The sequence below is a fragment of the Citrobacter sp. Cs237 genome, from assembly GCF_030332325.1.
In the GTDB taxonomy this organism is placed as follows: Bacteria; Pseudomonadota; Gammaproteobacteria; order Enterobacterales; family Enterobacteriaceae; genus Citrobacter_A; species Citrobacter_A sedlakii.
Map to the genome: position 1 here is coordinate 1 of NZ_JAOWIB010000093.1, position 113,920 is coordinate 113,920.

A 113,920-nucleotide genomic window follows, 5' to 3' on the forward strand; every position below is an offset into this window, starting at 1 on the left:
ATGACAAAATTAACCTGTTTCAAAGCCTACGATATTCGCGGCAGACTGGGCGAAGAATTAAACGAAGATATTGCGTGGCGGATTGGCCGCGCCTACGGCGAATTTCTCAAACCGAAAACCATTGTACTCGGCGGCGACGTGCGTCTGACCAGTGAGGCGCTGAAGCTGGCGCTGGCGAAGGGGTTACAGGACGCGGGCGTCGATGTGCTGGATATTGGCCTTTCCGGCACCGAAGAGATCTATTTCGCCACCTTCCACCTCGGCGTTGACGGTGGCATTGAAGTCACCGCCAGCCATAACCCGATGGACTACAACGGCATGAAGCTGGTGCGTGAGGGCGCGCGCCCAATCAGCGGCGACACCGGCCTGCGCGACGTCCAGCGCCTGGCGGAAGCCAATGACTTTCCGCCGGTCAATATGGATAAGCGCGGCAGCTATAAACAGATCACCCTGCGCGACGCCTATATCGATCATCTGTTTGGCTACATCAACGTCAACAACCTCACCCCGCTGAAGCTGGTGATCAACTCGGGTAACGGCGCGGCGGGTCCGGTGGTGGACGCTATTGAAGCGCGCTTTAAGGCCCGGGGCGTACCGGTGGAGTTCATCAAGGTGCATAACACCCCGGACGGCAACTTCCCGAACGGTATTCCTAATCCGCTGCTGCCGGAATGTCGCGACGATACCCGCAATGCGGTGATTGAGCACGGCGCGGACATGGGGATTGCTTTTGACGGCGACTTTGATCGCTGCTTCCTGTTCGACGAAAAAGGGCAGTTTATTGAGGGCTACTACATCGTCGGCCTGCTGGCGGAAGCGTTCCTCGAAAAACACCCGGGCGCGAAGATCATCCACGACCCGCGCCTGTCCTGGAACACTGTCGACGTGGTGAAGGCCGCAGGCGGCACGCCGGTGATGTCGAAAACCGGTCATGCGTTCATCAAAGAGCGGATGCGTGCGGAAGATGCTATTTACGGCGGCGAAATGAGCGCCCACCACTACTTCCGTGATTTCGCCTACTGCGACAGCGGGATGATCCCGTGGCTGCTGGTGGCGGAGCTGGTATGCCTGAAAGGGCAGTCGCTGGGCGAGCTGGTCCGCGACCGGATGGCGGCGTTCCCGGCGAGCGGTGAAATTAATTGTAACGTAGAGAATCAAGAATATATAATACAAAAAGTTCTTAATGATTATATAGATTATGCCAAAGGTATCGATTATACGGATGGCATAAGTATTGAGTTTGAAGACTGGCGTTTTAATCTACGTAGTTCTAATACTGAACCAGTAATACGCTTAAATGTCGAAACGAATCAAAATATAGATTTGATGAAAGAAAAAACCTTTGAATTACTTGAAAAAATTAAAGGTTAAGGTTGGTTCAGTAAATGCCAAATATATTAATGTTTGGCATTTTTTTTCATGAAATATTTTTATCAGATATATGAGTAGATTGTATTCTTTCCTTAAACGTTTCCATGTATATATATTTCTCAGAAAATGATTACAACAACCGAACATCAAACTTCAATAAGAGGAATCGCAAAATATATTCCTTTGTATTTTTGCGTATTTTTATCTCTTGCATTATTATTATGTGAAAATATATTAGCTTATCAGGCATATGAGATCATTTTTGAAATAATGTCATCCTCATTGTCAGTTTTGTTAATTGTTATCATGGTGTATTTTTATTTTGCAAGAGCAAGGTTTTTGTCGCTACAGTTATTGTATGCGTATGCTTTCTCTCTAATAATTGGAATACCCGCAATTTATTTATTGATATTTAGAGAGCTAACTCATGGTTTTGAATTGGTTTGTTTATGGTGTATTCTGCTAAATGTAATATTATATTTTTCTTCCTTCTCCAGTAGGGTGGTCTCACAAGGAAAATCAGTTAATACACTCTTTACTTTTTTGTTTTATGTCGTTGGTTTTTGCCAATTATTTAAAACATTTCTTTACTTTAAATTTATTATCGGTTCTGGTTTAGGCCATTTGGCTATTTATACGGAAGGGGATGCCTTGATCGCACAAGTTCCATTCGTTATTCGGGCTATCAGTGGTTTTTCTTTAATTATGTCACTGGCAACATTTTATTTTAGGGCTCCGACTAGTTTGAGGTTGATAAGTTTTTTACTATTAGCTTCTGAGCTATTAATTGGTATAAGAAGTAAATTCTTTTTTTCTCTTATATGTATCATTGTGCTATCGTTATATTCTCTAAGGTATATTATAAAAAATAAATTTGTAAAAATATCCCGCATTCAAAATTTAGCTATCGGTTTTATACTATTTTCCTTAATTTCATATTTTAGAGAAGGCTATGAAATAAATTTCGTAAGTTATTTAATCATAGTTTTAGACTCTCTTTCGTCAACCTTGGCGGGTTTACAGGATGTATTTGTTTTGCCTGTGTCGCAAGGATGGGATAAGATAGACGCTAATATAATATTCACACAAATTTTCCCAATCAGTGGATTAGGCTTTATTAGTGACTCTCAAATATATAAGGAGTTTTCATTAATAGTACTCGGCGATATCTCCAGTGGTATAGCGCTCTCATCATCAGGAATATTAGAAGCTACTGTATTAAATATTAAATTTAGCTTTTTCATTTATCTCTGTTATCTACTATGTATGCTTGCATTTATCCAGAAGTGTTTAAATAGTTCACTGGTTATATTAAATTTTATTGCTATTGCAATGTTACCAGGGCTTTTTTATTCAATAAGAGGAGAACTGGTCTTACCGTTTGCTTATATAATTAAATCTTTTCCCATTATTCTGTTAGCTCCACTCCTAACTTCATGTAGTAATAAAGTAGGCAATAAGTAATGCTAAAAGAAATATTTAACGATGGCGTTTATGCTCTATTTAATAAAATCTGCTACTTTGGAGCAAAGACCCTTGCTATAATATTAATTACAGGTTCTCTTGGAACAGAAAAAGGGGGGCAATTCATATTTTTAATCGGCGTGGTCGAAATTTTAAGAGTAACATGTGACTTTGGAGTCGACATTTTCGTAATTAAAAAATATGGTGAGGTAACAAACAAGGAACAATTATTAATAACAGTTTTTTATCAAAAAATAGGGACAGGTCTTTTGTTTTCCTCATTGATGGCGGGATGTTGCTATGCAATGATGTACAATATAGAAATTTTTACCCCAATTTCAATGGCACTAATCTTTTCTTTATTATTTAACCTCTCGAATAGCTATTTCCAATCATTAAATGAAAATAAACAGTTAACACCATTTATTATTGTTGCATCTATAATAGTAATTTCGTTTTTTTGCATACTCTACTTAAATGGTGTTGAGTATAAACCTTATGGCTATTTGCTTGTAGAAAGCATGTTTTTTCTTTCAGTTTTTTTTGCACTATTTAGAAAAATAGGTTTTCATATTGCAAAAGGATTACGGGAATTTGAATTTAGGTCCGTAATAAAACTCTATAAAAATACTTACAGTATAGGTATTACTGCTTTTCTTGTAATAATTTATAGCAGATTGGATAATATCTACTTAAATATATATGACCCGCAAAACCTTGCTGTATATGGTCAGATGTTTCGGTTGGTCGATCCATTAGTTATGGTTTCTTCCGTGTTCTCAACTGTTGCATATGCAAAGTTTAGCAGATTTGATCTGAGGAAAAAAGAAGTTAACGTGAGACCATTTATAATAATGATGGCCGCTTATGTTGTAGTCAGTTCAATCGGCTATTATATCATGTTAAATACACTAGGGAAGATGTTTATATTGCCGACTGTATACTTTCAATATTTTGCATTGGGATTTTTATGTATAGCAGGTATAAAGTGCCTAAATGGTGCGTTAACTGCCTTATTGCAGTCGCAAGGTCTCTATAAAATAGGTATGTGTATATCATTGGTTTGCATTTGTTTAGCGATTCCCATAATGTATATTTTTATTAGATATCATCAAGCTCTGGGGGCTATATATTCAATTATTACCATTGAACTGGTAAGTTTTATATTGCTTAGCATAAGTGTATTTATGTTTTCAAATCGTATAATATTCAACAAGTAAAAAATATGAATAAAAGAAATGTTACAATTGATAACGCTCGGGGTATCAGCATACTTTCAATGGTAGGACTTCATAGTCATTTAAGCGATGGTTTTTATTACCCTTTAACACATGAGTTATTTGTAAGGTTTTTAATGCTTTTTTTAGTTCCATTTTTTTTCTTTATCTCAGGAACTTTTTATAATGAGAAAGAGCTTAAAGTTGTATTTAAAGATAAAATTTCTTCAATCATAAAACCTGTGTTTTTTACTGTATTACTGTATAATATGATATTTTGGGATGGTAAATGGTATAATCTTTATTCTGATGCCTATGGTATTTTCCAATTTCCACTTTATGCTCTTTGGTTCATGCCAACATTATTTGTTACAATTTTGTTAGGCTCGATTGTTGCTAAATCTGAGCAAAATAATTTCATATGGATGTCACTTTTATTGGTTCTGATAGCGTTGACATCATATAAGGATATTCTTCAAGTTTTATTTGATGACTCAAAATTTTTAATTAATTCCCGTTTACCCTTTACCGCTGAGTCTCTAATATTTACGATACCGCTATTTTTGCTTGGCTATTATCTAAAAGATTATGTGTTGAATTTTAAAATAAAAATAACATGCTTGCTCTTATATATTGTTGTGATCATTTTTTCTATATTTAAACTGAATGTAATAATAAATATAGGAATTTTTGTTTTTCATCCTTATATGATTTGTTTAATAACATCACTTTTTGCAATTTATATTTTATTATGTGTTTCGCAAATGTGCAAAAAATATCCACGCTTGTCATGGTTACTTGGTATATGTGGAAAAAATAGCCTCTATATAGCATTGTTTCATGGGCCACTTCTATTTCATATAGATAAAGCGTTGAACAAACTGGATATAAATCTAATGCCAATGTTCATCAAAGATTTAACGGTTTTTTCTCTTTCGGTATTTGTCTCATTGCTATTCAAAAGTCTGCTTGGGAAAAACACATTGACAAAATGGATGTTCGCAATAAGAGAAAAGTGATTTCGTAGCTAAAATTAATATTTGCATCACTGATGTATATGATATTATAAATATGATATCATATAAACCGCATAACTTGCGGTGACCACACCTGACAGGAGTATGTAATGTCCAAGCAACAGATCGGCGTCGTCGGTATGGCAGTGATGGGGCGCAACCTGGCGCTCAACATCGAGAGCCGTGGTTATACCGTCTCCGTTTTCAACCGCTCCCGTGAAAAGACCGAAGAAGTGATTGCCGAAAATCCTGGCAAAAAACTAGTGCCTTATTACACGGTGAAAGAGTTTGTTGAATCCCTTGATACGCCTCGTCGCATCCTGTTAATGGTGAAAGCTGGTGCGGGCACGGATGCAGCCATCGATTCGCTGAAACCTTATCTTGATAAGGGCGACATCATCATTGACGGCGGTAACACTTTCTTCCAGGATACCATTCGCCGTAACCGCGAACTGTCCGCAGAAGGGTTTAACTTTATCGGTACCGGTGTCTCCGGCGGTGAAGAGGGCGCGTTGAAAGGGCCATCTATCATGCCTGGCGGCCAGAAAGAAGCGTACGAACTGGTTGCCCCGATTCTGACGAAAATCGCTGCAGTAGCAGAAGATGGCGAACCTTGTGTGACCTATATCGGTGCTGACGGCGCAGGCCACTATGTGAAGATGGTCCATAACGGTATTGAATACGGCGATATGCAACTGATTGCTGAAGCCTACTCACTGCTGAAAGGTGGTCTGAATCTCAGCAATGAAGAGCTGGCCAGCACCTTTACGGAATGGAACAACGGCGAACTGAGCAGCTACCTGATCGACATCACCAAAGACATCTTCACCAAAAAAGATGAAGACGGTAAATACCTTGTTGATGTCATCCTGGATGAAGCGGCCAACAAAGGTACCGGTAAATGGACCAGCCAGAGCTCGCTGGATCTCGGCGAACCGCTGTCCTTGATCACCGAATCGGTCTTTGCGCGTTATATTTCTTCGCTAAAAGAGCAGCGCGTTGCTGCTTCAAAAGTATTAACGGGGCCGAAAGCGCAGCCGGCAGGGGATAAAGCGGAATTTATCGAGAAAGTGCGCCGCGCGCTGTACCTCGGTAAAATCGTTTCTTATGCTCAGGGCTTTTCACAACTGCGCGCTGCGTCTGATGAGTACAACTGGGATCTCAACTACGGTGAAATCGCGAAGATTTTCCGTGCGGGTTGCATCATTCGTGCGCAGTTCCTGCAGAAGATCACCGATGCCTACGCGCAAAATGCCGGTATCGCCAACCTGTTGCTGGATCCGTACTTTAAAAATATTGCGGATGAATACCAGCAGGCGCTGCGTGACGTCGTGGCTTACGCGGTGCAGAACGGTATTCCTGTACCTACGTTCTCTGCGGCAGTCGCCTACTATGACAGTTACCGTGCGGAAGTCCTGCCTGCTAACCTGATCCAGGCGCAGCGTGACTACTTTGGCGCACATACCTATAAGCGTACTGATAAAGAAGGCGTTTTCCACACCGAATGGTTGGATTAATTTCTTTTAGCTTACAAAGCCCGGTTTTTTTGCCGGGCTTTTTTTATCCGAATTCTTATTGCTTTATTTCTGTTGCTTCATATTAACTTAATAATATTGCTTTAGTCTGATAAAGAAAATCTTAATTGTGTCAGGCTTCGTTGACACTCTATTCGTTCGGACGCTAAAACAATAATAACGCGTCAGGACTTTAACAAGTCATGACATCATTATGAGTTAATTCTGAGAGCATGAAATGAAAATCACCATTTCCGGTACCGGGTATGTTGGCCTGTCTAACAGTCTGCTTATCGCACAGCATCATGATGTTATTGCGTTAGACATCGTCCCTTCCCGGGTAGAAATGTTAAATGATCGGATATCTCCGATTGTCGATAAAGAAATACAGCAATTTTTGCAGTCTGAAAAAATTAACTTCAAGGCGACATTAGATAAAAACGAAGCCTATAAAAACGCAGATTACGTTATCATCGCCACGCCGACAGATTACGATCCTAAAACGAACTACTTCAACACCACCAGCGTTGAATCTGTCATTCAGGATGTTCTTAAAATCAATCCCGATGCGGTAATGGTTATAAAATCTACCGTTCCGGTAGGCTTTACCGCCTCGATGAGCAATAAGTTCAACACCAAAAATATTATTTTCTCACCGGAATTCCTGCGAGAAGGGAAGGCGCTTTATGACAACCTGCATCCTTCCCGAATCGTTATCGGCGAGCGTTCCGAACGGGCCGAGCGCTTTGCAACGCTTCTTCAGGAAGGCGCCGTTAAGCAAGATATCCCGACCTTGTTCACCGACTCCACGGAAGCGGAAGCGATCAAGCTTTTTGCCAATACCTATCTGGCCATGCGGGTTGCGTATTTTAATGAACTGGATAGCTATGCCGAAAGTCTGGGACTGAACACGCGTCAGATCATCGAAGGCGTATGTCTGGATCCGCGAATTGGTAATCACTATAACAACCCGTCGTTTGGCTATGGTGGCTACTGTCTGCCAAAAGATACCAAGCAGCTCCTGGCGAACTACCAGTCCGTTCCCAACAATATCATCTCCGCGATTGTCGATGCTAACAGAACGAGAAAGGACTTTATCGCCGACGCTATTTTGGCCAGAAAGCCAAAAGTCGTGGGCATCTATCGCTTGATCATGAAAAGCGGGTCGGACAACTTCCGCGCCTCTTCCATCCAGGGGATCATGAAGCGCATTAAAGCGAAAGGGGTGGAAGTGGTCATTTATGAACCGGTGATGAAAGAGAACACCTTTTTTAATTCGCGCATTGAACGCGATTTAACCCGGTTTAAGCAGCAAACGGATGTCATTATCTCTAACCGTATGGCTGAAGAATTAAAGGATGTGGTAGAAAAAGTCTACACCCGCGATCTGTTTGGCAGTGATTAAATGATTTTTAAACAGGGAAAGGAATCCCTCATAAAGCCTCGTAAAATTACTTTTTTTATCAAATTTCTTATAGCATCCCGGCATTTTATCGTTACACTGTACCACCATAAGTCTTTTCCTATTCAGGGTATTGATATAAGTGGAAAATAACAACCTCACCGGTCGCAATAACGAACCGGAACAGATTGATTTAATTGATTTAGTTGTGCAGTTATGGCGCGGTAAGGTCACTATCTTTGCTTGTGTCATTATCGCCATCTTACTGGCTGTCGGTTATCTGGCCGTGGCGAAAGAGAAATGGACGTCGACTGCCATCATCACCCAACCTGATGCGGGCCAGTTAGCGACCTATTCCAATGCGATGAACGTGCTGTATGGCGGCAACGCCCCACAGATCAACGATCTGCAAGCCAATATGATTGGTCGTTTTAATTCGGCATTTTCTGCTTTATCTGAAACGCTCGACAATCAGGATGAACCCGAAAAGCTCACCATTGACGCCTCTGTGAAAGGTCAGCCGTTACCGCTGAAAGTGACGTATCAGGCGCCGACTGCGGAAGATGCGCAGAAAACGCTGGCGAAGTATATTCAGCAGGTGGATGAAACCATCTCCAAAGAAGTCAATGCGGACCTGGCGAAAAGCATCACTACCCGCACTTCAGACTTTGAACAATCGCTCGACGCGCAGGAAAAAGTCGCCCTGGAGCAAAAAGCGTTGCGTATCGCGCAGATAAGCCAGGCGCTGTCCGTCGCCAAAGAAGCGAACATCAAATTGCCGCAGGTTCAGCAGGCCGATCAGGTTTCGCAGGATACGATGTTTATGCTGGGCAGCGACGCGCTTTCCTCAATGGTGCAGAACGAAGCGACCCGACCGTTAGCCCTTTCGGATGGTTACTACCAGACGCGCCAGAATCTGCTGGCGGTGAAAGCGCTGAAAATCGAACCGGACAGTGTTCACGCCTATCGCTATGTGATGAAACCGACGCTGCCGATTCGCCGCGACAGCCCGAAAAAAGCCATCACCCTGGTGCTGGCGGTGCTGCTGGGCGGTATGATTGGCGCGGGTGTGGTGCTTGGACGGAACGCGCTGCGTAACTATAAGCCGAAAGCGCAGTAAACGTGATTTTGCCGGAGGGGGGCAACTTCTCAGGCCAGTAAATACAAAACCGGGCTTTGCGCCCGGTTTTTTTACATATTAAGATTACTGATGACGCTTACGCAGGTTTTCGATCACCGTCGTCAGGTCCAGTTCCTGATCCTGCAACAGCACCAGCAGGTGGTACATCAGATCAGAAGCCTCGTTGGTCAACTCATCGCGGTCATGCACCGTGGCGGCAAGCGCCGTTTCAACGCCTTCTTCGCCGACTTTCTGCGCAATACGCTTAGTGCCGCTGGCGTACAGTTTTGCCGTGTAGGAACTGGCCGGATCGGCAGTTTTACGCCCGGCTAACAGTTGTTCAAGTTGATACAGGAACAGCCACTGGTGGCTGGCTTCGCCAAAGCAACTGCTGGTGCCTTTATGGCAGGTTGGGCCAATCGGGTTAACCAGCGCCAACAGGGTATCGTTGTCGCAGTCAGGCGCGATGCTCACCACCTTCAGAAAGTGGCCGGAGGTTTCACCTTTGGTCCACAGCCGCTGTTTCGTACGTGAATAAAAGGTCACGTTGCCGGTCTCAAGGGTTTTATCCAGTGCTTGCGGGTTCATATAGCCCAGCATCAACACTTCGCCGGATACCGCGTGCTGTACGACCACCGGCATAAGTCCGTTGGTTTTTTCCCAGTCCAGCTTACGGCGCTGTTGCTCTGTTAACATATCCTGATCTCCACGCCCTGTGTTGCCAGGTACGTTTTTAACTCACCAATATTGATAATTTGTTTATGAAAGACCGAGGCGGCCAGCGCCCCGTCGACGTCCGCGTCACGGAAGGCCTCAAGGAAGTGCTCCATGGTGCCGGCGCCGCCGGAGGCAATCAGCGGGACATGACAGACGTCGCGCACTTTTTTCAGCTGCTCGAGGTCGTAGCCGTTACGTACACCGTCCTGGTTCATCATATTCAGGACGATTTCACCGGCGCCGCGTCTTTGCACCTCCCGCACCCAATCCAGCGTTTCCCACTGGGTAACGCGGGTACGGCTTTCATCGCCGGTATACTGATTCACGTGATATTTACCGGTTTCAGCGTCGTACCAGGTATCAATGCCGACCACGGTGCACTGTACGCCAAAACGATCCGCCAGGCGGGTAATCAGCGTCGGGTCCGCCAGCGCAGGGGAGTTGATGGATATTTTGTCTGCGCCAAAGGAGAGGATCTGCGCGGCGTCTTCCGCCGATTTAATTCCACCCGCCACGCAAAAAGGAATGTCGATCACTTCCGCGACGCGTGTCACCCAGCTCTTGTCGACAACGCGTCCGTCGCTGGAGGCTGTGATATCATAGAACACCAGTTCGTCGGCGCCTTCGTCCGCATAACGCTTCGCCAGCGGTACAATGTCGCCGATGATTTCATGGTTGCGGAACTGCACGCCTTTCACCACCTGGCCATCACGAACGTCGAGGCACGGGATTATGCGTTTTGCCAGCATTGGATAGCCTCCTTCACGGTAAATTTCCCTTCCAGCAGCGCGCGTCCAACAATCACGCCGCTGACACCGGTGCCGCGCAGGGCGGCCACGTCTTCAATGCCGCCAATTCCGCCAGAGGACTGAAACGCCACCTGCGGATATTTTGCGCACACTTCACGGTATAACGAGACGTTAGACCCTGCCAGCGTGCCGTCACGAGAAATATCGGTGCACAGCACGTGCTTCAGGCCGACGGGCAGATAAGTTTCAACCAGCTCTTCCAGCGAAACGCCGGAATCTTCCTGCCAGCCGCTGACCGCCACCTGCTTATTGCCTGCGCCATCAATACGCACGTCGAGCGCCAGCACCAGCGCGTCCGCGCCAAAGCGCTCAAACCAGCCTTTCACCACCTCCGGTGACTTCACTGCCGTTGAGCCGACCACTACGCGGGCAACCCCCGCCGCCAGCAGGGCGGCAACGTCTTCTTCGCTGCGCACGCCGCCGCCAACCTGGACGGGAACGTTAACGCCCGCCACCAGCGTTTTGATCAGCGGGATCTGGCGTTTTGCCGGATCTTTCGCCCCGGTTAAGTCAACCAGGTGAAGTACCTCCGCGCCCTGCGCCGCGTAATCCTGCAAACGTGGTAACGGATCGTTGCCATAGTCGCGCTGTTTTGCGTAGTCGCCCTGGTGGAGACGTACCACGGTGCCGCCGATTAAATCTAATGCCGGAATAATCATCACATCTCCAGGAAGTTTTTCAGTAACTGCGCGCCTGCGGCACCCGAACGCTCAGGGTGAAATTGTACGCCGTAGAAGTTGTCTTTTTGCACCGCGGCGGTAAACGGTTCGCCGTAATTGCACTGTGCGATAGTCCACGGGTTCACCGGCATGGCATAGCTGTGCACGAAGTAAAAGTACGCGCCGTCCTCAATCCCCTGGAACAGCCGGTTTCCGGCCTGCGGATAAACCCTATTCCAGCCCATATGCGGCAGCGGCAGTCCGAAATCGGTCATTTTCGGCACGTCCTGCTCAATAATTCCCAGCAGATCCACGCCCTGTGTCTCGTCGCTGCGACGTCCCAGAATTTGCATCCCCAGGCATATGCCCAGCACCGGTTGCGTACAGGCTTTGATCAGATCGATAAGTTCGCGCTCGCGCAGCTGGTCCATCGCCGCCTGCGCTGTGCCGACGCCGGGCAAAAACAGTTTGTCCGCCATCAGTACCACGTCCGGGTCGCGGCTGACCTGCGGGTTGTATCCATGCCGCGCCACGGCAGATTTCACCGAATGGAGGTTGGCGCAGCCGGTATCCAGAATCACTACGTTCATCACAACACTCCTTTGGAGGAGGGGAGCGTATCACCTTCCACGCGGATAGCCTGGCGCAGCGTGCGGCCAAAGGCTTTAAACAGGCTTTCCACACGATGATGGTCGTTTTTGCCCTTGGTTTTCAGGTGCAACGTCACGCCCATGGTGTAAGAGAGCGAGCGGAAGAAGTGTTCAATCATCTCGGTGCTCAGATCCCCCACGCGCTGATAAGCGAATTCAGCTTTATATTCCAGGTGCGGACGCCCGGAAATATCCAGCGCGCAGCGTGCCAGGCATTCATCCATCGGCAGGACAAAACCAAAACGGCAGATCCCGCGCTTGTCGCCGAGCGCCAGCTTTAATGCTTCGCCCAACGCCAGGCCGGTGTCTTCAACGGTGTGGTGATCGTCAATATAGAGATCGCCCTTGACCATTATCTCCATGCGAAAACCACCGTGGGTGGCGATCTGGTCCAGCATGTGGTCGAAAAAGCCGACGCCGGTGTTGATTTTGCTGTCGCCTTCACGATCCAGCCACACCTTCACATCAATCTGCGTTTCTTTGGTCTTACGTTCCACGTGGGCGTAACGGTCGCGTTTCGTCAACTGCTCACCGATCATGGCCCAGTTCAGGGTTTCCCGGTTGTAGCGTAAGCCGCGAATGCCCATGTTGTCGGCAAGCTGAAGATCGGTTTCCCGGTCGCCGATAACATAGCTGTTGGCGCTGTCCATTGCCTGACTGGCAAGATAACGCTCAACCAGCCGGGTTTTCGGCTTCCGGCAGTCGCACGCGTCGGCGGGCAGATGCGGACAAATCAGCACTTCGTCAAACTGCACGCCCTGCGAGGTGAAAATCTGCATCATCAGGTTATGTGGACCCTCGAAGTCGGCCTGAGGGAAACTCTGGGTTCCCAGACCGTCCTGGTTGGTGATCATCACCAGCGTATAGCCCGCTTTTTGCAGTTTCAGCAGGACCGGCACCACCTCTGGCTCAAAGGCCAGTTTGTCGAAGCGATCCACCTGAAAATCGCTGGGCGGTTCGGTGATCAGGGTTCCGTCACGATCGATAAAGAGATACTTCTGGCTCATACTTGCTCCGCACGTAAAGCGTCAATGACGCGCTGGCTTTCTTCCCGTGTTCCAACCGTAATGCGCAGACAGCCGCTTAATGAAGGTTGTTTGTTCTGGTCTCGTAAGATAATGCCCTGATCCCACAAAGATTTAAATACGCGGCTGGAGGCCGTAAAACGCGCGAGAATATAGTTGGTTTGCGAATCGAACACCTGCTCCACGCAGGCGATATCGCGCAGGGCATTAATCAGATACTGACGCTCCAGCAGAATCTGCGCCACGCGCTCGCGCATCGCGTTTATTCCCTGCGGACTAAGCGCCTGAGCGGCAATGTCGGCGACCGGCGTTGAAAGCGGGTACGGGGCGATCACTTTCAACAGCAGGTTGATGACCTCTTCATTGGCCAGCGTAAAGCCGCAGCGCAGCCCGGCCAGCGCGAACGCTTTCGACAGGGTGCGCAGAATGACAAGGTGAGGGTACTCAGACAGCCAGCCTGCCAGCGTCGCCTGCGGGCAAAACTCAATATAGGCTTCGTCGGCGACGACAATCGCTTTGCCACGCGTCAGTTCCAGCAGCGTGCGCAAGTCCTGCGGATGGATCAACTGGCCGGTCGGATTATTTGGGCTGCACACGTAAACCACTTTAACACCGTCGAGCTTGTCCGAAATGCCCTGCATATCCAGCTGCCAGTCGGCAAGCGATGGTACGGTACGGCATTCGACGCCGATTGTCTCCGCGCTGACGCTATACATGCCGTAGGTCGGCGGACAGTAGAGGATCGCGTCTTTACCCGGCTCGCAGAAGGCGCGGATTAACAGTTCAATGCCTTCGTCCGCCCCGCGGCTAACCAGCACCTGTTCTGGCTTAACGCCCGCGTACTGGGCGTAGTGTTCAATCACCGCTTTGGGCTGGCATTCCGGATAGCGGTTGAGCGTTTGCTGCGTCAGTTGAAACTCGACTGCCGTCGGGAATTCGTTGGCATTTAACCAGACATCACCGTTGCCACCCAGGCGACGGGCAGACTGATACGGCGTAAGATTGCGGACATTATCACGGGCTAACTCGCTGACGCTAAAAAGGTTTTCAGTGCTCATGCTTGCTCCTTAAGGGCGTTGACGCGCAGGTTGACGGCATTTTTATGAGCGGTCAGGCGTTCTGCCGCCGCCAGCGTTTCGATGGTGGACGCCAGAGCGGAAAAGCCCGCTTTCGACAGCTCCTGCACCGTCATACGCTTCTGAAAATCCGCCAGTCCAAGGCTGGAACAGGTCGCGGTATAACCGTAGGTTGGCAGCACGTGATTGGTGCCGGAAGCGTAATCCCCGGCTGACTCCGGCGACCAGTCGCCAAGGAAAACCGAACCGGCGCTGGTGATATCATCCACCAGATCGCGGGCGTTACGTGTCTGCACGATAAGGTGCTCCGGACCATACTGATTCGAAATCTCGACACACTGGGCCAGATCGCGGGTGACAATCAGGCGGCTGGCGCTGAGCGCCTGGCGTGCGGTTTCCGCGCGCGGCAGTTCCGCCAACTGGCGTTCTACCGCGTCGGCAACGCGTCTGGCGATGTCTGCGTCCGGGGTCAGTAAAATCACCTGTGAATCCGGGCCGTGTTCCGCCTGCGAAAGCAGGTCGGAGGCGACAAAATCCGGCGTTGCGCCGCTATCGGCAATCACCAGCACTTCAGACGGACCGGCAGGCATATCGATCGCCGCGCCGTCCAGACGCTGGCTGACCTGCCGCTTCGCTTCCGTGACAAACGCATTACCCGGACCGAAAATTTTATCCACCTTCGGCACCGACTCGCTGCCAAACGCCAGCGCGGCAATGGCCTGCGCGCCGCCGACGTTGAATATTTCCTGCACCCCACACAATTGCGCCGCATACAGAATTTCGTCGGCGATCGGCGGCGGCGAGCAGAGCACCACTTTTTTGCAGCCCGCAATGCGCGCCGGCGTTGCCAGCATCAGTACGGTTGAAAACAGCGGCGCGGACCCGCCCGGAATATATAAGCCGACTGAGGCGACCGGGCGCGTGACCTGCTGGCAACGTACGCCGGGTTGGGTTTCCACATCCACGGTCTGCAGTTGCTGCGCAGTGTGGAACGTCTCAATATTTTTCACCGCGACTGCCATCGCCTGTTTTAAATCGTCGCCCAGGCGGGCGCCAGCAGCGGCAATTTCATCAGCGGACACGTTCAGCGCGCCAACGTCGGTTTTATCAAATTTCGCGCTGTATTCACGCAGGGCAGCGTCGCCGCGCGCCTTTACGTTATCCAGGATCTCGCTCACGGTGCGGGTAATACTGTCCGACGCGGAGATCGCCGGGCGCATCAGTAAGTTGCGCTGTTCTTCAACGCTGCATGCGTTCCAGTCAATGATTGTGCTAAAGCTCATGGCCATCACTCCATCATCTTCTCAATCGGCAGCACCAGGATCGAACTGGCGCCAAGCGCTTTCAGTTTTTCCATGGTTTCCCAGAACAGCGTTTCGCTGCTGACCATGTGCATAGCCACGCGCTGCTGGTCGCCCGCCAGCGGCAGAATCGTTGGGCGCTCTGCGCCTGGCAGCAGGGCGATCACTTCTTCCAGGCGTTCGCTTGGCGCGTGCATCATGATGTATTTTGATTCGCGTGCCTGAATCACGCCCTGAATACGGGTGAGCAGCTTGTCGATTAGCTGCTGTTTGGCGTCGGCCATGTCGCCGTCGCGTTGGATCAGGCAGGCTTTTGAGCGGTAAATGACTTCCACTTCGCGCAGTCCGTTAGCTTCCAGCGTGGCGCCGGTAGAGACCAGGTCGCAAATGGCATCGGCGAGGCCCGCGCGCGGCGCGACTTCCACAGAACCGTTTAACAGACAGGATTTAAAGGAGACGCCTTTCTGGTCGAGATAACGCTTCAGCAGGTGCGGGTAAGAGGTGGCGATGCGTTTACCATCGAGAGCGGCCGGGCCGTCCCAGGCTTCGTCAACCGGGGTCGCCAGGGAAAGGCGGCAGCCGCCAAAGTCGAGGCGACGGAGGGTAAAGTAACGCGGATCCTCACCCTGAGCGCGGCGGTTGAGCAGTTCCTCTTCCAGCACGTTCTCGCCAATAATGCCAAGATCGACCACGCCATCCATCACCAGACCCGGGATATCGTCGTCACGCACGCGCAGAATATCGATCGGCATATTCTCGGCCATCGCAATCAGACGCTGGGTGTGTAAGTTAATTTTAATGCCGCAGCGTGCCAGCAGTTCGCGTGAATCATCACTCAAACGGCCTGATTTCTGAATAGCTATGCGTAAACGGGTGTTATCTAACATTCTTATTTCCTCTTTATCCTGTCTGAACCGGTCTGAAACGCGCGCCAAAAAAAAGCCCCCGGAAGATGATCTTCCGGGGGCTTTCTCATGCGTTCATGCACCACTGGAAGATCTGAATGTCTCCCAGCACACATCGCCTGAAAGACTAGTCAGGATGATGGTGATGATGGTGGTGTTTAAATTGAACGCGTGTCATAAAATTCTCGATGAATGCTTATTCATTTGATGTCTTTTAACCTAAACCACTTTGGCGTGATAAAGCAAGCGCTTTTTTACATTCCTATTTATAGTATGAATTGTCAGTCTGAATACGCAGGCGTAGCCTTATATAAATAGTGCCGGAGTCAGGAGAAAACGGATGAAAAAGGTCGCAATTGTCGGTTTAGGATGGTTGGGCATGCCGCTGGCAATGTCGCTGACGGCCAGAGGCTGGCAGGTGAAGGGGAGCAAAACCACCCTGGATGGGGTGGAAGCGGCCAGAATGAGCGGTATTGAAGGGTATCCACTGCGTCTGGAGCCCGAGCTGGTCTGCGAGGCGGACGATCTGGAGGCGTTGATGGACGTCGACGCGCTGGTGATCACGTTACCGGCTCGTCGTAGCGGTCCTGGAGAAGAATTCTATTTACAGGCAATGCAGGAACTGGTGGACAGCGCGCTGGCCTGGCGCATTCCGCGCATTATCTTTACCAGTTCGACCTCGGTGTATGGCGATACATCGGGCACGGTGAAAGAAAACACGCCGCGTCATCCGGTCACAGCCAGCGGGCGAGTATTGAAGGAGCTGGAGGACTGGCTGCATCATCTGCCGGGCACCTCAGTGGATATTCTGCGCCTGGCGGGGCTGGTCGGACCCGGGCGGCATCCGGGGCGTTTCTTCGCCGGAAAAACCGCGCCAAATGGCGAACACGGCGTCAATCTCGTCCATCTTGAAGATGTCATTGCCGCCATCACGCTTCTGCTTCAGGCGCCGAAAGGGGGGCACATCTATAATATCTGTGCCCCCGTCCACCCTGCGCGAAAAGTGTTTTATCCGCAAATGGCGCGACTGCTGGGCACCGAGCCGCCGCAATTCCTGGACTCGCCGGACAACGGTAAAGGCAAAATTATTGACGGTAGCCGGATCTGCAATGAGCTAGGATTTGAATATCAGTATCCCGACCCGCTGCTGATGCCGATGGAGTAATGCATATCGCCAGCGGTCTTTTGCCATCCATCGCAAGGGGGCGTGTATGAAACCACTGCTGGACGTGCTGATCATTCTTGATGCGCTGGAAAAAGAGGGCAGTTTTGCCGCAGCGTCGGCGCGGTTATATAAGACGCCGTCGGCGCTCAGCTATACTGTTCACCGCCTCGAAAGCGACCTGAATATTCAGATCCTCGATCGCAGCGGCCATCGCGCCCGCTTCACCCGCACCGGGCAGATGTTGCTGGAAAAAGGGCGTGAAGTGCTGCATACCGTGCGGGAGCTGGAAAAACAGGCGGTGAAACTGCACGAAGGCTGGGAAAATGAGCTGATCATTGGCGTTGACGACACTTTTCCGTTTTCCCTGCTCGCCCCGCTGATCGAGTTATTTTATCAACATCACAGCGTCACGCGGCTGAAATTTGTTAACGGGGTGCTGGGCGGCTCGTGGGATGCGCTGACCCAGGGACGGGCGGATATTATTGTCGGCGCCATGCATCAACCGCCGTCATCCAGCGAATTTGGCTATACGCGTCTTGGCGATCTGGAACACGTTTTCGCGGTTGCGCCTCATCATCCGCTTTCGGAAGAAAGCGAACCGTTGAGCCGCGGCACCATCAGACGCCACCGGGCGATTGTGGTCGGTGACGGCGCACACCCCGCCTGTTCAACGGCAACGCAGCTACTGGACGATCAGGACGCGATAACCGTCTTCGATTTTAAAACCAAACTGGAACTGCAAATCAGCGGACTGGGTTGCGGTTATCTGCCGCGCTATCTGGCCCAGCGATTCCTTGAAAGCGGCGCGCTCATCGAAAAGAAAGTGGACGCGCAGGTACTGTCTGAACCCGTGTGGGTTGGCTGGAATGTGCGCACCGCCGGGCTGGCCAGCGCCTGGTGGCGGGACGAGATTTTAGCAAATAGTGCTATCGCTGGTGTTTACACAAGCGGCGAGTCCAGCAAATCAAGCAGTTAAGAAAAAATTTTTTATGACAAGGCTCTCATTCTCTTGTCATTTCGCCTCAATTTAAGGCACAATGCGCCGCTTGCAAAAAATGACATTAACCGACGTTTTACTACGCGTCGGTTATTTTTTTGCATCAAACCAATCATTCATACCAAGAGGCCGGGCTTCGTACCGGATAGATATTTACTAAAAACCGACAGTTGTTGTCGCTGAGGAATCCAGAAAATGGGGCAATTTTTTGCTTACGCGACGGCATTCGCCGTAAAGGGGAATGACCATGTCGCATAACGTTACTCCAAACACCTCTCGCGTGGAATTACGTAAAACCCTTACGTTGATTCCGGTTGTAATGATGGGTCTTGCCTATATGCAGCCGATGACGCTGTTCGATACATTCGGTATCGTTTCGGGCCTCACTGACGGTCACGTGGCAACGGCGTATGCCTTTGCGCTGGTCGCGATTCTTTTTACAGCGTTGAGCTACGGTAAACTGGTTCGCCGTTTCCCGTCCGCTGGCTCGGCGTACACCTATGCCCAGAAATCCATTAGCCCGACCGTTGGCTTTATGGTGGGTTGGTCATCTCTGCTGGACTACCTGTTCATGCCGATGATCAACATCCTGTTGGCAAAAATCTATTTCGAAGCGCTGGTGCCGTCAGTACCGTCATGGATCTTTGTTGTCGCGCTGGTGGCCTTTATGACCATCTCTAACCTGCGCAGCATCAAAACGGTAGCGAACTTCAATACCCTGATCGTGATCCTGCAGATGGGCATCGTGGCGGTGATTGTCGGCCTGATTATCTACGGTGTTTCCCACGGTGAAGGCGCGGGTACGCTGGTAAGCTCACGTCCGTTCTGGTCTGAAGGCGCGCACGTGGTGCCGATGATCACTGGCGCGACCATCCTGTGCTTCTCGTTCCTCGGCTTTGACGGCATCTCTTCGCTGTCTGAAGAGACCAAAGACGCAGAGCGCGTGATCCCGAAGGCGATCTTCCTGACCGCGCTGATTGGCGGCCTGATCTTCATCGGCGCCTCTTACTTCCTGCAGCTGTACTTCCCGGATATCTCCCGCTTCAAGGATCCGGATGCGTCTCAGCCGGAAATCATGCTGTACGTGGCGGGTAAAACCTTCCAGTGGGGCGTGCTGATCTTCTCCAGCGTAACCGTACTGGCCTCCGGTATGGCGGCGCACGCGGGCGTGTCTCGTCTGATGTACGTCATGGGCCGTGACGGCGTGTTCCCGACGCGCTTCTTTGGCTACGTACACCCGAAATGGCGTACTCCGGCATGGAACGTGCTGCTGGTCGGCGCCATCGCGCTGCTGGCGATCAATTTTGACCTGGTGACGGCGACGGCGCTGATTAACTTCGGCGCGCTGGTGGCGTTTACCTTTGTGAACCTGTCTGTGATTTCACAGTTCTGGATCCGCGAAAAACGTAACAAGACGCTGAAAGACCACTTCAATTACCTGATTCTGCCGACCTGCGGCGCGCTGACCGTGGGCGCTCTGTGGATTAACCTGGAAGAAAGCTCAATGGTTCTGGGGCTGATCTGGGCCGGCATTGGTCTGGTGTATCTGGCTTGCGTGACCAAAAGCTTCCGCAATCCGGTTCCGCAGTACGAAGATATCGCTTAATCGCATAATCCAATCAAACCGGAGACCTGTTCTCCGGTTTTTTTATGCCTGCGTTTTATTCCCTGTCTGGCTTAATAACCTTTCGTTCTAATTTAGAGAATTTGGTTATTGGTTATGAACAACCGCGTCATGAATAATTTCCTGACAAATGTTCTTCAGGCTAATTAATTTATGCTTTCAATGATAATAAGCGGACTGTTCTGCGGTGCGCTGCTGGGTTTTGTCATGCAGCGCGGACGGTTCTGTCTGACCGGCGGATTCCGCGATATGTACATCGCAAAAAACAACCGTATGTTTTATGCCTTGTTGATTGCGATCTGCGTTCAGAGCGTGGGCGTGTTTACGCTGATCCAGACCGGGGTTGTCAGCTATGACGCGGGGACGTTTCCGTGGCTCGGCACCGTGGTGGGCGGCTACATTTTTGGCATTGGTATTGTCTATGCGGGCGGTTGCGCCACCGGTACATGGTATCGCGCGGGCGAGGGGTTGATCGGCAGCTGGATTGCGCTGTTTACCTATATGGTAATGAGTGCGGTAATGCGTTCACCGCACGCCAGCGGAATTAACCAGACGCTGAAAACCTACAGCACTGAACACAATTCGATTGCCGACACGCTCAACCTTTCCGTCTGGCCGCTGATTGCCTTATTGCTGGTGCTGACGCTGTGGGTGGTGGCGAAAGAGCTGAAAAAGCCGAAGCTGAAGGTAGCGACGCTACCGCCGCGCCGTCGCGGGTTGGCGCACATTCTGTTTGAAAAGCGTTGGCATCCGTTTGTCACCGCAGTCCTTATCGGCCTGATCGCGCTGCTGGCATGGCCGCTGAGCGAAGCGACCGGCAGGATGTTTGGCCTGGGCATTACCTCGCCGACCGCCAATATTTTGCAATTCCTGGTGGCAGGCGACAGCAAATTCCTTAACTGGGGCGTGTTCCTGGTGCTCGGTATCTTTTTTGGCTCGTTTATTGCCGCAAAAGCCAGCCGGGAATTTCGCGTACGCGCTGCCGATGCGCCAACCACGCTACGCAGCGGGTTTGGCGGGATCCTGATGGGCGTTGGCGCCAGCATCGCCGGAGGATGCTCGATCGGTAACGGCCTGGTGATGACGGCTATGATGACCTGGCAGGGCTGGATTGGTCTGGCCTTTATGATCCTTGGAGTGTGGACCGCATCCTGGATAGTGTATGTACGACCGCAGCGTAAAGCCCGACTGGCGACCGCTGAGGCGAATTAAACGTAAGGATAAATGATGGCGATTAAAAAACTGGACGTGGTAACGCAGGTTTGCCCGTTCCCCCTGATTGAAGCAAAAGCAGCGCTGGCGGAAATGGCGAGCGGCGACGAACTGGTAATCGAGTTTGACTGCACCCAGGCCACGGAAGCCATCCCGCAGTGGGCGGCGGAAGAGGGGCATACTATTACCGATTACCAACAGGTTGGCGATGCCGCCTGGAGCATCACCGTACAGAAAGCGTGACCCATGCTTCCCTCTGCGTTCGCGCAGAGGGAAACCTTCAGACGATCTCTTGCGCGTACTGCCACAACGACTTCAGTAACGCCTGCTTCTCACTGTCATTCGCATATTCCTGATACAGCATCTGTAACTCTTCGGCATAGCATTGCAAAAATTCCGGCGTAAAGACCTGGCGACGATGATCAAGCCAGCGTTGCTGCTCCGCTTCATCCAGCGTGCCGGGGAAATTGCGCGCGCGGTAATTAAACAGTAGCTTCTCAATACGCGGGTCGACAAAGGTGATGTCCAGCGCAGGTAAATTTTGTGGGTCCGTTTCCAGCACAATCTTCATGGCCGCGCGATCGGCATCGCTGAAGAAGCCATTGTACAACTGGGCGTCGACGTTATCGGAAACTGCGAACGGTTCCGCTTCGGCAAAAATAGCCACCACTTTGTCACGCACCTGCGGGTTGTCGCGCAGCACTTTCAGGTTATCGAGGCAGTGCTGACGATTAATCCCTAACCGGTCGGCATCTTCCGGACGCAGCGTATTCGCCTGCGCCAGCACCGGACATTTATTGATATGCACCAGTTTCACCGGCACGGCGGCGTTATCGCCGAGATCGGCTTTGGCGGTGTACAGCCGCTCACGAAGGGCGTCGCTGTCGAGTTCGAGGAGCGGTGAAATATCCCCCGCCAGATCCACCATAATCACCGCGTTGCGGTTCTCGGGATGCCATGCCAGCGGCGCGACCCAACTGGTGTTGCCGCGCCATGCGCCAAACATACCAGAGACATGCACCAGTGGTTTCATTTGCGGCACATCGATCAGCGCCGCCAGCTTGTGCTTGCTGCGGTGCGTGTAGAGGTAGTCAAACAATCGCGGCTGCCGCGCCTTCACTAACTGCGCCATCGCTATCGTCGCATACACGTCCGCCATGGCGTCGTGGGCGTTGCTGTGCTCAATCCCGTTCGCTTTTGTCAGGTGTTCCAGGCGAAAGCTGGGAAGCCCTTCCTCGTTTTCCGGCCAGACGATCCCTTCCGGGCGCAGGGCGTAACAGGCGCGCATCACGTCCAGCAAATCCCAGCGCGAATTATCATGCTGCCAGCTCCAGGCGTAGGGATCGTAGAAATTGCGGTACAGGACGTTACGCGTTACTTCGTCGTCGAAGCGCACGTTGTTATAGCCAATAATGCAAGTTTTTGGCACGGTGAACAGCGCGTGGATGCGGGCGGCAAACGCCGCCTCGTTTTCGCCTTTCTCCCGCGCTTCCTGTGGCGTAATACCCGTAACCATCACGGCCCCTGGCTGCGGCAGATAGTCGTCTGCAGGCTTGCAGTAAAACACCTCAGGTTCGCCGATAACGTTAAACTCGCTGTCTGTGCGAAGAGCGGCAAATTGCGCGGGTCTGTCGAGCGCCGGATGCGTGCCGAAGGTTTCGTAGTCGTGAAAGAGAAAGGTGGGTTGCTGCTGACCGTCATTCATAAAAAAGTGTATTCCGTGGCTGAAAGTTGCGCGCTGCCTGAACGCAACAGAGTAGCAAAATTCGGCGGGGCGATCAGCCAGAGCTGTTGTCAGGAGGCGAATAAAATGGCGTGAGGTAAAAATGCGGACCCCGCCTGAGTGGAAAAACGTGTCTTACGTCACATTTTCTTGCAATTAATCCCTGTTCGTTTATCAGATTTTCCGTAAAAAGGACGGCTCTTTTGTCACACCTGAGGATATGCTGTTGAAACGCCGTCTGTTTATTGCCGCTTCGTTACTCGCTACGCACCTTTCTACCGCGCTTGCGTCAAGCACTGTCGACTTCGCGCCGCAGCCACCTGCGGTAGAGGCCGCTTCATGGGTGCTGATGGACTACACCACCGGGCAAATCCTTACCGCCGGAAATGAACATCAGCAGCGCAACCCGGCGAGTCTGACCAAGCTGATGACCGGCTACGTGGTTGACCGGGCCATCGACAGCAAGCGCATTTCTCCTGACGACATGGTTACGGTTGGGCGCGACGCATGGGCCAAAGATAACCCGGTGTTTGTCGGCTCTTCGCTAATGTTTCTCAAACAAGGTGAACGCGTCTCGGTGCGCGATCTCAGCCGTGGTTTGATTGTTGATTCCGGTAATGACGCCTGCGTTGCGCTGGCGGACTATGTGGCCGGCGGGCAGCCGCAGTTCGTGGCGATGATGAACAGCTATGTCAGGAAGCTGCATTTGCAGGACACCCATTTCGAGACGGTTCACGGCCTGGATGCGCCGGGACAACACAGCTCCGCGTACGATCTGGCCGTGCTTTCACGGGCGATCATTCACGGCGAACCTGAGTTTTATCACATGTACAGCGAGAAAAGCCTGACCTGGAACGGCATCACCCAGTACAACCGCAACGGTCTGCTGTGGGATAAATCGCTGAACGTCGACGGCCTGAAAACCGGACATACTTCTGGCGCGGGCTTTAACCTGATTGCTTCCGCGGTGGATGGCAAGCGGCGTCTTATTGCGGTCATTATGGGGGCAGAAAGCCCGAAGGGCCGGGAGGAACAGGCGCGTAAACTGCTGCATTGGGGACAGCAGAATTTCGATACGGTGCAGATCCTGCGCAGCGGTAAGCAAGTAGGCGCTGAGCGGATCTGGTATGGCGATAAAGAGAAGATTGCGCTGGGCACCGAGCAGGATTTCTGGATGGCCTTACCAAAAGCGGAAATTCCGCACATCAAAGCGAAATATGTGTTGGATAAAGCAGAGCTTGAAGCGCCGCTCGCCGCCCATCAGCGGGTCGGGGAAATCGAGCTGTATGATCGCGACAAGCTGATTGCCCACTGGCCTTTGGTGACGCTGGAAGCGGTTGACAAGGGCGGCCTGTTCTCGCGACTGAGCGACTACTTCCACCATAAAGCCTGACAGGAGACTGGCAGGAGTTCGCCTCTGCTCACATAATAATCACAAATAACTTGTGGCTGTTATTTCGACTTCGTTACACTGTATATAAATACAGTGTAACAATGGAGGCAACATGAACTACGAGATCAGACAAGTCGATAAGCGAACCGTAGCGGGTTTCCACCTGGTGGGACCCTGGGAACAAACGGTGAAGCAGGGCTTTGAGCAACTGATGATGTGGGTGGACGGCAAACAGATCGTAACGGATGAATGGATCGCCGTGTATTTTGACAATCCGGACGACGTTCCCGCAGAGAAACTGCGCTGCAGTACGGTGGTGTCCGTCCCGACCGATTTCGTTATCCCGGAAAACAGCGAAGGCGTTACGCTGAGCGAAATCGAGGGCGGGCAGTACGCTACGGCGGTTGCCCGCGTAACGGACACGGATTTCGCCACGCCGTGGTATCAGTTCTTCAATAGTTTGTTGCAGGACAAAGCGTATGAGATGGCCTGCAAACCGTGCTTTGAAGTCTATCTTAACGATGGCTGCAAAGACGGCTACTGGGACATTGAGATGTATATCGCCGTACAACCTGTCGTCAAATAAGCGCGAAAACCTGGCGGACTGGCGCTAAGTGAGACTACGCTTAGCGAGATGTCCTGTCCGCTACGGTGAAATTTTCAGTGTAAAAGCAGGTACAATCCGTTTATTGTTTTTCTGACGGAGTGCATGAGTGCGTGCCGACAAGTCGCTGAGTCCCTTCGAAATCCGCCTGTATCGCCATTACCGTGTCGTGCATGGCATCCGTATTGCGCTGGCCTTTATCCTGACCTTTCTCCTCGTCCGGTTGTTTAACATTCCGGAAGGCACCTGGCCTTTGATCACGCTGGTGGTGATCATGGGGCCGATCTCCTTTTGGGGAAACGTGGTTCCCCGCGCCTTCGAGCGAATCGGCGGCACAATTCTTGGTTCGGTACTCGGGCTGGTGGCGCTGCGTCTTGAGCTGTTTTCCTTACCGCTGATGCTGTTATGGTGCGCAGCGGCGATGTTTCTCTGCGGCTGGCTGGCGCTGGGGAAAAAACCGTATCAGGCGCTGTTGATCGGCATTACGCTTGCCGTGGTGGTTGGCGCGCCAGCCGGGGATATGGAGACCGCGCTGTGGCGCGGCGGCGATGTCATTCTCGGCTCGCTTCTGGCGATGTTGTTTACCGGCATCTGGCCGCAGCGGGCCTTCATTCACTGGCGTATCCAGTTGGCGCATTGCGTGACAGCATACAACCGGGTTTATCAGGCGGCGCTGTCGCCCAATCTGCTGGAACGGCCGAGGCTGGAGAAGCACCTGCAACAGCTACTGAGCGATGTGGTGAAAATGCGCGGGCTTATCACGCCAGCCAGCAAAGAGACGCGTATTCAGAAATCGATTTTCGAAGCCATTCAGACCGTGAATCGCAATCTGGTCTGCATGCTGGAGCTGCAAATCAACGCCCTGTGGGCAACGCGCGCGAGCCACTTTGTGATGCTCAACGCCCACACGTTGCGGGAAACTCAGCAGATGACGCAGCAGGCGCTGCTGACCATCACCCACGCGCTGTTTGAAGGGAACCCGCAGCCGATCCTTACCAATACCGAAAAACTGAATGATACCGTTAATGAACTGCGGACGCTTATCCGCCAGCATGATGAGCGCAATGTAGCGGAAACGCCGATCCACGGTTATGTGTGGTTGAGTCTGGAAACCGCACGCCAGCTGGAGCTGCTTTCACATCTTATCTGCCGGGCGCTGCGCAAATAATCAGCAGATGAGGAGAATGAACCGGGTGCTGCTTCGATTCAGCAACGAATAAGGGTATGATGAAAACAAGGACGTCGCCATTGTCATTTATGGCTACGAAAAGTAATGTAAGCCCTATAGTTTAAACGAATCCGAATCTCACATTATCAGGGGTGTAAAAATGGAAACTACCAAGCCATCTTTCCAGGACGTGCTGGAATTTGTCCGTCTGTTCCGTCGCAAAAATAAACTGCAACGTGAAATCCAGGACGTTGAGAAAAAGATCCGTGACAACCAGAAACGCGTTCTGCTGTTGGACAACCTGAGCGACTACATCAAGCCAGGTATGAGCGTTGAAGCCATTCAGGGCATCATCGCCAGCATGAAAAGCGACTATGAAGATCGCGTTGATGACTACATCATCAAAAATGCTGAAATCTCTAAAGAGCGTCGCGATATTTCTAAAAAGCTGAAAGCGATGGGCGAACTCAAAAACGGCGAAGCGAAAGCAGAGTAACGTCTTGACGCAGTGAGGATCGTCTGGTCCTCACTGACATGTCACGCCACCGCGCACCATCCGTAGCAAATGCTGTTCCGGCCAGTGTTCAGCTAATCTCTTTTTCTTCAGCAGCCACGTCACGTATTCGACGTCATGTTTATGCCTGTCGAGCATCAACCCGACTACGCTGCCGCTGTGTGCGACGTTCACGCCATACAAATCACACTCTTCCATGAGCGACAATAGCGCGTCAAAGTCGGGCTTCGGCAGCAGCGCCTGGCTGGCGATGGCGCTCAACGTTGCCGCTTCGCCCATCCGGTACGGATTTTGCTCCGCGCAGGCTTGCTGAACCTTCTCCCAGGCTCTTTTCAACGCTGGCGCGCCAGCGTCCAGCCCCGCCTGACGTGGGATACGGTGATAATCCGCCGTGCGCAGCGTCTGCGGACTTTCCAGTACAAGGAGGTCCAGTTCCGGTTGGCATTCACAACCGATGCGCACTGACGCATCGTTATGATCAAACAGGGTTAACTGGTGAAAAACGGTACTGTCGGTGGGTTCCAGCGACACGCAAAGCTGCGCAAGGGTGGTCTCGTCCAGTGCGCGCCCCAGATAGCGCGCAGTCGCTACGGCAGTGGCGGCGATGTCTGCTGTACTGCTTGCCATCCCCTTGGCGATGGGGATCGTGGAATGAATATCAATGCGAATGTCCTGACTGAGTTCGTCCGGGTATTGCCAGTGCGCAAGCAGGGTATTCACCATGGCCCGTGACAGAGGGCGCTCATCCGCCAGCGGCGAACCGGCGCTGATTTCAACGGTGCTGTACCAGTCAACAGGGCAGGAGACCAGTTTCTCGCTGCCCATAATCCAGCCCTGAATGAGTTCTCCGCACGAAGCGGGGCATTGCGCAACAGCCACATTTTCACCTTTCTGCTCTGTCATCCCCGGCGCATAGTGTCATGGCGATTGCGCTATTACCATGATTTACCGCAATGTGCGCGGCGCGCCTCAGGCGGAAACCGCCAGCGTGGACGTTTCGGCGAGGGCAATCCGCATGACGTCCTGCGCTATCATCAACTCTTCGTTGGTATTGATGACCGCGACCTTTACCAGCGCATTTTCAGCCTGAATGAATGTGGCGTTGCGCTGGTTTTTCTCCTCATCAATATTCAGACCGAGGAAGTGAAGGTTGTGACAAATCGCCGCCCTGGCGCGCGCCGAGTTTTCGCCAATACCGCCGGTAAACACCAGCGCATCCAGACCGCCCATCTGCATAATATAGCTGCCGATGGTCGCACGAATACGTTCGGCGAATAACGTGAGCGCCAGTGCCGCCCGTTGATTTCCGCTGTCGGCGGCTTGCTCAACGTCGCGGTAATCGTGGGATACACCGGAAACGCCAAGCAGGCCGGATTCATTATTCAGCAACTGGTTAAGCTGCTGCGGCGTTTTGCCTTCCCGCTGGGCTATCCAGGGCAAAATGGACGGATCAATATCGCCGCTGCGGGTTCCCATCATCACACCGGACTGCGGGGTAAAGCCCATCGACGTATTGACCGACTTACCGCCTTTAATGGCGCAGAGGCTGCTGCCGTTGCCAAGATGACAACACACCACCCGCAGGGCGCTGAGCGGCACGCCGAGTTTCTCAGCCAGCGCGGCGCTGACATACTTGTGGCTGGTCCCGTGAAAGCCGTAGCGGCGGATACCAAACTCTTCATAGTAGCGCCACGGAAGCGGATAAATATAAGCGGATTCGTCCAGCGTTTGATGAAAGGCGGTATCAAAAACGGCTACCGCAGGTACGTTCGGTAGCAACTGGCGAAACACATTAATACCCAGCACATTGACCGGATTGTGCAGCGGCGCCAGTTCAGCCAGTCGTTCAATTTCCGCGATGGAATCATCCGTGATCCGCACGGCGTCTTTAAAGGCTTCACCGCCGTGCGCCACGCGATGGCCTACGCCATCGATATCCTCAATGCTGCGGATCACGGCGTGGCTGATTAACATTTCCAGTAACAGGGTCACCGCGTCGCGGTGGTCAGCCACCGGCGCGGTCTGCTGCCATTTTTGCTCATTCGCCTTCAGCGTGATCCGGGCATCAGGCATACCAATGCGTTCAATTAATCCCTGACACAACAGGTCGCCCTGCGGCATATCCAGCAACTGGAATTTGAGCGACGAACTTCCCGCGTTAATCGCCATTATTTTGTGAGACATGAAGGTTCCTTTTGATTCAGAAAGGCAAACAGTTCATCAAGTCCGCTGTTGTTTACGGCACTGGTGACAAATACCTCTTGCGCGCCCGCCAGCGTCAGCCACTGCGTGACGCGGGTGATGCGCTGCGGGTTAGCTAAATCGGCTTTAGTGAGAATGCCGATCACCGGGCGGTTCATCGGCCCGGTAAATCCGGGCGAGAAGGGTGACCATCCCGCATCGCTGTTCAGCACCAGGGCGATGACGTCAGCCTCGCAGGCGCTGGCCAGCAGTGCGCTGTACAGACAGCGGTTTTCCAGGTATTCCCCGGGCGTGTCGATGGTCTCTGCGGACCAGACAATAGCCTGGGTTTTCTGGTACTGAAGCGCTTCCCCTCGTAACGCCTGGGTGAGGGATGTTTTCCCGCACTGACTCGGGCCGATTAACATCATGCGTTTCATAACGTCAGGTCCGGGTGATCGGGCAGGCCGTGAAGCGCATCAGTTCGCCGAGGGTGCGCGTCACCTGTTTCAGCGCATATTCAACCGCTGAAACGTCGCCGGTTATCACGACTGCCCCGGTAAAGCGGTCAAGAAAACCAATCTCCACCGCCCCGGATTTGGTGGCGATATCGCAGGCGATAATGGATGCTTCGCTGGGTGTTATCGTGAGAATCCCGATGGCGGAAACGCCATCCTGCAATCCCAGCTTTTTAAACAGATCTTTGCCAGGGTTTGCAATCAAATGCGCCAGCGTGACCTGTTTACCCGGCACGTACTCCTGGATCATGCGTTCTGTGGTCGGCTGTCTTTCCATCATCCCTCCACCATCTGACGCCACATGGCTTCATGCGGCCGCGGGATAACCGAGCGGTAAACCAGCAGTCCTTTTTCCCCCGCGCTTTCGCTGGCTACCGTCACCGCGTTGTTCACATCAGAAACGTCGCCCGCCACCACCATGTAACATTTACCGCCGATGCCGAACGCCATATGGACGCGAACCAGCGTCACGTTTGAGGCTTTCACCGCGCGGTCGGCGGCGCTGATGCAGGCCGCGACGCTCCAGGTTTCGACAATGCCGACAGCCTGACGACGATCGACGCTGTTGAGGCCGCTAATGGCAGGCAGTACGCTGGCATGAATGTTTGGCAACACCAGGCTGTCTACCAGCATTTCGCCTGCGAGCGATGTCCCGGTTTCGATAGCCTGCTGTACCGCTCCAACATCGCCACCGAGCATCAGCAGAAATTTACCGGGACAAATCGTTTTGCTGACCAGCAGATCCACGCTGGCGCTTTTCAGCATTGCGTCGCCGGTTTCCATTCCTTTGGCAATGCTGGTGAGTTCTAAAATACCTATGGCCTGAGACATGGTTAACCTCTTACAACGATGATGGCCTGCTCTGTGATTTCAGAGACAATACCGTCCATACTGGCGTGAATGGGGGCGCCTGGCGCGCCTTGCGGAACATCGGCAACGCACTGGCCGCGCGTTACGCGTTCGCCTTTTTGCACGCAAGGCACCGCGCTGGCGCCAATATGCTGACGGAGCAAAAGCGTGGTTTTTTCTGTGACCGGTTCGTCTTCACGTAGCGGCGCTTCCCGATACCAGGGCGTCAGCCCGAGTTTGGCGATGAGGCGTTTCACCGGCACCAGGCGATACTTCGCCATTTCATCCGCCGGATTAAGCGGACCTTCATACCGCTGGTTTTGCGCGCGCAGTTCGCGCTTGAGCATCCGGTTAATGCGCATCGGTGAAATGCCAACCGGACAGGCCACGCTTTCGCAGACGTTACATTCCGAGCAGGTCAGGGCGCTGAGCAGTAACTGCGGCGTCGCCGCCTGGTGAAAATTCACGGCGCGCACCAGCAGATGTGGAGACAGTTCATGACCAATGAGGTGTCTCGGACAGAGATCGGTGCATAAGCGACACTGTTCGCACACGGTTCTCGCTACCGACAAGACGGTGCGCTCGTCCTGCATACGACGCTGAATCAGCGGATGGGTTTTCGGCAAAACCAGCAGGCCGCCAGTGGTTTTGGTTACCGGCGTGTCCAGCGAGGTCAGCAGGCCGCCCATCATCGGCCCGCCATTAATAAAACCCGGGTCGTCAATTGTGGCGCCGCCCGCCAGCGCCAGTACGTCGCGCAGCGACATGCCGATGGGGACGGTCAGCGTTTGCGGATGGGCCACTGCGCCGTTAACGGTGAGCGTGCGGCGCGTCACCGGGTACTGCTGTTCTACCGCACGGGCAATATTCAACACGGTCTGAACGTTATTAACCACCACCCCGACGCTGACGGGCAGCGCCGCCGGAGGCACGCGTCGACCCGTCGCCATCCAGATGGTCAGCACCTCATCCCCTGCCGGATAAACGTCCGGCAATATGTGTAAACGCATCGCCGGAGGTAAAAGCGGGCGTAGCGCCGCAATAGCAGGCTGGTACTTCTCTTTCAGGGCGATAATTCCTTCCCGCGCGCCCGTCGCTTTCATCGCGTACTGCACCCCGCGCACCAGACGAGCCGCCTGCTGCGCCATTAACTGCTGGTCAACTTTCAGCATCGGTTCGCATTCCGCGGCGTTCACCAGGAAAATTTCTACCTGCGCCTGAAGTTTAACGTGCGTTGGAAAGCCCGCGCCGCCTGCGCCAACGATTCCCGCTGCGCGCACGCGTTCGCGAACAGTATGCGCATCCACTTCATTCATGTCGGCCATCTGCGCGGTGTTCATAGCATCTCCTCAAGCAGTGCCTGAATGGCGCGGGCATCGGCTGCTTTCGGGTTTGTTTTCAGCGTGACGTCTGCCAGTGCGGCCTGCACCATTGCCGGGATCCGCCGGGCCCAGTTCTGTTTCTCTTCTTTCAGCGCATCGGCGAGAGAAGGGATCGCGCACGCTTTTTTTAACTGCTCAATGTGCTGCGCCAGCGCATTGATGCAGGCGGTGTCATTGGCGCTGTCCGGACAGAGATGGCAGGCTCTGGCAAAGCGCGCGTAGCGTTTCGCCGCCCGCGGATCGTGGGCGTTAAACCGGATGACCGCGGTAAGCAGGAGCGCATTCGCTAATCCATGCGGCAGGTGGAACTGCCCGCCCAACTGATGTGCGATGGCGTGGTTAAGGCCCAGTCCCGCCTGGCTAAAGGCCATGCCGGCAAGCGTTGAGGCGTTATGCATTTTGCCGCGCGTGGCAAGGCAGTCCCCTTTACGCACCGCGACCGGCAGATACTGGAAAACGCTCTGCGCCGCTTTTTCGGCCAGCGCATCGGTGAAGTCGCTGGCACGCGTTGAAACATAGGCTTCCAGCGCGTGGGTCAGGACATCCATGCCGGTATTGGCGGTAATTGCTGGCGGTACGCTGACCACCAGTACCGGGTCGAGGATCGCCATATCCGGATAGAGCGCATTGTCAAACAGCGGATACTTAATGCCCTTGTCCGGATCGCCGATCACGCAGGCGCTGGTCACTTCCGAACCGGTGCCGCTGGTGGTCGGGATCGCCACGCAGGTTTCTATTTCGATGTCGAACTGACGGCTGAACCAGACAATGGCCTTGGCAGCATCCAGCGCCGAGCCGCCGCCGAAACCAATCACAATGTCTGGACGCAACGACTGCATATGGGCGATGCCTTGCGCCACGGTGGCGATGGTGGGATCGGGAGTGATCTCACTGAACACGCTAATACGGTTGCTCGCCGGTATCGCGTCGCGCAGAGCTTCAATCAGCGGCGAACGCGCCAGAAAACCGTCACAGATAATCCAGATGTGCTTATGGGTAAATCGACCGAGCACCTTCAGGCTTCCCGGCCCGCTGTATAAACGCGTTTGCAGCGAAAAGGTTTTCATCACCACCTCATTAGCGGATTGAGAAGCCATTGGTGAGTACGCACCGACGAGAACGAGCGAAGGTGCGCGCCGAAGTCGTGCCTTCGCCGGTTGGCGTGGCAATCGTGAAGGTGGTGAACCCTTCGCCACCGACGCCAATCCCCGCGTAGGACGGGCCATTTTTCACGAAAATGGAGGTCTGCAGCGTCCGCGCGGCGAGATTCAACCGCGACACGTTTTGCGAGTGCATAATGGCGGTATGGTGCAGTCCTTCTTCCACTTTCAGAGCCAGCGATAATGCGGCGTCAAAATCCTTAACCTTTACGATCGGCAGCATCGGCATCAATTGTTCGCAGGTGACCCAACTGTCATCCGCGCTAACGACGCCTGTCAGCAGGCGCGGCGCTTTAGCCGGAACGGCGATACCGGCGGCTTCCAGCATCGCCGACGGGCTCTTGCCGACCAGTTTTTTATTGGCGACGCCTTCCGGCAGGCAGACCGCGCGCAGTTTTTCGATTTCTGACGGACTGAGCAGCAGCGCGCCAAAGCTCTGCATCTGCTGAATAAGCTGTTCAGCGACCGACTCAACCACGATCAGGCTTTTCTCGGCAATGCAGGGAAGGTTGTAGTCAAACGAGGCGCCGTTGATGATATCTTCCGCGGCTTTAACAATATCCGCGGTTTCATCCACGATGCACGGCGGGTTGCCCGCACCGGCGCCGATGACTTTTTTCCCGCTCTTCATGCCCATTGCCACAATGCCCGGACCGCCGGTGATCGCCAGGACGGCGATCTTAGGGTGCGCCATCATTTGCTGAGTGGCTTCAAAGGTCGGTTCGGCAACGGTAACCACCAGGTTGCGAATGCCGCAGCTGCGAAACACGATCTCTTCAATCATGGCGATCAGCTTCAACGATACGGTTTTTGCGCCGGGATGTGGGCTGAAGTAAACGCTGTTGCCCGCCGCCAGCATACTGATGCTGTTGTTGATAATGGTTTCGGTTGGATTCGTGCTTGGGGCGACGGAACCGATCACGCCAAATGGCGAGTATTCGAACAGCACCATGCCGCCGTCGCCAGTGAGCGCGGTGGTGGTGAGATCTTCGATCCCCGGCGTATTTTCCAGCGCCGCTTTGTTTTTAAGGAATTTATCTTCTTTATTACCCATCCCCGTCTCTGCGGCGCTTTCTGCCGCCAGGTCCGCAAGATGCGGCGTAAGCTCTTCCCGTATCGCGCTGATAATGGCGCTGCGCGTTTTCAGCGGAGACTGCTGATAACGTAAAAAAGCCTGGTGGGCGGCGTCGATGGCTTCACCCACGGACTGAAAAATACCGTTGCCCTTTATGTCGGTTTTCGCAGGCGTCAGTTGTTCAGTCAAAATGGTCCGGATGAGGGTTTCCAGTTCAGAAGTATTCATTGATGTGTTCTCACGTTAATTGCCGCAATTGCAGCCTGTGCAATGTCCATGTCCTGTTCAACGCTGCCACCGCTGATCCCAAGACCCCCAATAAGTTTTCCGTCACGCCATAGCGGAAAACCGCCGCCAAAGGTGACCACTTTTCCCTGCATATGCGTTTCCAGTCCGTAAAGCGGCGCGCCGGGCTGGACTGCGGCGGCAAGCGCGTGCGTTGCGCTTTTCATCGCGACCGCTGTCCAGGCCTTTTTCGGCGCCAGCTCACTGCTCACCAGCAATGCATCCGGCATCCGCCACGTCACGGTTTCGGTCCCGTTGGCATCGACTATGCTAATCACCACCGGGACGTTGATTTCTTCTGCCCGCGCCACGGCGGCGCGGGTTAACTGATGAAGATCGCCAAATGAAAGCGACATAACATGTTCCTTTTGGGCAGGCGGCTGAGCCGACGCCAGATAGCGCTTCGTCACCTCCTGGATAATTTTTGTCTGATGCGCGTCGTGATCTTCGGCGCGGGCCAGCGCGTATAAACAATCCGACAGGCGATTGATGTAGCGCATCAGCACGTGCCTGACGGTGAATGCTGCGGAAAGCTCAACCAGACGACGTTCCGCCCGGCGCGCCAGCGTGCGCGCGAAGTGAAGTCGGCTGGCGGCTTCGCAACGGCCGGGCAAAATAAAACTGCGCAGCGGCGCGACACGTCCCATCGCGGTGTCGATGGCGGCTTCCAGCGCGACGATTTCTTCCGTGCTGATGTAGCGCTGCTGCGCTGGCGGTTCATCACTTTCGCTCGCCAGCTCCGCGCTGAACCAGAATATTTGTTGCTGGATTGCCTCCAGCAGGGCGCGGTGCTGTACGCTCTGGCTGGCGCAAATGCACAGGCTGAGCGCGGCGTTAAGCTCGTCTAAGGTGCCGTATGCCTCCACGCGCGGGTGTGTTTTACTGACACGTTGCCCGGTAAACAGCGCGGTAGTGCCTGCGTCGCCAGTACGGGTATAAATCGCCATGCCGTCTCCTTAACGCGAAAGCGTGTCGACAATGCCGACGACGGCGAGGTCAATGGCCTCGTTCGGGCCGGAAAAAACATGTCTGGCGCTGGAACCGCTGCTCAGCAGCACCAGTTCGCCAACCCCTGCGCCAACGGAGTCAACGGCAACTTCATCTCCCGCCGTTGGATTCGCAGGCAGTTCGCCGTCGGCGCTTACCCGGCGCACCAGCAGAAGTTTTTTCCCGACCAGGGAAGGCGATTTTTGCGTGGATACCACCGCGCCTGTTACGCGTGCCAGATGCATGGTTCACTCCTGCTTAATGAATTGGATGTTGCGAGAGCTCGCGGCATCGCGAGCCAGCGCGGTGACAACACATTTTCGACACAGCACGAATACGCCACCGGAGAAGCGGACGACATCGGCATAGCTGACCAGCCGGGTCGGATGCAGCACGATGCGCACACCTTGCTCGTCACAGAACGTCAGCGGTAATCGGGCGAGTTTTTTCACCGGCAGGGCAGGCAATAGCGCCCGGCGTAGCGAGAGTCGCACCTGCAGACCAAACGCCAGCGCGTCGTGAAGGATGACGGCTGCGCTATCCGTTGCGTCGTTTTCGGCAATCTTCTCCAGCAGGGGCAGGTCGACCTGCAAAACGTGCAGAGAGGAATACCGGGAAAACAGCATTCGGGAAGGCGTTTCCCGCAGTTGCGCGACGCTCAACGTCAGCGTGCTTTCGGCACGACGCTGCAGGCGGGTGACCACCTCCTCGACGATTCGCTGCAACAGCTCGCCGTTCATCGCGGCGTAACCAGCGTGGCGAACGCGTTGGGGCTGTCGGCCCCGGCGGCGTTGGCTTCGTCGGTATCGATATGCATTTCCAGACGCATATCGGGCGACACGCGAATCGCGACGTTATCGAAAATGAGCCGACGCTCACTGCCTTCGATCGCCACGCAGACGTTGTCGCCATGCGCGACGCGCAGGATCAGCGCATCCAGCGGCGACATGTGAATATGACGCTGGGCGACAATAACGCCGGCAGCGAGCTCAATCTCGGCGAAGGGGCTCACAAGGCGGATACCCGGAGTGCCGTTGAGGTTTCCGGACATCCGCAGTGGTGCGGCGATCCCCAGCGTTCTTGCGTCTGTTCGCGATATTTCAACCTGACTGGTGCGGCGAAGTGGTCCCAGCAGACGCACATTCTTAATCTGACCTTTGGGACCCACCAGCGTGACGGTCTGTTCAGCGGCGTACTGCCCCGGTTGCAGCAGCGCTTTCTTCTCGCTTATCGGCTGTCCCGGAAAAAGACGGGCATAGTCTTCGGCGCTCAGATGAATATGACGATTAGACACACCCAACGGAATTGGGCGCTCCCGCATCTCATCCAGCACTTTGCTGACCGTCGTCTCCAGAAGGTGTTTATCCATTACGCTTAACCTCGTTTACCTGAATGCAGGCAGAGCGACCGGGGTTCGCCTTTCTGACGCGGACAGGCCGGGTCGAGGCACAAATTGCAACTGATGATTCCGTCGTCAGGTGCGGTTACCGGTGCAGACTCTTCTGCAACAACGTCAGTTTCGGGTTCCTCGATGATCGCTGGCGCGGGGGCAGGTGCGGCTACCGTCGCACGGGCAAGAATGCCCTCGCCAGGTCTGGCGATAACTTTGCGCGCCACCAGACCATCGCGCTGTTCGGCAAAGCTGGCACCGGTGATAATGGCGGACTGAACCGAGGCCACATCACCGGTGATTTTGATCACCGTCCAGCCTGAACCGTTGGTTTTCTCAAGGCCAACCAGCGTGATGGAAGCGGCTTTCGCCATGACATCCGCGCAACTGATGGCTAATGCCAGACCACTAACTTCAAGTAATCCCAGTGATTGCTTCACGCTGTGCTCCTTTTCGGCAGTGCTTAGGCAGACTTCGGTAAAATGGCCTCAACGTCGCTGTGCGGACGCGGGATAACGTGGCAGGATTTGACCTCGCCGACGGCGCTTGCTGCTGCGCTGCCTGCGTCAACCGCCGCTTTAACCGCGCCAACGTCGCCGCGCACCATGACAGTCACGAGGCCGGAGCCGATTTTCTCGTAGCCGACCAGTTGTACGTTGGCGGATTTCACCATCGCATCTGCGGCTTCAATGGCGCCGACCAACCCTTTTGTTTCAACCAGCCCTAATGCGTTATTCATACTGCGATTCTCCTGTGGATTAAGCATTGAGATCCCGGAAAGGGATCCCTTTGACTAACCTTGCCGCGTTGTTTCCAGTACTTCGCCGGTCAAGGCTGTTTTGGCGATACGTCAGCGTAAACAGCGGCGCTGAAGTGGGTAAATTCTTGTAATGCACCACCAGTTTTTCCCGGTCGCAGGCGATGCCGACGAGCAGTGGCGACAGGCGTGCCGCCTGCCAGGCGCTGTGGACGACGTCTCCGACACTCTGGGGCTGAATGACAAACGGAATGCCTTCTTCTTCAATACCGAGCAGCACCTCTTGCCAGACGGTAAGACAGTCGCCGATGGGGGCGATCACAATGGCTGGCGTGCTGATGTTACTGTCCACGGGGGAACTCCTTATGCCAGGAAAGGATCAGGCCCGTGGCGACGGCATTTCGCGGACCTTCAGTTCCGCGAATGTTGCCGCGCCCGGCGACTAACCGGTAATGCGCCAGCGCATCAGTTACCAGTTGCGGTACCTCGAAATCCAGAGACGATCCGCCCACCAGCACCACAAATGGAATATCGCGAATGTTGCCGGTAGGGCTGACCTGACGCAGCGCGCGAAGGGCATTGGTGACAAAAACACGCTCTTTAGCGCTGCGGCGAATCGCACGCACTTTTTCCAGGGCCAGTTCACCCGGCAGCGGCACCAGTTCGTCGGGTTTGACAACGCAAACGCGGGCAAACACGGCTGGAGGGAGCGGGGAAGGGAAGAACTGGACGCTGCCATCTTCGTGACGCAGATGGAACAGGCTTTCCACTTTCGCCAGCGGATATTTTTTGATCTCTTCCGCCAGGTAACGGTCTTCGAGTCCAAGCTCTCTGGCAATGATCATCGTCACCATATCGCCTGCGCCGGCGAGGTGGGTGGCGATAATTTCCCCTTTCGGATTAATGATCGAAGCGTCGGTAGATCCCGCGCCTAAATCGAGAATGGCCAGCGGACGAGTGGTGCCTGGCGTGGTTAACGCGCCAAGAATGGCGGCTTCGGCTTCTGCGCCGCCAACCTGCACGTCAACGTTCAGCTTTCCTTTGATCTCCCGGGCGATCATCGCCATTTGCAGACGGTCGGATTTCACCATAGAGGCAATGCCAACGGCCTGTTCCAGCGAAAACTCGCCGGCCAGTCCGCCCGTGACGCTAACCGGCACGGAGGTGTCGACGGCGAGCAAATCCTGAATGAAAATTTCGTTGCTGGGTTTGTTGGTCAGTTCCGCCATGGTCTGGCGAACGTGTTCAAGCATACCGCCAATATTGGTGCCAGCTTCACCGGTGACGTTATCCAGTTTCGGGCAGTCGCCAACCGCTTTCATAATGGCGTCAGCCCCTGCGGCGACGTCAACGCGCACTGTACGGCCTTGCGCATGCAGCTCAATATTCCCGGCGGGAATGGCGCGTGCCTTCACGTCTCCCGAGGGGGTTTTAACGACGACGGCGGAGCGGTTGCCAATCAGGGCGCGCGCCATCGGTACAATGTTTTTAGTTTCGTCCGCGTTCAGGTTGAAGACGGTGGCAATGCCGTACGGGTTAGACAGGGTTTCGATGACTTTGCCCGGTACGGCGACTTCGATAGCCGCCAGCATGCCGAGTGGAATTCGGTCGATGTACAGCACTTCGTCAACGATAGGCAGCGGTTTTTCCAGTCGGTTACTGACCAGTACGCCATCATCCTGCTGTAAAATGACGCCGGTTAACTGATAGCCCGCGCGAACAGCGGCGTTGATCATGGTGGCGACATCGGCGAAGTCGAATGCCGACGATACCACCAGAATGTAAGGTGCATCTGCCGCGCGTGTCAGAAGCTCTTCCGGCGTGATAGTCATACCCACCCCCAGACCAACGCCGCCTGGCGTCTTGGGGTTATGACCGATCATAGTGGACTCGGTGATGATGGTTTCCGTAATGGTTTCCATCGCCACATCGCCAATCACCGGCGTGGCTTCGTTTATGCGAATGAGCGAAATATCGCTGACAGTGATGCCGGCGTTTTTGGCCGCAAGCGTAAGCGCCTCCTGAATGCCAAACACATTACGTAATGTGCCTTTTATTCCGGTGGTTTCCGCCAGCGCGCTGCCGGTAATGGTCAGCGTGCCAGTATCATCGAGGGTCGCCAGAGCGACTTCTGTTGATGAGTTGCCGATATCAATGCCAGCTATATATCGCATCGCGTTTCCTTAACGTTAATCGTCGCCTTTCAGTTTTTTACGCTCGACGTAGAGCGTCGCGGCCTCGCGCACAAAGGCGGCGCAGATCTTCGCCTGATAGCGGTTTTCGAGATCGTCCGCGATGGCCATCAGCTCATCTTTCGTTGAGCGGTAAGGACGCAGTGCGTTGTAAATCTCAAGAATGCGATCGTCAGGTACGGCGGTCAGTTCAGCAGCGCGTTCAAAGTTCATCGCCAGGCGGTCGCGTCCGGCATCCCGGGCGATAGCGGCCTGAATACGCAGCGTTTCCGGTGTAATACGCATATCCTGGGCGGTGACTTTATTGCTGAGCACGTTTTCCAGGGTGAAATCATCCAGCGTTTTATTGGTGGCCGTTTTCACCCATTCCGGATGTTTGTTCGCCAGCGGGTAATCGGTCACTTTAACGGTCTGAGTTGAACGGCTTACCGCCGCAGCCGCCGGGGCAGGCGCGTCGCCCTGCAGGCTGTTCATGCGGCTCAACACGTCCCGAACCATCGATTCAATTGCATCGGTATTCATAAAGGGATCCTTATTAAAGCGCCACGCGCAGTTCCTGCGGGTTTTTGCCTGTTACGACGTACTTCGTCTCTTTAATATGCAGAATGGCCGACTTCGCCTGATACTTCGGACGCGCCATCTGGTCGTTCAGCGTCGGCACCGGTTGCGGCGATTCACGCTTGGCATAGCGCGCGGCGTTTTTACCGATCTGCCGGTAGGTCGCCAGCGTCAACAGCGGCGCCTGCGGGAACAGCTCCAGGTTAGAAAGCGGCGGCAACCCCTGCTGGTGGATCACGGTGGTGCCTTTCGACTGAATGCCGATAGAGATACCGGAGCCACTCAGTCGGTTGCCTTCGACCGCGACAAACGCCACGTCGGAGGATTTAAAGCAGCGAATCACGCGCGCTTTGATGCCTTCTTCTTCAATGCCGGCAATCACTTCGCGCAGGATGCTCTTATGCGGCAAGCCAACAATGTTGACTGTCTGAGAGAGACCGAACGCCGGACCGACCGCAATGACCACTTCGTCCTGTTGCGTGCCCTGTTTCGCCTCGCCGATTTCGGTCAGAAAGCTGTCTCCTGTTGGAGCGGCAGAAGCGGCAGCGCTACCCGGCGCGCGAAAGGAGACCGGCTTATCGCTGGTCTGCATTTCAGACAGCACGTCTTCGATAATCTGGCGCAGCAGTTTTTCATTGATTTCCATTGTTCACCCCTTAGCCAAGCTCGTTGGGATCAAGTGCGCCAGGGATGTTTTTAATCTCTTCCCAGCGTTCGCCCTGCAGGCGATAACCTGTTGCCGGACCGGCATAATCGTTGACGTCATTGACCGCAGAGAGCACTTGTCCGTCGCCGACGATGATGGCGGAGGTGTGCAGATAGTCCCCGGTTAACTTCGCTTTCTGGATGTTAAGCATGTCCTGCGCCACGTCGGTAAAGCCGCCCTGAGCCAGCGCTTTTACGACTTCCAGACCATTTCGGTTCTTATTGATGATCTCCTGAGCGAACTTAATGTCTTCAACGATGTTACGTTCCGGCATATCCTTCGAGCCGTGCGCGTAGGTGGCGGCTTCCACTTCTTCATCGGTGATCGGCGGCAGGCCCATCCCGGCGAATACTGCCTGCAGCGCGCGTGCCGCTTTGTTACGAATGGCGATAACGTCTTCTTCGCGGACCGGACGCAGACCGCCGTCGACCTTCAGGTCACGTTGAATAACGTTGTAGTCATCGAAGTCCTCTGCGTCTTCGTTGGAGCCGGCAAACATGTTGTCGTAGTTCGGCACCGCGGAATAACCGGACGAGATAAAGTCCGTTCCCGGCAGAAACTGCATCAGCAGGCGGGCGGTCCGGCGCATATCGGAGTGGGTAAAGGTCTGGTCATTACTGGAGGCGCATTCCAGATCCAGTGACGAACAGATCAGGTTTTCAGCCAGTACCGCACGGATCCCGGAAGGAACGGCGGAAGGAACGCCGATGCAGCTCACCGAACCGTTTTGCAGTCCCTGAACGCCAGCCGCTTTGGTGATGTAAATGCAGCGCGCTTCGAGATAAAGCATGGATTTCCCTTCCGCGTAGCCCATCTGCACTTCTGAGCCGGAACCGGAGGTGAAGCGCATTTTCAGTCCGCGAGAGGCATAAGAGGACGCGAGAAACCCTTTCGACCACGGCGTATCGTCACCGTCGGTAAATACCGGTTCGGTACCATAAACAGAGATGGTTTCGGCGTAGCAGGTGTGGCCCAGCATACCGAGCTTTAACTCTGTGGCTTCTTCCAGTGAACACTGGGTGAGAACCCCAGGACGCCCCACCTGCGAACCCACGAGCAGAGCGATAGCGTTGAACGGCGCATAGCGCGCGACGGCAACGGTGGTTTCCTGTTCGTCAAAACCGCGCCATGCCCCTTCGGCGGCGTCAGCGGCGATCTGTACCGGGTTATCTTTAACGTTGGTGACGTGGGCCTGCTGTGACGGCGTGCGACGGGCGCGCATTTTCTGCATTGCCATCATCATCTCAACCACGTTCATGTGGGAGACCACTTCGACAATTTTCGCCGGGGTCATTGCGGTGGTGAGCGGCACAATATCGCTGCGCTTCACGTTTGGATCGCACAGCATATTGGCGAGCTTGACGGAGTCCATCGCCATCACCTCTTCCGCGCGCGCCAGGTTAATGCCGTAGCGGGCAATGAAGTGGTCGATCAGGTCAAACTCGCTGACGGATTTGCCATCCAGTTCGGTTACCGCGCCGTTAACGATTTTAATCGAGGGTTTCGGATCGTTCGGGCTTTCCATCGCAATGAAGCCTTCTTCGATCCACTCCTTAACGAACCCGTCCTGGTTAACAGGGCGTTTCGCCAGTGCTTCAAATCTTTTCGATCTCATGAATGAGCCTCACGGATATCAGATATAGGACGGGCGATCGTTTTTCGGTTCGCTACCGAGTGTCGCCAGCACGGTTTTGCCGATTTCACGCGCGGAGATAACCGCCTGACGCACCGCGCCGGAGTCGCCGGAAATCACCAGAATCGCTTCGTTACTGAAGCTGGTGCCATGCGCTGGCGAGCTGTACGCGACAACGTCGACATTGGCGGATTTCAGGGCGGTATCCGCCATCAGCACGCCGACCGATGCCGGCGCGCCGACAATCACGCCGCAGGCGCGGCCAACAGGAGCGCCGAAGGCTTTTTCCAGCGCATAGCTGGCGCGGGCGGTATACTGAAGCTCGATGTGCCCGGCCTCGTTGCCATAGACATCGCCAAAAGTGCGGTCGAGTTCTTTTAATGCGACTTCGATCCCCCGCTTGACGTCAGAAACGTCATTCCCGCCCAAAATGATCAGCGAACCGTGACCGGCGCCGCCTTTGGTGTCGCGCGGCAGTTCAATGCTGACCACTTCGGTGTTGGTGGCTTTTACCGCTTCGTCTGCCGCCATAATGTGCGGACCCGCGCCGGTACGCGCCCCCAGAATGCCGATGGAGCGATAGCGCTTTTCAAGCTTCATTGCTTCAAGTAGAGCGCTGTCGACGTTAGCGATAACCAGACCGACGGTGTCGCCAATCGCGGTGCCTACAAATTCCGTTAAACTGCAGCTTTTCTCTGCCATAGCCGTCTCTCGTTTTGGATGGGGTGTATCAGGGGTACCCGTTTGCGCAGGCGTCGCCACACGGGCGATTACCTGTGCCATGATCTGTTCAACCAGTTCATTGCTGCTCATGGGTTAATTCCCTTCGGTAAGATTTTTTCAACATCGGTATGCGGGCGCGGAATCACGTGTACGGCTTTCACTTCTCCCACGTTGCCTGCCGCGGCAGCACCGGCATCGGTCGCCGCTTTTACGGCGCCGACGTCACCGCGAACGATGACGGTTACCAGGCCTGAGCCAATTTTTTCGTAGCCGACCAGCATGACATTGGCCGATTTCACCATGGCGTCTGCGGCCTCTATGGCGGCAGTCAAGCCTTTGGTTTCTACCATTCCTAATGCTTCTTGTTGCATAAAGACCTCGCGTGGGTTGTCCCGATATTCATGACTATAAAAAGAAGCGAGGAAAAAGAATGGCTGACTTGACAGTATGCGTGGAAAAATAGTTGGCGCTGAATGTGATTAATTTGGTGTGAATTGTTTTATGTGACTGTTTTTAAAGGGTGTTGATATTTTTATGAATAGTAAAAATTGGTTTTTGTGATTCCATTTTTACATTTTCAGGCGTGACATAAATAATTTATTTTGTTATGGGCGGGAAAGGGAAGTGTGACCTTTATAGAAAAAAGGAAACCTGCAAATAACGAATTTTTATTATCTTTAAGTTTGCGGTTTAAATGCCTGACTGCGTGGTTAATGCCTGTTTGTGAATAATGCAATGGCAAAAATTTGTTATCTCAACACGATTTTTCAGAGCCCCGGCAGGTTCAGTTTGCCAACAATTTTCAGCCAGCCGTTTTTATAGTAAGTGTCGTTGTACTCTACGGCCAGCAAGGGTCCGCTGGTCAGACACGAACGCTTCTAAGAAGGTGTCACAATGAATGATTCACTGAAAGCGCAATGTATTGCCGAGTTTTTGGGCACCGGGCTGTTTCTGTTTTTTGGCATCGGCTGTCTTAGCGCTCTGAAAGTCGCTGGCGCCAGCCTCGGTCTCTGGGAAATTTGCATCATTTGGGGTCTGGGTATTTCCCTGGCGGTGTACCTGACAGCGGGGATCTCCGGGGCGCATCTCAACCCGGCGATTACCGTCGCGCTCTGGCTTTTTGCCTGTTTTCCGGGGCGCAAAGTGTTGCCTTACACCGTTGCCCAGGTGGCAGGGGCGTTTGGCGGCGCAGTATTGGCCTATCTGCTGTATGGCAGTTTGTTCACCGAGTATGAAACCGCCCACAACATGGTGCGCGGTAGCGTCGACAGTCTGTACCTGGCCAGTATTTTCAGTACTTATCCGGCGGCTGCGCTGAACGTGTGGCAGGCGGCTGGCGTCGAAGTGGTTATCACCTCGATTCTGATGGGACTGATTATGGCGTTGACGGACGACGGCAACGGTGTGCCAAAAGGGCCGTTGGCGCCGCTGCTTATTGGGATCCTGGTTGCCGTTATCGGCGCGTCCACCGGGCCGCTGACTGGCTTTGCGATGAATCCAGCCCGTGATTTTGGCCCTAAGCTGTTCACCTGGATGGCTGGCTGGGGGGATATTGCGATGACCGGCGGGCGGGATATTCCTTACTTTATTGTGCCGATTATTGCACCGGTGATTGGCGCATGCGGCGGCGCAGCCATTTATCGCTTTTTCATTGGCAAAAATTTGCCCTGCAATGCCTGTAAAATTGAGGAAACGAACGCCTCTTCCTGAGCAACAAGGTTATTATCACGAAATCAATAACGATTTCGTGATCTGCTTTCCCGAACTGACTAAAAAGTCTCCCCAGCCCGGGAGACTTTTGTTATTGTCATTTGGCTTTCAGTCATTAACTAAGGACAGCCGATGACAAAAAGTAAATGTAAAAAATATGTTTTAATTATAACAATGGATTAACTGAGGGATTTTATCATGATTTCTGCGAGTACCCTGAACTCAGAACTCATTAATAAAATCGCACAGGATTTTGCGCAAGCCACAAGCCTGGCCGTTGTGGTTGTCAATATTCACGGTGATGAGATTTCTGAGCTATTTAATTTCACGCCTTTTTGTCAGCTGATGCGTCAACATCCTCAGCACAGCACCCGCTGCCGGATGAGCGATCGCTGCGGAGGGCTGGAAGCCTCGAAATCGGATCAGCCCTGTATCTACCGTTGCCATGCCGGGTTAACCGATTTTTCTATCCCCCTGGTTATCGCCGGGCATCTGGTTGGGTTCGTATTGTGTGGTCAGGTGCGTCTGCGTAACGATGAGGGGGTTGATTTGGTCGATATTCTCAACGTTGACGACCGCTGGCAGGCCGACCCGGAACTGCTCAATGAATTTCGCAACGTCCCGGAAATGGACTACTCGCGAGTGATGGCATCTGCGGATTTGTTGAAGCTAATTGTCGAAAACTGCCTGAAAAAACAGCTGAATTTTGTGGTAATCAAAGACAGCGAACAGAGCGCGGAACCGTCGCGTCCGGCGCGTGCGCCCAGTCCGCATGACAGCAAAATGAAAAAAGCGCTGCGCTATATTGATGCCCATTTGTCCGACGATTTACGCCTTGAAGACGTGGCATCACACGTCTACCTCAGCCCGTACTATTTCAGCAAGTTGTTCAAAAAATATCAGGGGATCGGCTTTAACGCATGGGTGAATCAACAGCGTATGGCCAGCGCGCGGGAACTGCTTTGCCACAGTGACTGGAGCATTGCCAGTATTGCCCGCAATTTAGGTTTTTCTCAAACCAGTTATTTCTGCAAAGTATTTCGTCAGACTTATCAGGTGACGCCGCAGGCATATCGGCAGCAGGCCGCAGAAAATCTACCGGTAGAATCGGCGTAAATAGCAATATTTTGCTATTGCCGATTTTTGATATTTCCCGTGAACGAGCCATTATTCGCGGTTTATTTTATTTGGCGCAGCAATAAATTGTCATAGCGCAATAAAATATCAAAATTTGCAGCGTAAACTTCGCCAGTTTTTATTTTTGTGATGAGATACAGTTTCATTGTGAAGGGTTTTCATTATTCTTCTGCGTGTCTTTTCAGAAAGAAGCGTGTTAATCCGGCATTGTTTTGCCGTTGAGGGTTGCAATACCCGCGCGAAAAAGAATGCGTTAAAAAAGAGTTTAGGATGATGAGCAGATGCCAGTCTGTTCATCATTGAAGCCGACAGGTTAGACATATTTGTGTCAGGGAAGGGGGTGAAAATCCCCCGCAGCCCCCGCTGCTGTGATGCTGACGACCCCGTAAAGACCACTGATCGCAAGATTGGGAAGGACGGGAGAGGATGACGCTAAGCCAGAAGACCTGCCTGTCGGATACATTCAACAACTTCGGTGGGAAGTGGGTTGCTTTAAAACAGACAGTCGAAAGACTGGATGTCAGTACATCCCTACCACCCTGAACAGGATCAGGGTCATGGCGGCACAGCAGTATGCGTTTGTTCTGGCAGGTACCGGGAGTGGCTGTGGAAAAACCACAGTTACGTTGGGTCTGCTTAGCGCGCTAAAACAACGAGGGCTTCGCGTCCAGCCCTGTAAAGTCGGCCCTGACTACCTGGATACCGCCTGGCATACGGCGGTCTGCGGTACACCTTCCCGTAATCTCGACAGCTTTATGCTTCCCGAACCCGTCCTCAATGCGCTGTTTTGCGAGCAGATGCAGGAGGCGGATATCGCCGTTATCGAAGGCGTGATGGGACTCTACGACGGATACGGCACCGATCCCGGCTATTGCAGTACCGCGGCGATGGCGAAACAACTTGGGTGTCCGGTGATCCTGCTGGTGGATGGCAAGGCCGTTTCGACCTCCATTGCCGCGACGGTAATGGGATTTCAGCAATTCGACCCGACGCTTAACCTCGCGGGCGTGATGGTGAATCGCGTCAACAGCGAAGCGCATTTTCACTTGCTTAAAACGGCGATTGAGCGCTATTGCGCAGTGCCCGTGCTGGGTTATGTGCCGCACGTTGAGGGCGTGACGCTGCCGGAGCGCCATCTTGGACTGGTGACTGCCCGCGAGTCGGTGGTGACACAGCAACCCTGGCTGGATTTTGCCGCTACGCTGGAGCAGACGCTCAATATCGACCACCTTTTAGCGATAAGCGAAATAGCAACCTTACCACAGGGCGCATGGCCGGAATTGCCCGCACAGGACGCCGGAAAGGGACTCACGCTGGCGATGGCCGACGACGAAGCGTTTAATTTTTACTATCCCGATAACGTGACGTTGCTGGAGCGTACCGGCGTGAAGATCGTCCGCTTCAGCCCGCTGCATGACCGGGTTTTACCCGACTGTCAGATGGTCTGGCTGGGTGGCGGTTATCCTGAACTGCATGCCAGCGCGCTGGCGGCTAACGGCACGATGCTGGCGAGTCTGCGCGATGCGCACCAGCGTGGCGTCGCCATTTATGCCGAGTGCGGCGGGTTAATGTACCTCGGTACGCAACTGGAGGACGCCGGTGGATTCGTGCATTACATGGCGGATATCCTTCCCGGTTACAGCAAAATGGGGGAACGGTTGACCCGCTTTGGCTACTGCGAAGCGCAGGCGCTGCAGCCAACCCTGCTGGCGGCGGAAGGCGAAATCCTGCGCGGCCATGAATTTCACTACTCCGATTTTTTCCCGCAAATTTCTGCCGTGATGGCCTGTCGCAAGGTGCGCGACGGTAAAACGCTGCAGCAGTGGTCCGGCGGCTGGCAGGCAGGTAATACTTTCGCCAGTTATCTGCATGTCCATTTTGCCCAACGTCCGCTCATGCTGACCCGCTGGCTGCAGGCGGCGAGGGAGGCGTTATGACACTGCTTGCGTGGTGTGTCGCCTGGCTCCTCGACGTTATGATTGGCGACCCGCAGCACTGGCCGCACCCGGTGCGCTGGATAGGCAACCTGATTACCGTCGTACAGCGGACGGTTCGTCGTCATTGCCACAGCGAGCGTGCGCTGCGCATCGGTGGCGGCGTGATGTGGCTGGTGGTGGTGGGGGTGACGTGGGCAGTGGCCTGGGGCGCGTTGACCGCCGCCCGGCTGATCCATCCGTGGCTGGGCGGGTTGGTGGAGGTGTGGATGATTTTCACCGTGCTGGCCGGTCGCTGTCTGGCCAATGCCGCCAGAGACGTGGAGCGCCCGCTGCGCGCGGGGGATCTCGCCGCCAGCCGGGAGAAATTGTCGTGGATTGTCGGTCGTGACACCTCGCAGCTGGCTCCACAACAAATAAACCGGGCGGTGGTGGAAACCGTCGCAGAAAATACCGTCGACGGCATTATTGCGCCGCTGTTCTTTCTTATGCTGGGCGGCGCGCCGCTGGCGATGGCCTATAAAGCGGTCAACACCCTGGACTCGATGGTGGGCTACAAGCACGAAAAGTACCGGGCGCTCGGCATGGTCAGCGCCCGTCTTGATGACCTCGCAAACTTTCTTCCCGCCCGGTTGAGCTGGCTGCTGCTGAGCGCCGCGGCATTTTTGTGCCGCAACGACGGCGCGCGCGCCCTGCGTATTGGCTGGCGCGATCGCTATAACCACAGCAGCCCCAACTGCGCATGGGCGGAAGCGCCCGTGGCCGGCGCGCTGGGTATTCGCCTCGGCGGTCCAAATGACTATTTTGGCGAGCGCGTTGAAAAGCCGTGGATTGGCGACGCGCAGCGCGAGATTACCGTAAATGACATTCCCCAAACGATTCGACTGATGTGGGTTGCGTCCACGCTGGCCCTGGCGCTGTTTATGTTGACGCGCTGGCTGGTGGTTGGCATGGCCTGAGGATTAAACAATGCATTACATCCAACAACCGATGGCGATAGAGGCCAAAAGCTTCGACATCATTGGCGAGATCATCCATGAAACGCGCCCGGAATACCGCTTCGCCAGCCCACTGCATGAGGCCATTATCAAGCGTGTCATCCACACCACCGCCGATTTTGACTGGCTCGATATTCTCTGGTTTTCCGATGATGCACTCTCCCGACTTTGTGCGGCGCTGCGTCGTCCGTCAGTGATCTACACCGATACCACGATGGCGCTGTCGGGGATCAACAAAACGCTACTGGCGAAATTCGGCGGTGAGTGCCGTTGCTACATCAGCGATCCGCGGGTGGTGGCGCAGGCGAAAGCACAGGGGATCACTCGCTCAATGGCGGCCGTGGATATTGCCGTGACGGAAGAGAGCGAGAAAGTGTTTGTTTTCGGCAATGCCCCCACCGCGTTATTTCGTCTGCTTGAACATGATGCGGCGGTGAATGGGGTGGTCGGCGTACCGGTCGGATTCGTCGGAGCGGCGGAATCAAAAGAGGCGCTGACGCGCAGCCCATTACCCGCTATTGCCGCCTTCGGACGTAAAGGCGGCAGCAACGTCGCAGCGGCAATTATCAACGCCATCCTTTATCACCTTGAGGGGGCGCGATGAGCGATCAGACGTTTGATGCTCCCGTCTGGCACAACGGTAAAGCGCTGCGAAAAGGCTATACCACCGGTTCGTGCGCCACGGCGGCGGCAAAAGTCGCGGCGCTGATGGTGCTACGCCAGCATTTGATCCATCAAATTTCCATCGTCACGCCGTCCGGCGTCACGCTGTGCCTTAATGTGGAATCACCGCACATTGAAGGCCAGCAGGCGATTGCCGCGATCCGCAAAGACGGCGGGGATGATGTCGACGCTACACACGGCATGTTGATTTTCGCCCGCGTGACGCTGAACGACAGCGGTGAAATAACGCTGCTGGGCGGGGAGGGGGTTGGCACCGTTACGCGTAAAGGTATTGGTCTGCCGATTGGCAGCGCCGCTATTAACCGCACGCCACGTCATACCATTGAATCGGCGGTGCGAGAGGCGATAGGCCCGGCGCGCGGCGCGGAAATTGAAATATTCGCGCCGGAAGGCGAAGCGCGGGCGCAAAAAACCTACAACTCGCGGTTGGGGATCGTTGGCGGCATTTCCATTATCGGCACCACCGGCATCGTGACGCCAATGTCGGAGGAAAGCTGGAAACGATCCCTGTCGCTGGAGCTGGAGATTAAGCGCGCCGAGGGGCTTGAACGGGTGGTGCTGGTGCCGGGCAATCATGGCGAGCGCTTCGTGCGCGAGCAAATGGGGATTGACAGCAAAGTGGTGGTCACCATGAGTAACTTCGTCGGTTACATGATTGAAGAAGCGGTGCGGCTCGGTTTCCGCCACATCGTTCTGGTCGGTCATCCGGGGAAACTAATCAAAATCGCCGCCGGGATCTTCCATACCCATAGCCATATTGCCGATGCGCGAATGGAAACGCTGGTGGCGCACCTGGCGCTGCTCGGCGCACCGCTGGCGCTGTTGAGAGAGGTCAGCGACTGCGACACTACCGAGGCGGCGATGGAACATATCGACGCGTATGGCTATCAGCGCATTTATGACCATCTTGCGGAACGCATCTGCCTGCGCGTGAAGCAGATGCTGCGCTTTACCAAAACCCCGCCGACCTGCGACGCCATTATGTTCTCGTTCGATAACCAGGTACTGGGAAGCAACCGTCCTCTCGGGGCGATAGCTCAGGAGTTGCAATGTTAACGGTGGCAGGAATGGGGCCTGCGGGCTTGCATCTGATGACGCCTGCCGCGCGGGACGCGGTGGCGAATGCCGACGTGCTGGTGGGAGGTAAACGTCACTTGCAGCAGTTTCCGGCGTTTCAGGGGGCAAGGTTTACGCTCGGCGCCAATATTCCGGCGCTGCTGGCATGGATTGAGACGCAGCAGGATAAAAATGTGGTGGTCCTCGCCTCTGGCGATCCGTTGTTTTATGGCATCGGTACGCGGCTGGTCGCGCACTTTGGCATTGAGCGGGTACGCATTATTCCCGGGATCAGCGCCGTGCAGTATCTCTGCGCCCGATCAGGTATCGACATGAACGACATGTGGTTAACCAGCAGCCACGGGCGCAGCGTCTGCTTCGATACGCTGGCGGCGCATCGCAAAGTGGCGATGGTCACCGACGCGCAGTGCGGGCCGCGGGATATCGCCGCGCAGCTGGTGGCGCGCGGCAAAGGCGATAGCTGGATGGTGATTGGCGAGAACCTGGCGATGGACAATGAACGGATCCACTGGCTGCGCGCCAGTGAGGTACAGGCCGACTACGAGATGAATGCGGTGGTGATCTTAGATGAAAGATGAGCTTTTTCTGCGCGGCGGAAACGTGCCGATGACCAAAGAGGCGGTACGGGCGATTGCGCTGGCAAAACTGGAGCTACACCGGGCCAGTCACCTGATTGATATTGGCGCGGGAACGGGCAGCGTCTCTATAGAGGCGGCGTTACGCTATCCCTCTTTGCACGTGACGGCCATCGAACGTAACCCGGCGGCGCTACGGCTGCTGGACGAGAATCGTCAACATTTTGCCTGTCCGAATATCGATATCCTGCCGGGGGAAGCCCCCATGATGTTGACCGAAAAAGCCGACGCGGTGTTTATGGGCGGCAGCGGCGGCCATTTGACCGGGCTTATCGACTGGTCGCTGCGCCAGTTGCACCCACGCGGACGTCTGGTAATGACCTTCATCTTGCAGGAAAACCTCAACGCCGCGCTGGCGCATTTGCAGCAGTTGGACATACACGACGTTGACTGCCTGCAACTGCAAGTGTCGTCCCTGACCGCGCTCGGCAGCGGCCATTTTTTCAAACCGAACAACCCTGTGTTTGTCATCGCCTGTCAGAAGGAAGAACGCTATGTCTGAGACATTTGATCCCCGCTGTGTGTGGTTCGTTGGTGCCGGTCCGGGCGACCGCGAGCTGATTACTCTCAAGGGCTACCGCTTACTGCAACAGGCGCAGGTGGTGATTTATGCCGGTTCGCTGATCAACACCGAACTGCTTGAGTATTGTCCTGAGGGAGCCGAGTGCCATGACAGCGCGGCGTTGCACCTTGAGCAGATCCTCGATCTCATGGAGGCGGGCGTGAAGGCCGGGAAAACGGTGGTACGTCTGCAAACCGGGGACGTTTCGTTATATGGCTCGGTGCGTGAGCAGGGTGAGGAACTGACCAAACGCGATATTCCCTGGCAAGTGGTGCCGGGCGTCAGCGCGTTTCTTGGCGCGGCGGCGGAACTGGGCGTTGAGTACACCGTGCCGGAGGTGTCCCAGAGTCTGATCATCACCCGGCTTGAAGGACGTACGCCAGTGCCGGAGCGGGAGCAGCTTGAGTCCTTCGCCAGCCACCGTACCTCAATGGCGATTTATCTTTCGGTACAGCGCATTCATCGGGTGGCGGAACGGCTAATTGACGGCGGCTACCCGGCGACCACCCCTGTGGCGGTGATCTACAAAGCCACCTGGCCGGAAAGTCAGACCGTGCGCGGCACTCTAGCGGACATCGCAGACCGCGTGCGTGACGCCGGGATCCGCAAAACGGCGCTGATTCTGGTCGGGGATTTCCTGGGTGAGGAGTACCACTACTCAAAACTGTATGCGGCGGACTTTAGCCATGAATACCGTAAAGCCTGAATCCATTGCCCTGTTTTGCCTGACGCCCGGCGGGGTGCAACTGGCGAAACGGCTGGCGGCGATGCTGCCGCTGACCTGTTTTACCAGCGAGAAGCTGCTTGAGGACGGTTTTTTGCCGTTTGACGGCGGTTTCGCCCAGGCGGCGCGTGACGCGTTTAGTCATTATTCAGCGCTGATTTTTATTGGCGCGACCGGCATTGCGGTCCGCGTACTGGCGCCGCTTGTGAACGACAAGTTCAGCGATCCGGCGGTGGTGGTTATTGACGAACGCGGCCAGCACGTTATCAGCCTTCTTTCCGGCCATGCGGGCGGAGCAAATGCGCTGACCCGCTATCTGGCGGGGATGCTGGGCGCGGATCCGGTGATTACCACGGCGACCGACGTTAATGACATGGCGGCGCTGGATACCCTCGCTTTTCAGCTTAACGCGCGCATGAATGATTTCCGCGCGGCGGTCAAAGTGGTCAACCAGATGCTGGTGAGCAATCAGCGGGTCGGTTTGTGGTGGGATACCGAACTGGACGAAGACGTGCGCCACTGCGACCGCCGCGGATTTATCACCGTGACCGATCTCAGGCAGTTACCCGAGCTGGATGCGCTGGTGTGTATCACCTTGCGTGACGAACTGCCTGATATTCCAGTGCGTCACTGGAAGCTGGTGCCGCAGCGTGTGGTGGCCGGAATCGGCTGTCGTCGGGATACGCCGTTTCCGCTGCTGGCGGCGCTGCTGGCGCGTCAGCTCGCCGCGCAGCGTTTTGACCCGCTCGCCCTGAAAGCCATTGGCAGCGTGTCGCTAAAAAAAGATGAAGAAGGGTTGATTCAGCTCGCGTCATGCTGGCGCGTGCCGTTTGAAACCTTTAGCGCTGACGTGTTGCGTGAACATGAGCACCGCTTTCCGGCATCGTCGTTTGTTCGCCAGACGGTCGGCGTCGGAAGTGTGTCGGGGCCGGCAGCCTGGCTGCTGAGTCATGGGCAGTTGTTAGGCGAAACCCTGCGGGAACAGGGCGTCACTATTACTTTAGGAGTTTCACACTGATGTTAAGCGTAATTGGAATCGGCCCTGGCTCAAAAGCCATGATGACCATGGAGGCGGTGGAGGCGTTGCAGGCGGCGGAGATCGTCGTGGGCTACAAAACCTACACCCATCTGGTGAAAGCTTTTACCGGCGACAAGCAGGTCATCAAAACCGGAATGTGCAAGGAGATTGAACGCTGCCAGGCGGCGATTGAGCTGGCGCAGGCCGGACATAATGTGGCGCTGATCAGTAGCGGCGACGCGGGCATTTATGGCATGGCGGGACTGGTGCTGGAACTGGTCAGCAAGCAGCAACTGGACGTAGAGGTGCGTCTGATCCCCGGGATGACCGCCAGCATTGCCGCTGCTTCACTGCTTGGCGCGCCGCTGATGCATGATTTCTGCCACATCAGCCTGAGCGATTTGCTTACGCCGTGGGAGGTGATTGAAAAGCGCATCGCCGCCGCCGGGGAAGCTGACTTTGTTATTTGCTTCTATAACCCACGCAGCCGGGGCCGTGAGGGGCATCTGGCGCGGGCGTTTGAACTGCTTTCCGCCAGCAAAAGCGCGCAAACGCCGGTCGGGGTCGTGAAGTCAGCGGGCCGCAAAAAACAGGAGAAATGGTTGACCACGCTCGGTGAAATGGATTTTACGCCGGTGGACATGACCAGCCTGGTGATTGTGGGCAACAAAGCCACCTATGTGCGGGAGGGGCTGATGATCACGCCAAGAGGCTACGCACTGTGAGTGGCGGCGAGGTGCTGGTGGTAGGGGGAACCAGTGACGCCCGGGCGATCTGCCAGCAACTGGATGCCGCCAACGTGGCGTACACCCTGTCTGTGGCGACACCGACCGGGAAACAGTTGGCGGGGGATATCAAAGGTCAGGTGCGCTGCGGACGGCTGGAGCAGGAACAGATGGTCAACTGGCTGAAGGAAAACGGCACGCGCTGGGTGATAGACGCTTCTCATCCGTATGCCGAAATAGTGAGCCGCAACATCATGCGCGCCTGCGAGCAGGCTGGCGTCTTGCTCAGTCGATATCAGCGTCCCGAACAGCTCCGTGACTTAACGCATCCGCTGTTTTACACCGTAAACAGTATCGCCGACGCCTGTGAAGTGGCAGGACGGCTGGGCGAGCGCGTTTTGCTGACGACCGGCAGTAAAGATTTGGCGAACTGGCGTGCGGGGTTACCGGAGAAAACCCTGCTTGCCCGGGTACTGCCGGTGCCTGAAGTGATAGCGCAATGCGCAGAACTTGGCTTTGGCGTCGGGGAAATATTCGCGCTTTGTGGTCCATTCAGCGCAGAGTTTAACGCCGCATTTTACCGCCAGTGTCAGGCTGACGTCGTGATAACCAAAGCCTCAGGCGCTGAGGGGGGGTATCAGGAAAAAGTTCAACCCTGTCTGGATGCAGGGATCCCTTGCATCGTCATTACCCGCCCGGCGCCGCTGGTGACGGGAGAAGAATTACTGGAAAGTCAGGCCGCATTTGCTCAGCGTCTGTCACGCTGGCTGGCCGCTGCTAAAGGAGTCATACAATGAAAAAAGCGCTTCTGGTGGTCAGCTTTGGCACCAGCTATCACGATACCTGCGAGAAAAACATTGTCTCCTGCGAACGCGATCTTGCCGCAAGTTGTCCCGATCGGGATCTGTTTCGCGCGTTTACCTCGGGAATGATTATTCGCAAATTGCGCCAGCGGGACGGTATCGACATCGACACGCCGTTGCAGGCGCTGCAAAAGCTTGCCGAACAGGGCTATCAGGACGTGGCGATTCAGTCTCTGCACATTATTAACGGCGACGAATACGAGAAAATTGTTCGCGAAGTGCAGACGATGCGGCCACTGTTTGCCCGTCTGACGCTGGGGGTGCCGCTGCTGAGCAGTCATGACGACTACACGCAGTTGATGTGCGCCTTGCAGCAGCAGATGCCCACGCTGGGCGAGGGTGAAAAGGTGGTATTTATGGGCCACGGCGCCAGTCATCATGCCTTTGCCGCCTATGCCTGCCTTGACCATATGATGACCGCGCAGGGCTTTCCGGCCCGCGTCGGCGCGGTAGAAAGCTATCCGGAAGTGGGGGTGCTGATCGACAGTCTGCGTAAAGAAGGCATCCGTGCCGTTCATCTCATGCCGCTGATGCTGGTGGCGGGGGACCATGCGATTAACGACATGGCTTCTGACGAAGAGGGTTCATGGAAAACCCTGTTCAATGCGGCCGGTATCCCGGCGACACCGTGGCTGAATGGACTTGGCGAAAATCCGGCGGTACGTGCGATGTTTGTCGCGCATCTGCAGCAGGCGCTGAACATGGCGATGGAGGCGGCGGCATGAGCGGAAAACTTTACGCGCTGAGCACCGGGCCGGGCGCCGCGGATCTGATTACCGTTCGCGCCGCCCGTATTCTGGGGTCGCTGGATATCCTCTATGCTCCGGCGGGGCGGAAGGGCGGTGACAGCCTGGCGCTTTCCATTGTTCGCGAATATGTCGGCGCGAAAACTGAAATCCGCTGTTGTCACTTTCCCATGAGCGCGGACAGCGCGGAAAAAGAGGCGGTCTGGGACGACGTCGCCGCTGAGCTGGTTCAGGCGGTGACCGCCGGAAAACAGGTGGGTTTCATTACCCTTGGCGACGCTATGCTGTTCAGCACCTGGGTCTTTTTGCTCCAGCGCATCGGCTGCCCGGACTGGCTCGACATTGTTCCCGGCGTCACGTCATTCGCCGCCATCGCCGCGCGGTCGAAAACCCCGCTGGCAATGGAGCAGCAGTCGCTGGCGGTAGTTTCGTGCACGGCGCCGGAAGCGGACATTCTCCGCGCCTTACATCAGCATGACAGCCTGGTACTGATGAAGGTATATGGTCGCTTCGCACGCATTAAGGCGCTACTGAAGCAGGCCGGGTTGCTGGAGTGCGCGCTGATGATGTCGGAAGCCACCCTGCCTGGCGAACAGTGTTGGCGACATCTCAATGAGGTTAGCGACGACCAGCCGTTGCCTTATTTCTCGACCATTCTGGTCAACAAACAGTGGGAGAATGCACAATGAAACGTGAACAGCAGCTGAAAAAGCTGTCATTCAGTGGTCTGGCTGCGGCGCTATTGCTGATGCTCGTACCCGAGCAGGCGTTCGCGATGCACATTATGGAAGGCTTTTTACCGCCGATGTGGGCGCTCGCCTGGTGGCTGCTGTTTTTACCGTGTCTGTGGTACGGGCTGGTGCGCCTGCGTCAGATTGTGATGGAAGACAGCCATCAGAAGGTTCTGTTGGCGCTGTGCGGCGCGTTTATATTTGTGCTGTCCGCACTGAAGATCCCCTCTGTGACGGGCAGTTGTTCTCATCCTACCGGCGTCGGGCTGGCGGTGATCCTCTTTGGTCCGGGGGTGGTAGCCGTGCTTGGCGCCATTGTGCTGCTGTTCCAGGCGCTGCTGCTGGCGCACGGCGGCCTGACGACGCTCGGCGCAAACGGCATGTCGATGGCGGTGATTGGCCCGGTTGTTGGCTATCTGGTGTGGAAAATGGCCTGTCGCGCCGGGCTGCGTCGTGATGTCTGCGTCTTTCTTTGCGCCATGCTGGCGGATCTGGTGACGTATTTTGTCACGTCGGTCCAGCTTGGCGTGGCTTTCCCGGATCCGCAGGCGGGGGCAACCGGATCGGTCATTAAATTCATGGGGATCTTCTGCCTGACGCAAATCCCGATTGCTATCGCTGAAGGGCTGTTGACCGTCATGATTTATGACCAGTTGACGAAACGGCAACTCATAACCGCACAAGGACATTAAGATGAAAAAGACGCTGATACTGCTGGTGATGGTCATTGCCCTCGTTATTCTGCCGTTTTTTATCAACCACGGCGGAGAATACGGCGGCTCGGATGGCGAAGCGGAAAGCCAGATTCAGGTCGTCGCGCCGCACTACGAGCCGTGGTTCCAGCCGCTGTACGAGCCGGCCAGCGGTGAAATTGAAAGCCTGCTATTTACGTTGCAGGGGTCACTTGGCGCGGCGGTGATTTTCTATATTCTTGGTTATACCAAAGGCAGACAACGCCGTGATGACCGGGCTTGACAGACTAAGCTACCAAAGCCGTTGGCTTCATATAGCACCGGAGCGTAAGTTTGTGTTCTGGTTGCTGATGATGGTGCTGGCCTTTACCCTGCCGCCCTGGGGGCAGGGTATTGAACTGGCGCTGATAGCCGGTTTAACCTGCTGGCTGCTGCGTATTTCGTTTGGCCGTTGGTGTCGCTGGATGGCGCTGCCGTTTGGTTTTTTAGCGGTGGGCGTGGTTACCATTCTCCTCAGCATTAGCCGCGATCCGCAGATGTTGCTGGCGGCGTTTCCGGTTGGCGACTTCTGGCTTGGGGTCAGCGCCCAGGGCTTACAGACGGCGAATGAGACGTTCTGGCGCAGCCTGACTGCGCTGGCCGCTACCTTCTGGCTGGTGCTGAATCTGCCGTTTCCCCAGTTGATCACGTTACTCAGGCGGGCGCATGTCCCCCGCCTGCTGACCGAGCAGATCCTGCTGACCTGGCGCTTCATTTTTATTCTGTTAGACGAAGCGCTGGCGATTCATCGCGCGCAAACGCTGCGTTTTGGTTATAAAAGTTTGCCAAATGGCTACCGTTCGCTGGCGATGCTGGTGGGTTTACTGTTTACCCGGGTGCTGATTCGTTATCAGCAAATGGCTGCGACGCTGGATATCAAACTGTATCAGGGTGATTTTCACCTGTAAGGAATCACATGCTTGCCACCGCCGATCTCTGGTTTCGCTATCAGGAAACGCAGGTACTTAAAGGACTGACGCTGGATTTTTCAGCACACGCTGTCACCGGGCTGGTGGGGGCGAACGGCTGCGGGAAATCGACGTTATTCATGAACCTGAGCGGCCTGCTGCGGCCGCAGCAGGGGGCGGTACTTTGGCAGGGGAAACCGCTGGACTACAGCAAACGCGGCCTGCTGGCGCTGCGTCAGCAGGTGGCGACAGTGTTTCAGGACCCCGATCAACAAATCTTTTATACCGATATCGACAGCGATATCGCCTTCAGCCTGCGTAATCTTGGCGTCGCGGAAGATGAGATCGCCCGCCGGGTTGATGATGCGCTGACGTTGGTGGATGCCCGGCATTTTCGCCAGCAGCCGATCCAGTGTTTAAGCCACGGGCAGAAGAAGCGCGTGGCAATCGCCGGAGCACTGGTGCTGCGCGCGAAATATCTGTTGCTGGATGAGCCGACGGCGGGGCTGGATCCCTCTGGTCGTCGCCAGATGATCGCCATCATTAAACGTATCGTGGCGCAGGGGAATCACGTGGTAATTTCCAGTCATGATATCGATCTCATTTATGAAGTTAGCGATGCCGTCTATGTGCTTAACCGTGGTGAAGTGCTGGCGTACGGTGCGCCGGGCGACGTTTTTGCCCAAAGCGCGTTAATTGAACTCGCCGGATTAACCCCGCCCTGGCTGGTCAAACTGCACGCGCAGTTGGGGCTGCCGCTGTGCAAAACCGAAGATGAATTTTTTAGCCGCATGCGGCAACACACTTTTCATTCGATCAAGGAGGCGTCATGACGCAGGCGATTATGTTGCAGGGGACGGCGTCTGACGTCGGTAAAAGCGTGCTGGTAGCGGGACTGTGCCGCATCTTTTATCAGGACGGTCTGCGCGCCGCGCCGTTTAAATCGCAGAATATGGCGCTTAATTCCGGCATCACGCCGGACGGTAAAGAGATGGGGCGCGCGCAAATTTTCCAGGCGGAAGCTGCTGGCATTTCCCCTGATGTACGGATGAACCCGGTGCTGTTAAAACCGACCAGCGATCGCAAGGCCCAGATAGTGTTGATGGGGCAGGTGGCGACTGACATGGATGCCGTAAGCTATCACGACTATAAACCGCGCCTGCGCGAGCAGATCCTCTCGGTGTATACCAGTCTGGCGCAGGAATTCGACGTCCTGGTGTTGGAAGGCGCGGGCAGTCCGGCGGAAATTAATCTCCGTGACCGGGATATCGTCAATATGGGCATGGCGGAGATGGCGAAGTGTCCGGTGATCCTTGTTGCGGATATCGACCGGGGCGGGGTTTTCGCCTCAATCTTTGGCACGCTGGCGCTGCTGCGCGAACATGAGCGCGCGCGGGTGAAAGGGGTGATCATTAATAAATTTCGCGGCGATGTGGCGCTACTTTATTCCGGCATTGAGCAGATCGAAAACCTGACCGGCGTCCCTGTGCTGGGCGTGATGCCATGGCTGGATGTCGATCTGGAAGATGAGGACGGTGTGGCGCTGCAAAAAGGAAAGTATCTGCGTACCGACAGACGCGACATCAACATTGTGGTGATTCAGGTACCGCACATCTCCAATTTTACCGATTTTAATGCGCTGGCGGCGCAGCCGGACGTCAGAGTGCGCTACGTTCGTCAGCCGGAGGAATTGGCTGATGCCGACTTGCTGATCCTGCCTGGCAGCAAAAACACGCTCGGCGATTTAGTGTGGTTACGGGAAAGCGGCATGGCGCACGCGGTGATGCAGGCGCACCGGAGAAATGTACCGGTCTTCGGGATCTGCGGCGGTTACCAGATGCTTGGGGAAAGCATTATTGACGAGGTGGAGTCGGGGCTGGGCACCCTTCCGGGGCTGGGACTGCTTGGCACTGTGACCCATTTTGCCTGGCATAAAACCACCACCCAGGTGGATGCGAAAATGTCGGCCTCGCTGCCCGGGTGGCTGTCAGCAGCAGCGGGGCTGCCGCTGCGCGGTTATGAAATTCATATGGGCGAAACGACGCTGACCGGAGACAGCCAGCCGGTGATGCAACTGCATAAGAACGGGGAGCACGTGGCGGATGGCGCAGTAACCGCTGACGGGCTGGCGTTTGGCACATACCTGCACGGCCTTTTTGACAGCGATGATTTTACCCGCGCGCTGATTAATGGGTTGCGTATGCGTAAAGGGCTGGAACCGCTGGATTCCACCTTTCAGTACGCGCAATATAAATCGCAGCAGTTTGATCTGCTGGCGGATGCGATGCGGCAACACATCGATATTGAGAAAATCTATACCATCATGCAAAACCATCAGGAGCCCGTATGATTCTCGTCACCGGCGGCGCGCGCAGCGGGAAAAGCCGTCATGCGGAAGCCTTGATCGCCGAATGCCCCCACGTATTGTACATCGCCACCTCGCAAATCGTTGACGAGGAGATGGCGACTCGCATTCAGCATCATCGCGACGGGCGTCCAGCGCACTGGCGTACGGCCGAACGCTGGCAGCGTCTGGATGAGCTGATTGGCGCAGATAACGCGCCTGACGACGCTATTTTGCTGGAGTGCATTACGACCATGGTCACCAATCTGCTTTTTGCCTGTGGCGGCGACAGCGATCCCGACGGCTGGGATTATGCCGCGCTGGAAAAGGCGATTGACGCGGAGATCCAGACGCTCATTAGCGCCTGTCAGCGCTCACCGGCAACGGTTGTGCTGGTAACGAACGAAGTGGGGATGGGGATTGTTCCGGAAAACCGGCTGGCGCGCCATTTTCGGGATATTGCCGGGCGCGTTAATCAGCGTCTTGCGGCTGCGGCGGATGAAGTCTGGCTGGTGGTATCAGGCATTGGAGTCAAAATTAAATGAGTAAGTTGTTCTGGGCGATGCTCTCTTTTATCACCCGTTTACCGGTTCCGGCGCGCTGGTCGTCAGGGCTGGAGTTTGAGCACTATTCGCGCGGGATTATCACCTTCCCGGTCATTGGCCTGTTGCTTGGGGGACTGAGCGGTGCGGTGTTTTTGCTGTTTGAGAAATGGTGCGGTATTCCGTTGGCGGCGCTGTTCAGCGTGTTAGCGCTGGCGTTGATGACCGGCGGCTTTCATCTTGACGGTCTGGCGGACACCTGTGACGGCGTTTTCTCCGCGCGCAGCCGCGAGCGGATGCTGGAGATCATGCGTGACAGCCGCCTCGGCACCCACGGCGGGCTGGCGCTGATTTTTGTTCTGCTGGCGAAAGTGCTGGTGGTCAGTGAGCTGGCGCTACGGGGTACGCCGATGCTGGCGGCGCTGGCGGCGACCTGTGCGGTGGGACGAGGTTCAGCCGTTCTGCTGATGTACCGCCACCGCTATGCCCGGGAAGAAGGCCTGGGGAATGTGTTTATCGGCCACGTCACCGGGACCCAGACCTGTATCACTCTCGGCCTGTCAGTGATTTTTGCCGCTGTTCTGCTCCCGGGAATGCACGGCGTTGGGGCAATGATTGTGGCTGCCGCGGCTATTTTCCTGCTTGGACAACTGTTGAAACGCACGCTGGGCGGGCAAACCGGCGACACGCTTGGGGCAGCCATCGAACTGGGTGAGCTGGTCTTCCTGCTGGCTCTGCTGTGAGTCAGCCAACATAACGAGAACCCTTATGCAGACTTTAACCTCTTTACTTCACCACATTCCGCCGACAGACCGTGATGCAATGGCGCGTGCCCAGCAGCATATCGATGGCCTGCTTAAGCCGCCGGGCAGCCTTGGTCGCCTGGAGTCCCTCGCTGTGCAACTGGCGGGAATGCCAGGCCTGAAGGGCGTACCGCACGTCGCGGATAAAGCGATGCTGGTGATGTGTGCCGATCATGGTGTCTGGGACGAAGGGGTGGCGGTTTCGCCAAAAGCGGTGACCGCTATTCAGGCGGCTAATATGACGCGGGGTACCACGGGCGTGTGTGTGCTGGCGGCGCAGGCAGGGGCGAAGGTACATGTGATTGACGTGGGTATTGACGCCGACCCGATCCCCGGCGTGGTAAATATGCGCGTGGCGCGCGGATGCGGCAACATCGCCAGCGGCCCGGCAATGAGTCGCGGCCAGGCAGAGGAACTGTTGTTGGAGGTGATTCGTTACACCCGGGAGCTGGCGCAAAACGGCGTGACCTTATTTGGCGTCGGCGAACTGGGAATGGCAAACACCACGCCTGCCGCGGCGATTGTCAGCGTGATAACAGGTAGCGAAGCCGAAGCTGTGGTGGGCATTGGCGCGAATTTGCCGCTTTCGCGCATTGGCAATAAGGTGGCGGTGGTTCGCCGCGCCATTGCCGTTAATCAGCCCGATCCGCGAGATGGCATCGACGTATTAGCCAAAGTCGGCGGCTTTGACCTGGTCGGCATGGCGGGAGTGATGCTGGGGGCGGCGTCCTGTGGATTACCGGTGCTGCTGGACGGCTTCCTTTCCTATTCCGCCGCGCTGGCTGTTTGCCAGATCGCCCCACAGAGTAAGCCCTATCTGATCCCTTCGCATTTTTCGGCTGAAAAGGGGGCGCGGATAGCACTGGGGCATCTGGAGCTGGAACCTTATCTTAATATGGGTATGCGGCTGGGCGAAGGCAGCGGCGCGGCGCTGGCGATGCCGATTGTCGAAGCTGCCTGCGCGATGTACAGCAATATGGGACAGTTAGCCGCCAGCAATATTGTTTTACCCGACGGCAGATAATCTGCCCTGCGCCAGCATTGACGTTCTCCGGCCTGAACATCTCGTGGTGTCAGGCCTTTCTAATGTCGATCAACAAAACCCGCCCGCGAGCCATATCGCAAAGATTCTGTACTTTTGTATCGGGGCGCTGGCCGTGCGGGATCGCCAGGAATTAGATAATACAGTTATAAAAGCTATAATTTCCCGATATCTGACGTGATTGAGGAAAGGGAAATGAGACCTCGAGTGAAAGGCTTCTGTTCGTTATTACTGCTGCTGGCCGGGCAGAGCGCGCTGGCGGTGACTTATCCGTTGCCGCCGGAAGGCAGCAGACTGGTGGGCACACCGCTGACGATAACGGTGCCGGAGAATAATACCCAACCGTTGGAGGCGTTTGCCGCTCAGTATGGACAGGGCTTAAGCAACATGCTGGAAGCGAATCCGGATGTTGACGTCTTCCTGCCGACGTCTGGCTCAACGCTGGTGGTGCCGCAGCAGCTCATTCTGCCCGCCACGGTGCGTCAGGGGATTGTGGTTAACGTTGCGGAAATGCGGCTGTACTATTATCCGCAGGACAGCAATACGGTTGAAGTCCTTCCGATTGGCATTGGTCAGGCGGGACGTGAGACGCCGCGTAATTGGGTGACCACCGTTCAGCGTAAGCAGGAAGCGCCGAGCTGGACGCCGACGGCGAATACCCGGCGCGAATACGCAAAGCGAGGGGAAACGCTGCCAGCGTTCGTGCCAGCCGGGCCGGACAATCCGATGGGGCTGTATGCGATCTATATCGGTAAGCTGTATGCCATTCATGGCACAAATGCGAATTTCGGTATTGGTCTGCGCGTGAGTCAGGGCTGCATTCGCTTACGTAATGACGATATTAAGTATCTGTTTGATAATGTTCCGGTTGGCACACGGGTACAAATTATCGATCAGCCGATAAAAATGACGGCTGAACCGGATGGTAGCCGTTGGGTTGAGGTGCATGAACCGCTTTCGCGTAATCGTGTGGAATTCGAGTCTGACAAAAAAGTTCCGCTGCCTGTCACCCCTGCCATGCGCACCTTTATGGCGGGCGAGGGCGTGGATGTACATCGGGTCAGCGAGACGCTTGAACGCCGCTCAGGTATGCCGGTGAAGATCACTCACGAACACGTCGGTATCTGAAGCTAAACAGACGAAAACAGAAAAGCAAAAAGCCCGCTAAAAGCGGGCTTTTTTAAATCTGGCTCCTCTGACTGGACTCGAACCAGTGACATACGGATTAACAGTCCGCCGTTCTACCGACTGAACTACAGAGGAATCGTGTGAACGGGGCGCATATTAGCGACGCTGAATGTTAATGTCAAAGCCTGAATACGCTTTTGCGTTTGTTTGCCGAAATATTCTTCATTTCGCTGTTTATTCCGCCGCGACCGGCGTTTTTGTCGCCTTTTCGCGTTCCGGACGTGGGTATTTCCATAGCCAGCGACCGCTGACCATACGCCAGTAAAACAGCGCTGCGCGTACTGCCCAGTCAAAAAACATCCCCATCCACACACCGACCACGCCCCAGCCCAATACGATCCCAAGCGCATAGCCCGCCACAACGCGACAGCCCCACATTCCCAGCATCGATACCCACATAGCAAAGCGTGCGTCGCGTGCTCCTTTAAATCCGGAGGGTAACACCCACGATGCTGCCCAGATAGGCATAAACGCCGCGTTGAGCCAGATAAGAACCACGACAACGTCTTTGACGTCCTGATCGTGGGTATAAAATGATGCCATAAGTCCAGCAAACGGGGCGCTCAGCCAGGCGATGGCGGTTAAGCCAATGGTTGAAAGCCAGAACACGTGGCGCAACTGGATTTCCGCCTGCGCGATCTGACCATTTCCCAGACGTCTGCCGGTAATAATCGTCGATGCTGACCCCAGCGCGTTACCGGGCAGGTTGATCAGCGCGGCAATAGAAAAGGCAATAAAATTACCCGCGATAACGCTGGTGCCCATGCCAGCAACAAACATTTGCGTTAGCAGTTTGCCGCCGTTAAACAACACTGACTCAATGCTGGCAGGGATGCCAATCCCCATCACTTCCCAGATAATGGCGAAGTTAAGCGGTTTGAAATAGCTTTTGAGCGGAATGCGTAGCGCCGGATTAAAGCCAATCATCAGCACCCAGATAATGGCCGCCGCGCCAATATAGCGTGAGATCGTTAATCCGAGCCCCGCACCGACAAAGCCAAGACCTTGCCATGAAAAAATACCGTAAATAAGGATGCTGCTGATAATGATATTGAGGATGTTCATCCCGCCATTAATCAGCAGTGGGATTTTTGTGTTGCCCGCGCCGCGTAGCGCGCCGCTGCCGATGAGGGCAATGGCAGCGGCAGGGTAGCTGAGGACGGTTAATTCAAGGTATGTCAGCGCCAGCGCTTTAACTTCCGTTGTCGCCTCTCCGGCGACGACATTGATAATCTGCTCGCCAAAATAGTGAATCACCGCCGCCAGTATCACCGCGAACAGCGTCATGATGACCAGCGACTGTCTGGCTGCCGCCCGGGCGCGTCGGCGGTCGCGCTTACCGAGGCTAAACGCCACCACAACCGTCGTACCCAGGTCGATAGCCGCGAAAAACGCCATAATGACCATATTGAAACTGTCGGCAAGGCCGACGCCCGCCATGGCTTCTTTACCCAGCCAGCTAACGAGGAACGTACTGAGTACGCCCATGAGCAGTACGCAGGTATTTTCAAGAAAAATGGGGACGGCAAGCGGGGTAATTTCTCGCCAAAAAAGCACCTTATAACTCTTGCGTTTAGCGTACCAGGGCGTGCGGGCGACGGCCTGGCGTAGAGCAGTGGAGACGTTCAAAATTGACCTTAGAGAAGAAAGTTGAAACCACATTTCAAATGATGAGGGAGAAAGTAAAAAGCTGCAAAGTTTTTTCCCTGGAAAATGGCCGTAATTGCAACAAATTGTTGAGAGAAACGGCAACTGAACGTTGTTGTTGGAAATGGGGTTTGACAAAAGATTTTTCGCCGTTAAGATAAGCCTCCACAACGATTCCTCTGTAGTTCAGTCGGTAGAACGGCGGACTGTTAATCCGTATGTCACTGGTTCGAGTCCAGTCAGAGGAGCCAGATTTAAAGAAGCCCGCTTTTTAGCGGGCTTTTTGCTTTTCGGATTCAGAAGAAAATCAACGGAACGGTGGTTCGTTGAAGGTACGCAGCTTGCGCGAGTGCAGGCGGTCGCCTTCCGCGCGCAACAGGTCAATGGCGCGAATGCCGATTTGCAGGTGCTCGGAGATCGCGCCCTCATAGAAACGGTTCGCCTGGCCGGGCAGTTTGATCTCGCCATGCAGCGGTTTATCTGACACGCACAGCAGCGTTCCATACGGCACCCGGAAGCGATAACCCTGTGCGGCGATGGTCGCGCTTTCCATATCAATCGCGACTGCGCGGCTCAGGTTAAATCGCAGCGCCGAGGCTGAATAACGCAGCTCCCAGTTGCGATCGGAGGTGGTGACCACGGTACCGGTACGCAGCCGCTGTTTCACCTCTTCACCCGGCATACCGCTGACCAGCTTCGTGGCGTCATACAGCGCGCGCTGGACTTCCGCGATGCTTGGGATTGGAATATCCGGGGGCAGTACCGCATCCAGCACCTGATCGTCGCGCAGGTAAGCATGCGCGAGCACATAATCGCCTATAGCCTGACTTTCGCGCAGACCACCGCAGTGGCCAATCATCAACCAGACGTCAGGGCGCAGCACCGCCAGGTGATCGCAAATGGTTTTGGCGTTTGACGGACCCACCCCAATATTCACCAGCGTAATGCCTTGCCCATCGGCGGTGATAAGGTGCCAGGCGGGCATCTGATGCTTTTTCCACGCCAGATCCGAAATCGCTTCTTCGGGCGCTTCTGTTTCTGCCGTAATCCAGATACCGCCCGCGCAGGAAAGGGCAATATAAGGACTGTCCGGATCGAGGATCTGACTGCATCCCCAACGGACAAACTCATCAACATAACGGGTGTAGTTAGTGAACAAGACAAACGGCTGAAAATGCTCCACCGGGGTACCCGTGTAATGGCGTAGCCGCGCGAGGGAAAAATCGACCCGGCGCGCATCAAAATGCGACAGCGGCGAAAATTCTGCCGGATGATAAATACCGTCTGCCGTTTCATCACCAATCTGCGCCAGCTCAGTGGTGGGGAAGTGTCGGGTTAACCCGGCGCTCATGGAACGGTCCAGCGTCAGCTCGGATCCGTCAATCACGTAGGGGTAGGGGATCTCATGCTGTGAAGGCTCTACGGTGATATGCGCGTCGTAATCCTGATAAAGCAGTGTAAGCTGTTCTTCAAGATAGCGACGGAACAGCGTCGGGCGAGTGATGGTAGTTGAGTAACATCCCGCGTGAGTGAAGCGACCATAGGCGCGCGTTTTTGGCGGGTTGGTGGCATTACCGTCCCAGCTCACGGAAAGCGACGGATAAACAAAAAGACCTTTATTGCGGGCGGTGATATCGGGAAGCTCCCCGGTTTCAATGTACTGGCCAATGGCACTGCGCAACGCCTGAACCGACTGCTCATATAGCGCGTCAAGTTTTTCCAACGCTTGCGCTGGCGTCAGGCTGGAGCCCTTACTCTTCATCTGTGTCTCCTTGTTTTACAGGTGTACTGCTCACCCGATAGTATGTCAGGCGTTTATGAAACAAAAGTGAGAGTTTTTGAGAGGATGCGAGAGCCGAATGGCCCTCGCAATACGATCAGGCGTGTTGCTTATCTTTCATAAATAATGCGGTGAGGGCTGAAATCAGGCAACCTGCCAGTAAATAGAGGGCGACACTGTGCCAGCTCCCACCAAAGAAGGCGACCAGCGCAGCGGCGATGAAAGGCGTAAAGCCGCCGCCCACGACGCTCGCCACCTGGTAACCGACTCCCGCCCCGCTGTAGCGATAACCTGCGCCAAACATGCCGGTAAACATCGGCTGCTGAACGCAAACCACCATGTCATGCGCGATGTTGGCAAGCATGATGGAAAAGAACACAATCCAGAACAGAGATTGCGCTTCAAGCGCCATAAAGAAGGGAAACGCGCTGAGCGTCCCTATCAACGCTCCGGTAATATAGACGCGACGACGACCAAAACGATCGGCCATCCAGGCGAAAAGAGGGATGGTCAGGCAGCTTAATCCACCGACCAGCAGGCCGATATTCAAAAAAAGCTCACGTGGCAGACCGAGATTCTGCGTCGAATAGTTCAGCGCAAACGCGGTAACGATATACATCGTCAGAAGCTCACACAGGCGCAGAGCGATAATTTTCAAAAACGCGCCAGGATGTTGTGCGAGCGCTTCGAGAACCGGCAGCCGCTTTTTCGCCTCGGGCGCTTGTTCTCTTTGTTGCTCAAATTCGGCGGATTCTTCCATTCCGTTTCGCACCCACAGCGCGCCCAGCACCAGAACGATGCTGAACAGGAAGGGAATACGCCAGCCCCAATTCAGAAACTGCTCATCGGTGGTCAGATAGCTGATTAACGACACCAGCCCCGTCGAGAGCAACAGACCGACGCCGTATCCCACTTGTACGCCACTGCTGTAAAACGCTTTTTTGTGTTCTGGCGCACTTTCAACGGAGAGTAACGCCGCGCCGCCCCATTCACCTCCCACGGCAAAGCCCTGAATCGCGCGCAGCACGACCAGCATAACCGGCGCCCACCAGCCGATAGTGGCGAATGAAGGCAGGATACCGATTAGCGCAGTGGCAATCCCCATCATCCAGACGGTGAGCATCAGCATCCGTTTGCGCCCCAGACGATCGCCGAAGTGGCCGAAAATCACCCCACCAAGCGGGCGGAACAGGAACCCGACGCCAAAGGTCGCAAAGGCAGCGAGCGTACCCATCGCCGGACTGACCTGAGGGAAAAATTCGCTATTAAAGACCAGCGCGGCGGTGATGCCATAAAGCAGAAAGTCATACCAGTCGACAACCGCGCCGGCAAAACTGCCCAGCGCAGCGCGCCGGGCACGATGAAGTGAAGGTGTTTGCTCCTGCGCGGAAGCGGAGATGAGGGTGGAATCCATAGTAATCCTGTCAGTACTGTTTTTATTATTAGTATGGGAATCAAGGTCACACACATTGCGGCCGACGTATAAGTGGCTGTTATGAGACTACCGCGACAGGCTGAAAGAGAAAACGATTTTTATTCTTGTTTGGCGAAGAACAGGAAAATATAGGCTTTATGGTGAGAAGGAAAGCAAAAAGCCCGCTAAAAGCGGGCTTTTTTAAATTTGGCTCCTCTGACTGGACTCGAACCAGTGACATACGGATTAACAGTCCGCCGTTCTACCGACTGAACTACAGAGGAATCGTGTGAACGGGGCGCATATTAACGAGGGTGCCCGATGTTGTCAAAGGGGGAAATACGATTGTGCGTTTGTTTGTCGACAAAACCAGCAAAGCGGCGAACTTCTGATCGTTGATCTTGCCCTCTTCTGGTGCAGTGCTACCCCGAATGGGGCAGATCAAAAAGTGCTGACGGCACAGGGCCATAAGCGGAACAATCATAAGCGCTTATTTTTTGGGAGGTTAAGACGCGCGAAAACCTTGATAAGAAACTGGCAAGCATCTTGCAATTCTCTCCTGACATCACTGCCAGCATAGGTTCTGGCATTCCCGACAGGAGGCAAAATGAACTTCAGACGACTGAAATATTTCGTGAAAATTGTCGATATTGGTAGCCTGACCCAGGCCGCTGAAGTATTGCACATCGCCCAGCCTGCTTTGAGTCAACAGGTCGCCACGCTGGAGGGTGAACTGAACCAACAGTTATTGATACGCACCAAGCGGGGTGTAACCCCGACCGAAGCGGGGAAGATCCTTTATACTCATGCCCGCGCGATCCTGCGTCAGTGCGAGCAGGCGCAACTGGCAGTCTATAACGTGGGCCAGACCCTGACGGGGCAGGTGTCGATTGGACTGGCGCCGGGAACGGCGGCCTCGTCGGTGACCATGCCGTTGCTCCAGGCCGTACGCGCGGAACTGCCTGAAGTGCTGGTTTATTTACATGAAAACAGCGGCGCAGTGCTCAACGATAAGTTACTCAGCGGTCATCTTGATATGGCTGTATTGTATGAGCGTTCACCGCTGGCGGGTATTTCCAGCCAGCCACTGCTGAAAGAAGATCTGTTTCTGGTCGGCACCCGAGATTGCCCTGGCCCGAGTGTCGACCTCACCGCCGTCGCTCAGATGAATCTGTTCCTGCCGCGCGACTACAGTGCCGTGCGTTTGCGGGTCGATGAGGCTTTTTCACTGCGTCGCTTAACCGCGAAGGTCATCGGAGAGATAGAATCGATCGCCACCCTGACCGCCGCGATTGCCAGTGGAATGGGGGTCACCGTATTGCCGGAATCCGCTGCGCGTTCATTATGCGGTGCGGCAAATGGCTGGATGGCGCGGATCACAGCGCCGTCCATGAATCTGTCCTTGTCGCTGAATATATCGGCACGAGGCAGTTTGTCGCCACAGGCGCAGGCGGTGAAAGAGATCCTGCTGTCATTGGTCAGTAGCCCGGCACTGGCAAATCGCGAGCTGCAACTGGTCAGTTAGGCCTTATTCCCTGACGGAATAAGTTGCGGGTTTTTATTATTTGTTATGCCGGACGTCAGACTTTAACAATAGCGTCATGTCTGATGTTTCCGGAGCAACACGTGAATTTCCAGCAGCTAAAAATTATTCGGGAGGCGGCCCGTCGGGATTTCAACCTGACCGACGTTGCCAATATGCTGTATACCTCGCAGTCAGGCGTCAGCCGACATATTCGGGAACTGGAGGATGAGTTAGGCATCGAAATCTTTATCCGCAGGGGAAAGCGTCTTCTAGGCATGACCGAACCGGGTAAGGCGCTGTTAGCGATCGCTGAGCGGATCCTTAATGAAGCCAGTAACGTCCGGCGTCTGGCGGATCTGTTTACCAACGACACGTCCGGTGTGCTTACTGTCGCCACAACCCATACCCAGGCGCGCTATAGTCTGCCAGACGTGATCAAAGCGTTCCGCGATATTTTTCCGGAAGTTCGTCTGGAGTTGATTCAGGGCACGCCACAGGAAATTGAAACCTTACTGCATAATGGTGAGGCGGACATTGGTATCGCCAGCGAGCGGCTGAGTAACGATCCGCTATTGGTCGCATTTCCGTGGTTTCGCTGGTATCACAGCCTGCTCGTGCCTGTCGAACATCCGCTGACGCAGTCCTCTCCGCTCACGCTTGAGGCCATCGCACAGTGGCCGTTGATTACTTACCGTCAGGGCATTACCGGGCGTTCGCGTATTGATGAGGCGTTCGCACGTAAGGGATTGCTGACGGATATCGTGCTTAGCGCGCAGGATTCCGACGTAATTAAAACCTACGTCGCACTGGGGCTGGGCATTGGTCTCGTGGCGGAACAGTCCAGCGGCGAGCGGGAAGAGGGGACGTTGGTGCGCCTGGATACCCGGCATCTCTTCGACGCCAATACCGTTTGGCTGGGGTTGAAACGCGGGCAGTTACAGCGCAATTACGTCTGGCGATTTATTGAGTTATGTAACGCGGGCCTGTCGGTTGAGGAGATTAAACGGCAGGTGATGGAACCGGACGAGGGAGTGATTGATTACCAGATATAAAGCAAAAAGCCCGCTAAAAAGCGGGCTTCTTTAAATCTGGCTCCTCTGACTGGACTCGAACTTCATCTGTATCTCCTGTTATTACTGGCTTTGTTAAAGTTAAATATATTTTTACCAACATATTTACCATCATTATTGTTTTCTTATCAATAAAATGTCAATTAAAAACAATTGGTTGTTGTCATAACCATCTAACTATACGCATCTTATTTAACTTTAATTATCAACATGATATTGTCGTTATCCTCTTTAAAGTAATTGATATAAAACAATTATTTATTTTTAAGTAAAGAAAAAATGTTTAGTCAAGATGAATGCTCTTACATCCAAGATCACTTCTCTCCTCTCACACTATTCTGAAAACCTGCACCTCTTTACTACTTTCTCTATCATGTTGAATGGGTTAACTTTTATGAAACACAAAAGCAATCGGTAGAACAATGACTACACAAAAAGAAATGGAAGAAATCAGGACTGCATTATCTTGGTTTGATGTACGCCGATACGATGGCCTGAAAGACCTGACCCTAGAACAAATCTATGCTGAACTTGAAAGACGGATGCTGGCTTACAAAACGAGACAGCAATGGGATACAGCAGGCAAAAATAATCAAATGCAGGCTATATACCATGAGGCGAAAATCCGATGTGGTGATGCGATACTTGAATCAAAATGGATTTCAGACAATCAGAGACTCTCACATAGCTATGCTGTCAGACCAATGACCAGAAGTGCATTATTGAACTATGGGCGGGCTATGTATCGGCTGGAGACTTCAGAGCAAACAGACCCTGTTGCTGTGAGTTCTGACTACATCTCTGAGTATCTGAAACAAGGTGGCATGAATCCTGCCAACAAAATACTGGTTGAAATTGACTTGGAAGAAGCCAGCAGCGACGATCTCGCAGAACACCTGAAGGTGCTGATTGCTCTATGGCAAAAGCAGCTTAAAACGGCAAAACCACCAAAACGAACTTTTCGGTTTGGTCATAAGACTTTTCAAAGAATACTTGATTACAAAGTCATCCCTTTGATGGATTTGATCTCATGGGAACAGCTCTACAACGAAGGTAAGAACATACCTTTCAACATCTTAGCTGACATTCTACATGGTACTGGTGGGATTCGGAGCCGTGATAACATCAAAGATACTGATTATGATTACGCGAAAAGTTATCTTGATAACGATGAGTACTTCAAGGTTTTAAATGATTTTTATATTAAAAACAATATGTTAAAGGACTGGAAGATCACTGACGTGATAACATTTAACGATAAAGCCACAGATAAAAACAAAAAGTAAACACAAGGGATGTTCACAACCTGCGAACGTCCCTATAAAGAGTCTCCCTCCAAAATTTCCGCGAAACTCACGGTTGGTGAACATCCCTAGTTTAGAATCAGCCGAAATCCTAGAATTATCTCCATCGAACAACACAGGAGATAAACATGGTTCAAAACAAAACAGATAAAACTTTAAAACTTATTCGCTTATCAGAAGTAATAAGGAAAACCGGGTTCGGCAAGACGTGGATTTATAAACTTATCAGCGCGGGGAAGTTCCCCAAACAAATAAAAATCGGTGACAGAGCTGTTGCTTTCATTGAAAGCGAAGTTGATGAGTGGATTTATAAAGCTATAACTGCTTCTCGTAATACATCTAACTAATAAAAGGAAAATAACATGAAAAATATAAATGTGCCTGAGATATCATTTATCTTTGATAATGATAAAACTGAAGTTTTCTCAAGAATGGCAATGGATAACTTAGCTCTTTATGTGGAAAACATGTTTAAGATAATGGGTGATCAATTTGAACGTCATCTTTATGATAAAAAATATATGAATATGGTTATGGATCATATTATTTATATCACAAAACCAGACTTCCTCAAGTGGGTGAGAGACAATAATGTTGGGGAATGTATTTTTTTGATTGATGAAGTTATGGAAGATTTAAAATACTCTTATAGAGAGTTCAAAAAAATCTATCCTAAACTTGGCATTAAATAAAGAGGAAGAAATCATGAATAAAGATCTGAAAAAAGAAGCAAACAAGACATTACTGCATTTATCTAAACAATGTTTTGAATTGCGTGTGAGTTCTATTATTCAGAACCATCCTGAACAAGTAGAACAACTCAAGCATGAAGAAGCTTTTATGATGAATACTTATAAGGACAGTATTAAAGTAGCAAAACAGATGTTCCCTAAAGTCGTAAGGAATACATTCTTTGATGTAAAGTTATCACTAAGACTCATTGATAACGATTTTATATTGAAAGCATTAAAGGCATTTCATAAACAAATGGATTTTATGATAGATTCTCAAAAGTAGTTTTTTTAGCCCCGTATTCAGGGGCTGAAAATAAGAGTAAGTTAAAATATATCATGTAAAAATGAGGAGTAATCATGACTAAAAATATTGAAAGTAAAAATACATCTACTGAGTTGTTCTATGATCTTGCAAAGCGTTCTTTTGAAGCGAGCTGGAAAACAATGCAGGATATGTGTAGTGACAGCATTTCGCATCTTGTCGATGATGCTGATTTTATGAGTGCATTTATAAGGATAACGATTAATCATGTTTGTCATAACTTTGACAAGTTAACCGCGCAGGAAGGCCATCATGGGAATATTGAAGAGGTTAACTACGAAGAAGTAGCAGAACGGCTTGTACGTAATGCTTGGGTGTATTGTTAATACCTGCGACTACTTTTTATTAAATACTAAATATCAATAAGAGAGGATATAAATGAAAAAAAACAAAATGAATAAAAAAGATGAAACGATGATCTTTGCAATATCAGTGACATTAATGTTATACGTAAACAAGATTTACGGTATGGCAAGTGTAAATGATGAAAATGTCATGACTTTCGTTAAGGAGCAGGATGCCATTGATTTTGCGCTACGTGTTCATATGTTAGAGGTTCTAAAGGAGTTTGATTATTACAAAATCCTTTTTGGTACGGGGAAAGAAAGAAAGGAATATATCGATATGGCAGAGTTATTGAATAGAGTAATGTTTTATCATGGTAAGTATATTAAGGATATGTTGATAAGAAATCTGGAGGAAGGAAAATCTATGGATGATTATGGTGTGCTGAACTGGAATCTGGATATAATGAGATAATATCAGAAAAAGATCCTTTAGAGGGATGTATGAGTATATTAATAGTGTAATGCCGGAATGGATTCTGGTATTACATATAGCCGGATTTTTAAAACCGTCAAATTATATTGACGGCCTTAGAATGATCAGATTGCGAAGTCTTCAAGTGTTTTACCTTCTTCAAGTATAGTTTTAGGAGTACGACCCTGACCCGTCCAAGTCTGCTCATTACCGTTTTCGTCTGTATATTTGTATTTAGCCGGACGGGGTGCACGTCGGGATTTTATTGTTGCTTTCGCTAATGGGGAGGTCAGTGAAAGGAGTTCAGCAGGATCAATACCATCTTCCAGCATTCTCTGGCGGAAAGCCTCTAGCTTAGCCTGATGTTTTTCCTGCTCTCGACGGGCAGCATTTTCTTCTTCACGTCGCACTTCGATGATAACAGAGAGCTTTTCCACCATTTCTTCCAGTGTTGCCAGATCGGTTTCACGTACCTTTACGCGAAGTGTACGTATGTTGTTTAATACCTGAAGTGCTTCACTGATAAATTGCCGTCCAGTGTTTAAGAAAATTTTTATGCAATTGATGTTATGCCTAAGCATATTAGGCAAAAATGAATATAGCAAAGTTGTTAACTTAATCAACAGGATTCGTTACAGTTTTCTTAAAATTATTGGGCCAAATCTTATAAAGACATTCTCCTTCTCATCTTGTCTGATGTTCTAAATGATAAGGCAATGTTTGATAGCTGTTCAAAACTCAACTCAACTCAACTGAACGCTGGAACTCAAGAGCGGCCTCTGTACGTTGTTTTATCACCAGAGCAATAATTTCGGCATCACTTTTTTCTTCGATGGTTTTCCTGTAAAGTATACGTTCATGAAATTTATCAAGACTTCCTGAAGCTTTAGCAGCAGTGTTAGCTGCTGAGCTACTTATAGGATTAAGCTCACTAATAAAGCTAGCCAAAAGAGATTGTCTTTTCTTATCCAGTCTGCGCAGTGTGGCATGTGCAGACCTATATTTTTTTATTTCATATGCAAATGCATCATCATCGCGTAGCTTACGGTATCCTGTTCTATATTCATCCATTGATGGATGATTTTTGAGTTCTTCAATTGTATTAAAATATGCTAATAAATCACTATTGTCTAATTGAACCTTTCTCATGTATCGCTTCATTATAATAATAAATATCAATATATTTTATTAAATATACGGGAGGTGTCAAATTAATTGGTTTATTTATTTATTGATGAGTCGTGATGTTATTTTATCAAATAACAAAAGATATCAGTGCCATATATTTACTAGTTGTTAATTTAAAATATAATAAATATATTAGCAAAATATATAGGTGATAATATGAAAGAGAGTACGTGGGAAGAAATATCAGAAATAAATGAAAGGTTTTATAAGGCAAAAGCTGACGCAAACAATAAAATATTTAATGCTGATACAGGAATAGATAATGAAGCCTTAAAAAGGGTTCAACAAGCAGTTTTAAAACAGGGGAATAGAGGTCTTGCTGAAGAGTTGCATAAAGCTATGTTTGAGAATAGCGCTGTAATGAGAGTTAAACATGCGGAGCGAGTTTCAAGTTCATTGAACGAATGGTTTAATGTTAGTGCTTTTAGCGATAAAATAAAATCAGAGGGAGATGTCAAGGAAAGAGATGTGGTGGCATCTAAATCCGAAGCCTTCAAAGACGCACCTTATTTTTCTGTTGGTATGTATCAACATAATATAGATGAACCAGATGTAAAGGATGCTTATATAAAAAGGGTAGAACAATTAACCAAAGATATGGAGTATCAGGTTAGTTTTGCGGTTAGTAGAGAAAGCCATATGAACAATACCATTGAGGCCGCTAAACAGCTTTTAGGGGTTGAGGTTTTCAATAAGCTTTATGCTGGAGAGTCTTTAGACATAGCGCCAACACCTGAGTCTGTATCTGAATCAAATGTTATAGTGAAAGAACAGGCAGAAGTTAATAACTTAAATGATATAATAAATGTAAACGAACAGTTTTACCAAATAAAAAAACAAGCGGATGAGAAAATATTTAATGCTGATACTGGTATTGATAATGCTGCATTGAAAAGAGTTCAGGATGAAATACTCAAGCAAGGCAATAGAAATCTTTCAGAAGAAATTCATACAGCAATGTTTGATAATAGGGCTGTAATGAGAGTTAAACATGCTGAGAGAGTATCCAGTTCTTTAGGTGTATGGTTTAACAAAGAAGGCTTTAATGAAAAAATAAAAAATGAGGGTGATGTTAAAGAAAGGGATGTCGTCGTTTCCAAATCGGAAGCATTTAAAGATGCACCTCATTTTTCTGTTGGAATGCTTCCTGCTGATATAAATGATCCAGTAGCAAAAGATGCTTATATAAATAGAGTTCAGACGCTAACTAAAGAGATGGCTTCTCAAGTTGATTTTGCTGTTAAAAGAGAAAATCATATGAGGAGGACATTAGATGCAGCTAGAGAGTTTTTGGGTGTTGAAGTGTTTAATAAACTTTATACTCAGACGCATGAAAAGGTTATAAGCTTTAAAGACAAATTAAAAAATGTAAAACAGTCTTTATCTGAACCTGTTTCTCAGGATATGAGAAGTAAAAATAGAATAAAGTTCAATTAACAATAATGATAAAAAAAATCACCTAGACTGTGTGTAATTTCCATTGTTCGCCTCAGAGTTTACCTCTAACATGGTTATTTACGAGAGCTTAAAATGGCTCATGACGAGCCTTTTATGATAATAGTTTAGCTTTAAAATATTCCATGAATATCACCATGTGAATCTTTAACTCTCTAAAGAATTTGATGGATTGTCTAAACATCATAAGTGGAACAAGTTCAATGTCTTCAGATTCACGTATAAAATCATCATCTAAATATTTTTTAATTTTCTTCCTATTATCGAATGCAAAAATATCGGCGTAATTTCTTGCTGCCTCTAAGGCTATCTCCCTTGTGGGTTTAGTAATGTATTTTAAGGCACCGCCACAGTTCTTTACAGCCATTAACTGTAATTCATAAGATGGGTTAGGTATCTGACCAAGAGCCATTCCATTGCTATTCACGGCGACTTTATAAAAATCATTTAATCTTTCTTGCTTAATAAATGGGATGACATATTTAAGGTTGTAGCCATTGTTACGAACCGCTATATTACACAACTCCTGTGTAGGGTCTTTTAAATACTGTATATTTGCCCCTGATTTTTTTAATATTTTTTTACACAGAGAGTATGATGGTTCATTTTTGAATTCTAAAACATTTGCTGCATGTAGTATGCTGCCACCATTTCTTTCTAAATTTATATCGCTATTGAGTTTATCTAAGTAGGGTTTATACTCATCTTCAATATCTGAGCATGAAACTTTATAAATAGAGTTTTTTGCATAATATGAAGGGATAGGTTCATAGTAATATTTCTCTCCATCCATTTGGAATAAAATGATGATACCATCGAAATAACTATTTCCACGGACTATTATTTTGCTTTTTTTCATAAAAACCTCTTTTTAATGTTAATGACTGTTGTATGTTTTCTTCATTATCAATTTCCTCAGTAAAATCATCAAACACGTTGTTTGCTGATACTGAGTTGCAACATCAGGAGTCGAGAGGGAGGATTTATCATCTTAATTATTTGCTTTTTTACCTTTGTCAATATATATAGTATCTTCGCAAACTGTGATAAATACGGTTTCTTTTCCTTCACTGGTTGTTCTCAGTATGGGATTTAATATTCTGTACTGGCCCTACAGAAAGAGATTCGCATTGATCATTGTATGTTTTCCTTCTTGCACCAGAATGTTTTTACTTATAAGTTTCTTCCAGCATTTACTTACGTTAGATTTACTCATACCAAGTTCTTCTGCGAGAGCGGATTGTGATACGCTGGCGATTAAGTTTTCATGCTGCATGAGCTTACATAAACGGATCATTATTGTATATTCTGCACCAGACATGTTCTTTCCGAGCTTTTCCAGATTATCTACAAAAGTGTGAACATAGGCTATTCCCCGTTGTATATCAAAACTATGTTCTTTGTTTACATTTACTGTTGCTTTATTTTTTCTGTTTCTATTGTGGAATCCGTATATCTCTAGCTTTTGCTTATCAGTAAAATGATTTCCGCATATATAATCTTCCACTCCTTCACTGCTTAAGGTCATTATTTTATTGTAATCAATGCTCATGTATTTTCCTTTTTTATTATTGTATTTATTTATATAATGCAGAGCAATTCATTGTCAAAAATAAATGTGAAAAAAGGAAAAATAATACACTTTTGCGAAATTACGTTCACTGCTTTCGGTGACTTTTAACTAGCGGGAAATTTCCACAAAGGAAACTTTGCTTTCAGTACAGGAAGCTTTCATTGTGAAATATCTTTTAAATATAATGGGTTTAATAATCTTAACGTAGCGTGTGCCGGTTCAATGGCACCGTTTGATTGTCGTTTATATGTTTACTTTTAATGATAAACAGCAAGTGATTGTTTTATACAATCACTAACCACTGCTGGTTTTTAGTGACATTTAATTGTTTTTCCTTTACTACATAGCGGCTATCGCCGCAATTCATTATGAATAAATCCATCATTACAGGGATGAACCCTGTTCCAGCAATGTGATTGTCTTGAACAATCACGAAGTGCTGCTTCTGTGAATATCTTTCATGCGTTGAAGGGTGAATAGTCTGTTTTACAGAGATAACACTAAACTCGATTATAGGGTCTGTTTTAAGACTGAATGATGAAAAGATCTAATCCGATCCTTTTCGACTTTACTAAATTAGATGGAAACTGCATAATCAAAGTGAACATATATTAATATCAGCGTCAGGGCGTAGCCGTGCTTTAGCACATGAGCGTCAGCTCATAGATGGTGGTGATTTTCAAAAAAGGATTTTAATGGAATAAAAAGGAAAGCTTTACAATAATAATGCAACCGGAAATGGCTAATCATTTTTGTCTTGAAACCCCATGTGGCGATCATAAAAATCGCCCGGTTTCTTTTTATCCTCTTAAGTATTATCTCTTACTTCTTACAAAATTAAATTAAGACAAAATCGGCTTGTAGCCCTTGCTGTATAAGGCATGGAACGAAAAAACGTGACTGACCGTACAGTCAGTGTTCCTGACTCTGTGGTCAGTATTCCTGACTGTACAGTGAGCTTTCCTGACTCTGTAGTCAGTTTCTATGTCATTTTTAACCTATAAAATGACAGTGCTTTAAATTATCGTCACTGGAATACTTGCGATTTCTAAAATATTTTCGCAAAAAAATATGCAAAAAACTTGATATCTATTTTGTGCATGGTATTTAATTGTAAATAAAATAATAAGAGGTAATGTCGTGATGAATGAAATAGAAGTTGATTTAGATTTAGGATTAAATCCTTTTTGCTTTGAGACCGAGATAAAGATTGAAACAAGAAAGAAAAACCTGACTGTTTCAAGAGGCACAGAACTTATTGAAAGGAAGGATACCAGCAAATCTTATTTTGCCAATATCGTACATACACAAGAGGTCGATAAAGAAGAGTTCATTAAGCTCTACACTTCCCAGATAAAAGCATATTTTGACTTAACGAAAACAGCATACAAGGTGTTTTTCATATTTCTCCGTATCTATCAGGATGCGATAGGTAAAGATCACTTTTACCTGAGCTGTAAAAAAGCAATGTCGCTTGCGGAAAAAATAGACCACTTCGTTTTGTCTGAATCTATCTTTTACAGAGGAATAAAAGAACTTATTGAGAAGCGTATTATTGCTAAAACGAATGAAAAAAACTGGTATTTTATAAATCCTGCTATTGTGTTTAATGGTGATCGTGCTCGCTTTGTTTCAGAGATTATAAAAAAGAAAGAGACAATGGAAGAACAAACCGAAAATGATTTTGGTACGCGCGATACAAATAGTAATGCTGAAGTGAAAAGCAGGTCGATTCAGTCAGTGATAGAAGATGTTAAGGACCAAGAGGATATTGATTTGTTAATCGCAAGATTGCAGGCTAAAAGATCCCAAGCGAAGATGATGGATAAAAGCACGGATGGAGCTATTGCTACCAAGGGAGAAATGCTTTTACCGCCAGAAGAACCGTTAGATTGGGATAATATTCAGGGCGAAGATTTGTTCACGAAGGTGATATTCAGAGAGCGAGTAAATTAAGGTGTACACGAGTATCTCATGTGGGGATGTAATATTGCTTGAGTTAAGTTTTATCATTCTAAAACAAATGTAGTATCGAAAATATAAAAAGGGAAGATAAAAATGAATAATTTTAAAATAATTACGCTCTTTCATGAAAATGGAAAAATACCATTTATGACCTGTATAGTTAAAGGCATTGAAGAGCACGAGCAAGGTGTATAACTTACCCTTGAAAACGGTAATAGCATCTATGCTAAAGATTACGATTATTTTTTCCTGTCTGAATCAGCGGATGATTGTGATAAGGAACGAATGGTTAATGTTTATAGAAGGTTAGCCTCTGAACTCAGCCAAGTCAGCAAAGAGACAATAAGATCGCTGATGTCAGAAACCAAAATCTACAACAGCCTGTCTCCCAACACGCCCCGTTAGTTTTCTGGATGATGATGGGTACTGCAGGATATAAGCCAATGCTTCATATACGTCGAAGCTGATAAACGGCGCTTGGCCTGCAGGACCTACGTGAAGCCTTAGCTGAAGTATGCTGTAATCTTCAGGAACGGTGAGTTCAAACATGAAATTGAGGGCGATCTTTATGGGCCATCATCTCAGACTGTCGATAGAATTAATATTGCGGTTGCGTTGTGTGAGAATGAATCATAAAATGAGAGTTAGATATAACTTTTTTTACAATTAATTATTATGAAGGTTGCGATGAATAAAATAGTTAATGAAATTAATGGTGATTTCTTTATCAATGATGAGAAAGGGAAAAATATATCAGGTAAGTTAACAATATATGAGGATGGCTCATTTGAACTTAATACTGACAAACCATTTAGTAATAATGATAAAGTAATAGAAGAAAATATATACTGTAAGTTTAGTGATTCTTATATTTCAATCCCCAGTCCTATGTATAAAATAAAAACAACGGGTGGAATAAGTTTTGGGTGTGAGCCAGTACAAAAATGTATTTTGTTTGGTTCTATTCTTATAGTTGGCACTAGTTATTTAGATGATGTGAGAAGTTTAAAGATAAAAGAGTTCTCTTGTAATATTGACTGTGATAATTGGTTTTTTGAAAATTGTTATCATGAAATTCAAAACTATGATAATTTGATGCAAAAAAAAGTATCATTAAAATATAATGATGTTAATATTATTATTACATCAACACATTCTTTTCAATCAGGGAAAAGAACCTCTCAAATAGCTATCGCATCCAATAAATTATTGGACTATGATTACGTGCAAGATGTATTACACAAAGTCATTACTTTTATATCATTTGGTGCAAAAAATATAGTAAGGCAGTATGGATATAAAATAATTGATGATGAAGATAAGGTTTTTACAATTAATTACAAGCCTTCATTTTCAAGCGAAACGATTCAAGGTAATAACTTTTGCTTGTTCCATTACAACACTAATGATGTCCAGAATGTTTTTTGTAAATGGAATTTAATCATGAGTGAAGCAGAGCATTTGCTGAGATTATATTTTCTCCCTAGCATGAATAAATTGGACTTGGTTTTAAAGTTTATAACATACTCTCAAGTAATTGAATGTTTGCATAGGAAATTAACTAAAGATAACGATAAAACCTATATACAAAGAATAGAGGATGTTATTCTTGATGAAGCATATGTGGATTTTCTCGACAATGAATCTCGTGAAGGGTTAGATGTTTTATTAAGGGATACGAGAAATTATTATACGCATTACAATGACAGCAAGTATACAAATATTCCAGATGGTATAGATCTATTCTACTTAACGTTAAAGTTGGAACTGTTGATTGAGCTTTTCATACTTAAAAATCTTGGTTTCTCTTATGACGACTTTGAAAAAATTAAATTTAATGTGATAGACCATAAATTGAGAAGGAGAGAGAATATGGAGAAGTATCGCTAGTTATATTCCTATTAGTCATGTTAATGATATAATCCAGAGCAAGAAATAACTCTTGGTTAAATAGGGTATCTATCATATAAAATGAGAAAGCACTGATCTAACTATAGCTTTCTCATTTAGCAGGATGTAGGCATCACAAATAGGTGGATAATAGAAGAAGGTGTGCGTCTACAGTGTCAATGAAGCTCAACGCTGGTGAGGTTCATTGACACTATTGGTATTTAAGCGTAGATGATAGGATTTGGCCGGAGTTTTATATCATTCAATCCAGCAACCCACGAGAAACCTTACTCGCCGTCTGACTGAAATTATATCGCTCAACAACATTCCCCTTGAACCAGATCTCAAGGGAGTTCATGTGAGCTGTGTTGCTGTTTTTAAGCAGGGCCAGACCGGGGATGTAGTTCGAGATCTGACTCTCGCCTGACATGCTGGAGTAGGACCACATTTCCTGACCGTCATTGGTAGCTCGCGTTTGTGGTTCCCCGAATGCATTAATTACATCTTGCTGAGTAGTTTTCCCTTTAACGATTTTGGCTTTTACGGTTTGTTGGGATTCGTCTTTCAGAGATTTGTTGCCGTAGGTTGTGCAAGCGGTAAGAGGCAGGCTCACCAGAGCAGCGATAAACAGTTTTTTCATGTTAACTCCATATAAACAGTAAACGAAAAAATAGGCGTAAAGACGCCGGTACCAGATGTGAGATACCTCTGGCTACTTAAATTTGTGTTAATGGCTGAAGAAGAAAGCCGCTTATCAAAAGCCTGTGAGTTTTTATCTAATCAGCTAACGGCATCCTTCATGGTTGTTTTCCCTGATGTTGCATTAATCAAAGCTATTTAAAGGCCATAAATCGACATTAACCGCTTATCTCATGGTCCAACGCTCTATCCACTTGAATCAGCTCGTAAACTGTCTGGTGGTCCTCTGGTTTACTCTACTCATTAACGATTCCTCTAGCAAGAAAATGATCGATATTACAGATCGATAATAAGCTATTGATAGATAATAACGATTGAAAGTGATTTATCGATCGGTGTTTTAATTGGTCCTATCGATCGAATATAAAAATATGATAGCCTGCATCTATCGTTAATTTTATTTTGATCGTTACAAACGATATGACGGCCCACAAAAATAATTGAATCCTATCAATTGGTTAATCAGGTGGTTTTGTTGCGTTATGCCAGTAAGAACAAGCCTTAACGACTACAGATGCGCTGCAGACTACCTCTTTATAAAAGCATTTTTGATTATCAGGATGGATAGGAAGATGAAGAAGATTTTACTCGTTACTTGCACAGCTCTTGCTTTGACGGGATGCGGTGAAAAAGGCGATTTTGAGAAAGCGATCAACGCGAAAATATCACAATCGAAGCTGTGCTACTCCCTGCAGGACAACGACATTGTATTCAACAAAGGTTTTCCGATTAAGGTTAACCGTGGCTACCGTTCTGCTGGATACAGTGCCAGTGATGAAATCCTTAAAGGACTTGTTGAACAAGCGCTGCTTACTGTTTCACAACAGGTAAATGGCTTTAGCAGTGTTGATGTTCTGGAAGTCACGGACAAGGGCCAAGAGGTTGAGTTTTGGGACCGTGAGAAAGGTGCCTGTGTTGGTCATCGGGAAGTTTCTGAGATAAAGGAATGGACCGAACCGGGAAACGGTGATCAGAAAGTTGTTCGCGTGTCATATACATGGAAGTTGGCGGATGTTCCTTCATGGGTGGACAAGAAAGCGTTCTCCAGCGTCAAGGGTATGAATGAACCGGAAGATGGCATGATTAATCTTGTTAAAACCAGTAATGGCTGGAAAGCGATTTAAGGGACTATCATGGAAAACAATACAATCCAGTGTCCGTTTTGCCTGAAAGAGAGCAAGCGCGGTGTGCATGTGTGTACTGGCTGCATGGCGACTGTCTTATATGGTGCTTATCCACAATGGTATGCTGCCGTAGCTATCTTCCTGACATTTGGACTGTCTATTCTTATCGGTATGTCTGCGGGGATTGCTGGAGCTACTATCAGCCTACCAATAATTGCTATTGTGGCCTTTATAGCTGGCAAGGCTATCTTCTCTGACAATGTTGTGTTCAGGAGGAGGATGTAAAACTCCCTTACTGTAAGTGCAAAAGAACCATGTCTGTGGATCTAGATGTGGTTTTTTTGCATAATAAATGATTTTATATTCCAAAATGACATATTTAATAAGTTGCCTGTCAGGCAACACTAGGTTATTATCAAATCATGGACGAACGAACTCGTTTGTCTTTGCTCTTTAAAAACCTCTAGGATCGGTAAAGGACTGAGTGAAATTTTCAGTCAACCATTTCTCCAATACGAGACGTGGCCCATGTCCCTCTTCATTGTGATCGTAACTTTATGCGAAATGCATGTTGCAATCGTATATCTACGATACGGCATTGTTTAATGCTGAAATGGCGGGGTATCCAATCAGTTGTGTTGGATGGGTGTTGGCTGGCTTTGTCTACGGTGTGCAACACGATCCACAGGACATTTTGGCGGGGATGCAAGTTGCATCGTGTTGTTAAAATGAGAGGTTTTTATGAAAGATGTTTTAGACACTTTGCGCCGAGTGCGTGAGAAGAGCAAACACACTGTAGACAATAGCTCTTTGAAAGAACTGGATGATGCAATACAAGCCCTTGAAGAGAGAATCAGGGAAAATTCAAAAGGCTGGTCTGCCTTAGATTATCTTCCCTATGTTGCTAGGATCTTGGCTGTAGTTAAGTTTCTACACGGTGATTCTGATATTCATTGATTTCTACCTACTAAGGAGATTTGTTATGTATCCATCTTCATTTTTTGAACGAGCAGCCAGCCATGTCAATCCCATTGTCTGAGGTACATTATGTTAGATATTGGTTCAACCATTAAACTATGCCGTGAGACACGTAAGCTCACACTACAAGAACTATCAGATAGAACGGATTTAACTAAATCTTATTTATCTCGTATAGAAAACAATCAAAGAGACCCTACTATTACAGCATTAGAAAAAATATCATTAGCGCTACATATTCCACTAAATATCATTATTCTTCTTTCTGAAAGTGAAGAGGCAAATGATGAGTTTTCTGATATCAATAATATGCTCAAAAAAACTATAATGGATACATTAGTTAATGCATAAAAATTGGAGTTATTCAAATAGGCCACTTGCTAATATAGAGTCTCTATTCAAAATACTAGAAACAAACGAAGAGAGGCTCGCTTATGTTTTAAAAAACAAAAAGAGTTATTTCAAAGCGGTACCAGTAATAAGGAAAGGAAAAAAAAGAACGACGTATAAAGTAGTTGGTGAGTTATTAAAAATACATGAGCTTATTAAACAGCGTATTTTTTCTAAGATATCACTCCCGGAGTATATTACTGGAGGTAGGAAAGGAGTCAGTTATTTAGATGATTGTATATTCCATTGTGATAAGTCAATTATCATTCAAGAAGATATGAAGGATTTCTTTCCTTCTATAAAAGAAGAACTGATAGCTAAAGCATTTCAATATTACATGAACTTCTCTCCTGAAGTTTCATCATTAATAGCCAAGCTATCAACACTTGAAGGTTCACTTGTTCAAGGAACTAAGTTAAGTACTGACATTGCCAACTTGGTATTTTTAGAAGAAGAGACTCTTATCAGTGAGGAAGTCGGAAAATTAGGTGGAAATTACACGAGATATGTCGATGACATAACTATTAGTTTCGAATCAGAAGTTAATAATGAAGATATTTCAAAAATAAAAACAATGATTTCGTCAATGGCGCTCAAAAGTGGGGTTAGATTAAATAGACAGAAATCAAAAGTTTTAAGGAATGGTCATTCCAAAATCGTACATGGTGTAAAAGTAATCAAAGAGCTTAGGCCAACACAAAAAAGAAAAGATAGTATAAGAATGTGTCTTTTCAATTTGAAGAAAAAAGTAATTGAAAAAGAAAGCATTATGGATATTCTTGCATTGTATTTTAAAATTAGAGGATTAATAAATACATTAAAGCAGCAAGGCGATAAAAATCATGCAGAGTATATAAAACAAGCTAATCTGCTAGTTGCTGCTGTTAATAAAAAGGATGCAATAAGATCAATCAGGGAGATGAGAAAAATTAAGGATATCAGGAAATTAAGAACATTATATTCAAAGTTAAAACCATTAGGTAATTCATCTAAAAGTGTATCTGCCATTTTGGATGTTGAATATAAAACCTGCAAATGTAAGCTAAATAGCTAACTGATCGATAAATTATGGGGGAATTAGCTTATTTATTGACACGATAACTGTATGGTCTCAATCGTGATGAATTACAAATATTGCTCATCTTTCGTAATTTACGGGCGAAGTATAGATCCAGTCCGCTTAATAAAAGATGTGGTTTTTATCTACATGTTTATCATGTTTAATGCCGGGGGTATCGTGTTTCATTAACCGAATTTTTTATGGTGAATAAAAATGAATAACAGACTTAATCAGCTATACATCAATAACATTAGTATTCTCAATAAGTATAGTGAAAGATATTCAGATAAAAATCTACATGGACCACTTCTTTTAAATATCAGTAAGTATTCATATCAGAAGATAAAGTTGATGGTTGTGGGGCAAGAGACGTTTGGCTGGAGTAAATCTCCCTCCATAGCAGATCAGCAAGCTACTTATCAAAAATTCAATTTTGGAGAATCATACTACAGTAGTGCTTTTTGGAATGTAATTAGGAAAGTGGAAAGATCACTAAATATTGAACCATATGCTATTGCGTGGTCTAATCTCAATAGATTTGATGTTGATTGTGGCTCACCAGATCGCACGGAACTTGCACAAGATATTGCATCGCTAGACTATCTCGTTAAGGAAGAAATTAGTATTCTTAAACCAGATGTATGTATATTTTTTACGAATCATAAGTATGATAAAAGACTGAAGGATTTATACCAAGATCTGGTTTTTGATAATATTGACGGATTGCCAAAAAAACACTTCTCAAAATTACATCATCCAGATCTTCCGAAGTATACGCTTAGAGCACCACATCCTAGAACAATAAGAACGCAGCGATGGGAAGATGATTTTATTATGGCTGTTTCACAATTTAAAATTGTTGATTAGCAATTTATTATTTTAATAACACATACCATGAAAAAAGGAGATATTAGATGTAATTATTATCTCTTTTTTCTTGTTATCTATGATTTGGCGGTTTTAAGCGCGGAGTATATATTTTTTTGCTTTCAGACTGTATGGGAGTAATCAGATCTAGACTAATATTATGTTCAGTCTGATCGAGTTTAGGACGACTTGGAAAACGTCTGATTTCATCCGGGGTAGGTTTGTAGTCATCTTTGTTAAATCTGGCACGTCTTTCATGCTCAGCGCGTGGGACGTAGATGCCTTGAACTTCATCGAACACATAGTTTTCAGCTATACGCTTATCGTGTTCCGCATCAACTGAAACAGGGGATGGTTTCTTTCTGGCCCAGATGAATTTCTCTCTTATATAATCTACTACCAACAGTGTAAAACGTATGAAAATCCCGTCCTGACGAGGTTCAACATTCTTCCTCTTAGCTTTAACAGGAGCGCGTTTAATCGCTCTTGTTGTTGAAGAGGATGGTTTTTTCAGTGTAGTGCGTGTATGAGGTGCAGGAGCAACCAGAACACGTTTTTGCGAGTCTGAAGATGAAGCTCTTCCTGTGTTATCCGGGATAACAATTTCTTCCGGTTCAGCCAGTGCATGAACCCTAAAGCTGGCAACATCAACCACAATGTCTAGTGGTAAATCCTTAAAGGCAAAGTAGGCTTCGCCAGCTTCTTTTTTAAGCTCATCACGTATGGCTTGCTCTGCAGCACGTTGTTCCTGAGCGGCTACAGTTCCCCAGCGATCACGAGGGATATGAAGTATTGGGTCTCGGTTCGTCTCAATAGCTTTAGCCAGCCAGATTGCTTTCTCTTCGTTTGTAGCAGCAGTGGTAGCCTGTTCTACTGCTTCCTCATACTGAACCCTGATAGAACGGTGATCGATGCGTTCATCATGACCATACAGGTCAAGGAACCCATTACAGACGTCCTGCCAGCCTTTACGCCAGCTATCAAGGGTTTCAGGCTTGTCCCACTCACGGACCTTTTTACCAAAGCCGGTAGAAAGAACCTCACGGGTGGTTCCCATTATATGGATATGTGGGTTATGACCATTAATATCGTGAATAACAACATCGGCAATGATGCCTTGCTTGGTAAAGTGCTCAAGAACAAAAGCTGCGGTGAGTTCAATGTTCTGTTCTGGTGTTAGCTCAGCGGGGAGGGCAATCTTAAACTCTTTGGCAAGGCGGGCATCTTTTCGCTTCTCTGATGCCTCAACCGCATTCCAGAGTGTTTCACTGTCAACAATCAGGGCAGGAGGGGTATGTTCGGGTGCAAAAATCTGCGCAAAGGCAAGGTCCTTTTTATGTGCTGTTTTGCGACCACAAACTTCACCTGTTCTGTTATCGAAGAAAACTTTACGGTGACGATATGCAGCAGAGTTAACTGAAGACTGACCTTCGCCTCTGCTGATGTTCTCCATTTTAAAACTGTATATCGCCATCCAAGTATTCCTCAATGCCAAATGCTGCTTTTCGTTTTACGTAAGGAAAACGTCGGGGTTGACGTTGACCTTGATTTTGTTTCCGAAGGAAACGGTTTTAGCCTGCGGCAGGCAACCGTCGGTAGACCCCACGGCATTAGAGCGAAGCGATAATGCGTAAGTGGGCATTGCTTTATTTTTTATCGCCATAAATGGCTCAAAAATAACGGCAATGTACAAGGCTTGCCTTTATTAATTAATACTAAATATATGAATGACTGTAAAACAAACCGCCGAATTAAGCGGCGCTATCTGGATGGGCGGGCGAAGTATTCCGCAATATTAACCCGACTGGGTTTTGATGGCGTCCGTAGGACAAAAAGAATGTTAATTTATCCCGCCGTAAGGCGGGAAAACACTAAAATATAAAAAGCAGTTAAAAATAAGGATGACTTCCCTGTTATATAATGAACAGGTGAAGATCAAAAGCTAGGGTGGAAAACCTAAAGGTGAAATGAAAATCACTAAAAAACAAAAATAAGTAACGCGGAGAGTATTAGGTATTTTAGTTAGTAATTGCTATCACTTGTGTTGCATAAATTACAAAGTGCGCGATTTAGGTATTTGTTGACTGGAAATCGTAAGGATATGGCCTAAACTTAGTCTGCATCATTTCTTAGAGCAGTTTGATGCATTAGGAATGATGATCATTTTATTAATTACATACAGCAATTATAATGAGGATATAATGTCCGAACATCAAGTGTTATGTATCAATAAAAGCAATCGCCAGAGTGCTCATGAAAGGATAACTCATATTGGTGGTAAGAATGCTGATGGCACCAGATGGAAGCTCACACAGCAAGAGGCTATAAGCGGAATAGAATCTGGGAAATGGAGATTTTATGTTAATGCAGGAGGGCATTCAGTGTGGGTGATTGTTGCTGTCAGTGCTTCTGGTAACAAATACTTGAAAACTCAAAATGATGGTGAACAGCCTAACAATCTTTTGAGTCTTCCTGAGTGCGCATAAGTGTTGAAGAAAGGGCCAATTGGCCCTTTCTTACTATTTACTGCGCTTACCATGATCACTTCTTAATGTAGTTAGTTATAGAGATAATTTCAATGTCAATTAAAAGACTTGGAAATATATTATTAAAATAACCCCCTATACTATTGATTAATTTATTAATTATGCTAATTGGTGTTAAGGAAATAAAGACAAGGAGGTTTTATGTATAAAAATAACGATGAAGCCATCGATCTTGAAGCAAAACGATTACTTGATAATGGAATCTATACCGATCTGGAAAAAGCTTATAGAGAAGCAGAAAAGATAATCACAGAAGTAAGAGTTGAATTTAAAAAGAAACAGGAAAAGAAACAGTTCTGTTCCCGGATTAAATCAATCAAACGAGCACTTTCAGATGATGAATTCAGAAATAATATTCCTTACAATCATAGGCATCAGTGGAGAAAAGAATGAATGATGATAAAATAAAAAACACCTATCTAACTGGCAATGTTTTTCAGAATGATAGAGACAGACCGGAAATTAAGAAAACACTTGAGCAGAAAATTGCTGGAGCGCAAAACAAATTAAATTACCTTAAAGCAAAAGAAAAAAGAGACAGCAAAAAAGAAAACACGCGACAAAAAATAATTCTTGGTGCAGAGGTTGCCAAGGTTTTAAACTGTGATATAAGTGAGGTAGATAAGCAATTACTCTTTGGTTTGTTATTAGAAGTTCCATCTTTGCATACGCACGATATCGAACGGTATAAAATAAATGGACAAATCTACATTGAAAGAGTTCTCAAGAAATTCAGACCATAAAACCATTTCACGTCCGAACAGCTCTCCGGCTTAAAACTTGTTTTAGGCTGGGGAGCTGTTGAGCAAGCCCCAGAGGGCGCGGTAGCCAATTTTTACCACCATCCTTGGCAGCAAATTAAAACTCTTAATCAAATGGCAAAATCTTCCAGAACCTTACCGCTTTCCAGTGCAGCTGCAATCACTTTTGGTGTACGTCCCTGACCCGTCCATGTCTTTTCATCGCCATTTTCATCAATGTATTTGTATTTTGCAGGACGAGGAGCACGAACAGCAGCAGGACGTGAAGATTTAACATTACCCAGCAGCTCAGACGGGTCAATGCCATCTTCAAGCAGTTGCGCACGCAGGGCTTCGATTTTGCTCTGACGTTCAGCATTTTGTTGCTGTGCGATTGTCTCTTCTTGGCGTTTGTCCTCGACAATAGCCGTTAATTTTTCGAGTATCTCTTCCAGTGTAGCGAGATCTGTTTCTCGTGCCTGAGCGCGAAGGGTACGGATGTTATTGAGAGCTTTAATAGCGTCAGTCATTGTCTTTTATCCTGAATGTATAAAATCTCTATAATGATACCACAAAACGGATAGAAAGAGATAAAACCATCTACCCTGTATTTTGTTATTGATTTTTTCATTGATTATATATTCATCGGTCTTGACCTCCTGTTTATTTTTGGTAATTGATTAGTACGTGAAATAAAAAGGACGATGAAAATGAAAAAACAAAATAGAAAAGGGTTCTCCTTGTTAGAACTCGTATTGGTGCTGGGTGTGGGTAGCATGATGGCATTTATGCGTTTTCAGGATATGAAAAATGAACAGGAAACGATGACGGCTAACGCTGTTGGTCAGCAAATGAAACAGATAGGGGAGGCGGTAAACGGGTATATTAATATCCGATATGACAAACTTTCTACTCTGACTTCAAGCAGCAGCCAGTCAAGCGATCCGGGTCCCCGTGTCTGTAATGCTTCAGGCTGTGAAATCACATACCAGACACTGGTTAATGAAGGGTTATTACCTGCGTCATACACCGGGATTAATGCGCAAAAATCTTCATATAAAATTATATTAAAACGTTCAGGAATATCACCTAACTATGTAGTTAATGGGCTTATTACAACGACTTTACCTTGGATGGAAGGGGATAAGTATCGTTACGATTTATTGGGCCGAGCGATGCAGGCGGCAGGTATTGATAGTGGTATGACGCAATCAGCAACGTTAGCATCAGGTTTGCAGGGCGCATGGAAAGAAACATCTACAGATTATAGTAATATCACAAGTGCAGGACTGATGGCTTATCGCGTAGGATATGATTCTGCCATGTATTCTGTTTATCTTCGTCGTGATGGCACATTGCCGATGACGGGAGATCTTAATATGGGTGGGCAAAGTATCAATAATGTCCAAGACATCACTGCTGCAGGAACTGCGACTGCTAATACTCTGAATTCTACAGGAGATACGGTTGTCGGCGCACATATCCGCGTTGGCGGCAGTGCTCAGGTCAATGGTTCAATAAATGCTAATAACAGTGTTTCAGCCCAAAATATCCAATCCAGAGGCGAGGTATACACGCAGAACTGGTTCAGAACATTAAATGACGGAGGTATATATTTTCAGAAATATGGTGGAGGATGGTATATGAAAGATGCGAATACCATCACTGCGTATAATGGTAAAAATGTTCAAACAACCGGAGGGATTTTGAGTGGATATGTGAAGGTAAGTGGAAATATAGAGGCTACCGGAAATATTCATTCAGATAAAACTATCGACGCAAACTATTTTTTACCTAACTCGACTGAGGTTGTAGGAACAGCCTGTCCTACCCAAGGATTAATCAGTAAGGAATCCACAGGGGCTATTATTTCCTGTCAGGATGGGATTTGGCGAAGAATAAATTATGCAGCAGATGCTCCAAAACCGCTAAAAATAATTTTATCTTGTCATGCAGGAAACAACTCCAGCAATAGTTGTAGGAAAGACGTTTATACTGATTTGACTTTCTGGCGAGATGGTATTACACGCCCTGAAATAAAATTGGTTAGTGAAAGGATAACCCGTTGGTGGGGAGACGGATGTGGGAGCTGCTACCCCGGAAGTTTTACATATTCAAATGGTGTGATCCAGATGTCAGTAAATCAGGCATTTGTTGAAAGAGAGTTCACTTTATCATGGTAATATATCAGTTCTGAGAAATTGCTATTATTATTCATCAGCTCGATATTACACAAGGGAACAGAGTATAGAAATGGATTAAAAAATAATCGCATAATTAAACATTTAAATTTGACTTTTTAGAAAGTAAATTGTAATGTCTAATTACTATCAAAGAAGAATAACTCCATATTCAATCTTGTAAAACTTTGATGGTTTTAATAAAGTCAATGAAGCTCGCTTCCCAAAAAAAAGATCAGAACATTCTGGTCTTTTTTGGTTTTTATCAGGTAGTCCGCTTATCGGATAAGAGCATATAAAGAATATATAAGTTAAGAGATAGTGTTATGATTACTCATCAACTCGATATTTTACAAAGAAGCGGAGTATATAAAATGATTAAAAATAATGGCATAATTAAACAATTAAATTTGATATGTTAGAAAGTGAATTATAACATTTAATTACTATCAAAGAAGAATAACTCCATATTCAATCTTGTAAATTTTTAATAAAGGGTTAAGAAATGTCATATAGTTATACCTTATTGGATTCATCACATAACAGAAGCTTCTTTTCATGCAGCGTACCTCCATCAGCTCATGAAAACCTTGCAGAAGATTTTCAAGAAATATCCAGAATTCATTTCTATTTTGGTAAAGCTCCTGTTGATTTTATGATAGATGCTGTGGAGAATGCTACGCCAGAACAGCTATATATTGGTAGACCTCAATTAGCATTTTCTGTTAAAGAAGTGTTCGAGCTAATATCATATTCCCATTATTCTCATGAAAAAAGAACATTAAGCTATTTTATTGATAAGATGTTTAAAGATATCTGCTCTGGAACAGAAGATGTTATTGAGGAATTATTAAGCAATCCATCAAATAAGAATAATGCTATTAAATTTAATACAACGGTTCAATTGTTTGAAGAAGTTGAAATGGTAAATCAATATTTATCAAAAAATAATTATTCATATAATCTGTTAAAAACACAACATATTATAAATGATGCTTTTAAGAAAGTTGAGATGTTGAAGGATGTCTATTCTAACTTGAATGATTTATTATCTGTAGAACAACTAAAAGAAAAAGCTCTTTTATCTGTTAAAGAACAACTTTCAAAAGATTTTAATTTTGATATGAAAGAGTTGTCTTCTATATATGATGTTTATCTTGTCGGGGATAGTTGGATAAGAGAATTAAACTTTATGACAAAAAATATAGAAGAAAAACCAGAAGGTTTTAAAGGATATGAAGAGTATATCAAAAAAGATCAAGATGTATATGTTAAGAATATGCGTTCTTTATCTATGGTTTTAAGTAATGGAATTATCAATTATGTTCGTTCATTCCTTGTTTCATTAAGTATGGAAAAATATCGTAATCAAAGTATGATAAATAGATCTTGTGAATGTTATTATAGTGGTAAAGTTAGAGAATTAGAATTCGCTATTGAAAATTTTCATGGAAACAGAAGAGAATATGAAAAAGAGTTAGCGTCTTTAAAAAATAACAAAGAAAACTTTTTAAAAGATAAAATAAAGATGAAGAAAAAAGCAGAAGCTGAACTATTTAACGGTTATGCTATAGAAGATACTCTTATTAAATTCTTAGATAACATGAAACAAGATTTTATAGGTATTAAAAAAGAATCTCTAAATGCTGATAATGTTCTTAGAGTAACCAAAATTGAAGATAACAAGTTGACAGGAAAATATAAAGATAAAGTAATATACGCTATTCCAGAGCACGATGCTGAAATAAAAGGTGATATGGTCATAGCTGCTTTTTCTATGAACGCTTGTGATTTTGAGGCTTTATCTACTCAAGTATTAAATAACTCTGATTTAATTAAAGAAATGAGATCTAATGAAAGTAGTATCAAGTTTACCAACTTTCACAATATGACTTCTTTTATTAGTAGCTTAAAAGATGAATCACTTCAGGAGTTTTTCTTAGGTGATAAAAATATCGAAGTAGAAAGCAATTTTACAATATAACAAAGAGGAAAATATTATGAATAATGGTCTTTTTTTTATCAGGTAGTCCGCTTATCGGATAAGAGCATATAAAGAATATACAAGTCTTGTTTAATATTTTATCTGGTTTATCTCTTTTATATCTATCCAAATAACAAGGAGATATAAAGGAAATGAAAAAAGCAGTATTAATTAAATACAAAAAAAGCAAGAAAGGATTCTCGCTCTTAGAACTTCTGTTGGTTCTTGGGATTATATCAGCATTAGTGGTTGCGGCATTTATCGTTTACCCTAAAGTACAAGCTTCACAGCGTGCGCAGGCAGAAAGTAATAACATAGCCACTATTCAAGCAGGTGTTAAATCGTTATATACTTCAGCATCAAGTTTTACTGGTCTTTCAAACACTGTGGCAGTTCAGGCTAAGATTTTCCCGGATAATATGTTGAGTGGCTCTGAGTCAGCAGTCAAGCCAATTAATGCATTTAAAGGTGATGTCATATTGGCAGCTGCAGCAACTGGTCCATCAAAAGCCCCCGGATCTTCTTTTAATATTACATATTCTAATGTGCCTGCAGCGGAATGTACCAAAATAGTAACTGCAGCCGCAGGAAATTTCTATGAGGTTGGCGTAGGAGTAGCGGCGAATGTGAAAGCAGCAGGTGATGTACTGGATGTGGCTAAAACTGCTACGCAGTGTTCAGCCGGTGGTAATAGTAATACTCTTATATTCACAGCTATTTGAGAAAAAACGATATCCTTTGATTAAAATATGAGTCTGCGTCATTCTTGAATTTCTTTTAAGGGTATGAAAAGGGCCTTTTGGCCCTTTTTCAATTTATATGCTGCTTAAAACTTCATTTATATTTGTAGATCTCATATATCTTGCAGGATTAAGCATCTTTTCCTTGAGTGAGCTAAAATGAGCATTGCCACAAGTAATTTTTGCATCTTCTTCATGACCAAGACCAATGTGTTTACTTTTTGTCTCTACAACAAAGTAAATATGCTCCTCACCATTGTCTTCAATAACTAAGGCCCAGTCAGGATTGTAGGTTCCCAGTGGAGTCGGAATTTTAAACCAACCGGGAAGCTTCACATAAAGCTTAACTTCATCCTGTTCTTCGAGTTCCTGAGCGAAACGGCTTTCGACTTCAGAATCTTTAGGAACGTATTCGTAAACTGACTTAGACGAGGTTTCAAAAAGATTACGGGCATATCCTGTTAGCTCTTTATCCATAAAGAGACTTTGCGCATACACCTCTCCTTTTAGTGGATAATATTTAATACCATCAACAATTGACAGGCGTTTGCAGTAGTTGATTCGGCCTATAGCTTCACTGATAAACTGCTGTGGATTTTTAGCAAAATCAGCGAGTCTTCCACTCTCTTTCAGGATGGTGCTTAAACTGCGTCTTGTCAGTCCGGTTTTTTCCTGTAGAACACCAAGAATATCTGGCAGTGGCTGCTCTGCAACATCTATAACAGCGCTTGTTGTCCCATTAGACTGAGCTTTGACATCAAGTCCAGATTGACTTTGTTTGATTGTTGCTTTGCTGAAACTGACCATTGCTTTTGCTACAGGCTGCATTTCAGAAAGTGATTTTGTACATGATTTGATCAATTCATCTTCATCAAATGCCAGACGGTACAGTGTTTTTTGGCAAATGCGCTGCCATAACGCTTCGAATTCAGGGCTGTTTAAGACCTCTTTCCGGTATTTGATTACTTTACGCTCATCAGCATTATTTATATTGAGTCGTCCTGCTGATTTACGCAGGATAGCTTCAATTTGCTCCTGAAGAGGGAGGAACTTTGCGCTAACAGCAAAAGTGCCATCGAGAAGAGTTTCTTTCAGGGTTTTAGTGATTTTTCCCGATTTTTCCAGATAACCTTCAGTCTGTAGTTCAGACCAGATTTCATGCGAACCGGTTATTCCTACAGCTTGTGAGGAATCAGAGAAGATCAGATGGGCGAATGCATCTTTTTCGATGATACCAAAACGGATGCCTGTTTCGTTCTCAATTTCGCTCTGTAGTCGTTCGGCATAGGCTTCATAATTTTCACTGGCAACGACAGTCAGAATGTTAATGCTGTCATCACGAACACGTTCACCCTCTTGGTTAACACACAGGCGAAGACCACGCCCTAATGTTTGACGACGTTCTCGTTCACTTCCCATCTCTCGAAGGCTACAGATCTGGAATACATTGGGGTTATCCCAGCCTTCTTTCAAAGCAGAGTGTGAAAAAATAAACCTCACCGGATTCGAGAAACTCAAAAGCTTCTCTTTATTTTTCATGATGAGGTTATAACCGCGTTCCGCATTTTCGCGGCCTGCATTATTGCTTTCGGTTGTTTCAGCCCATCCACCTTTTTTATCAATGGAGAAATAACCATCATGAACGTCTTTAGCATGTTCTGGATGAGAAGGGAGCAAATCTTTATATGCGGGGCTTTTGATCGCTTTTAGATATTCTTCTTCAAAGATACGAGCATATTCACCCGGTTCACGAAGTCCTTCTTCATTAGTCTGGCGATAGAAATCAACCTTATCAATGAAGAACAGGGTGAGAACCTTGATTTGCTGGGAATTCAGGCGAAGTTCTTTATCAAGATGTTCACGAATTGTACGCCTAATCATATGACGCTGGATGAGCATCGGGTCAATATCACCCACGACATCACCCACTTGCATATAGTAGGTATTAGAAGGCGTCTCCAGTGTCAGATAGCCTTCTTTGCCCGTGCGGATCTCACTTATCCTGTATCCCTGATAAATATCACGCCCCGTTTCGTCATCAAGTGTCATACCGTCATGCACGGTAATTTCAGAACGATTTACGCCCCCTTTTTTATCGGCTATATCAACAATAACAGTCGCGCTAATGCTATTCTTCTTACTGTTAATACTGACCAGTTTTACATAGGGGCTATTGCTTGCATTTTGAACTTCAAGCCCGGCAACTTCAATTTGTTTGACCAGTTTCTGATTGTAAGCATCAATGGCATCGAGGCGATACACCATATGATGTTTATGCACATGTGTCGCTGAATAGCGTAAGGTGAACATTGGGTGCATAGCATCAAGTGCGGTTTTACCCGCACCATTTAAGCCACCATCAACACTTTGCGGTTCATCGACAATAATAATTGGACGTGTAGCACGTATCAGATCAATTGGCTTATCCAGATCGTCAACGGTTGTTTTTTCACTGGACTGATAGAGCTTATTAACGTCTTTTTTGTTAATCGCGCCTACCGTCATTACCATGATCTGCATAACAGAGCTGGTTGCAAAATTTCTCACATCCGCAGGTTTTGACGAGTCATACAGATAGTATTGGTATGGAACTCCCGCATAAAGGCTTTTAAAATGTTCTTCAGTAATTTGTAGTGTTTTATAAACGCCTTCCTTGATGGCAACGGAAGGAACTACGATGATAAATTTGCTCATGCCATAACGTTTATTCAACTCAAGCATGGTGCGAAGATAAACATACGTTTTACCTGTCCCTGTTTCCATCTCGACAGTAAAATCATGGCTGTCGAGCACAGGTGAGGGAGGAAGCTGATTCTTCAACTGAACATTGTTTAAGTTTTTCAGCAGAACATCATCTTCGGGTATCTGTGGGTTTACAGGCATTGAACCTGTTGCGCCTTCAAATGAGAGTGCACCCTGAGCTGGGGCCAGCACAGTCATTTCGCTCTCCCACTTCTCCTGTCCCACAAACAAATCACAGACCGAAGTTATGGCGTTTTGCTGATAGGTAAGGTCAGATTCAAAATGTAGTTTCATCTCTTTCCCTTACAGGCTGTGCAGGTTAGTCAGGCCATGCTGTTCCAGAATGGCGCAAAGATTTGTTTTAGCAACGTTATTTTCAAATGCGTCATCAAGGAAATAGCAGACAGTATCTTTGCCAGCCTTCAAACTCTTATGCCAGTCGATGATCCCCTTGGTCAGTTCTTCGACGGAAGATGCAGGGATTTGATTAGCAAAGCAGGTAAACAATTTGCCACCGTCAACACAAGAAACGGTTAATCCATCAAACTGACGGGTTTCAATGTTTACACTCAGGCCAATGCCACGCTTAAGCATCAACTCTGTGAGTAAATCTTCTTCACTACGGCCTTCAAGGATTGGGCTTACATAGGCATCAATCTGTTCTGACAAACTTTCAGCAGTCGCTTCCCACGGACGGATGTTAGATGTATCGAGTTTAAAAACACGAAAACCAACGTCACCTTTCCACTCTGGATTGTCTTCACGAACCTTTTTACCCGCGCGGCGGAGGCGCTCTTTGGTTAGTTCTGATATTGTATTGTATTTTTCATCATCTATTTTTTCAGGTAATTGCACGGCAATATATCGGCGTGAACCACTGTCAGCAATATTTTTATTCAAAGTTGCGTGAGCCGTGGTACCTGACCCAGCGAAAAAATCTAGGATAATACAATTTTTATCATTGGTTGTTGCTAAGTGTAATATTCTATCTAATAATCTCAATGGTTTAGGCGTGTCAAAGAATACAGATTCTCCCTCCATGAGTTTTTTTAGTTCCTGCTTGGCCTCTTGATTATGGCCACATTCTTTATATGACCACCATGTTGTAGGAACAACACCATCTTGGACCTCAGTCAGGAATCTTTTGATTGATGGAACATTATTACCATTTTCTCCAAACCAGATTTTATTTTCTTTACACAATTCTGCAAAACGTTTTTCAGAAACCTGCCAGCATCTACTGGCGGGAGGAGTTACAATACGTCCTGATGGTGTGGTAATTGAGTAATCATTAGCCTTGGAATAAGTTTTGACTGATAAATCTACAGACTTCCAAACTCCACGAGGGTCATTGTCGGGGTTTTTATATGCTGCATTTTGTTCGTCTGATCTTGGTAGAAAATCTATGTTCCAACCATTTGCATCATTTTTTGAAGCCTTCCGTTGCTTTGCATATACTAAAATATGATCATGCATATCACTAAAATATGTTGCATCATTTTGTGGTGAGTATTTTTTTTGCCATACAATATTAGCAACAAAGTTCTCTTCACCAAAGATTTCCGAGCAAACTTTTTTTAAATTATCAACTTCAGCATCATCAATGGAAATGAAAATAACCCCATCTTCTTTCAACAAGTTTCTTGCAAGTTTTAAACGTGGGTAAATCATATTTAACCAATCAGTATGGTAACGTCCACTGGTTTCTGTATTTGTGCTTAAACGTGCTCCGTCTTCTGTCTGTCCAGTAATTTCAAGATAATTTTTCATATTATCTTGGAAGTTATCAGGATAGACAAAATCTTTACCGGTATTGTAAGGCGGATCAATATAAATAAGCTTAACTTTTCCGGCATAACTTTTTTGAAGAAGCTTTAACACTTCAAGGTTATCACCTTCGATCATGAGGTTTTTGGTGTTATGCCAATCAACGCTTTCATCTTTACATGGGCGTAAGGTGCCACGAGAAGGCGTGAGAGCAAGCTGACGCGCCTGACGTTTACCATGCCAGTTCAGGCCATACCGCTCTTCTTTGTCGTCTACATTTTCACCCAAGAGCTGTTTTAAAACGTCAAAATCAATACCGTTTTCATTAAATGCTTCAGGAAACAAAGAGTTAAGTTTGCTGATATTATCTTCAGTGATATTCATTGATTGTAGTTCTGTCATATCAGAAGTTATTTTTTTCATAAAAAGTATCCGTCATGAGGTCACGGGAAATCAGTGTCCGAAATTGGTAAGCATTTTACGGTATGAAGTGATAGCCATCAACCAGTGATGGCTATTCAAACATATCTAAAACAAAGGGTTACATGCTGCTATATGATGGGTTATCAAACAGTTAGCCGTAATTTTCTAACTCATAATGTTCACCTTTGGGCAAACTCAAACGGCCTGACCATATCGTTTCGATTGGCATCAAGGAAGTCAGCCCACCACTGGAGCATCAGTCGGCGCTGGTCAAGGTGTTTTGCTTTATGGGTATAAGCAGCCCGGACACTATTGCTTTCCTTATGGCTCATTTGAAGCTCTACAGCGTCTTCTGACCATAAACCAGACTCAATTAAGGCACTACAGGCCAGTGTGCGGAAACCGTGTCCACAGATGTCCTGCTTCGTGTTATATCCCATATTACGTAGGGCTTTGTTGATGGTGTTTTCACTCATGGGTTTAAATGAGTCATAACAGCCAGTAAAAATTAATCCGTCATCATGACCTTCTTCATAAGTCAGTTGTCGGATCTCATTCAGTATCTTCATGGCTTGCTTACAAAGGGGAACGAAGTGTTTACGCTTCATTTTGGCACCACGAGTCGAATGTTTCACATTTTCAATGGCTTCACGCTGTTCGGGTATCACCCACAACTTACTTTTGAAATCAATTTCAGACCAGCGAGCAAAACGTAGTTCACTGGAACGAATGAAAATCATCAGATTGAGCTGAATAGCCAGTATGGTTAACCTGCGACCTTTGTATCCGGCAATTTTTTTCAGTAGTTGGGGTATTTCTTCAAGTTCAAGTGCAGGGCGGTGTTCAGTCTGAGGTTTCTGAACAGCACCTTCCATATCATAGGCGGGGTTATGGCGTATGAGTTTCTGCTGAACAGCATGACGGAGGATCGCCGTAATGTATTGTTGAATACGCATGGCAACTTCAAGATAACCAAGTGCCTCAACTTTTTTCACCGGAACCAGCAGATCACCCGTATCCAGTTCGGCAACATCTTTGTCGCCAATTGCCGGGAAGACATAGGTTTCAAGGCGCTTCCATACGGAATCACCATAATCTTTAGACCATTTTGTTTTCGTGGAGTACCAAGCTTTAGCGACCATACTGAAAGAGCGTGTTTTATCACGCTTAGCTTTTAGCTCTTTAACCTCTGCCTGTTTCTTTGCATTAGGGTCAATGCCCTGAGCAAGAAGCCTTCTGGCCTCATCACGGCGTTGTCTTGCGTCAGAAAGAGAAACAGCAGGGTAAACACCAATAGAGAAGAGTTTTTGCTTCCCTTCAAAACGGTAGGCCATTTGCCAGTATTTCGAACCTTTAGGGGTAACACGAAGGAACATACCAAAGCCATCAGTTAGCTTGTATTCCTTCTCAAGGGGTTTTGCATTTTTTGCTTTAATATCAGTCAGTGACATGAAAACATCCCCTCGATTGTTGGTAAAAGGGAAATCGAACCAGCATTACCAGCATTTTTACCATCAAAATCATATGGCTTCGAGTGGTTTTTAGTGAACGAGGGTGAACGACTGAAGAGGGATAACCGATTGATAGAAGTGCAGAAAGCAGACGTTAGTGAACGTCTGCTTCCTTGAAAATGGCTCCTCTGACTGGACTCGAACCAGTGACATACGGATTAACAGTCCGCCGTTCTACCGACTGAACTACAGAGGAATCGTGTGAACGAGGCGCATAATACTGGCCGCACTACAGCGTGTCAACTGTAAAATTAACACGCTTTTTCAATTGGTTAATTAATCCTCAAAACAATGAATTAATGAACCTGCGAAGGTGGAGGCGCGTCCTCTTCCTGGCTGTCGCGTAGCCGTTGCAGCGGGTCCTGCTGATAGAACTGGCAAAACCGTTGCCAGAGTGCAGGGAAGCGTGGGGCGAAAAGCTCCGGCGCGCTGAAAAAGTACTCCGACAAAACAGCAAAACACTCGGCGGGATCGCTCGCTGCGTAAGCGTCGATGCTTGATGCTGTTTCGCCCACCAGATCAATTTCATCCTGAATATTGTTCATTGCCGCGTGCAGGTCATGCTCCCAACTGGCCACTTCGCGCAGTGGGATGAGCGGAATGCCACTGGCGCGATCGCCGTTACGCATGTCCAGCTTGTGCGCCACTTCGTGAATGATCAAATTGAAACCGGAAGCATCGAAGGAGTCCTGAATATCCAGCCAGTTCAGGATAATCGGCCCTTGCTGCCAGCTTTGTCCAGACTGCACGACCCGCTGGTTATGCACCAGACCAATGTCGTCTTCCCATTCATCATCGACGACAAACGGAGCAGGGTAGATGAGCACCTCATGAAAACCATCGAGCCATTCGATGCCCAATTCCAGCACCGGAAGACAAAAAAGCAGGGCAATACGCGCGCTTTTCAATGCGTCGAGTTCGAATCCCTGAAGTGCGACCAGCCTTTTTTGCTGTAAGAATCGTTCCGCCAGCGCGATCAGTCTGGCTTGTTCCTGCGCGGTTAGGGTCATCAGCAAGGGGATAGCGAGGGCTTCCTCCCACTGAGCGGACGCATTTTGCGCGTTATCTTGTGCTTTCCAGGGCCACTTTATCATCGTTTTGCTCGCAAACTCGTCACTTGAACAAAATTGAAGGGACAGGGTCTGTTAAAATGCCAAATTACCTGGCATCATGGCAACCATCAAAACGGAGAGATGCCGGAGCGGCTGAACGGACCGGTCTCGAAAACCGGAGTGGGGGCAACTCCACCGGGGGTTCAAATCCCCCTCTCTCCGCCACTATTCAAGCACTTACCCCACCCGCTGTCAGTGACGCAACTCTCGTTGAGCAAAATGAATTGACGAACTCACGTTTTTTACGCCTTGATGTGCGTCATGTTTTTCTACCGTGTCTGGACAATTTCGGACATATCAAAGACGTGAGACTGGTATAGCAGGCAACAAAAAGCCCGCCAGAGGCGGGCTTGGGTGAGACGGTGGGATTAGAACTGATACACTAAGCCCACTGCAACGATATCATCGGTTGCGATACCGTTATCCGCGTAGAAGTTATCGTCTTCGTCCAGCAGGTTGATTTTGTAGTCAACGTAGGTGGACATGTTTTTGTTGAAGTAGTAAGTCATACCCACGTCAACGTATTTCACCAGATCTTTGTCGACATAGCGCCAGTGACCACGATGAATATCCTGGCCGCCTAAGTCGACGCCTTTAGATTGCAGGTACGCGATAGACGGACGCAGACCGAAGTCGAACTGATACTGTGCGACAACTTCGATGTTTTGGGTCTTGTTAGCGATGCCGCCTTCAAAATCTTCACCACTTCCGTAAGAAGTCATATTGCGGGTTTCTGCATACATGGCTGCCAGATAAACGTTGTTAGCATCGTATTTCGCGCCAACGGTCCAGGCTTCAGCCGTTTCGCCGCCAGCATATTTGTTAGCCTGACTGCGATCGCCATAACCGCGACGAACCTGATTATCGGTACGATCGGAAGTAGAGTAAGCAGCCCCCAGGCTCAGCCCGAAGTCAAAGTCGTAAGACGCGGACATACCGAAACCGTCGCCATTCTCACGTGCCAGTTTACGTTTGCCGCCATTACCTGTGCCTTCACCTGAACCCGGGTTTTCATTGTTACCCTGATACTGCAGCGCAAAATTCAGACCGTCTACCTGTCCAAAGAAACCGTTATTACGGTAGGTGGCAACGCCATTGGTACGTCCGGTCATGTAGACATCGGTCTGCGACCAGGTATCACCGCCGAACTCCGGCAGCATATCGGTCCATGCTTCAACGTCGTAAACCACACCGTAATTGCGACCGTAGTCGAAGGTGCCATTCTGACCGAAGCCTAAACCCGCGAAACCCAGACGGGTCCAGGAGTTAGCGCCTTCGCCTTCAGTGGTATTTGCCTGGATATTGTATTCCCACTGACCGAAGCCCGTTAACATGTCGTTAATCTGCGTTTCGCCTTTGAAGCCTAAACGCGCATAAGACATATCGCCGTCGTTACCCGTGTCATCAGAGAAATAGTGCAGACCATCAACTTTGCCGTACAGGTCCAGTTTATTGCCGTCTTTATTATAGATTTCCGCTGCATTTGCTGCGCCCGCAACCAATAATGCCGGGACAAGCATTGCCAATACTTTTCTTTTCATTATGTATTCCCTTATGATAATAACCATCATGAATAAGTGCTTTTTTCACGAAAGCACATTTGGATACTATTCTAAAGAGTTCATTTTATTTTAAATATTACATGTAACAAATGTATTTAAAATATTTCAATATGTGTCTAACAGGGAATTTAAAATTCATTATATATGAGTCGATTACAATGTATTCATGATTGTTATCTATTTATATCAGATAGTTATTGGTTTTTGGGGTTGATTTTTACAATGAATATTTTATGCCTTCTCAAACACGACGCTTCAGGGGATAAGCATAAAAAAAACCGACATAAATGCCGGTTGTAAATGAGGGGGTAAATAAACGATAAAAAGGCTAATAACCTAATGATAATGCCATGTTTGATCTAAAGTGAAAAGGGAGGGGATAAAGCACGATTATTATTATTGTTATCAATATATTCACTCGGAATAAACCTGACAAAAGAGGTAAAATAGTGTTGATATGCGAGATTTTCAGGCGCATGGGTAATTTGCGCCGGATCAAAACATATGCAAAATAAATGGTTGGTTTTTAGACAATCACCTACACGCCCGCATAATGTGACTATACTCACAAACAGTTAAGTGAAATTTTTTCTGCATCAGATCACAAAACTGGAGATTTCTTTGAGTCGTCTGGAAGTAAACGCAAGCCGTAGCCTGGGGGGCAAACTGGCGCTGTGGGTATTTTATGTCTTTTGCCTCTATTTCATCTGGGCAATGTTGCATTATGTATGGGTCATCAGTCATGTCGAATCTGCTCCGGTTGCCGGATTCGACAGCAGCCCCGGTTCAACCAGCGGGAAATGGCTGGGGGCGTTGCTCGGCTTTGTGGTGCTAAGCGTCGTGGGTGCCATTCTCGGCGCTATCGCCTGGTATACGCGCCCGCGCACCTCGTCAGAGTGAACGCGGCGCTAAAAATTGCTACTGTAGCGGTTTCAAACGCACGGGAGGCAATGTGGATCTTCAGCACTGGCAATCACAATTTGAAGCGTGGTTAGTCAACCACCATAACCAACAGGACGCCGCCCACGATATCTTCCATTTCCGCCGGGTCTGGGCGACTTCTCGTCAGCTCAGTCGTGGGCTGGCTGTGGATGAACTCGTGGTACTGACGGCCTGTTATTTTCATGACATTGTCAGTCTTGCTAAAAATCATCCTGAACGCCACCGCTCGTCTGTCCTTGCTGCCGCTGAAGCGCGCCGTATTCTTATTCATGACTTTCCCGGCTTCCCGGCATCACGGTTAGCGGCGGTTTGTCACGCCATTGAAGCCCATAGCTTCAGCGCCAATATAGCCCCCGTTACTCTGGAAGCGAAAATCGTACAGGACGCCGACCGGCTTGAAGCGCTGGGGGCGATTGGCCTCGCGCGTGTCTTCGCCGTTTCGGGTTCGTTAGGCGCGGCGCTATTCGATGCGGAAGATCCGCTTGCCCGGCGGCGAGCGCTCAACGATAAACAGTTCGCGCTCGATCACTTCCAGACCAAACTGCTGGCGCTGCCCAACACCATGCAAACCGCCCGGGGGAGGGAACTGGCGCGACACAACGCAGATTTCCTGGTGACCTACATGGCGAAGCTCAGCGCCGAGCTGAAAGGCGAGTATGCGTCGCTGGACGCCACGGTGATTGCGGCGTTTAGCCCCAACCACGCGTGACGCCAAATTTATGTTACTCTCACATCACTCTTTTTTGGCCGGTTGAAGATATGCAGCACACTCTCTCAGTAGCGGACTCGCTGATTCCTGCGACAGACAACAGCGCGGAGTCGATACAGGCGATGCTGGCGAAGTTAATGGAAATCTATGATGTCAAAACGCTGGTGGCGCAGCTGAACGGGGTTGGCGAACACCACTGGAGTCCGGCCATCTTAAAGCGTGCGGTGGCGAACGCCTCGGTCTGGCACCGGCTGAGTGAACGTGAAGCGGCGCATCTGCGTACGTTGCTTCCCGCGCCGCCAGCGCATCATCCCCATTATGCTTTTCGCTTTATCGATCTTTTTGCGGGCATAGGCGGGATCCGCCGCGGGTTTGAAGCGATCGGCGGGCAGTGTGTTTTTACCAGCGAATGGAATAAACATGCGGTACGCACGTATAAAGCTAACTACTACTGCGACCCGGACAGCCATCACTTTAATGAAGATATCCGCGATGTCACGCTGAGCCACCGCGAAGGCGTGAATGACGCTCAGGCGGCAGAGCACATTCGCCAGCATGTGCCGGAACACGATGTACTCCTGGCGGGCTTCCCCTGTCAGCCGTTTTCTCTGGCTGGCGTGTCGAAGAAGAATGCGCTCGGTCGCGCTCACGGTTTCGCCTGCGATACGCAGGGCACGCTGTTCTTTGATGTCGTGCGCATCATTGACGCGCGGCGTCCGCCGATCTTTGTGCTGGAAAACGTGAAAAACCTGAAAAGCCACGATCAGGGTAAAACGTTCCGCATCATTATGCAGACGCTTGACGAGCTGGGTTATGACGTGGCGGATGCAGAGGACAATGGCCCTGACGATCCGAAGATCATTGATGGCAAACATTTTCTGCCTCAGCACCGCGAACGCATTGTTCTGGTCGGGTTTCGCCGCGATCTCAACCTCAAGGGCGATTTTACCCTGCGGGACATCACCACGCGTTATCCGCAGCGGCGTATCACCCTTGGCGAACTTCTTGAACCTGTCGTTGAGGCGAAATATGTTCTGACGCCTGTGCTGTGGAAGTATCTCTACCGCTATGCGAAAAAACATCAGGCGAAGGGGAACGGTTTTGGTTATGGCATGGTATACCCGACCAACCCGGACAGCGTCACGCGAACGCTGTCCGCTCGTTACTACAAAGACGGCGCGGAAATTCTGATCGATCGCGGCTGGGATATGGCGAAAGGCGAAGCCCATTTCGACGATCCGCAAAACCAGCAGCATCGTCCGCGTCGCTTAACGCCCAGAGAGTGCGCACGGCTGATGGGCTTTGAATCGCCGCAGGGATACCAGTTCCGCATTCCGGTTTCCGACACCCAGGCCTATCGTCAGTTTGGCAACTCGGTCATCGTGCCGGCCTTTGCCGCGGTGGCGAGTCTGCTGGAAGAGAAAATCAAAGCCGCTGTCGCCCTGCGTCAGCAAGGGATGGCCAGTGGCGGACGTTCACGATAAGGCCACGCGCAGTAAAAACATGCGGGCCATAGCGACCCGCGATACCGCTATTGAAAAACGTCTTGCCGCGCTGCTGACGGAACAGGGGATCGCCTATCGCGTGCAGGATGCCGGGCTGCCGGGGCGGCCTGACTTTGTGATCGACGATTATCGCTGCGTCATTTTCACCCACGGCTGCTTCTGGCATCAGCACCACTGCTATCTGTTTAAGGTGCCGGCGACGCGGACCGCGTTCTGGCTGGAAAAAATTGGCAAAAACGTAGAGCGCGATCGTCGTGATGTTCAGCGTCTAAAGGCGCTCGGCTGGCGGGTATTGGTGGTCTGGGAGTGCGCCCTGCGCGGGCGGGAAAAACTCAGCGACGCCGCTCTGTCCGAACGTCTTGAAGAGTGGATCTGCGGGGATGGCGCCCCCGCGCAGATCGACACGCAGGGAATACACCTACTGTAGCGTTTTATCTTTTAGCGTCGTTGCCACAACCGGTTTAGCCGGGAACAGATATTTACCCAGCGTTACCAGCACGACCGCAAAGACGATAACCCCCAGCGCCAGCCATTCAATCGGCGCCAGACGTTCGCCGCCAAGTCCGGTGCCCAGCAATACCGCCACTACCGGGTTTACATAGGCATAGCTGGTTGCCAGCGCCGGGCTGACGTTGCGGATAAGATACATATAGGCGTTAATCGCGATGATTGACCCAAACACCGCCAGGTAACCGACGGCGAAGAAGCCGGAAAGCGAGGGCAGCGCGGTAAGCTTTTCACCACTAAGAAACGACGCGCACATCAGCACCACGCCAGCGGCCAGCATTTCAATGGCGCCCGCCATCATGCCCACCGGTAGCGTAATACGCGAGCCGTAAACGGAGCCGAACGCCCAGCTAATGGAGCCAATCAAAATCAACATCGCCCCCCACGGATTACCGCTTAAATTGCCGCCGCTGTTAAGCATGACAATCCCCGCCAGACCAATCGCAATCCCCATCCACTCGAGCTTACGGGTCCAGATGCCGAAGAAATGGCTGAAACACAGGGTGAACAACGGGACTGTCGCCACGACTACGGCGGCGATACCCGAAGGGACATTCTGATGTTCAGCCACGGTAACCAGTCCGTTGCCGACGGCTAACAGGAGAATGCCAATCAGCGCGGCGTTGAGCAGGGGCCGTAGCGGCGGGAGTTGATGTCCCCGAAGCAGTAAAAAGGCGGTTAACAGCACGCCAGCGGCCAGGAAGCGCACGCCGGCCATCATCAGCGGCGGCCAGCTCTCCACGCCGATACGGATAACGAAATACGTGGAACCCCAAATGATATACAGGGCGAATAACGCACTGAAAAGCGGTAACAACTGCCGAAAACGCATAATCCCTCACGGGCGAAAGAGTCAGAATCAATAGAGTAAACGCGAAAATACCTGCCTGGCGAGCACTATACTCGCAGCATGTTGTTAAATAAATGTTGACGAGCAACATCTGTTTCCGCTCTGCGTGTTTTACTCCATACTTAATGCTTCAAGAAGAAAAATCGAGGGACTTATTTTGGCAGGAAGTAGTTTACTGACGTTACTTGATGATATCGCCACGCTGCTTGACGATATCTCTATGATGGGAAAACTGGCCGCAAAAAAAACCGCGGGCGTACTGGGCGACGATCTGTCGCTTAACGCCCAGCAGGTCACTGGCGTCAGAGCGAACCGCGAGCTGCCGGTGGTCTGGAGCGTGGCGAAAGGCTCATTTATCAACAAAGTGATTCTGGTGCCGCTGGCGCTGCTGATTAGCGCCTTCATCCCCTGGGCGATCACCCCTTTGCTGATGATCGGCGGCGCTTTCCTGTGCTTTGAAGGGGTAGAGAAGGTGCTTCATACTCTTGAGTCACGCAAACACAAGGAAGATCCGGCTGAGCGTAAGAAGCGGCTGGAAGCGTTGGCGGCGCAGGATCCACTGGCCTTTGAGAAGGATAAAATCAAAGGCGCGATCCGAACCGATTTTATCCTGTCGGCTGAAATTGTAGCGATTACGCTTGGGATCGTGGCTGACGCGCCGTTGCTGAATCAGGTGCTGGTACTTTCCGGCATCGCGTTAGTGGTGACGGTGGGCGTTTATGGCCTGGTGGGGATCATCGTTAAGCTGGACGATATGGGCTACTGGCTGGCAGAAAAATCCAGCGCGCTGGCGCGGGCGGTCGGGAAAGGGCTGCTGATTGTCGCGCCGTGGCTGATGAAATCGCTGTCGGTGATTGGCACGCTGGCCATGTTCCTGGTCGGGGGCGGCATTGTGGTGCATGGCGTCGCGCCGTTGCATCACGCCATCGAACATTTTGCCAGCCAGCAGAGTGCCGCGATAGCGCTAATGTTGCCAACGTTGGCGAACCTGGTACTGGGCTTTATTATCGGCGCCATTGTGGTTGCGTTGGTGAAGATGGTGGCAAAAGTGCGTGGCGTCGCGCACTAAATATCTTCTGTCCAACCAGGCAAAACTCGCCATTCTCGTCTAAGGTGAAAAAGTTTCACATGATACAGGAGGCAGGTATGCACTTTTTGGTCAGTGATGAAGTTACCGTGAAAGAGGGCGGACCACGCATGATTGTCACCGGGTATTCCAGCGGAATGGTGGAATGTCGGTGGTATGACGGCTTCGGCGTTAAGCGGGAGGCATTCCATGAGAATGAGCTGGTTCCCGGTGACGCAAGGCGCCAGCGTGAAAATGCCAGATAATAAAACGCCCGGTGAATGCCGGGCGTTTTATTAGGCAGAAAAAAAAGCATCGCGTCAGCGATACGTAACGTACTGAATTATGCCAGAATTAGGAAAGCAATTGCGAGTAGGGAGTGGTCAGCGTGCCGCACGAAACAACGATCGAAAACTGGGGCTGGCTGAAAATGTTAGCGCGGCGATTCGGGCCCGGTCACGTCGTCAACCTCTGTTTTCTGATCGTGATGATTTTTTCCACTCTGCTGACCTGGCGGGAAGTGATCGTACTGGAAGAAGCCTATATTTCCAGCCAGCGCAATCACCTGGAGAATGTCGCCAACGGGCTGGATAAGCAACTGCAGTATAACGTCGATAAACTGCTTTTTCTGCGTAACGGTATGCAGGAAGCGCTGGCAATGCCGCTTGACTTTCCCGCGCTCCGGGACGCCGTCTCCCGTTTCGAACAGCAAAGGGATTCGCGATTCTGGCAGCTTGAACTGGATAAGCGTCGAACCTTGCCGCTGAACGGCGTGTCTGACTCTTTTGTTAACCAAACCCACATCCTTTCCCGTGACAGCGACTCGCTGGATAATGAGCTGACCGCCGCGCTGGAGGTGGGGTATTTGTTGCGTTTAGCCCAGACCCGTTCTTCACTGACGCAGCAGGCGATGTACGTATCCCGCGCCGGGTTTTATGTTTCCACCCAACCCTCCGCCCTCTCCAGCGAAATTACCGCCCGCTATTATGATTATGTCATCCAGCCGTGGTTTAAAGAGCAGTCGCAGCGGCAGAACCGGATGCGCGGGGTACGCTGGTACACCGGCCAGACCGCGCAGTTGCGCGATGAGCTGCAACGGGTCACCGTCAGCGTTCCGCTGGATAACGGTCAGTACTGGTATGGCGTGCTGGCGATGACGATCCCCGTCTCCTCGGTGGAACGGTTTATGGAAGACGCCATCGACAAGGATGTGGAAGGGGAATACCAGCTGTATGACAGTAAATTGAAGATGCTGGCGGCATCGACGCCGGCATTGCGCAACATCAACACTTTTGACGCGCGTGAGCAGGCGACGCTTGCCCACGAGATTGAACAGGACACCGAAGGCGGCTTACGAATGGGAAGCCGCTACATCAGCTGGCAGCGGCTGGACCACTTTGACGGCGTGCTGGTCCGCGTTCATACGCTCAGTGAAGGGGTGCAGGGAGACTTCGGCAGTATCAGTATTGCGCTGGCCCTGCTGTGGGCGCTGTTTACCAGTATGTTAATCATCTCGTGGATTGTCATCCGCCACATGGTGAGCAACATGTTTGTGTTGCAAAGCTCGCTACAGTGGCAGGCCTGGCACGACACGCTAACCCGTTTGTACAACCGTGGCGCATTGTTTGAAAAAGCCCGCCAACTGGTACAGCGCTGCCGGGCGCAAAAGCAGTCGCTGTCGGTGATTCAAATCGATCTTGATCACTTTAAAAGCATTAACGACCGCTTTGGCCACCAGGCGGGCGATCGGGTGTTGGCTCACGCCGCGAGCTTAATCAGCGGCACTCTGCGGGCGAACGACGTCGCCGGGCGCGTCGGGGGAGAGGAGTTCTGTGTGGTACTCCCGGACACGACGCTGGCGCAGGCGGAACATATCGCAGAGCGGATCCGCCTGCGCCTGAATGAAAAAGAGCTACTGATAGCGAAAAGCACCACGCTGCGGATCAGCGCCTCGCTGGGGGTGAGTGGCACGCAGGAAACCCATGAATACGATTTTGAACAGCTGCAGTCGCTGGCCGATCGCAGGTTATACCTGGCGAAACAGGCTGGCCGCAACCGGGTTTGTGCGAGCGAGAGGGGCTAGTCAGGGGTAAACAGATGCGACATGCCTTCACTCCAGCCTGCCGGACCTTCTGAACGGGTGCGGTAGACGTAGGGCGAAGCCTGATCGGGTAACACCACCCCTTCGCGGCTCAGTCCTTTCACCACCACGGCGTAATTCATGACCTTAAGCAGTGGCGCATCGTTTGGGCCATCACCCAGGCCGACAGTAACAGGGCGTTGCCCCCACTGGCGCTGATAACGTGCGATTAACCCGTTTGCCGCCTGATCTTTTCCCGCGCTGGCGTCAAGTACGTGCCAGAAGCGTGCGCCGTGAACAAACTGCAACCCCAACGCGTTTAGCTGTTGGCTGAACGCCGCCATGCGCGCATCGCTGTCACGCCAGATCAGGGTGACAGAGGCTTCATGCAGGCGGCTTAAGCTGGCCTGGGCGTGAGGCAGGCCTGTCCATTCGCTAATGGTCGCCTCATCGACATCGTCGAAGGTTGTGAATTTATACTGTCCTTTTTCGCGAAGCTTATTGAGCACCGCGCTAACTTCATCGTGCGGCACGCCGCTCATCAGACGCGGAGAGTCAGATTCAGTTTGCCAGCGACTGTCATATTCAATGACGGCGCCGTTTTCGGCAATCAGCGGAAGGCCGTGCAGATTGAGTGATTTCTGGATGTAAAGCATTTCTGCGGCGGTTTTGCTGCTGCATAGAATGACGGGAATCTCGTGCTCACGCAGACGGGCGAGCCAGCCAGCGGCAGGTTGCCAGTCATAGGTTTGATTGTCCAGTAACGTGCCATCCAGATCGGTAAAAACCAGCACCGGATCGTTCAGTGAAAGCATAATGATTTCCCGTGTTGTAAAAAGCTATTACCAGGAAAAATCCTAAAGCCAGGAGGCGTAGTCCACGCTGAAGACGGGATCGGTCCCGTCGCCATGAGGCCTGCAGCCGTGTTCACCTTAACCATTAGTAGGATTAATCATTCATCGCAAAAATATTTGCTTGTCATACAAAAAAATTGCAGATAAGGTTTAACGCACATCAGATTTCCTGGTGTAACGAATTTTCAAGTGCTTCTTGCATAAGCAAGTTT

117 protein-coding genes, 5 tRNA genes, 2 pseudogenes, 1 riboswitch and 1 other annotated feature are annotated in these 113,920 nt (G+C 49.7%); of the genes and pseudogenes, 72 read left to right on the forward strand and 52 right to left on the reverse strand.

Annotated elements, in window-relative coordinates:
* From cpsG to wzzB, 7 genes are all read left to right on the forward strand, one after another.
* Positions 1–1,371, forward strand: coding sequence for a colanic acid biosynthesis phosphomannomutase CpsG (gene cpsG / locus OGY07_RS04260; RefSeq protein ID WP_286598900.1), 1,371 nt, complete (start codon positions 1–3; stop codon positions 1,369–1,371).
* Positions 1,372–1,497: 126 nt separating this feature from the next.
* Positions 1,498–2,835 carry an oligosaccharide repeat unit polymerase gene (locus OGY07_RS04265; protein WP_286598902.1) on the forward strand — a complete coding sequence of 446 codons (1,338 nt, stop codon included), beginning with the start codon at positions 1,498–1,500 and terminating at the stop codon, positions 2,833–2,835.
* Positions 2,835–4,055, forward strand: a complete 1,221-nt coding sequence (locus OGY07_RS04270) for a lipopolysaccharide biosynthesis protein (protein WP_286598905.1) — start codon at positions 2,835–2,837, stop codon at positions 4,053–4,055. The genes OGY07_RS04265 and OGY07_RS04270 overlap by 1 nt, the downstream gene beginning before the upstream one ends.
* 5 nt (positions 4,056–4,060) lie before the next feature.
* A complete protein-coding gene (locus OGY07_RS04275; RefSeq protein WP_286598907.1) occupies positions 4,061–5,071 on the forward strand; it encodes an acyltransferase family protein in 1,011 nt (336 codons plus the stop codon).
* Between the two features lie 107 nt (positions 5,072–5,178).
* Positions 5,179–6,585 carry an NADP-dependent phosphogluconate dehydrogenase gene (gene gnd, locus OGY07_RS04280; protein ID WP_286598909.1) on the forward strand — a complete coding sequence of 469 codons (1,407 nt, stop codon included), beginning with the start codon at positions 5,179–5,181 and terminating at the stop codon, positions 6,583–6,585.
* Between the two features lie 235 nt (positions 6,586–6,820).
* A complete protein-coding gene (gene ugd / locus OGY07_RS04285; RefSeq protein ID WP_286598911.1) occupies positions 6,821–7,987 on the forward strand; it encodes a UDP-glucose 6-dehydrogenase in 1,167 nt (388 codons plus the stop codon).
* Positions 7,988–8,126: 139 nt separating this feature from the next.
* Positions 8,127–9,104, forward strand: a complete 978-nt coding sequence (gene wzzB, locus OGY07_RS04290) for an LPS O-antigen chain length determinant protein WzzB (protein WP_286598913.1) — start codon at positions 8,127–8,129, stop codon at positions 9,102–9,104.
* A gap of 84 nt (positions 9,105–9,188) precedes the next feature.
* Here the strand turns inward: wzzB and hisIE are convergent, their stop codons facing one another.
* The 9 genes from hisIE to hisL all read right to left on the reverse strand — a co-directional run bounded on the left by hisIE (position 9,189) and on the right by hisL (position 16,424).
* Complete coding sequence (gene hisIE / locus OGY07_RS04295) at positions 9,189–9,800, reverse strand: bifunctional phosphoribosyl-AMP cyclohydrolase/phosphoribosyl-ATP diphosphatase HisIE (protein ID WP_286598915.1); 612 nt, start codon at positions 9,798–9,800, stop codon at positions 9,189–9,191.
* Positions 9,794–10,570 (reverse strand): imidazole glycerol phosphate synthase subunit HisF, encoded by a 777-nt coding sequence (hisF, locus tag OGY07_RS04300; RefSeq protein WP_286598917.1) that lies wholly within the window; start codon positions 10,568–10,570, stop codon positions 9,794–9,796. Before hisF ends, hisIE begins: the two co-directional genes overlap by 7 nt.
* Positions 10,552–11,289 (reverse strand): 1-(5-phosphoribosyl)-5-[(5-phosphoribosylamino)methylideneamino]imidazole-4-carboxamide isomerase, encoded by a 738-nt coding sequence (gene hisA, locus OGY07_RS04305; protein WP_286598918.1) that lies wholly within the window; start codon positions 11,287–11,289, stop codon positions 10,552–10,554. The genes hisF and hisA overlap by 19 nt, the downstream gene beginning before the upstream one ends.
* Positions 11,289–11,879 (reverse strand): imidazole glycerol phosphate synthase subunit HisH, encoded by a 591-nt coding sequence (hisH, locus tag OGY07_RS04310; RefSeq protein ID WP_060569819.1) that lies wholly within the window; start codon positions 11,877–11,879, stop codon positions 11,289–11,291. The genes hisA and hisH overlap by 1 nt, the downstream gene beginning before the upstream one ends.
* Entirely contained in the window at positions 11,879–12,946 is a 1,068-nt protein-coding gene (gene hisB / locus OGY07_RS04315; protein ID WP_060569820.1) for a bifunctional histidinol-phosphatase/imidazoleglycerol-phosphate dehydratase HisB, read from the reverse strand. Before hisB ends, hisH begins: the two co-directional genes overlap by 1 nt.
* Positions 12,943–14,022: a histidinol-phosphate transaminase gene (gene hisC, locus OGY07_RS04320; RefSeq protein ID WP_286598927.1), complete on the reverse strand. Its 1,080-nt coding sequence runs from the start codon at positions 14,020–14,022 to the stop codon at positions 12,943–12,945. Before hisC ends, hisB begins: the two co-directional genes overlap by 4 nt.
* On the reverse strand, positions 14,019–15,323 hold the full coding sequence (gene hisD, locus OGY07_RS04325) for a histidinol dehydrogenase (protein ID WP_286598929.1): 1,305 nt from the start codon (positions 15,321–15,323) through the stop codon (positions 14,019–14,021). Before hisD ends, hisC begins: the two co-directional genes overlap by 4 nt.
* Positions 15,324–15,328: 5 nt before the next feature.
* A complete protein-coding gene (gene hisG / locus OGY07_RS04330; protein WP_042284232.1) occupies positions 15,329–16,228 on the reverse strand; it encodes an ATP phosphoribosyltransferase in 900 nt (299 codons plus the stop codon).
* A gap of 46 nt (positions 16,229–16,274) precedes the next feature.
* Positions 16,275–16,398 (reverse strand) — a sequence feature (His leader region).
* The gene (hisL, locus tag OGY07_RS04335) at positions 16,374–16,424 is read right to left on the reverse strand and encodes a his operon leader peptide (protein WP_001364200.1); all 51 of its coding nucleotides are present in this window, start codon (positions 16,422–16,424) and stop codon (positions 16,374–16,376) included. Its footprint overlaps the feature before it by 25 nt.
* 162 nt (positions 16,425–16,586) lie before the next feature.
* On the opposite strand from hisL, the gene OGY07_RS04340 reads away from it, so the two are divergent.
* The 6 genes from OGY07_RS04340 (at position 16,587) to tsuB (ending at position 21,487) form a co-directional block, all read left to right on the forward strand.
* A complete protein-coding gene (locus OGY07_RS04340; RefSeq protein ID WP_042284230.1) occupies positions 16,587–17,411 on the forward strand; it encodes an SDR family oxidoreductase in 825 nt (274 codons plus the stop codon).
* Between the two features lie 46 nt (positions 17,412–17,457).
* Positions 17,458–18,387, forward strand: coding sequence for a LysR substrate-binding domain-containing protein (locus OGY07_RS04345; RefSeq protein ID WP_199956738.1), 930 nt, complete (start codon positions 17,458–17,460; stop codon positions 18,385–18,387).
* Positions 18,388–18,603: 216 nt separating this feature from the next.
* Positions 18,604–18,666: a membrane protein YoeI gene (yoeI, locus tag OGY07_RS04350; RefSeq protein WP_099433339.1), complete on the forward strand. Its 63-nt coding sequence runs from the start codon at positions 18,604–18,606 to the stop codon at positions 18,664–18,666.
* Entirely contained in the window at positions 18,656–20,014 is a 1,359-nt protein-coding gene (locus OGY07_RS04355) for an APC family permease (protein ID WP_042284225.1), read from the forward strand. Before yoeI ends, OGY07_RS04355 begins: the two co-directional genes overlap by 11 nt.
* A 171-nt stretch (positions 20,015–20,185) precedes the next feature.
* Positions 20,186–21,244 (forward strand): thiosulfate utilization transporter TsuA/YeeE, encoded by a 1,059-nt coding sequence (gene tsuA / locus OGY07_RS04360; protein WP_286598935.1) that lies wholly within the window; start codon positions 20,186–20,188, stop codon positions 21,242–21,244.
* Between the two features lie 15 nt (positions 21,245–21,259).
* On the forward strand, positions 21,260–21,487 hold the full coding sequence (gene tsuB / locus OGY07_RS04365; protein ID WP_042284219.1) for a thiosulfate utilization sulfurtransferase TsuB/YeeD: 228 nt from the start codon (positions 21,260–21,262) through the stop codon (positions 21,485–21,487).
* Positions 21,488–21,524: 37 nt separating this feature from the next.
* Here tsuB and sbcB read toward each other — a convergent pair whose 3' ends face one another.
* On the reverse strand, positions 21,525–22,949 hold the full coding sequence (gene sbcB / locus OGY07_RS04370) for an exodeoxyribonuclease I (RefSeq protein ID WP_286598937.1): 1,425 nt from the start codon (positions 22,947–22,949) through the stop codon (positions 21,525–21,527).
* Between the two features lie 238 nt (positions 22,950–23,187).
* On the opposite strand from sbcB, the gene dacD reads away from it, so the two are divergent.
* From dacD to OGY07_RS04390, 4 genes are all read left to right on the forward strand, one after another.
* Positions 23,188–24,360 (forward strand): serine-type D-Ala-D-Ala carboxypeptidase DacD, encoded by a 1,173-nt coding sequence (gene dacD / locus OGY07_RS04375; protein WP_269677506.1) that lies wholly within the window; start codon positions 23,188–23,190, stop codon positions 24,358–24,360.
* Positions 24,361–24,472: 112 nt separating this feature from the next.
* The gene (sbmC, locus tag OGY07_RS04380; RefSeq protein ID WP_286598941.1) at positions 24,473–24,946 is read left to right on the forward strand and encodes a DNA gyrase inhibitor SbmC; all 474 of its coding nucleotides are present in this window, start codon (positions 24,473–24,475) and stop codon (positions 24,944–24,946) included.
* Positions 24,947–25,073: 127 nt separating this feature from the next.
* On the forward strand, positions 25,074–26,132 hold the full coding sequence (locus tag OGY07_RS04385) for an FUSC family protein (RefSeq protein WP_286598943.1): 1,059 nt from the start codon (positions 25,074–25,076) through the stop codon (positions 26,130–26,132).
* 160 nt (positions 26,133–26,292) lie between these two features.
* Positions 26,293–26,628 carry a DUF496 family protein gene (locus tag OGY07_RS04390; RefSeq protein WP_032939582.1) on the forward strand — a complete coding sequence of 112 codons (336 nt, stop codon included), beginning with the start codon at positions 26,293–26,295 and terminating at the stop codon, positions 26,626–26,628.
* Between the two features lie 30 nt (positions 26,629–26,658).
* On the opposite strand, the gene OGY07_RS04395 is transcribed toward OGY07_RS04390, so the two are convergent.
* The 21 genes from OGY07_RS04395 to pduA form a co-directional block, all read right to left on the reverse strand.
* Positions 26,659–27,525, reverse strand: coding sequence for a GHMP family kinase ATP-binding protein (locus OGY07_RS04395; protein WP_060570668.1), 867 nt, complete (start codon positions 27,523–27,525; stop codon positions 26,659–26,661).
* 90 nt (positions 27,526–27,615) lie between these two features.
* Positions 27,616–28,830, reverse strand: coding sequence for an acetate/propionate family kinase (locus tag OGY07_RS04400; RefSeq protein WP_286598946.1), 1,215 nt, complete (start codon positions 28,828–28,830; stop codon positions 27,616–27,618).
* On the reverse strand, positions 28,815–29,267 hold the full coding sequence (gene pduV / locus OGY07_RS04405) for a propanediol utilization protein PduV (protein WP_286598948.1): 453 nt from the start codon (positions 29,265–29,267) through the stop codon (positions 28,815–28,817). The genes OGY07_RS04400 and pduV overlap by 16 nt, the downstream gene beginning before the upstream one ends.
* A 4-nt stretch (positions 29,268–29,271) precedes the next feature.
* Positions 29,272–29,622, reverse strand: a complete 351-nt coding sequence (gene pduU / locus OGY07_RS04410) for a propanediol utilization microcompartment protein PduU (RefSeq protein WP_042284206.1) — start codon at positions 29,620–29,622, stop codon at positions 29,272–29,274.
* Positions 29,622–30,176, reverse strand: a complete 555-nt coding sequence (pduT, locus tag OGY07_RS04415; protein WP_042284204.1) for a propanediol utilization microcompartment protein PduT — start codon at positions 30,174–30,176, stop codon at positions 29,622–29,624. The genes pduU and pduT overlap by 1 nt, the downstream gene beginning before the upstream one ends.
* 2 nt (positions 30,177–30,178) lie before the next feature.
* The gene (locus OGY07_RS04420) at positions 30,179–31,534 is read right to left on the reverse strand and encodes a 4Fe-4S dicluster domain-containing protein (protein WP_286598951.1); all 1,356 of its coding nucleotides are present in this window, start codon (positions 31,532–31,534) and stop codon (positions 30,179–30,181) included.
* Positions 31,531–32,643, reverse strand: a complete 1,113-nt coding sequence (locus OGY07_RS04425; protein ID WP_286598952.1) for a 1-propanol dehydrogenase PduQ — start codon at positions 32,641–32,643, stop codon at positions 31,531–31,533. The genes OGY07_RS04420 and OGY07_RS04425 overlap by 4 nt, the downstream gene beginning before the upstream one ends.
* A 10-nt stretch (positions 32,644–32,653) precedes the next feature.
* On the reverse strand, positions 32,654–34,039 hold the full coding sequence (pduP, locus tag OGY07_RS04430) for a CoA-acylating propionaldehyde dehydrogenase PduP (protein ID WP_181822972.1): 1,386 nt from the start codon (positions 34,037–34,039) through the stop codon (positions 32,654–32,656).
* Complete coding sequence (gene pduO, locus OGY07_RS04435; protein ID WP_286598953.1) at positions 34,036–35,043, reverse strand: two-domain cob(I)yrinic acid a,c-diamide adenosyltransferase PduO; 1,008 nt, start codon at positions 35,041–35,043, stop codon at positions 34,036–34,038. Before pduO ends, pduP begins: the two co-directional genes overlap by 4 nt.
* 9 nt (positions 35,044–35,052) lie before the next feature.
* Positions 35,053–35,328 carry a propanediol utilization microcompartment protein PduN gene (pduN, locus tag OGY07_RS04440; RefSeq protein WP_012906340.1) on the reverse strand — a complete coding sequence of 92 codons (276 nt, stop codon included), beginning with the start codon at positions 35,326–35,328 and terminating at the stop codon, positions 35,053–35,055.
* Between the two features lie 3 nt (positions 35,329–35,331).
* Positions 35,332–35,823: a microcompartment protein PduM gene (gene pduM / locus OGY07_RS04445; protein WP_286598956.1), complete on the reverse strand. Its 492-nt coding sequence runs from the start codon at positions 35,821–35,823 to the stop codon at positions 35,332–35,334.
* A complete protein-coding gene (locus tag OGY07_RS04450; RefSeq protein ID WP_042284183.1) occupies positions 35,820–36,452 on the reverse strand; it encodes a phosphate propanoyltransferase in 633 nt (210 codons plus the stop codon). Before OGY07_RS04450 ends, pduM begins: the two co-directional genes overlap by 4 nt.
* A gap of 5 nt (positions 36,453–36,457) precedes the next feature.
* Positions 36,458–36,913, reverse strand: a complete 456-nt coding sequence (locus OGY07_RS04455) for a BMC domain-containing protein (protein WP_286598959.1) — start codon at positions 36,911–36,913, stop codon at positions 36,458–36,460.
* Between the two features lie 23 nt (positions 36,914–36,936).
* Positions 36,937–37,212, reverse strand: coding sequence for a propanediol utilization microcompartment protein PduJ (gene pduJ / locus OGY07_RS04460; RefSeq protein ID WP_004853788.1), 276 nt, complete (start codon positions 37,210–37,212; stop codon positions 36,937–36,939).
* A 19-nt stretch (positions 37,213–37,231) separates the two neighbouring features.
* Positions 37,232–37,582 (reverse strand): glycerol dehydratase reactivase beta/small subunit family protein, encoded by a 351-nt coding sequence (locus OGY07_RS04465; RefSeq protein WP_042284173.1) that lies wholly within the window; start codon positions 37,580–37,582, stop codon positions 37,232–37,234.
* Entirely contained in the window at positions 37,572–39,404 is a 1,833-nt protein-coding gene (locus OGY07_RS04470) for a diol dehydratase reactivase subunit alpha (RefSeq protein WP_286598963.1), read from the reverse strand. The genes OGY07_RS04465 and OGY07_RS04470 overlap by 11 nt, the downstream gene beginning before the upstream one ends.
* Before the next feature lie 15 nt (positions 39,405–39,419).
* On the reverse strand, positions 39,420–39,944 hold the full coding sequence (pduE, locus tag OGY07_RS04475; protein ID WP_286598965.1) for a propanediol dehydratase small subunit PduE: 525 nt from the start codon (positions 39,942–39,944) through the stop codon (positions 39,420–39,422).
* 13 nt (positions 39,945–39,957) lie between these two features.
* Positions 39,958–40,626, reverse strand: coding sequence for a propanediol dehydratase medium subunit PduD (pduD, locus tag OGY07_RS04480; RefSeq protein ID WP_042284166.1), 669 nt, complete (start codon positions 40,624–40,626; stop codon positions 39,958–39,960).
* 10 nt (positions 40,627–40,636) lie between these two features.
* Positions 40,637–42,301, reverse strand: coding sequence for a propanediol dehydratase large subunit PduC (gene pduC, locus OGY07_RS04485; RefSeq protein ID WP_181822979.1), 1,665 nt, complete (start codon positions 42,299–42,301; stop codon positions 40,637–40,639).
* A gap of 18 nt (positions 42,302–42,319) precedes the next feature.
* Positions 42,320–43,132 (reverse strand): propanediol utilization microcompartment protein PduB, encoded by an 813-nt coding sequence (gene pduB, locus OGY07_RS04490; RefSeq protein ID WP_042284162.1) that lies wholly within the window; start codon positions 43,130–43,132, stop codon positions 42,320–42,322.
* A complete protein-coding gene (gene pduA, locus OGY07_RS04495; protein WP_042284159.1) occupies positions 43,129–43,413 on the reverse strand; it encodes a propanediol utilization microcompartment protein PduA in 285 nt (94 codons plus the stop codon). The genes pduB and pduA overlap by 4 nt, the downstream gene beginning before the upstream one ends.
* Before the next feature lie 523 nt (positions 43,414–43,936).
* Here pduA and pduF point away from each other — a divergent pair.
* From pduF to ldtA, 23 genes are all read left to right on the forward strand, one after another.
* Entirely contained in the window at positions 43,937–44,752 is an 816-nt protein-coding gene (gene pduF, locus OGY07_RS04500; RefSeq protein ID WP_060570649.1) for a propanediol diffusion facilitator PduF, read from the forward strand.
* A 198-nt stretch (positions 44,753–44,950) separates the two neighbouring features.
* Complete coding sequence (pocR, locus tag OGY07_RS04505) at positions 44,951–45,868, forward strand: transcriptional regulator PocR (RefSeq protein ID WP_042284155.1); 918 nt, start codon at positions 44,951–44,953, stop codon at positions 45,866–45,868.
* Positions 45,869–46,182: 314 nt separating this feature from the next.
* A riboswitch (cobalamin riboswitch) is annotated at positions 46,183–46,357 on the forward strand.
* An 89-nt stretch (positions 46,358–46,446) separates the two neighbouring features.
* Complete coding sequence (locus tag OGY07_RS04510; protein WP_286598969.1) at positions 46,447–47,826, forward strand: cobyrinic acid a,c-diamide synthase CobB; 1,380 nt, start codon at positions 46,447–46,449, stop codon at positions 47,824–47,826.
* Positions 47,823–48,782: an adenosylcobinamide-phosphate synthase CbiB gene (gene cbiB, locus OGY07_RS04515; protein WP_286598970.1), complete on the forward strand. Its 960-nt coding sequence runs from the start codon at positions 47,823–47,825 to the stop codon at positions 48,780–48,782. The genes OGY07_RS04510 and cbiB overlap by 4 nt, the downstream gene beginning before the upstream one ends.
* Positions 48,783–48,792: 10 nt before the next feature.
* Positions 48,793–49,425 (forward strand): cobalt-precorrin-8 methylmutase, encoded by a 633-nt coding sequence (locus OGY07_RS04520; protein WP_286598973.1) that lies wholly within the window; start codon positions 48,793–48,795, stop codon positions 49,423–49,425.
* A complete protein-coding gene (gene cbiD / locus OGY07_RS04525) occupies positions 49,422–50,561 on the forward strand; it encodes a cobalt-precorrin-5B (C(1))-methyltransferase CbiD (RefSeq protein ID WP_199956751.1) in 1,140 nt (379 codons plus the stop codon). Before OGY07_RS04520 ends, cbiD begins: the two co-directional genes overlap by 4 nt.
* Positions 50,555–51,160 (forward strand): cobalt-precorrin-7 (C(5))-methyltransferase, encoded by a 606-nt coding sequence (locus OGY07_RS04530; protein WP_060570645.1) that lies wholly within the window; start codon positions 50,555–50,557, stop codon positions 51,158–51,160. The genes cbiD and OGY07_RS04530 overlap by 7 nt, the downstream gene beginning before the upstream one ends.
* Positions 51,150–51,719, forward strand: coding sequence for a decarboxylating cobalt-precorrin-6B (C(15))-methyltransferase (locus OGY07_RS04535; protein ID WP_042284138.1), 570 nt, complete (start codon positions 51,150–51,152; stop codon positions 51,717–51,719). The genes OGY07_RS04530 and OGY07_RS04535 overlap by 11 nt, the downstream gene beginning before the upstream one ends.
* A complete protein-coding gene (locus tag OGY07_RS04540) occupies positions 51,712–52,485 on the forward strand; it encodes a cobalt-precorrin-4 methyltransferase (protein WP_060570644.1) in 774 nt (257 codons plus the stop codon). Before OGY07_RS04535 ends, OGY07_RS04540 begins: the two co-directional genes overlap by 8 nt.
* Positions 52,466–53,521, forward strand: a complete 1,056-nt coding sequence (cbiG, locus tag OGY07_RS04545) for a cobalt-precorrin 5A hydrolase (RefSeq protein WP_042284132.1) — start codon at positions 52,466–52,468, stop codon at positions 53,519–53,521. Before OGY07_RS04540 ends, cbiG begins: the two co-directional genes overlap by 20 nt.
* Positions 53,521–54,246 (forward strand): precorrin-3B C(17)-methyltransferase, encoded by a 726-nt coding sequence (locus OGY07_RS04550; protein ID WP_286598978.1) that lies wholly within the window; start codon positions 53,521–53,523, stop codon positions 54,244–54,246. The genes cbiG and OGY07_RS04550 overlap by 1 nt, the downstream gene beginning before the upstream one ends.
* The gene (locus tag OGY07_RS04555) at positions 54,243–55,043 is read left to right on the forward strand and encodes a cobalt-precorrin-6A reductase (protein ID WP_286598980.1); all 801 of its coding nucleotides are present in this window, start codon (positions 54,243–54,245) and stop codon (positions 55,041–55,043) included. Before OGY07_RS04550 ends, OGY07_RS04555 begins: the two co-directional genes overlap by 4 nt.
* Positions 55,040–55,834 (forward strand): sirohydrochlorin cobaltochelatase, encoded by a 795-nt coding sequence (gene cbiK / locus OGY07_RS04560; RefSeq protein ID WP_286598982.1) that lies wholly within the window; start codon positions 55,040–55,042, stop codon positions 55,832–55,834. The genes OGY07_RS04555 and cbiK overlap by 4 nt, the downstream gene beginning before the upstream one ends.
* Entirely contained in the window at positions 55,831–56,544 is a 714-nt protein-coding gene (locus tag OGY07_RS04565; protein WP_286598984.1) for a cobalt-factor II C(20)-methyltransferase, read from the forward strand. The genes cbiK and OGY07_RS04565 overlap by 4 nt, the downstream gene beginning before the upstream one ends.
* Entirely contained in the window at positions 56,541–57,278 is a 738-nt protein-coding gene (gene cbiM / locus OGY07_RS04570; protein WP_060570639.1) for a cobalt ECF transporter S component CbiM, read from the forward strand. Before OGY07_RS04565 ends, cbiM begins: the two co-directional genes overlap by 4 nt.
* 1 nt (position 57,279) lies before the next feature.
* A complete protein-coding gene (locus OGY07_RS04575; RefSeq protein WP_286598986.1) occupies positions 57,280–57,561 on the forward strand; it encodes an energy-coupling factor ABC transporter substrate-binding protein in 282 nt (93 codons plus the stop codon).
* Positions 57,548–58,225: an energy-coupling factor ABC transporter transmembrane protein gene (locus tag OGY07_RS04580; protein WP_286599520.1), complete on the forward strand. Its 678-nt coding sequence runs from the start codon at positions 57,548–57,550 to the stop codon at positions 58,223–58,225. The genes OGY07_RS04575 and OGY07_RS04580 overlap by 14 nt, the downstream gene beginning before the upstream one ends.
* An 8-nt stretch (positions 58,226–58,233) precedes the next feature.
* Positions 58,234–59,058, forward strand: a complete 825-nt coding sequence (locus tag OGY07_RS04585; RefSeq protein WP_042284117.1) for an energy-coupling factor ABC transporter ATP-binding protein — start codon at positions 58,234–58,236, stop codon at positions 59,056–59,058.
* Positions 59,055–60,575 carry a cobyric acid synthase gene (locus OGY07_RS04590; protein ID WP_286598989.1) on the forward strand — a complete coding sequence of 507 codons (1,521 nt, stop codon included), beginning with the start codon at positions 59,055–59,057 and terminating at the stop codon, positions 60,573–60,575. Before OGY07_RS04585 ends, OGY07_RS04590 begins: the two co-directional genes overlap by 4 nt.
* Positions 60,572–61,114 (forward strand): bifunctional adenosylcobinamide kinase/adenosylcobinamide-phosphate guanylyltransferase, encoded by a 543-nt coding sequence (gene cobU, locus OGY07_RS04595; RefSeq protein ID WP_181822989.1) that lies wholly within the window; start codon positions 60,572–60,574, stop codon positions 61,112–61,114. Before OGY07_RS04590 ends, cobU begins: the two co-directional genes overlap by 4 nt.
* Positions 61,111–61,854, forward strand: coding sequence for an adenosylcobinamide-GDP ribazoletransferase (gene cobS / locus OGY07_RS04600; protein ID WP_286598994.1), 744 nt, complete (start codon positions 61,111–61,113; stop codon positions 61,852–61,854). The genes cobU and cobS overlap by 4 nt, the downstream gene beginning before the upstream one ends.
* Before the next feature lie 25 nt (positions 61,855–61,879).
* Complete coding sequence (gene cobT, locus OGY07_RS04605; RefSeq protein WP_042284109.1) at positions 61,880–62,938, forward strand: nicotinate-nucleotide--dimethylbenzimidazole phosphoribosyltransferase; 1,059 nt, start codon at positions 61,880–61,882, stop codon at positions 62,936–62,938.
* Between the two features lie 213 nt (positions 62,939–63,151).
* Positions 63,152–64,084, forward strand: coding sequence for a L,D-transpeptidase (ldtA, locus tag OGY07_RS04610; RefSeq protein WP_199956758.1), 933 nt, complete (start codon positions 63,152–63,154; stop codon positions 64,082–64,084).
* Between the two features lie 59 nt (positions 64,085–64,143).
* Here ldtA and OGY07_RS04615 read toward each other — a convergent pair.
* The 3 genes from OGY07_RS04615 to OGY07_RS23340 all read right to left on the reverse strand — a co-directional run bounded on the left by OGY07_RS04615 (position 64,144) and on the right by OGY07_RS23340 (position 65,960).
* Positions 64,144–64,219, reverse strand: a tRNA-Asn gene (locus OGY07_RS04615).
* A 99-nt stretch (positions 64,220–64,318) separates the two neighbouring features.
* Positions 64,319–65,806, reverse strand: a complete 1,488-nt coding sequence (locus OGY07_RS04620) for an EmmdR/YeeO family multidrug/toxin efflux MATE transporter (RefSeq protein WP_060570632.1) — start codon at positions 65,804–65,806, stop codon at positions 64,319–64,321.
* A gap of 1 nt (position 65,807) precedes the next feature.
* On the reverse strand, positions 65,808–65,960 hold the full coding sequence (locus tag OGY07_RS23340) for a DUF5951 family protein (protein ID WP_350397303.1): 153 nt from the start codon (positions 65,958–65,960) through the stop codon (positions 65,808–65,810).
* A gap of 6 nt (positions 65,961–65,966) precedes the next feature.
* On the opposite strand from OGY07_RS23340, the gene OGY07_RS04625 reads away from it, so the two are divergent.
* A tRNA-Asn gene (locus OGY07_RS04625) sits at positions 65,967–66,042 on the forward strand.
* Between the two features lie 56 nt (positions 66,043–66,098).
* Here the strand turns inward: OGY07_RS04625 and OGY07_RS04630 are convergent.
* The 3 genes from OGY07_RS04630 to OGY07_RS04640 all read right to left on the reverse strand — a co-directional run bounded on the left by OGY07_RS04630 (position 66,099) and on the right by OGY07_RS04640 (position 69,269).
* Entirely contained in the window at positions 66,099–67,553 is a 1,455-nt protein-coding gene (locus tag OGY07_RS04630) for an AMP nucleosidase (protein WP_286598997.1), read from the reverse strand.
* A 115-nt stretch (positions 67,554–67,668) separates the two neighbouring features.
* A complete protein-coding gene (gene shiA / locus OGY07_RS04635) occupies positions 67,669–68,985 on the reverse strand; it encodes a shikimate transporter (RefSeq protein ID WP_286598999.1) in 1,317 nt (438 codons plus the stop codon).
* Positions 68,986–69,193: 208 nt separating this feature from the next.
* A tRNA-Asn gene (locus OGY07_RS04640) sits at positions 69,194–69,269 on the reverse strand.
* Between the two features lie 323 nt (positions 69,270–69,592).
* Here OGY07_RS04640 and nac point away from each other — a divergent pair.
* The 8 genes from nac to OGY07_RS04680 all read left to right on the forward strand — a co-directional run bounded on the left by nac (position 69,593) and on the right by OGY07_RS04680 (position 74,699).
* A complete protein-coding gene (nac, locus tag OGY07_RS04645) occupies positions 69,593–70,510 on the forward strand; it encodes a nitrogen assimilation transcriptional regulator NAC (RefSeq protein WP_042284100.1) in 918 nt (305 codons plus the stop codon).
* A 101-nt stretch (positions 70,511–70,611) separates the two neighbouring features.
* Entirely contained in the window at positions 70,612–71,562 is a 951-nt protein-coding gene (gene cbl, locus OGY07_RS04650; protein WP_286599002.1) for an HTH-type transcriptional regulator Cbl, read from the forward strand.
* Positions 71,563–72,002: 440 nt separating this feature from the next.
* Positions 72,003–72,866 carry a DUF6387 family protein gene (locus OGY07_RS04655; protein WP_180777246.1) on the forward strand — a complete coding sequence of 288 codons (864 nt, stop codon included), beginning with the start codon at positions 72,003–72,005 and terminating at the stop codon, positions 72,864–72,866.
* Positions 72,867–73,012: 146 nt separating this feature from the next.
* The gene (locus OGY07_RS04660; protein ID WP_000250490.1) at positions 73,013–73,231 is read left to right on the forward strand and encodes a helix-turn-helix transcriptional regulator; all 219 of its coding nucleotides are present in this window, start codon (positions 73,013–73,015) and stop codon (positions 73,229–73,231) included.
* 15 nt (positions 73,232–73,246) lie between these two features.
* The gene (locus OGY07_RS04665; protein ID WP_032260079.1) at positions 73,247–73,576 is read left to right on the forward strand and encodes a hypothetical protein; all 330 of its coding nucleotides are present in this window, start codon (positions 73,247–73,249) and stop codon (positions 73,574–73,576) included.
* A 13-nt stretch (positions 73,577–73,589) separates the two neighbouring features.
* Positions 73,590–73,901 carry a hypothetical protein gene (locus tag OGY07_RS04670; RefSeq protein ID WP_180777245.1) on the forward strand — a complete coding sequence of 104 codons (312 nt, stop codon included), beginning with the start codon at positions 73,590–73,592 and terminating at the stop codon, positions 73,899–73,901.
* A 74-nt stretch (positions 73,902–73,975) separates the two neighbouring features.
* The gene (locus OGY07_RS04675) at positions 73,976–74,266 is read left to right on the forward strand and encodes a hypothetical protein (RefSeq protein ID WP_058674321.1); all 291 of its coding nucleotides are present in this window, start codon (positions 73,976–73,978) and stop codon (positions 74,264–74,266) included.
* Positions 74,267–74,318: 52 nt separating this feature from the next.
* Entirely contained in the window at positions 74,319–74,699 is a 381-nt protein-coding gene (locus tag OGY07_RS04680; RefSeq protein ID WP_180777243.1) for a hypothetical protein, read from the forward strand.
* Positions 74,700–74,824: 125 nt separating this feature from the next.
* Here OGY07_RS04680 and OGY07_RS04685 read toward each other — a convergent pair whose 3' ends face one another.
* A complete protein-coding gene (locus OGY07_RS04685) occupies positions 74,825–75,223 on the reverse strand; it encodes an H-NS family histone-like protein (RefSeq protein WP_180777380.1) in 399 nt (132 codons plus the stop codon).
* A 140-nt stretch (positions 75,224–75,363) separates the two neighbouring features.
* A pseudogene (locus tag OGY07_RS04690) lies at positions 75,364–75,848 on the reverse strand (DUF4756 family protein).
* A gap of 195 nt (positions 75,849–76,043) precedes the next feature.
* Between OGY07_RS04690 and OGY07_RS04695 the strand changes: the two are divergent.
* Positions 76,044–77,324: a hypothetical protein gene (locus tag OGY07_RS04695; RefSeq protein WP_180777241.1), complete on the forward strand. Its 1,281-nt coding sequence runs from the start codon at positions 76,044–76,046 to the stop codon at positions 77,322–77,324.
* 112 nt (positions 77,325–77,436) lie between these two features.
* Here the strand turns inward: OGY07_RS04695 and OGY07_RS04700 are convergent, their stop codons facing one another.
* On the reverse strand, positions 77,437–78,201 hold the full coding sequence (locus OGY07_RS04700) for a hypothetical protein (RefSeq protein WP_047361946.1): 765 nt from the start codon (positions 78,199–78,201) through the stop codon (positions 77,437–77,439).
* Positions 78,202–78,232: 31 nt separating this feature from the next.
* A pseudogene (locus OGY07_RS04705) lies at positions 78,233–78,894 on the reverse strand (hypothetical protein); the annotation flags it as partial.
* A gap of 1,164 nt (positions 78,895–80,058) precedes the next feature.
* Between OGY07_RS04705 and OGY07_RS04710 the strand changes: the two are divergent.
* Together OGY07_RS04710 and OGY07_RS04715 are read left to right on the forward strand one after the other, a co-directional pair.
* The gene (locus OGY07_RS04710; RefSeq protein ID WP_047361944.1) at positions 80,059–80,871 is read left to right on the forward strand and encodes a hypothetical protein; all 813 of its coding nucleotides are present in this window, start codon (positions 80,059–80,061) and stop codon (positions 80,869–80,871) included.
* A gap of 696 nt (positions 80,872–81,567) precedes the next feature.
* Positions 81,568–82,770, forward strand: a complete 1,203-nt coding sequence (locus OGY07_RS04715; protein WP_180777240.1) for a HEPN domain-containing protein — start codon at positions 81,568–81,570, stop codon at positions 82,768–82,770.
* A gap of 262 nt (positions 82,771–83,032) precedes the next feature.
* On the opposite strand, the gene OGY07_RS04720 is transcribed toward OGY07_RS04715, so the two are convergent.
* Positions 83,033–83,410: an SEN1984 family lipoprotein gene (locus OGY07_RS04720; protein ID WP_047361940.1), complete on the reverse strand. Its 378-nt coding sequence runs from the start codon at positions 83,408–83,410 to the stop codon at positions 83,033–83,035.
* A gap of 631 nt (positions 83,411–84,041) precedes the next feature.
* Here OGY07_RS04720 and OGY07_RS04725 point away from each other — a divergent pair.
* The 6 genes from OGY07_RS04725 to OGY07_RS04750 all read left to right on the forward strand — a co-directional run bounded on the left by OGY07_RS04725 (position 84,042) and on the right by OGY07_RS04750 (position 87,888).
* The gene (locus OGY07_RS04725) at positions 84,042–84,593 is read left to right on the forward strand and encodes a membrane lipoprotein lipid attachment site-containing protein (protein ID WP_180777238.1); all 552 of its coding nucleotides are present in this window, start codon (positions 84,042–84,044) and stop codon (positions 84,591–84,593) included.
* Positions 84,594–84,602: 9 nt separating this feature from the next.
* Positions 84,603–84,878, forward strand: coding sequence for a hypothetical protein (locus OGY07_RS04730; protein ID WP_180777236.1), 276 nt, complete (start codon positions 84,603–84,605; stop codon positions 84,876–84,878).
* Between the two features lie 456 nt (positions 84,879–85,334).
* Positions 85,335–85,550: a hypothetical protein gene (locus OGY07_RS04735; protein WP_008499885.1), complete on the forward strand. Its 216-nt coding sequence runs from the start codon at positions 85,335–85,337 to the stop codon at positions 85,548–85,550.
* 90 nt (positions 85,551–85,640) lie between these two features.
* On the forward strand, positions 85,641–85,922 hold the full coding sequence (locus OGY07_RS04740) for a helix-turn-helix domain-containing protein (protein ID WP_072060408.1): 282 nt from the start codon (positions 85,641–85,643) through the stop codon (positions 85,920–85,922).
* Complete coding sequence (locus OGY07_RS04745) at positions 85,915–87,015, forward strand: reverse transcriptase family protein (RefSeq protein WP_047361936.1); 1,101 nt, start codon at positions 85,915–85,917, stop codon at positions 87,013–87,015. Before OGY07_RS04740 ends, OGY07_RS04745 begins: the two co-directional genes overlap by 8 nt.
* Before the next feature lie 219 nt (positions 87,016–87,234).
* The gene (locus OGY07_RS04750) at positions 87,235–87,888 is read left to right on the forward strand and encodes a hypothetical protein (RefSeq protein ID WP_180777234.1); all 654 of its coding nucleotides are present in this window, start codon (positions 87,235–87,237) and stop codon (positions 87,886–87,888) included.
* 73 nt (positions 87,889–87,961) lie between these two features.
* Here the strand turns inward: OGY07_RS04750 and mobQ are convergent, their stop codons facing one another.
* A complete protein-coding gene (gene mobQ / locus OGY07_RS04755; protein WP_180777233.1) occupies positions 87,962–89,362 on the reverse strand; it encodes a MobQ family relaxase in 1,401 nt (466 codons plus the stop codon).
* A 727-nt stretch (positions 89,363–90,089) separates the two neighbouring features.
* Here mobQ and OGY07_RS04760 point away from each other — a divergent pair.
* The 3 genes from OGY07_RS04760 to OGY07_RS04770 all read left to right on the forward strand — a co-directional run bounded on the left by OGY07_RS04760 (position 90,090) and on the right by OGY07_RS04770 (position 91,177).
* The gene (locus OGY07_RS04760) at positions 90,090–90,374 is read left to right on the forward strand and encodes a DUF3892 domain-containing protein (protein WP_032667201.1); all 285 of its coding nucleotides are present in this window, start codon (positions 90,090–90,092) and stop codon (positions 90,372–90,374) included.
* Between the two features lie 201 nt (positions 90,375–90,575).
* Positions 90,576–90,827, forward strand: a complete 252-nt coding sequence (locus OGY07_RS04765) for a hypothetical protein (RefSeq protein ID WP_047361928.1) — start codon at positions 90,576–90,578, stop codon at positions 90,825–90,827.
* Complete coding sequence (locus tag OGY07_RS04770) at positions 90,824–91,177, forward strand: conjugal transfer protein TraD (RefSeq protein ID WP_047361926.1); 354 nt, start codon at positions 90,824–90,826, stop codon at positions 91,175–91,177. Before OGY07_RS04765 ends, OGY07_RS04770 begins: the two co-directional genes overlap by 4 nt.
* A gap of 128 nt (positions 91,178–91,305) precedes the next feature.
* Here the strand turns inward: OGY07_RS04770 and OGY07_RS04775 are convergent, their stop codons facing one another.
* The gene (locus tag OGY07_RS04775; protein WP_047361924.1) at positions 91,306–91,704 is read right to left on the reverse strand and encodes an H-NS family histone-like protein; all 399 of its coding nucleotides are present in this window, start codon (positions 91,702–91,704) and stop codon (positions 91,306–91,308) included.
* Positions 91,705–91,884: 180 nt separating this feature from the next.
* Between OGY07_RS04775 and pilV the strand changes: the two genes are divergently transcribed.
* The 3 genes from pilV to OGY07_RS04790 all read left to right on the forward strand — a co-directional run bounded on the left by pilV (position 91,885) and on the right by OGY07_RS04790 (position 96,060).
* Entirely contained in the window at positions 91,885–93,357 is a 1,473-nt protein-coding gene (gene pilV, locus OGY07_RS04780; protein ID WP_286599023.1) for a shufflon system plasmid conjugative transfer pilus tip adhesin PilV, read from the forward strand.
* A gap of 502 nt (positions 93,358–93,859) precedes the next feature.
* Positions 93,860–95,338, forward strand: a complete 1,479-nt coding sequence (locus tag OGY07_RS04785) for a hypothetical protein (RefSeq protein WP_286599025.1) — start codon at positions 93,860–93,862, stop codon at positions 95,336–95,338.
* Between the two features lie 152 nt (positions 95,339–95,490).
* Entirely contained in the window at positions 95,491–96,060 is a 570-nt protein-coding gene (locus OGY07_RS04790; RefSeq protein WP_206551970.1) for a type 4 pilus major pilin, read from the forward strand.
* Between the two features lie 93 nt (positions 96,061–96,153).
* Here the strand turns inward: OGY07_RS04790 and OGY07_RS04795 are convergent, their stop codons facing one another.
* The 5 genes from OGY07_RS04795 to mtfA form a co-directional block, all read right to left on the reverse strand.
* On the reverse strand, positions 96,154–99,114 hold the full coding sequence (locus tag OGY07_RS04795) for a type III restriction-modification system endonuclease (protein ID WP_206551971.1): 2,961 nt from the start codon (positions 99,112–99,114) through the stop codon (positions 96,154–96,156).
* A 9-nt stretch (positions 99,115–99,123) separates the two neighbouring features.
* The gene (locus OGY07_RS04800; protein WP_180777223.1) at positions 99,124–101,010 is read right to left on the reverse strand and encodes a site-specific DNA-methyltransferase; all 1,887 of its coding nucleotides are present in this window, start codon (positions 101,008–101,010) and stop codon (positions 99,124–99,126) included.
* Positions 101,011–101,189: 179 nt separating this feature from the next.
* Entirely contained in the window at positions 101,190–102,461 is a 1,272-nt protein-coding gene (locus tag OGY07_RS04805) for a tyrosine-type recombinase/integrase (protein WP_180777222.1), read from the reverse strand.
* Positions 102,462–102,641: 180 nt separating this feature from the next.
* Positions 102,642–102,717 (reverse strand) — tRNA-Asn (locus OGY07_RS04810).
* 100 nt (positions 102,718–102,817) lie between these two features.
* Positions 102,818–103,615 (reverse strand): DgsA anti-repressor MtfA, encoded by a 798-nt coding sequence (gene mtfA, locus OGY07_RS04815; protein WP_042284095.1) that lies wholly within the window; start codon positions 103,613–103,615, stop codon positions 102,818–102,820.
* Between the two features lie 93 nt (positions 103,616–103,708).
* Here mtfA and OGY07_RS04820 point away from each other — a divergent pair.
* A tRNA-Ser gene (locus tag OGY07_RS04820) sits at positions 103,709–103,798 on the forward strand.
* Positions 103,799–104,001: 203 nt separating this feature from the next.
* Here the strand turns inward: OGY07_RS04820 and ompC are convergent.
* Positions 104,002–105,174 (reverse strand): porin OmpC, encoded by a 1,173-nt coding sequence (gene ompC / locus OGY07_RS04825; protein ID WP_211935601.1) that lies wholly within the window; start codon positions 105,172–105,174, stop codon positions 104,002–104,004.
* Positions 105,175–105,825: 651 nt separating this feature from the next.
* On the opposite strand from ompC, the gene drpB reads away from it, so the two are divergent.
* Genes drpB through OGY07_RS04845 form a run of 4 tightly spaced genes read left to right on the forward strand, consistent with a single transcriptional unit; the run spans position 105,826 to position 108,778 of the window.
* Positions 105,826–106,095, forward strand: coding sequence for a cell division protein DrpB (gene drpB, locus OGY07_RS04830; protein WP_082636905.1), 270 nt, complete (start codon positions 105,826–105,828; stop codon positions 106,093–106,095).
* Between the two features lie 52 nt (positions 106,096–106,147).
* Positions 106,148–106,846 carry a phosphohydrolase gene (locus tag OGY07_RS04835; RefSeq protein ID WP_199956762.1) on the forward strand — a complete coding sequence of 233 codons (699 nt, stop codon included), beginning with the start codon at positions 106,148–106,150 and terminating at the stop codon, positions 106,844–106,846.
* A gap of 50 nt (positions 106,847–106,896) precedes the next feature.
* The gene (locus OGY07_RS04840; protein ID WP_042284086.1) at positions 106,897–108,330 is read left to right on the forward strand and encodes a DNA cytosine methyltransferase; all 1,434 of its coding nucleotides are present in this window, start codon (positions 106,897–106,899) and stop codon (positions 108,328–108,330) included.
* A complete protein-coding gene (locus OGY07_RS04845; protein WP_042284083.1) occupies positions 108,311–108,778 on the forward strand; it encodes a very short patch repair endonuclease in 468 nt (155 codons plus the stop codon). The genes OGY07_RS04840 and OGY07_RS04845 overlap by 20 nt, the downstream gene beginning before the upstream one ends.
* Here the strand turns inward: OGY07_RS04845 and yedA are convergent.
* Positions 108,770–109,690, reverse strand: coding sequence for a drug/metabolite exporter YedA (gene yedA, locus OGY07_RS04850; RefSeq protein ID WP_286599036.1), 921 nt, complete (start codon positions 109,688–109,690; stop codon positions 108,770–108,772). The genes OGY07_RS04845 and yedA overlap by 9 nt on opposite strands.
* A gap of 175 nt (positions 109,691–109,865) precedes the next feature.
* Here yedA and OGY07_RS04855 point away from each other — a divergent pair, with 175 nt between their 5' ends.
* The 3 genes from OGY07_RS04855 (at position 109,866) to dgcQ (ending at position 112,857) form a co-directional block, all read left to right on the forward strand.
* Positions 109,866–110,777 carry a DUF808 domain-containing protein gene (locus OGY07_RS04855; RefSeq protein WP_060571443.1) on the forward strand — a complete coding sequence of 304 codons (912 nt, stop codon included), beginning with the start codon at positions 109,866–109,868 and terminating at the stop codon, positions 110,775–110,777.
* Between the two features lie 77 nt (positions 110,778–110,854).
* The gene (locus OGY07_RS04860) at positions 110,855–111,040 is read left to right on the forward strand and encodes a YodC family protein (RefSeq protein ID WP_042284069.1); all 186 of its coding nucleotides are present in this window, start codon (positions 110,855–110,857) and stop codon (positions 111,038–111,040) included.
* Positions 111,041–111,162: 122 nt separating this feature from the next.
* Positions 111,163–112,857, forward strand: coding sequence for a cellulose biosynthesis regulator diguanylate cyclase DgcQ (gene dgcQ / locus OGY07_RS04865; RefSeq protein ID WP_286599041.1), 1,695 nt, complete (start codon positions 111,163–111,165; stop codon positions 112,855–112,857).
* Here the strand turns inward: dgcQ and OGY07_RS04870 are convergent.
* On the reverse strand, positions 112,854–113,669 hold the full coding sequence (locus OGY07_RS04870; protein ID WP_199956765.1) for a mannosyl-3-phosphoglycerate phosphatase-related protein: 816 nt from the start codon (positions 113,667–113,669) through the stop codon (positions 112,854–112,856). The two genes, dgcQ and OGY07_RS04870, sit on opposite strands and share 4 nt — an antisense overlap.
* Between the last annotated feature and the right edge of the window lie 251 nt (positions 113,670–113,920).

Bases quoted from the DNA above. Each gene is read 5' to 3' on its own strand.
- OGY07_RS04275 (WP_286598907.1), top strand. From the start codon at position 4,061: ATGAATAAAAGAAATGTTACAATTGATAACGCTCGGGGTATCAGCATA.
- yedA (WP_286599036.1), bottom strand. From the start codon at position 109,690: ATGCGTTTTCGGCAGTTGTTACCGCTTTTCAGTGCGTTATTCGCCCTG.
- OGY07_RS04400 (WP_286598946.1), bottom strand. From the start codon at position 28,830: ATGTCTCACAAAATAATGGCGATTAACGCGGGAAGTTCGTCGCTCAAA.
- OGY07_RS04670 (WP_180777245.1), top strand. From the start codon at position 73,590: ATGAATAAAGATCTGAAAAAAGAAGCAAACAAGACATTACTGCATTTA.
- OGY07_RS04800 (WP_180777223.1), bottom strand. From the start codon at position 101,010: ATGAAAAAAATAACTTCTGATATGACAGAACTACAATCAATGAATATC.
- pduA (WP_042284159.1), bottom strand. From the start codon at position 43,413: ATGCAACAAGAAGCATTAGGAATGGTAGAAACCAAAGGCTTGACTGCC.
- OGY07_RS04765 (WP_047361928.1), top strand. From the start codon at position 90,576: ATGTATAAAAATAACGATGAAGCCATCGATCTTGAAGCAAAACGATTA.
- hisIE (WP_286598915.1), bottom strand. From the start codon at position 9,800: ATGTTAACAGAGCAACAGCGCCGTAAGCTGGACTGGGAAAAAACCAAC.
- OGY07_RS04715 (WP_180777240.1), top strand. From the start codon at position 81,568: ATGAATAAAATAGTTAATGAAATTAATGGTGATTTCTTTATCAATGAT.
- OGY07_RS04775 (WP_047361924.1), bottom strand. From the start codon at position 91,704: ATGACTGACGCTATTAAAGCTCTCAATAACATCCGTACCCTTCGCGCT.
- shiA (WP_286598999.1), bottom strand. From the start codon at position 68,985: ATGGATTCCACCCTCATCTCCGCTTCCGCGCAGGAGCAAACACCTTCA.
- pduM (WP_286598956.1), bottom strand. From the start codon at position 35,823: ATGAACGGCGAGCTGTTGCAGCGAATCGTCGAGGAGGTGGTCACCCGC.
- OGY07_RS04630 (WP_286598997.1), bottom strand. From the start codon at position 67,553: ATGAAGAGTAAGGGCTCCAGCCTGACGCCAGCGCAAGCGTTGGAAAAA.
- OGY07_RS04265 (WP_286598902.1), top strand. From the start codon at position 1,498: ATGATTACAACAACCGAACATCAAACTTCAATAAGAGGAATCGCAAAA.
- OGY07_RS04620 (WP_060570632.1), bottom strand. From the start codon at position 65,806: ATGTGGTTTCAACTTTCTTCTCTAAGGTCAATTTTGAACGTCTCCACT.
- OGY07_RS04580 (WP_286599520.1), top strand. From the start codon at position 57,548: ATGACCGGGCTTGACAGACTAAGCTACCAAAGCCGTTGGCTTCATATA.
- OGY07_RS04450 (WP_042284183.1), bottom strand. From the start codon at position 36,452: ATGGATAAACACCTTCTGGAGACGACGGTCAGCAAAGTGCTGGATGAG.
- cobU (WP_181822989.1), top strand. From the start codon at position 60,572: ATGATTCTCGTCACCGGCGGCGCGCGCAGCGGGAAAAGCCGTCATGCG.
- pilV (WP_286599023.1), top strand. From the start codon at position 91,885: ATGAAAAAACAAAATAGAAAAGGGTTCTCCTTGTTAGAACTCGTATTG.
- OGY07_RS04355 (WP_042284225.1), top strand. From the start codon at position 18,656: ATGTCGCATAACGTTACTCCAAACACCTCTCGCGTGGAATTACGTAAA.
- gnd (WP_286598909.1), top strand. From the start codon at position 5,179: ATGTCCAAGCAACAGATCGGCGTCGTCGGTATGGCAGTGATGGGGCGC.
- hisB (WP_060569820.1), bottom strand. From the start codon at position 12,946: ATGAGCCAGAAGTATCTCTTTATCGATCGTGACGGAACCCTGATCACC.
- pduF (WP_060570649.1), top strand. From the start codon at position 43,937: ATGAATGATTCACTGAAAGCGCAATGTATTGCCGAGTTTTTGGGCACC.
- pduD (WP_042284166.1), bottom strand. From the start codon at position 40,626: ATGGAAATCAATGAAAAACTGCTGCGCCAGATTATCGAAGACGTGCTG.
- OGY07_RS04860 (WP_042284069.1), top strand. From the start codon at position 110,855: ATGCACTTTTTGGTCAGTGATGAAGTTACCGTGAAAGAGGGCGGACCA.
- dacD (WP_269677506.1), top strand. From the start codon at position 23,188: ATGCTGTTGAAACGCCGTCTGTTTATTGCCGCTTCGTTACTCGCTACG.
- OGY07_RS04700 (WP_047361946.1), bottom strand. From the start codon at position 78,201: ATGAAAAAAAGCAAAATAATAGTCCGTGGAAATAGTTATTTCGATGGT.
- cbiK (WP_286598982.1), top strand. From the start codon at position 55,040: ATGAAAAAAGCGCTTCTGGTGGTCAGCTTTGGCACCAGCTATCACGAT.
- hisC (WP_286598927.1), bottom strand. From the start codon at position 14,022: ATGAGCACTGAAAACCTTTTTAGCGTCAGCGAGTTAGCCCGTGATAAT.
- OGY07_RS04565 (WP_286598984.1), top strand. From the start codon at position 55,831: ATGAGCGGAAAACTTTACGCGCTGAGCACCGGGCCGGGCGCCGCGGAT.
- cobT (WP_042284109.1), top strand. From the start codon at position 61,880: ATGCAGACTTTAACCTCTTTACTTCACCACATTCCGCCGACAGACCGT.
- pduE (WP_286598965.1), bottom strand. From the start codon at position 39,944: ATGAATACCGATGCAATTGAATCGATGGTTCGGGACGTGTTGAGCCGC.
- pduB (WP_042284162.1), bottom strand. From the start codon at position 43,132: ATGAGCAGCAATGAACTGGTTGAACAGATCATGGCACAGGTAATCGCC.
- pduN (WP_012906340.1), bottom strand. From the start codon at position 35,328: ATGCATCTGGCACGCGTAACAGGCGCGGTGGTATCCACGCAAAAATCG.
- OGY07_RS04535 (WP_042284138.1), top strand. From the start codon at position 51,150: ATGAAAGATGAGCTTTTTCTGCGCGGCGGAAACGTGCCGATGACCAAA.
- tsuB (WP_042284219.1), top strand. From the start codon at position 21,260: ATGGCGATTAAAAAACTGGACGTGGTAACGCAGGTTTGCCCGTTCCCC.
- OGY07_RS04710 (WP_047361944.1), top strand. From the start codon at position 80,059: ATGAATGAAATAGAAGTTGATTTAGATTTAGGATTAAATCCTTTTTGC.
- OGY07_RS04520 (WP_286598973.1), top strand. From the start codon at position 48,793: ATGCATTACATCCAACAACCGATGGCGATAGAGGCCAAAAGCTTCGAC.
- hisD (WP_286598929.1), bottom strand. From the start codon at position 15,323: ATGAGCTTTAGCACAATCATTGACTGGAACGCATGCAGCGTTGAAGAA.
- OGY07_RS04720 (WP_047361940.1), bottom strand. From the start codon at position 83,410: ATGAAAAAACTGTTTATCGCTGCTCTGGTGAGCCTGCCTCTTACCGCT.
- OGY07_RS04735 (WP_008499885.1), top strand. From the start codon at position 85,335: ATGAAAGATGTTTTAGACACTTTGCGCCGAGTGCGTGAGAAGAGCAAA.
- OGY07_RS04590 (WP_286598989.1), top strand. From the start codon at position 59,055: ATGACGCAGGCGATTATGTTGCAGGGGACGGCGTCTGACGTCGGTAAA.
- ugd (WP_286598911.1), top strand. From the start codon at position 6,821: ATGAAAATCACCATTTCCGGTACCGGGTATGTTGGCCTGTCTAACAGT.
- cpsG (WP_286598900.1), top strand. From the start codon at position 1: ATGACAAAATTAACCTGTTTCAAAGCCTACGATATTCGCGGCAGACTG.
- OGY07_RS04510 (WP_286598969.1), top strand. From the start codon at position 46,447: ATGGCGGCACAGCAGTATGCGTTTGTTCTGGCAGGTACCGGGAGTGGC.
- OGY07_RS04805 (WP_180777222.1), bottom strand. From the start codon at position 102,461: ATGTCACTGACTGATATTAAAGCAAAAAATGCAAAACCCCTTGAGAAG.
- hisA (WP_286598918.1), bottom strand. From the start codon at position 11,289: ATGATTATTCCGGCATTAGATTTAATCGGCGGCACCGTGGTACGTCTC.
- OGY07_RS04725 (WP_180777238.1), top strand. From the start codon at position 84,042: ATGAAGAAGATTTTACTCGTTACTTGCACAGCTCTTGCTTTGACGGGA.
- OGY07_RS04660 (WP_000250490.1), top strand. From the start codon at position 73,013: ATGGTTCAAAACAAAACAGATAAAACTTTAAAACTTATTCGCTTATCA.
- hisG (WP_042284232.1), bottom strand. From the start codon at position 16,228: ATGTTAGATAACACCCGTTTACGCATAGCTATTCAGAAATCAGGCCGT.
- OGY07_RS04840 (WP_042284086.1), top strand. From the start codon at position 106,897: ATGCAGCACACTCTCTCAGTAGCGGACTCGCTGATTCCTGCGACAGAC.
- OGY07_RS04730 (WP_180777236.1), top strand. From the start codon at position 84,603: ATGGAAAACAATACAATCCAGTGTCCGTTTTGCCTGAAAGAGAGCAAG.
- OGY07_RS04750 (WP_180777234.1), top strand. From the start codon at position 87,235: ATGAATAACAGACTTAATCAGCTATACATCAATAACATTAGTATTCTC.
- tsuA (WP_286598935.1), top strand. From the start codon at position 20,186: ATGCTTTCAATGATAATAAGCGGACTGTTCTGCGGTGCGCTGCTGGGT.
- OGY07_RS04790 (WP_206551970.1), top strand. From the start codon at position 95,491: ATGAAAAAAGCAGTATTAATTAAATACAAAAAAAGCAAGAAAGGATTC.
- cbiB (WP_286598970.1), top strand. From the start codon at position 47,823: ATGACACTGCTTGCGTGGTGTGTCGCCTGGCTCCTCGACGTTATGATT.
- OGY07_RS04785 (WP_286599025.1), top strand. From the start codon at position 93,860: ATGTCATATAGTTATACCTTATTGGATTCATCACATAACAGAAGCTTC.
- OGY07_RS04540 (WP_060570644.1), top strand. From the start codon at position 51,712: ATGTCTGAGACATTTGATCCCCGCTGTGTGTGGTTCGTTGGTGCCGGT.
- OGY07_RS04695 (WP_180777241.1), top strand. From the start codon at position 76,044: ATGAAAGAGAGTACGTGGGAAGAAATATCAGAAATAAATGAAAGGTTT.
- ompC (WP_211935601.1), bottom strand. From the start codon at position 105,174: ATGAAAAGAAAAGTATTGGCAATGCTTGTCCCGGCATTATTGGTTGCG.
- mobQ (WP_180777233.1), bottom strand. From the start codon at position 89,362: ATGGCGATATACAGTTTTAAAATGGAGAACATCAGCAGAGGCGAAGGT.
- OGY07_RS04675 (WP_058674321.1), top strand. From the start codon at position 73,976: ATGACTAAAAATATTGAAAGTAAAAATACATCTACTGAGTTGTTCTAT.
- OGY07_RS04585 (WP_042284117.1), top strand. From the start codon at position 58,234: ATGCTTGCCACCGCCGATCTCTGGTTTCGCTATCAGGAAACGCAGGTA.
- OGY07_RS04655 (WP_180777246.1), top strand. From the start codon at position 72,003: ATGACTACACAAAAAGAAATGGAAGAAATCAGGACTGCATTATCTTGG.
- hisF (WP_286598917.1), bottom strand. From the start codon at position 10,570: ATGCTGGCAAAACGCATAATCCCGTGCCTCGACGTTCGTGATGGCCAG.
- OGY07_RS04470 (WP_286598963.1), bottom strand. From the start codon at position 39,404: ATGCGATATATAGCTGGCATTGATATCGGCAACTCATCAACAGAAGTC.
- OGY07_RS04550 (WP_286598978.1), top strand. From the start codon at position 53,521: ATGTTAAGCGTAATTGGAATCGGCCCTGGCTCAAAAGCCATGATGACC.
- nac (WP_042284100.1), top strand. From the start codon at position 69,593: ATGAACTTCAGACGACTGAAATATTTCGTGAAAATTGTCGATATTGGT.
- cobS (WP_286598994.1), top strand. From the start codon at position 61,111: ATGAGTAAGTTGTTCTGGGCGATGCTCTCTTTTATCACCCGTTTACCG.
- OGY07_RS04345 (WP_199956738.1), top strand. From the start codon at position 17,458: ATGAAACCACTGCTGGACGTGCTGATCATTCTTGATGCGCTGGAAAAA.
- OGY07_RS04575 (WP_286598986.1), top strand. From the start codon at position 57,280: ATGAAAAAGACGCTGATACTGCTGGTGATGGTCATTGCCCTCGTTATT.
- pduV (WP_286598948.1), bottom strand. From the start codon at position 29,267: ATGAAACGCATGATGTTAATCGGCCCGAGTCAGTGCGGGAAAACATCC.
- OGY07_RS04340 (WP_042284230.1), top strand. From the start codon at position 16,587: ATGAAAAAGGTCGCAATTGTCGGTTTAGGATGGTTGGGCATGCCGCTG.
- pduO (WP_286598953.1), bottom strand. From the start codon at position 35,043: ATGGCGATTTATACCCGTACTGGCGACGCAGGCACTACCGCGCTGTTT.
- pduP (WP_181822972.1), bottom strand. From the start codon at position 34,039: ATGAATACTTCTGAACTGGAAACCCTCATCCGGACCATTTTGACTGAA.
- OGY07_RS04795 (WP_206551971.1), bottom strand. From the start codon at position 99,114: ATGAAACTACATTTTGAATCTGACCTTACCTATCAGCAAAACGCCATA.
- pduC (WP_181822979.1), bottom strand. From the start codon at position 42,301: ATGAGATCGAAAAGATTTGAAGCACTGGCGAAACGCCCTGTTAACCAG.
- pduU (WP_042284206.1), bottom strand. From the start codon at position 29,622: ATGGAAAGACAGCCGACCACAGAACGCATGATCCAGGAGTACGTGCCG.
- hisH (WP_060569819.1), bottom strand. From the start codon at position 11,879: ATGAACGTAGTGATTCTGGATACCGGCTGCGCCAACCTCCATTCGGTG.
- pduJ (WP_004853788.1), bottom strand. From the start codon at position 37,212: ATGAATAACGCATTAGGGCTGGTTGAAACAAAAGGGTTGGTCGGCGCC.
- ldtA (WP_199956758.1), top strand. From the start codon at position 63,152: ATGAGACCTCGAGTGAAAGGCTTCTGTTCGTTATTACTGCTGCTGGCC.
- OGY07_RS04390 (WP_032939582.1), top strand. From the start codon at position 26,293: ATGGAAACTACCAAGCCATCTTTCCAGGACGTGCTGGAATTTGTCCGT.
- cbiM (WP_060570639.1), top strand. From the start codon at position 56,541: ATGAAACGTGAACAGCAGCTGAAAAAGCTGTCATTCAGTGGTCTGGCT.
- OGY07_RS04665 (WP_032260079.1), top strand. From the start codon at position 73,247: ATGAAAAATATAAATGTGCCTGAGATATCATTTATCTTTGATAATGAT.
- OGY07_RS04425 (WP_286598952.1), bottom strand. From the start codon at position 32,643: ATGAAAACCTTTTCGCTGCAAACGCGTTTATACAGCGGGCCGGGAAGC.
- OGY07_RS04760 (WP_032667201.1), top strand. From the start codon at position 90,090: ATGTCCGAACATCAAGTGTTATGTATCAATAAAAGCAATCGCCAGAGT.
- sbcB (WP_286598937.1), bottom strand. From the start codon at position 22,949: ATGAATGACGGTCAGCAGCAACCCACCTTTCTCTTTCACGACTACGAA.
- OGY07_RS04745 (WP_047361936.1), top strand. From the start codon at position 85,915: ATGCATAAAAATTGGAGTTATTCAAATAGGCCACTTGCTAATATAGAG.
- pduT (WP_042284204.1), bottom strand. From the start codon at position 30,176: ATGTCTCAGGCCATAGGTATTTTAGAACTCACCAGCATTGCCAAAGGA.
- OGY07_RS04420 (WP_286598951.1), bottom strand. From the start codon at position 31,534: ATGAACACCGCGCAGATGGCCGACATGAATGAAGTGGATGCGCATACT.
- OGY07_RS04740 (WP_072060408.1), top strand. From the start codon at position 85,641: ATGTTAGATATTGGTTCAACCATTAAACTATGCCGTGAGACACGTAAG.
- sbmC (WP_286598941.1), top strand. From the start codon at position 24,473: ATGAACTACGAGATCAGACAAGTCGATAAGCGAACCGTAGCGGGTTTC.
- cbiG (WP_042284132.1), top strand. From the start codon at position 52,466: ATGAATACCGTAAAGCCTGAATCCATTGCCCTGTTTTGCCTGACGCCC.
- pocR (WP_042284155.1), top strand. From the start codon at position 44,951: ATGATTTCTGCGAGTACCCTGAACTCAGAACTCATTAATAAAATCGCA.
- OGY07_RS04270 (WP_286598905.1), top strand. From the start codon at position 2,835: ATGCTAAAAGAAATATTTAACGATGGCGTTTATGCTCTATTTAATAAA.
- OGY07_RS04870 (WP_199956765.1), bottom strand. From the start codon at position 113,669: ATGCTTTCACTGAACGATCCGGTGCTGGTTTTTACCGATCTGGATGGC.
- cbiD (WP_199956751.1), top strand. From the start codon at position 49,422: ATGAGCGATCAGACGTTTGATGCTCCCGTCTGGCACAACGGTAAAGCG.
- OGY07_RS04680 (WP_180777243.1), top strand. From the start codon at position 74,319: ATGAAAAAAAACAAAATGAATAAAAAAGATGAAACGATGATCTTTGCA.
- OGY07_RS04530 (WP_060570645.1), top strand. From the start codon at position 50,555: ATGTTAACGGTGGCAGGAATGGGGCCTGCGGGCTTGCATCTGATGACG.
- OGY07_RS04770 (WP_047361926.1), top strand. From the start codon at position 90,824: ATGAATGATGATAAAATAAAAAACACCTATCTAACTGGCAATGTTTTT.
- mtfA (WP_042284095.1), bottom strand. From the start codon at position 103,615: ATGATAAAGTGGCCCTGGAAAGCACAAGATAACGCGCAAAATGCGTCC.